At 65.4% G+C, this 111472-nt stretch carries 110 protein-coding genes and 1 pseudogene (2 of these 111 only partly in view); 56 read left to right on the top strand and 55 right to left on the bottom strand.

What is annotated here, in order from left to right; translation table 11 throughout:
- Together PU724_RS04230 and PU724_RS04225 are read left to right on the top strand one after the other, a co-directional pair.
- Positions 1 to 355, top strand: partial view of a glutamine synthetase family protein gene (locus PU724_RS04230; protein ID WP_320321010.1) — the end only. 1031 nt of this gene lie to the left of the window's left edge; 355 of the gene's 1386 nt are visible here — the last part of the coding sequence; its start codon lies beyond the left edge, outside the window; it ends in the stop codon at positions 353 to 355.
- Positions 356 to 357: 2 nt separating this feature from the next.
- Positions 358 to 1659 carry an NAD(P)/FAD-dependent oxidoreductase gene (locus PU724_RS04225; protein ID WP_127311874.1) on the top strand — a complete coding sequence of 434 codons (1302 nt, stop codon included), beginning with the start codon at positions 358 to 360 and terminating at the stop codon, positions 1657 to 1659.
- Positions 1660 to 1683: 24 nt separating this feature from the next.
- Here the strand turns inward: PU724_RS04225 and PU724_RS04220 are convergent, their stop codons facing one another.
- From PU724_RS04220 to PU724_RS04195, 6 genes are all read right to left on the bottom strand, one after another.
- Positions 1684 to 2190, bottom strand: a complete 507-nt coding sequence (locus PU724_RS04220) for an L-2-amino-thiazoline-4-carboxylic acid hydrolase (protein ID WP_127393018.1) — start codon at positions 2188 to 2190, stop codon at positions 1684 to 1686.
- Entirely contained in the window at positions 2187 to 2966 is a 780-nt protein-coding gene (locus PU724_RS04215) for an ATP-binding cassette domain-containing protein (RefSeq protein ID WP_354419836.1), read from the bottom strand. Before PU724_RS04215 ends, PU724_RS04220 begins: the two co-directional genes overlap by 4 nt.
- The gene (locus PU724_RS04210; protein WP_187331320.1) at positions 2963 to 3970 is read right to left on the bottom strand and encodes an ABC transporter ATP-binding protein; all 1008 of its coding nucleotides are present in this window, start codon (positions 3968 to 3970) and stop codon (positions 2963 to 2965) included. Before PU724_RS04210 ends, PU724_RS04215 begins: the two co-directional genes overlap by 4 nt.
- The gene (locus tag PU724_RS04205; protein WP_127312004.1) at positions 3967 to 4797 is read right to left on the bottom strand and encodes an ABC transporter permease; all 831 of its coding nucleotides are present in this window, start codon (positions 4795 to 4797) and stop codon (positions 3967 to 3969) included. Before PU724_RS04205 ends, PU724_RS04210 begins: the two co-directional genes overlap by 4 nt.
- Positions 4794 to 5780 (bottom strand): ABC transporter permease, encoded by a 987-nt coding sequence (locus PU724_RS04200; protein ID WP_135907978.1) that lies wholly within the window; start codon positions 5778 to 5780, stop codon positions 4794 to 4796. Before PU724_RS04200 ends, PU724_RS04205 begins: the two co-directional genes overlap by 4 nt.
- A gap of 261 nt (positions 5781 to 6041) precedes the next feature.
- A complete protein-coding gene (locus PU724_RS04195) occupies positions 6042 to 7652 on the bottom strand; it encodes an ABC transporter substrate-binding protein (RefSeq protein ID WP_127393015.1) in 1611 nt (536 codons plus the stop codon).
- 382 nt (positions 7653 to 8034) lie between these two features.
- Here PU724_RS04195 and PU724_RS04190 point away from each other — a divergent pair, with 382 nt between their 5' ends.
- Complete coding sequence (locus PU724_RS04190; protein WP_354419834.1) at positions 8035 to 9222, top strand: M24 family metallopeptidase; 1188 nt, start codon at positions 8035 to 8037, stop codon at positions 9220 to 9222.
- Positions 9223 to 9395: 173 nt separating this feature from the next.
- Here PU724_RS04190 and PU724_RS04185 read toward each other — a convergent pair whose 3' ends face one another.
- From PU724_RS04185 to PU724_RS04175, 3 genes are read right to left on the bottom strand one after another with little or no spacing between them, the layout of a single operon-like run.
- Positions 9396 to 9812 (bottom strand): cupin domain-containing protein, encoded by a 417-nt coding sequence (locus tag PU724_RS04185; RefSeq protein ID WP_354419832.1) that lies wholly within the window; start codon positions 9810 to 9812, stop codon positions 9396 to 9398.
- A 4-nt stretch (positions 9813 to 9816) separates the two neighbouring features.
- Positions 9817 to 10683, bottom strand: coding sequence for a phosphoenolpyruvate hydrolase family protein (locus tag PU724_RS04180; RefSeq protein ID WP_127310738.1), 867 nt, complete (start codon positions 10681 to 10683; stop codon positions 9817 to 9819).
- Between the two features lie 11 nt (positions 10684 to 10694).
- A complete protein-coding gene (locus PU724_RS04175; RefSeq protein ID WP_127284652.1) occupies positions 10695 to 11891 on the bottom strand; it encodes a Tm-1-like ATP-binding domain-containing protein in 1197 nt (398 codons plus the stop codon).
- Between the two features lie 92 nt (positions 11892 to 11983).
- On the opposite strand from PU724_RS04175, the gene PU724_RS04170 reads away from it, so the two are divergent.
- The 7 genes from PU724_RS04170 to PU724_RS04140 all read left to right on the top strand — a co-directional run bounded on the left by PU724_RS04170 (position 11984) and on the right by PU724_RS04140 (position 18670).
- Positions 11984 to 12670 (top strand): TetR/AcrR family transcriptional regulator, encoded by a 687-nt coding sequence (locus PU724_RS04170; RefSeq protein WP_127393376.1) that lies wholly within the window; start codon positions 11984 to 11986, stop codon positions 12668 to 12670.
- A gap of 356 nt (positions 12671 to 13026) precedes the next feature.
- Positions 13027 to 14343 carry an ABC transporter substrate-binding protein gene (locus PU724_RS04165; RefSeq protein WP_127284650.1) on the top strand — a complete coding sequence of 439 codons (1317 nt, stop codon included), beginning with the start codon at positions 13027 to 13029 and terminating at the stop codon, positions 14341 to 14343.
- A 66-nt stretch (positions 14344 to 14409) separates the two neighbouring features.
- The gene (locus tag PU724_RS04160) at positions 14410 to 15315 is read left to right on the top strand and encodes a carbohydrate ABC transporter permease (protein ID WP_126058200.1); all 906 of its coding nucleotides are present in this window, start codon (positions 14410 to 14412) and stop codon (positions 15313 to 15315) included.
- 1 nt (position 15316) lies between these two features.
- Positions 15317 to 16273: a carbohydrate ABC transporter permease gene (locus tag PU724_RS04155; protein ID WP_127284649.1), complete on the top strand. Its 957-nt coding sequence runs from the start codon at positions 15317 to 15319 to the stop codon at positions 16271 to 16273.
- On the top strand, positions 16270 to 16491 hold the full coding sequence (locus PU724_RS04150; protein WP_320321000.1) for a hypothetical protein: 222 nt from the start codon (positions 16270 to 16272) through the stop codon (positions 16489 to 16491). The genes PU724_RS04155 and PU724_RS04150 overlap by 4 nt, the downstream gene beginning before the upstream one ends.
- The gene (locus tag PU724_RS04145; protein WP_127311169.1) at positions 16488 to 17594 is read left to right on the top strand and encodes an ABC transporter ATP-binding protein; all 1107 of its coding nucleotides are present in this window, start codon (positions 16488 to 16490) and stop codon (positions 17592 to 17594) included. The genes PU724_RS04150 and PU724_RS04145 overlap by 4 nt, the downstream gene beginning before the upstream one ends.
- Complete coding sequence (locus PU724_RS04140) at positions 17594 to 18670, top strand: ABC transporter ATP-binding protein (protein ID WP_354419828.1); 1077 nt, start codon at positions 17594 to 17596, stop codon at positions 18668 to 18670. Before PU724_RS04145 ends, PU724_RS04140 begins: the two co-directional genes overlap by 1 nt.
- Before the next feature lie 63 nt (positions 18671 to 18733).
- Here PU724_RS04140 and PU724_RS04135 read toward each other — a convergent pair whose 3' ends face one another.
- Positions 18734 to 19144 carry a DUF4437 domain-containing protein gene (locus tag PU724_RS04135; protein WP_354419826.1) on the bottom strand — a complete coding sequence of 137 codons (411 nt, stop codon included), beginning with the start codon at positions 19142 to 19144 and terminating at the stop codon, positions 18734 to 18736.
- Positions 19145 to 19249: 105 nt separating this feature from the next.
- Positions 19250 to 20227, bottom strand: a complete 978-nt coding sequence (locus PU724_RS04130) for an AraC family transcriptional regulator (protein WP_354419824.1) — start codon at positions 20225 to 20227, stop codon at positions 19250 to 19252.
- Between the two features lie 171 nt (positions 20228 to 20398).
- On the opposite strand from PU724_RS04130, the gene PU724_RS04125 reads away from it, so the two are divergent.
- The gene (locus PU724_RS04125) at positions 20399 to 21613 is read left to right on the top strand and encodes an MFS transporter (protein ID WP_354419822.1); all 1215 of its coding nucleotides are present in this window, start codon (positions 20399 to 20401) and stop codon (positions 21611 to 21613) included.
- A 20-nt stretch (positions 21614 to 21633) separates the two neighbouring features.
- Here the strand turns inward: PU724_RS04125 and PU724_RS04120 are convergent, their stop codons facing one another.
- Positions 21634 to 22224 (bottom strand): TetR/AcrR family transcriptional regulator, encoded by a 591-nt coding sequence (locus PU724_RS04120; RefSeq protein ID WP_292171064.1) that lies wholly within the window; start codon positions 22222 to 22224, stop codon positions 21634 to 21636.
- Positions 22225 to 22317: 93 nt separating this feature from the next.
- On the opposite strand from PU724_RS04120, the gene PU724_RS04115 reads away from it, so the two are divergent.
- Positions 22318 to 23226 carry an SDR family oxidoreductase gene (locus PU724_RS04115; RefSeq protein WP_354419820.1) on the top strand — a complete coding sequence of 303 codons (909 nt, stop codon included), beginning with the start codon at positions 22318 to 22320 and terminating at the stop codon, positions 23224 to 23226.
- A gap of 7 nt (positions 23227 to 23233) precedes the next feature.
- On the opposite strand, the gene PU724_RS04110 is transcribed toward PU724_RS04115, so the two are convergent.
- Positions 23234 to 23581: a GFA family protein gene (locus PU724_RS04110; protein ID WP_292171070.1), complete on the bottom strand. Its 348-nt coding sequence runs from the start codon at positions 23579 to 23581 to the stop codon at positions 23234 to 23236.
- A 143-nt stretch (positions 23582 to 23724) separates the two neighbouring features.
- Here PU724_RS04110 and PU724_RS04105 point away from each other — a divergent pair, with 143 nt between their 5' ends.
- Positions 23725 to 25020, top strand: coding sequence for an amidase (locus PU724_RS04105; RefSeq protein WP_292171071.1), 1296 nt, complete (start codon positions 23725 to 23727; stop codon positions 25018 to 25020).
- A gap of 16 nt (positions 25021 to 25036) precedes the next feature.
- On the opposite strand, the gene PU724_RS04100 is transcribed toward PU724_RS04105, so the two are convergent.
- The 5 genes from PU724_RS04100 to PU724_RS04080 all read right to left on the bottom strand — a co-directional run bounded on the left by PU724_RS04100 (position 25037) and on the right by PU724_RS04080 (position 29351).
- Positions 25037 to 25420 carry a hypothetical protein gene (locus PU724_RS04100; RefSeq protein WP_292171074.1) on the bottom strand — a complete coding sequence of 128 codons (384 nt, stop codon included), beginning with the start codon at positions 25418 to 25420 and terminating at the stop codon, positions 25037 to 25039.
- A 53-nt stretch (positions 25421 to 25473) separates the two neighbouring features.
- Positions 25474 to 26454, bottom strand: a complete 981-nt coding sequence (locus PU724_RS04095) for a hydroxyacid dehydrogenase (protein ID WP_354419817.1) — start codon at positions 26452 to 26454, stop codon at positions 25474 to 25476.
- A 64-nt stretch (positions 26455 to 26518) separates the two neighbouring features.
- Complete coding sequence (locus tag PU724_RS04090; RefSeq protein ID WP_127284123.1) at positions 26519 to 27235, bottom strand: FadR/GntR family transcriptional regulator; 717 nt, start codon at positions 27233 to 27235, stop codon at positions 26519 to 26521.
- A gap of 2 nt (positions 27236 to 27237) precedes the next feature.
- Entirely contained in the window at positions 27238 to 28407 is a 1170-nt protein-coding gene (locus PU724_RS04085) for a mandelate racemase/muconate lactonizing enzyme family protein (RefSeq protein ID WP_320256124.1), read from the bottom strand.
- A gap of 56 nt (positions 28408 to 28463) precedes the next feature.
- Entirely contained in the window at positions 28464 to 29351 is an 888-nt protein-coding gene (locus PU724_RS04080) for a sugar phosphate isomerase/epimerase family protein (RefSeq protein WP_127310228.1), read from the bottom strand.
- Positions 29352 to 29752: 401 nt separating this feature from the next.
- Here PU724_RS04080 and PU724_RS04075 point away from each other — a divergent pair, with 401 nt between their 5' ends.
- The 3 genes from PU724_RS04075 to PU724_RS04065 all read left to right on the top strand — a co-directional run bounded on the left by PU724_RS04075 (position 29753) and on the right by PU724_RS04065 (position 33160).
- Positions 29753 to 30808 (top strand): sugar phosphate isomerase/epimerase family protein, encoded by a 1056-nt coding sequence (locus PU724_RS04075; protein ID WP_320320994.1) that lies wholly within the window; start codon positions 29753 to 29755, stop codon positions 30806 to 30808.
- Positions 30809 to 30955: 147 nt separating this feature from the next.
- Complete coding sequence (locus tag PU724_RS04070) at positions 30956 to 32143, top strand: Gfo/Idh/MocA family protein (RefSeq protein ID WP_320320993.1); 1188 nt, start codon at positions 30956 to 30958, stop codon at positions 32141 to 32143.
- Positions 32144 to 32308: 165 nt separating this feature from the next.
- On the top strand, positions 32309 to 33160 hold the full coding sequence (locus tag PU724_RS04065; protein WP_354419814.1) for a sugar phosphate isomerase/epimerase family protein: 852 nt from the start codon (positions 32309 to 32311) through the stop codon (positions 33158 to 33160).
- Positions 33161 to 33389: 229 nt separating this feature from the next.
- Here the strand turns inward: PU724_RS04065 and phnE (PU724_RS04060) are convergent, their stop codons facing one another.
- From phnE (PU724_RS04060) to phnG, 13 genes and pseudogenes are all read right to left on the bottom strand, one after another.
- Complete coding sequence (gene phnE, locus PU724_RS04060; RefSeq protein WP_354419812.1) at positions 33390 to 34754, bottom strand: phosphonate ABC transporter, permease protein PhnE; 1365 nt, start codon at positions 34752 to 34754, stop codon at positions 33390 to 33392.
- Position 34755: 1 nt separating this feature from the next.
- Entirely contained in the window at positions 34756 to 35709 is a 954-nt protein-coding gene (gene phnE / locus PU724_RS04055) for a phosphonate ABC transporter, permease protein PhnE (protein ID WP_127284116.1), read from the bottom strand.
- Between the two features lie 57 nt (positions 35710 to 35766).
- Entirely contained in the window at positions 35767 to 36675 is a 909-nt protein-coding gene (gene phnD / locus PU724_RS04050) for a phosphonate ABC transporter substrate-binding protein (RefSeq protein WP_127284115.1), read from the bottom strand.
- 162 nt (positions 36676 to 36837) lie between these two features.
- The gene (gene phnC / locus PU724_RS04045; protein WP_127284114.1) at positions 36838 to 37695 is read right to left on the bottom strand and encodes a phosphonate ABC transporter ATP-binding protein; all 858 of its coding nucleotides are present in this window, start codon (positions 37693 to 37695) and stop codon (positions 36838 to 36840) included.
- Positions 37696 to 37818: 123 nt separating this feature from the next.
- Positions 37819 to 38528, bottom strand: a pseudogene (locus tag PU724_RS04040) (DUF1868 domain-containing protein).
- A 401-nt stretch (positions 38529 to 38929) separates the two neighbouring features.
- Positions 38930 to 39544, bottom strand: coding sequence for a DapH/DapD/GlmU-related protein (locus tag PU724_RS04035; RefSeq protein ID WP_320320986.1), 615 nt, complete (start codon positions 39542 to 39544; stop codon positions 38930 to 38932).
- Positions 39541 to 40248, bottom strand: a complete 708-nt coding sequence (gene phnL / locus PU724_RS04030; RefSeq protein ID WP_354419809.1) for a phosphonate C-P lyase system protein PhnL — start codon at positions 40246 to 40248, stop codon at positions 39541 to 39543. Before phnL ends, PU724_RS04035 begins: the two co-directional genes overlap by 4 nt.
- A 149-nt stretch (positions 40249 to 40397) precedes the next feature.
- On the bottom strand, positions 40398 to 41174 hold the full coding sequence (gene phnK / locus PU724_RS04025) for a phosphonate C-P lyase system protein PhnK (RefSeq protein WP_126058225.1): 777 nt from the start codon (positions 41172 to 41174) through the stop codon (positions 40398 to 40400).
- Positions 41171 to 42070 (bottom strand): alpha-D-ribose 1-methylphosphonate 5-phosphate C-P-lyase PhnJ, encoded by a 900-nt coding sequence (locus PU724_RS04020; RefSeq protein WP_354419806.1) that lies wholly within the window; start codon positions 42068 to 42070, stop codon positions 41171 to 41173. The genes phnK and PU724_RS04020 overlap by 4 nt, the downstream gene beginning before the upstream one ends.
- Before the next feature lie 104 nt (positions 42071 to 42174).
- Complete coding sequence (locus tag PU724_RS04015; RefSeq protein WP_128275229.1) at positions 42175 to 42360, bottom strand: hypothetical protein; 186 nt, start codon at positions 42358 to 42360, stop codon at positions 42175 to 42177.
- On the bottom strand, positions 42357 to 43469 hold the full coding sequence (locus PU724_RS04010) for a carbon-phosphorus lyase complex subunit (RefSeq protein ID WP_354419804.1): 1113 nt from the start codon (positions 43467 to 43469) through the stop codon (positions 42357 to 42359). The genes PU724_RS04015 and PU724_RS04010 overlap by 4 nt, the downstream gene beginning before the upstream one ends.
- 1 nt (position 43470) lies before the next feature.
- A complete protein-coding gene (phnH, locus tag PU724_RS04005; protein WP_354419802.1) occupies positions 43471 to 44076 on the bottom strand; it encodes a phosphonate C-P lyase system protein PhnH in 606 nt (201 codons plus the stop codon).
- Positions 44076 to 44537 (bottom strand): phosphonate C-P lyase system protein PhnG, encoded by a 462-nt coding sequence (gene phnG / locus PU724_RS04000; RefSeq protein WP_354419800.1) that lies wholly within the window; start codon positions 44535 to 44537, stop codon positions 44076 to 44078. Before phnG ends, phnH begins: the two co-directional genes overlap by 1 nt.
- Positions 44538 to 44671: 134 nt before the next feature.
- Between phnG and phnF the strand changes: the two genes are divergently transcribed.
- Positions 44672 to 45421 carry a phosphonate metabolism transcriptional regulator PhnF gene (gene phnF, locus PU724_RS03995; protein ID WP_127282984.1) on the top strand — a complete coding sequence of 250 codons (750 nt, stop codon included), beginning with the start codon at positions 44672 to 44674 and terminating at the stop codon, positions 45419 to 45421.
- Here phnF and PU724_RS03990 read toward each other — a convergent pair.
- From PU724_RS03990 to PU724_RS03960, 7 genes are all read right to left on the bottom strand, one after another.
- Positions 45418 to 46248 carry an amidohydrolase family protein gene (locus tag PU724_RS03990; protein WP_354419798.1) on the bottom strand — a complete coding sequence of 277 codons (831 nt, stop codon included), beginning with the start codon at positions 46246 to 46248 and terminating at the stop codon, positions 45418 to 45420. The two genes, phnF and PU724_RS03990, sit on opposite strands and share 4 nt — an antisense overlap.
- Positions 46249 to 46252: 4 nt before the next feature.
- Complete coding sequence (locus PU724_RS03985) at positions 46253 to 47269, bottom strand: zinc-binding alcohol dehydrogenase family protein (RefSeq protein ID WP_354419796.1); 1017 nt, start codon at positions 47267 to 47269, stop codon at positions 46253 to 46255.
- A gap of 66 nt (positions 47270 to 47335) precedes the next feature.
- Positions 47336 to 48301 carry an ABC transporter permease gene (locus PU724_RS03980; protein WP_127282987.1) on the bottom strand — a complete coding sequence of 322 codons (966 nt, stop codon included), beginning with the start codon at positions 48299 to 48301 and terminating at the stop codon, positions 47336 to 47338.
- On the bottom strand, positions 48298 to 49851 hold the full coding sequence (locus PU724_RS03975) for a sugar ABC transporter ATP-binding protein (protein WP_354419794.1): 1554 nt from the start codon (positions 49849 to 49851) through the stop codon (positions 48298 to 48300). The genes PU724_RS03980 and PU724_RS03975 overlap by 4 nt, the downstream gene beginning before the upstream one ends.
- A 147-nt stretch (positions 49852 to 49998) precedes the next feature.
- On the bottom strand, positions 49999 to 50994 hold the full coding sequence (locus tag PU724_RS03970; RefSeq protein WP_354419792.1) for an ABC transporter substrate-binding protein: 996 nt from the start codon (positions 50992 to 50994) through the stop codon (positions 49999 to 50001).
- A gap of 316 nt (positions 50995 to 51310) precedes the next feature.
- The gene (locus tag PU724_RS03965) at positions 51311 to 52309 is read right to left on the bottom strand and encodes an aldo/keto reductase (protein ID WP_354419790.1); all 999 of its coding nucleotides are present in this window, start codon (positions 52307 to 52309) and stop codon (positions 51311 to 51313) included.
- Between the two features lie 113 nt (positions 52310 to 52422).
- Complete coding sequence (locus tag PU724_RS03960; protein WP_127282991.1) at positions 52423 to 53928, bottom strand: UxaA family hydrolase; 1506 nt, start codon at positions 53926 to 53928, stop codon at positions 52423 to 52425.
- Here PU724_RS03960 and PU724_RS03955 point away from each other — a divergent pair.
- The 7 genes from PU724_RS03955 (at position 53909) to gndA (ending at position 59987) form a co-directional block, all read left to right on the top strand.
- Positions 53909 to 54118: a hypothetical protein gene (locus PU724_RS03955; protein WP_354419788.1), complete on the top strand. Its 210-nt coding sequence runs from the start codon at positions 53909 to 53911 to the stop codon at positions 54116 to 54118. The genes PU724_RS03960 and PU724_RS03955 overlap by 20 nt on opposite strands.
- A 57-nt stretch (positions 54119 to 54175) precedes the next feature.
- Positions 54176 to 55078: a GntR family transcriptional regulator gene (locus PU724_RS03950; protein ID WP_127282993.1), complete on the top strand. Its 903-nt coding sequence runs from the start codon at positions 54176 to 54178 to the stop codon at positions 55076 to 55078.
- Positions 55079 to 55227: 149 nt separating this feature from the next.
- Positions 55228 to 55578 carry a DUF2946 family protein gene (locus PU724_RS03945; RefSeq protein ID WP_128346118.1) on the top strand — a complete coding sequence of 117 codons (351 nt, stop codon included), beginning with the start codon at positions 55228 to 55230 and terminating at the stop codon, positions 55576 to 55578.
- A gap of 103 nt (positions 55579 to 55681) precedes the next feature.
- Positions 55682 to 56227, top strand: coding sequence for a copper chaperone PCu(A)C (locus PU724_RS03940; RefSeq protein WP_127282995.1), 546 nt, complete (start codon positions 55682 to 55684; stop codon positions 56225 to 56227).
- 32 nt (positions 56228 to 56259) lie between these two features.
- Positions 56260 to 56781, top strand: coding sequence for a YcnI family copper-binding membrane protein (locus tag PU724_RS03935; protein ID WP_354419785.1), 522 nt, complete (start codon positions 56260 to 56262; stop codon positions 56779 to 56781).
- A gap of 56 nt (positions 56782 to 56837) precedes the next feature.
- Positions 56838 to 58469 carry a copper resistance CopC/CopD family protein gene (locus tag PU724_RS03930; protein WP_354419783.1) on the top strand — a complete coding sequence of 544 codons (1632 nt, stop codon included), beginning with the start codon at positions 56838 to 56840 and terminating at the stop codon, positions 58467 to 58469.
- Between the two features lie 93 nt (positions 58470 to 58562).
- Positions 58563 to 59987: an NADP-dependent phosphogluconate dehydrogenase gene (gndA, locus tag PU724_RS03925; protein WP_320255894.1), complete on the top strand. Its 1425-nt coding sequence runs from the start codon at positions 58563 to 58565 to the stop codon at positions 59985 to 59987.
- 133 nt (positions 59988 to 60120) lie between these two features.
- On the opposite strand, the gene PU724_RS03920 is transcribed toward gndA, so the two are convergent.
- On the bottom strand, positions 60121 to 61158 hold the full coding sequence (locus PU724_RS03920; protein ID WP_320255893.1) for a LacI family transcriptional regulator: 1038 nt from the start codon (positions 61156 to 61158) through the stop codon (positions 60121 to 60123).
- 404 nt (positions 61159 to 61562) lie between these two features.
- Between PU724_RS03920 and PU724_RS03915 the strand changes: the two genes are divergently transcribed.
- From PU724_RS03915 to mgrA, 7 genes are all read left to right on the top strand, one after another.
- Positions 61563 to 62801, top strand: a complete 1239-nt coding sequence (locus tag PU724_RS03915; RefSeq protein ID WP_126058246.1) for an ABC transporter substrate-binding protein — start codon at positions 61563 to 61565, stop codon at positions 62799 to 62801.
- A gap of 101 nt (positions 62802 to 62902) precedes the next feature.
- Positions 62903 to 63796 (top strand): carbohydrate ABC transporter permease, encoded by an 894-nt coding sequence (locus PU724_RS03910; RefSeq protein WP_320320974.1) that lies wholly within the window; start codon positions 62903 to 62905, stop codon positions 63794 to 63796.
- Positions 63789 to 64724 (top strand): carbohydrate ABC transporter permease, encoded by a 936-nt coding sequence (locus PU724_RS03905; RefSeq protein WP_127283001.1) that lies wholly within the window; start codon positions 63789 to 63791, stop codon positions 64722 to 64724. The genes PU724_RS03910 and PU724_RS03905 overlap by 8 nt, the downstream gene beginning before the upstream one ends.
- 2 nt (positions 64725 to 64726) lie before the next feature.
- Positions 64727 to 65830 carry an ABC transporter ATP-binding protein gene (locus tag PU724_RS03900; protein WP_292169031.1) on the top strand — a complete coding sequence of 368 codons (1104 nt, stop codon included), beginning with the start codon at positions 64727 to 64729 and terminating at the stop codon, positions 65828 to 65830.
- Between the two features lie 39 nt (positions 65831 to 65869).
- Complete coding sequence (locus PU724_RS03895) at positions 65870 to 66616, top strand: sugar phosphate isomerase/epimerase family protein (protein WP_354419780.1); 747 nt, start codon at positions 65870 to 65872, stop codon at positions 66614 to 66616.
- A gap of 11 nt (positions 66617 to 66627) precedes the next feature.
- Entirely contained in the window at positions 66628 to 67770 is a 1143-nt protein-coding gene (locus PU724_RS03890) for a Gfo/Idh/MocA family protein (protein ID WP_354419778.1), read from the top strand.
- A 133-nt stretch (positions 67771 to 67903) separates the two neighbouring features.
- Positions 67904 to 68950, top strand: coding sequence for an L-glyceraldehyde 3-phosphate reductase (mgrA, locus tag PU724_RS03885; protein ID WP_354419776.1), 1047 nt, complete (start codon positions 67904 to 67906; stop codon positions 68948 to 68950).
- Between the two features lie 75 nt (positions 68951 to 69025).
- Here the strand turns inward: mgrA and PU724_RS03880 are convergent, their stop codons facing one another.
- Positions 69026 to 70120, bottom strand: coding sequence for a S1 family serine peptidase (locus PU724_RS03880; protein ID WP_354419774.1), 1095 nt, complete (start codon positions 70118 to 70120; stop codon positions 69026 to 69028).
- 389 nt (positions 70121 to 70509) lie between these two features.
- Between PU724_RS03880 and PU724_RS03875 the strand changes: the two genes are divergently transcribed.
- Entirely contained in the window at positions 70510 to 71616 is a 1107-nt protein-coding gene (locus PU724_RS03875; protein ID WP_354419772.1) for a trypsin-like serine peptidase, read from the top strand.
- Between the two features lie 98 nt (positions 71617 to 71714).
- Here PU724_RS03875 and PU724_RS03870 read toward each other — a convergent pair whose 3' ends face one another.
- From PU724_RS03870 to PU724_RS03860, 3 genes are all read right to left on the bottom strand, one after another.
- Complete coding sequence (locus tag PU724_RS03870; protein ID WP_354419770.1) at positions 71715 to 72440, bottom strand: DUF4760 domain-containing protein; 726 nt, start codon at positions 72438 to 72440, stop codon at positions 71715 to 71717.
- On the bottom strand, positions 72437 to 72811 hold the full coding sequence (locus PU724_RS03865; RefSeq protein ID WP_354419768.1) for a hypothetical protein: 375 nt from the start codon (positions 72809 to 72811) through the stop codon (positions 72437 to 72439). Before PU724_RS03865 ends, PU724_RS03870 begins: the two co-directional genes overlap by 4 nt.
- 104 nt (positions 72812 to 72915) lie before the next feature.
- Positions 72916 to 75126: a caspase family protein gene (locus PU724_RS03860; protein WP_354419766.1), complete on the bottom strand. Its 2211-nt coding sequence runs from the start codon at positions 75124 to 75126 to the stop codon at positions 72916 to 72918.
- A 232-nt stretch (positions 75127 to 75358) separates the two neighbouring features.
- On the opposite strand from PU724_RS03860, the gene PU724_RS03855 reads away from it, so the two are divergent.
- Entirely contained in the window at positions 75359 to 75763 is a 405-nt protein-coding gene (locus PU724_RS03855) for a Fur family transcriptional regulator (protein ID WP_126058257.1), read from the top strand.
- A gap of 155 nt (positions 75764 to 75918) precedes the next feature.
- Here the strand turns inward: PU724_RS03855 and PU724_RS03850 are convergent, their stop codons facing one another.
- Together PU724_RS03850 and polA are read right to left on the bottom strand one after the other, a co-directional pair.
- Positions 75919 to 76548 carry a LysE family translocator gene (locus PU724_RS03850; RefSeq protein ID WP_354419764.1) on the bottom strand — a complete coding sequence of 210 codons (630 nt, stop codon included), beginning with the start codon at positions 76546 to 76548 and terminating at the stop codon, positions 75919 to 75921.
- A gap of 1 nt (position 76549) precedes the next feature.
- Positions 76550 to 79513, bottom strand: coding sequence for a DNA polymerase I (gene polA / locus PU724_RS03845; RefSeq protein ID WP_354419762.1), 2964 nt, complete (start codon positions 79511 to 79513; stop codon positions 76550 to 76552).
- A 449-nt stretch (positions 79514 to 79962) separates the two neighbouring features.
- Here polA and PU724_RS03840 point away from each other — a divergent pair, with 449 nt between their 5' ends.
- The 12 genes from PU724_RS03840 (at position 79963) to PU724_RS03785 (ending at position 90442) form a co-directional block, all read left to right on the top strand.
- Entirely contained in the window at positions 79963 to 81348 is a 1386-nt protein-coding gene (locus PU724_RS03840; protein WP_292100332.1) for a M20/M25/M40 family metallo-hydrolase, read from the top strand.
- A gap of 88 nt (positions 81349 to 81436) precedes the next feature.
- Positions 81437 to 82057 (top strand): ribonuclease D, encoded by a 621-nt coding sequence (locus tag PU724_RS03835; protein ID WP_127282375.1) that lies wholly within the window; start codon positions 81437 to 81439, stop codon positions 82055 to 82057.
- A gap of 18 nt (positions 82058 to 82075) precedes the next feature.
- Complete coding sequence (locus PU724_RS03830) at positions 82076 to 82276, top strand: hypothetical protein (protein WP_127282376.1); 201 nt, start codon at positions 82076 to 82078, stop codon at positions 82274 to 82276.
- Between the two features lie 174 nt (positions 82277 to 82450).
- Complete coding sequence (locus PU724_RS03825; protein WP_127282377.1) at positions 82451 to 82705, top strand: GlsB/YeaQ/YmgE family stress response membrane protein; 255 nt, start codon at positions 82451 to 82453, stop codon at positions 82703 to 82705.
- Between the two features lie 28 nt (positions 82706 to 82733).
- Entirely contained in the window at positions 82734 to 82880 is a 147-nt protein-coding gene (locus PU724_RS03820; RefSeq protein ID WP_127282378.1) for a hypothetical protein, read from the top strand.
- A 227-nt stretch (positions 82881 to 83107) separates the two neighbouring features.
- On the top strand, positions 83108 to 83434 hold the full coding sequence (locus tag PU724_RS03815; protein ID WP_292247368.1) for a protamine-2 (modular protein): 327 nt from the start codon (positions 83108 to 83110) through the stop codon (positions 83432 to 83434).
- Between the two features lie 302 nt (positions 83435 to 83736).
- Positions 83737 to 85284 (top strand): APC family permease, encoded by a 1548-nt coding sequence (locus PU724_RS03810; RefSeq protein ID WP_354419760.1) that lies wholly within the window; start codon positions 83737 to 83739, stop codon positions 85282 to 85284.
- A 2-nt stretch (positions 85285 to 85286) separates the two neighbouring features.
- Positions 85287 to 85664, top strand: coding sequence for a hypothetical protein (locus PU724_RS03805; protein WP_135858312.1), 378 nt, complete (start codon positions 85287 to 85289; stop codon positions 85662 to 85664).
- A gap of 7 nt (positions 85665 to 85671) precedes the next feature.
- Entirely contained in the window at positions 85672 to 86616 is a 945-nt protein-coding gene (locus tag PU724_RS03800; RefSeq protein ID WP_135858308.1) for a carbon-nitrogen hydrolase family protein, read from the top strand.
- A complete protein-coding gene (locus tag PU724_RS03795; RefSeq protein WP_127393595.1) occupies positions 86579 to 87250 on the top strand; it encodes a TetR/AcrR family transcriptional regulator in 672 nt (223 codons plus the stop codon). The genes PU724_RS03800 and PU724_RS03795 overlap by 38 nt, the downstream gene beginning before the upstream one ends.
- A gap of 122 nt (positions 87251 to 87372) precedes the next feature.
- The gene (locus PU724_RS03790) at positions 87373 to 89628 is read left to right on the top strand and encodes a transglycosylase domain-containing protein (RefSeq protein WP_354419758.1); all 2256 of its coding nucleotides are present in this window, start codon (positions 87373 to 87375) and stop codon (positions 89626 to 89628) included.
- A gap of 64 nt (positions 89629 to 89692) precedes the next feature.
- Positions 89693 to 90442: an SDR family NAD(P)-dependent oxidoreductase gene (locus tag PU724_RS03785; RefSeq protein ID WP_126058269.1), complete on the top strand. Its 750-nt coding sequence runs from the start codon at positions 89693 to 89695 to the stop codon at positions 90440 to 90442.
- Positions 90443 to 90466: 24 nt separating this feature from the next.
- Here PU724_RS03785 and PU724_RS03780 read toward each other — a convergent pair whose 3' ends face one another.
- The gene (locus tag PU724_RS03780) at positions 90467 to 91387 is read right to left on the bottom strand and encodes a zinc-binding dehydrogenase (RefSeq protein WP_354419756.1); all 921 of its coding nucleotides are present in this window, start codon (positions 91385 to 91387) and stop codon (positions 90467 to 90469) included.
- Positions 91388 to 91523: 136 nt separating this feature from the next.
- Here PU724_RS03780 and PU724_RS03775 point away from each other — a divergent pair, with 136 nt between their 5' ends.
- Complete coding sequence (locus tag PU724_RS03775) at positions 91524 to 92330, top strand: AraC family transcriptional regulator (RefSeq protein ID WP_354420155.1); 807 nt, start codon at positions 91524 to 91526, stop codon at positions 92328 to 92330.
- A gap of 29 nt (positions 92331 to 92359) precedes the next feature.
- On the opposite strand, the gene PU724_RS03770 is transcribed toward PU724_RS03775, so the two are convergent.
- Both PU724_RS03770 and PU724_RS03765 read right to left on the bottom strand, forming a co-directional pair.
- Positions 92360 to 94168, bottom strand: a complete 1809-nt coding sequence (locus PU724_RS03770; protein ID WP_354419754.1) for a cation:proton antiporter domain-containing protein — start codon at positions 94166 to 94168, stop codon at positions 92360 to 92362.
- 174 nt (positions 94169 to 94342) lie between these two features.
- Positions 94343 to 94792, bottom strand: a complete 450-nt coding sequence (locus PU724_RS03765; protein WP_127393122.1) for a baeRF12 domain-containing protein — start codon at positions 94790 to 94792, stop codon at positions 94343 to 94345.
- 200 nt (positions 94793 to 94992) lie between these two features.
- On the opposite strand from PU724_RS03765, the gene PU724_RS03760 reads away from it, so the two are divergent.
- The 8 genes from PU724_RS03760 (at position 94993) to PU724_RS03725 (ending at position 102586) form a co-directional block, all read left to right on the top strand.
- On the top strand, positions 94993 to 95169 hold the full coding sequence (locus tag PU724_RS03760) for a hypothetical protein (RefSeq protein ID WP_426213031.1): 177 nt from the start codon (positions 94993 to 94995) through the stop codon (positions 95167 to 95169).
- Positions 95170 to 95200: 31 nt separating this feature from the next.
- Positions 95201 to 96649: a siroheme synthase CysG gene (cysG, locus tag PU724_RS03755; protein WP_354419751.1), complete on the top strand. Its 1449-nt coding sequence runs from the start codon at positions 95201 to 95203 to the stop codon at positions 96647 to 96649.
- A complete protein-coding gene (locus PU724_RS03750) occupies positions 96646 to 96951 on the top strand; it encodes a DUF2849 domain-containing protein (RefSeq protein WP_126058276.1) in 306 nt (101 codons plus the stop codon). The genes cysG and PU724_RS03750 overlap by 4 nt, the downstream gene beginning before the upstream one ends.
- A 43-nt stretch (positions 96952 to 96994) precedes the next feature.
- The gene (locus tag PU724_RS03745) at positions 96995 to 98665 is read left to right on the top strand and encodes a nitrite/sulfite reductase (protein WP_354419749.1); all 1671 of its coding nucleotides are present in this window, start codon (positions 96995 to 96997) and stop codon (positions 98663 to 98665) included.
- On the top strand, positions 98640 to 99404 hold the full coding sequence (locus tag PU724_RS03740; protein WP_128275245.1) for a phosphoadenylyl-sulfate reductase: 765 nt from the start codon (positions 98640 to 98642) through the stop codon (positions 99402 to 99404). Before PU724_RS03745 ends, PU724_RS03740 begins: the two co-directional genes overlap by 26 nt.
- A 144-nt stretch (positions 99405 to 99548) precedes the next feature.
- Positions 99549 to 100082, top strand: a complete 534-nt coding sequence (locus tag PU724_RS03735) for a DUF934 domain-containing protein (RefSeq protein WP_354419747.1) — start codon at positions 99549 to 99551, stop codon at positions 100080 to 100082.
- An 88-nt stretch (positions 100083 to 100170) separates the two neighbouring features.
- Positions 100171 to 101775, top strand: a complete 1605-nt coding sequence (locus PU724_RS03730; RefSeq protein WP_354419745.1) for a GMC family oxidoreductase — start codon at positions 100171 to 100173, stop codon at positions 101773 to 101775.
- A gap of 190 nt (positions 101776 to 101965) precedes the next feature.
- Positions 101966 to 102586: a DJ-1/PfpI family protein gene (locus PU724_RS03725; protein ID WP_354419743.1), complete on the top strand. Its 621-nt coding sequence runs from the start codon at positions 101966 to 101968 to the stop codon at positions 102584 to 102586.
- Positions 102587 to 102689: 103 nt separating this feature from the next.
- Here the strand turns inward: PU724_RS03725 and PU724_RS03720 are convergent, their stop codons facing one another.
- Positions 102690 to 103712 carry a fatty acid desaturase gene (locus PU724_RS03720; RefSeq protein ID WP_354419742.1) on the bottom strand — a complete coding sequence of 341 codons (1023 nt, stop codon included), beginning with the start codon at positions 103710 to 103712 and terminating at the stop codon, positions 102690 to 102692.
- Between the two features lie 95 nt (positions 103713 to 103807).
- Positions 103808 to 104008, bottom strand: a complete 201-nt coding sequence (locus tag PU724_RS03715; protein ID WP_292100365.1) for a hypothetical protein — start codon at positions 104006 to 104008, stop codon at positions 103808 to 103810.
- A gap of 227 nt (positions 104009 to 104235) precedes the next feature.
- Between PU724_RS03715 and grpE the strand changes: the two genes are divergently transcribed.
- Both grpE and PU724_RS03705 read left to right on the top strand, forming a co-directional pair.
- Positions 104236 to 104871 carry a nucleotide exchange factor GrpE gene (gene grpE, locus PU724_RS03710; protein ID WP_292100367.1) on the top strand — a complete coding sequence of 212 codons (636 nt, stop codon included), beginning with the start codon at positions 104236 to 104238 and terminating at the stop codon, positions 104869 to 104871.
- A gap of 107 nt (positions 104872 to 104978) precedes the next feature.
- A complete protein-coding gene (locus PU724_RS03705) occupies positions 104979 to 105611 on the top strand; it encodes a trimeric intracellular cation channel family protein (RefSeq protein ID WP_354419739.1) in 633 nt (210 codons plus the stop codon).
- Positions 105612 to 105710: 99 nt separating this feature from the next.
- Here PU724_RS03705 and olsB read toward each other — a convergent pair whose 3' ends face one another.
- From olsB to PU724_RS03680, 5 genes are all read right to left on the bottom strand, one after another.
- Positions 105711 to 106598 carry a l-ornithine N(alpha)-acyltransferase gene (olsB, locus tag PU724_RS03700; protein ID WP_127282398.1) on the bottom strand — a complete coding sequence of 296 codons (888 nt, stop codon included), beginning with the start codon at positions 106596 to 106598 and terminating at the stop codon, positions 105711 to 105713.
- Positions 106599 to 106780: 182 nt separating this feature from the next.
- Positions 106781 to 109072, bottom strand: coding sequence for a PAS domain-containing hybrid sensor histidine kinase/response regulator (locus PU724_RS03695; protein WP_354419737.1), 2292 nt, complete (start codon positions 109070 to 109072; stop codon positions 106781 to 106783).
- An 89-nt stretch (positions 109073 to 109161) separates the two neighbouring features.
- Positions 109162 to 110151 carry an acrylyl-CoA reductase (NADPH) gene (gene acuI / locus PU724_RS03690; RefSeq protein WP_127282400.1) on the bottom strand — a complete coding sequence of 330 codons (990 nt, stop codon included), beginning with the start codon at positions 110149 to 110151 and terminating at the stop codon, positions 109162 to 109164.
- Between the two features lie 53 nt (positions 110152 to 110204).
- Complete coding sequence (lspA, locus tag PU724_RS03685; protein WP_127282401.1) at positions 110205 to 110687, bottom strand: signal peptidase II; 483 nt, start codon at positions 110685 to 110687, stop codon at positions 110205 to 110207.
- Positions 110688 to 110756: 69 nt separating this feature from the next.
- Positions 110757 to 111472: the 3' portion of a TrmH family RNA methyltransferase gene (locus tag PU724_RS03680; protein ID WP_128275681.1), read on the bottom strand. Its footprint extends 133 nt past the window's final position; 716 of the gene's 849 nt are visible here — the last part of the coding sequence; the start codon falls outside the window, past its right edge; it ends in the stop codon at positions 110757 to 110759.

Genomic DNA, 111472 nt, shown 5'->3' with positions numbered 1-111472 from the left:
CGGCCTGCGCGTGCCGGCGGGCGGCCGCGCCGCGCGGCGGGTGGAGAACCGGCTGCCGGGGGCCGATGCCAATCCCTATCTGGCGATCGCCGGCTCGCTGCTCGCGGGCTATCTCGGCGTGGAGGAGAAGATCGCGCGCTCGGCGGAAGCGTCGGGCAATGCCTACAAGATCAAGAGCACGCTGCCGAAGACCATGGAGGAGGCGCTCGACCGTTTCACCGCCTGCGCGCCGGTGCGGGCGCTGCTCGGCGAGGATTTCTTCCAGACCTATCTGCGCGTCAAGAGCGTCGAGCTCGACCTGTTCCAGAGCGTCGTGACGTCCTGGGAACGCGACCACCTTTTGCTCAAGGTGTGACCATGGTTTCCAGTTCGACGGGTTTCAATTCCGGTCTCGATATCGGCAAATCCTACTATGTCGCCACCGCCATTCCGGCGCCGGATCATCCGGCGCTCATCGGCGATGTCGAGGCCGACCTTGTGGTCGTCGGCGGCGGCTGCACCGGGCTGTCGGCGGCGCTCCACGCCGCCGAACGCGGGCTGAAAGTGGTGCTGCTCGAAGGCGGCAAGATCGGCTGGGGCGCATCGGGCCGCAATGGCGGCCAGATGATCCCCGGCTTGCGCAAGGGCGCCAAGGGCCTGGTCAAGGCCTTCGGACCGGAACGGGCGAAGGCGCTGTTCGACCTCGCCTTCGAGGCGCGCGGGCTGGTGCTCGACATCATCGAGCGCCACGCCATCGACTGCGACCTCAGGCTCAGCGGCCATCTGGTCGGCGCGGTGAACAGTTCCGACCTCAAGGACCTGGAAGACGAGGCCGAGTGCCTGGCCCGCGTGATGAATTTCCGCGACGTCGAGATCCTGTCGGCGGCGGAAGCGCGCGGCAAAGTCGACACGCCCTATCACGGCGCCATGTACGAGCCGCTCGGCGGCCACATGCATCCGCTGAACTACACGCTTGGGCTTGCCCGCGCAGCCATCGCAGCCGGTGTCACCATCCACGAGAATTCGGTCGCCGTGCGGCTGGAGCGGGAGCCTTCGATCAGGGTCTCGACGGCGACAGGATCGGTGCGGGCGAAGCATGTCGTACTGGCGGGCGACGCGCTGCTGCAAGGACTGGAGCCGCGCGTCAACAGCCGCATCATGCCGGTCGGCAACTACATCGTCGCCACCGAGCCGCTGGAGGGCAAGCGCAATGTGATCCCGGCCAACGTCGCGGTGTCCGACACGCGCTTCGTGGTCAACTACTACCGGATGTCGGCGGATGGGCGGCTGCTGTTCGGCGGCGGCGAGCGCTACACGCCGTCGCCGCCGGCCGACATTGCCGGCTTCGTGCGGCCGCATATGGAACAGACCTTCCCGCAACTGAAGGGCTGCCGCATCGACCATGCCTGGGGCGGGCTGGTGTCGGTGACGACGTCGCGCCTGCCGCATGTCGGGCACTATGGCGAGGTCTATTTCGCGCATGGCTATTCCGGCAAGGGCGTCATCCTGTCGACGCTGTCGGGCAAGCTGCTGGCCGAGGCGATCACGGGAGACGCCTCGCGGCTCGACCTGTTCTCGACGCTTAGCCCGCTGCCGTTCCCCGGCGGCACGGCGCTGCGCGGTCCGCTCTATGTGCTCGGCATGCTTTGGTATGCGATGCGCGACCGCATCAAGCACTGAGCGCGCGGGACGACGGCAAGCTGGCTAACCGGCATCCCTGTTGGTCAGCGCGATGTGGCAGCAGCCGGAGCCGTGGCCTGGCGTCCAAGTGACGTTGGCGAAGCGCACGCCGGTCGCCTCGAACAGGCCGCGGTCGAAGGCGCCGGCGATGCGGCAGAGCGTGGCGAGCTTCTCCTCGCCGACGCCGGCCTCGACCCAGGCGTCCTTCAGCGGACAGCGCTTCACCTTGAAGGCGATGTGGGTCGCGTTGCGCTCGACATCGGTCGGGTACATGCGGCCGCCATCCGGGCTGACGGCCAGAAACGCCTCGCCGATCGCCGGCGCATCGTTGGGGCCGAAATCGGCGAAAGCCGCGGCTGCGACTTCCTTGCCGCGCTGCTCGATGGTGCGGATCATGACAGCCTCGGCTCTCTCGGCGCCGAGTTCGGCCGTCAGTTCGTCGAGGAAGAGACGGTAGAGATCGGCCCGGTTGCGGAAAGCGGAATCGAGCTCGCGGGACAGTTTTTCGGCTCTGACGTCGGGGTCGGTCATGGTGCGGTGGTCCTGTTCAATCTCGGCGCCGCCGCCACCAGCGCCCTGCCGATCGCCGATTGCGGATTGCCGATGACGGCACGGGCATCGCCGCTTTCGGCGACCCGGCCGGCATCGAGGATGACGAGGCGGTGGGCGACGGCGCGGACGACGCCGAGATCGTGCGAAATGAAAAGGTAGGCGATCCGTTCCGTGGCCTGAAGGTCGAGCAACAAGTCCAGGATCCGGCCGCGCACCGATACGTCGAGCGCCGACACGGCCTCATCGAGCACGATCAGCGACGGTTTGGTGGCGATGGCGCGGGCAATGGCGACGTGCTGGCGCTGGCCGCCGGAGATCTCGTGGATGGCGCGCGGCGCGAGATCGGCGCCAAGGCCAACGCGCTCCAGCAGGGCGGCGATGCGGCGCGGGCGCTCTGTGCGCGAGGCAATGCCGTGAATGCGCAAGGGGTCGTCCAAGACACGCGCCACGGTGGCGCGCGGATTGAAGGCGGCGAGCGGATCCTGGAACACCATCTGCAGGCGCGCGCGCCTCGCACGCAGGGCAGATCCGCCCAGCGAGCGGAAGTCTGCGCCCTCGAACTGGATGGTGCCGGCGTCCGGCTCGGTCAGCCTGAGTACCAGCCGCGCGATGGTCGACTTGCCGCTGCCGGACGGGCCGGCAAGCGCCAGCGTCTCGCCGGGCTCGATCGCAAACGCAACGCCATCGACGGCGGCGACGGTTCCGCCGCCGCGACGATAGCGCTTGGTGAGACCGGAGACGGCGAGCAGGCTCATGCCGGCGCTCCGGCCTGCCGCAGCGGTCCGGCGTCGAGGCCGAGATGAGCGTCGAGCAGCGCGCGCGTGTAGGCGTGGCGCGGGGCGTTGACGATCTGCGCCGTCGTGCCGAGCTCGAGCAGTTCGCCATAGCGGAACACGGCGATGCGCTCGGCAAGCTCGGCGGCGAGCGCGATGTCATGACTGATGAACAGCAGCGTCATGCCGTCCTCGGCGACCAGCCGCCGGATGAGCGACACGATCTCGGCCTGCACGATGGTGTCGAGCGCGCTGGTCGCCTCGTCGGCGATTAGCAGTTTTGGTCCGGCAGCGATGGCGGCGGCGATGGCGACGCGCTGCTTCTGGCCACCCGAGAGTTGATGCGGATAGGCGCGCATGGAGGCGTCGGGATCGGGCAGACGGACGCGTTCGAGCAGGGTTTTGGCATGGGCGTAGGCTTGCGGCCAGGAGAGGCCGAGATGGGTCAGGGCGACTTCAGCGATCTGCTTGCCGACGGGCATGACCGGGTCGAGGCTGGAGGAGGGGTCCTGGAAGACGAAGCCGATGTCGCGGCCGAGGCGGGGTACTGCGCTGCCAAGATGAAGAGGTCGGCGCTCTACGGCGCCCCCCTCTGTCCTGCCGGACATCTCCCCCACAAGGGGGGAGATTGCCTTCTCATTACCGCTTTCGCCGATCATCGACGTTGAAAAAGAAGTGCCGGCGACGGAACTGCTGATCTCCCCCCTTGTGGGGGAGATGTCCGGCAGGACAGAGGGGGGCGCGAAGGAATGAGGCATTTGCAAATTCGGCATCGCCCATTCGATCGCACCTCCAATCCTGGCACCCCTCGCCAACAACCCCGCAATCGCCAGCGCCAGGGTGCTCTTGCCCGAGCCGCTCTCGCCGATGATCGCCAGGCGCTCACCGGCCTCGATCTCAAGGCTCACGCCCCTCAGCGCCGGCACCTCGCGGCCATCGCCGCGATAGCTCACCGTCAAATCGCGGATCGAAAGCAGCGCCGTCACGACAGGCTTCTCCGCACCGCCGTCGTCTCGACGACGCCTTCGCCGGCGAGGTAGACGCCGAGCACGGTCAGCACCAGGGCGATGCCGGGAATGATCGACAGGAAGGGCGCGGTGCGCAAGACGGCGCGGCCTTCGGCGATCATGGCGCCCCAGGTGACGCGGTTGGGGTCGCCCAGGCCGAGAAAGGACAGGGCGGCTTCCGTCAGGATCGCCGCCGCGACGATCACCGAGGACAGCGCCAGCACCGGCGGCAGCGCGTTGGGCAGCACTTCGCGAAAGGCGATCTCGAGCGGATGCATGCCGATGACGCGGGCGCCGGCGACATAGTCGCGCTCGCGGATCGACAGCACCTCGGCGCGTGCGACGCGCGCCGGTCCGGTCCAGGCACCGAGCGCGATGGCGGCAACGACCACGCCAAGCGAAGGGCCGACGATGCTGACGAAGGCCAGCGCCAGCAGGAAGCCGGGCACGGTCTGGAAGGCATCGGTGATGCGCATCAGCACCTCGTCGATCAGGCCGCCGGCAAAACCGGCCAGCGTGCCGACCACCGCGCCGATCAGGAGTGCTGCGCCCGCCGCCGACAGCCCGACGGCCAGCGAGGTGCGGGCACCGTGGAACAGTTCGGCCAGCACGTCGCGGCCGAGCCGGTCGGTACCGAGCGGCAGCGACCAGTCTTGGAATGGCGGCAGCAATGCCGGGCCTGCGATGGCCTGCGGGTCGCCGGGAAAGAGCAGCGGCGCGGTAAGCGCCATGGCGAATAGCAAGGCGAGGATCGCAGTTCCGGCGATCGCTTCCGGGCTGCGAAGGAAACGATGCAGCCGGCTCATGCGCCGGCCTCACTGGCGCCGACGCGCGGATCGAGCAGGGCGTAGGCAAGGTCGACCAGGAGGTTGATCACGATGACGAGCACGGCGCTGGTGAGAATGATGCCGAGCAGCAGCGGCGTGTCGCGTCCGGCGACGGCTTCCTGCGCCAAACGGCCGAGGCCGGGTACGGCAAAGACGCTTTCTATGACGACGCTGCCGCCCAGCGTCTGCGCCGACTGCAGGCCGAGCATGGTGATGAGCGGCAGCAACGCGTTGCGGGCGACATGGGCAAGCACGATGCGTCGGCGCGACAGCCCCCTGGCGCGGGCGGCGAGGACAAAGTCCTGCCGCCAGGCCTCGGCCATGCCGGCACGCATCATGCGCAGGTAAAGCGCGAGGTAGATGAAGCCGAGCGCCGAAACCGGCAGCACGAGATGGGTGGCGATGTCGGCGGCCCGCGAAAGGCCGGTCTTGGCGGAGGCGATGGTCTCGATGCCGCCGATCGGCAGCCAGCGCAGGTCGACGGCGAAGACGACGATCAGCACCAGGCCGAGCCAGAAGCCAGGCACGGCATAGAGTGCCAGCGAGCCGATCGACAGGAAGCGGTCGCGAAAGCTTCCGGGCTTTGCACCGGCATAGATGCCGAGCGCCGAGCCGAGGCCGAAGGAGAGCGCGGTGGCGCTGCCCATCAGGATCAGCGTGGTGGGCAGGCGTTCGAGGATGACGTCGCGGATAGGTCGCGAGAAGGTGACGGACTGGCCGAGATCGAGATGGCAGAGCGCCCAAAGATAGTTGGCGAGCCGCGTCAGTTCCGACTGGTCGAGGCCCCAGCGGTGGCGCAGCACCTCGATCAGGCCGGCGTCGCCGCCGGTCGAGACGATGTAGGCGTCGACCGCGTCGCCAGGGGCAGCTTCGAGCAGGAGGAATGTGCCGATGATGACGATCGAAAGCACAAAGACGCTGCCGACGAGACGGCGGCGGATGAGGGCGAGGGCGCGGGTCATGGCGAAGCCGCTCCAAGGCCAAGCCATGAACGCCGAGTTCTACGGCGCCCCCCTCTGTCCTGCCGGACATCTCCCCCACTTGGGGGGAGATCAGCTGGCACCGCGGCTTTCGCCAACCTGCAACGCTGCAGGAAAGTGCGAGGCGCCAAAGCCGCCAATCTCCCCCCTTGTGGGGGAGATGTCCGGCAGGACAGAGGGGGGCGCGAAGGAGCTCTCATTCTCGAAGCTGAGCACCCGAGCTGTCGATGCGCAAGTATGGGATCAGCCCGCCAAATAGGTGTCCGCCCAGTTCGATACCGCCCAGCGCGGGTTGTTGGCGATGTTGCCGACCGTATCGCGCGCGACGCTGATGAAGCTCCATTCGGCGACGTTGATCAGCGGCAGGTCGGCGGCGACCTTTTTCTGAAATTCCTTGTAGAGCTCGGTGCGGGCGGTGGTGTCGAGCGTCTCCGATGCCTTGGCGATGAGCGCGTCGAGCTCCGCGTTCTTGTAGCCGCCCTGGTTGGAGAAGGGCACGCCGTCCGGGATGCCGCTCTGCACCAGGATGGTGGTCGAGATCGCCGGGTCGCCGCGGAACACCGGCGGGCCGACGGCGAGGTCGAAGGCATGGTCTGTGTAGACGGCCTTGATATGCGCGGGAGAGTCGTTGTTGACCAGTTCGGCGTCGATGCCGACGGCGGCGAGCGCCTGGCGCAAATAGTCGCCGAACTGCTTGGTCTCGTTGAAATAGGGCGCCGGCAGGAGCTTCAGCGAGAAGCGATTGCCGTCGGGGCCTTTCTTGTAGCCGGCCTCATCGAGAAGAGCATTGGCCTTGGCGACATCGAAGGCATAGGTCGGCACGTCGGCGGTGTAGAACTGCGGGTCGTTCTTCGGCACCGGGCCGGTCGCGGTGGCGGCATAGCCGAGGAAGATCGTCTTGACGACGAAGTCCTTGTCGATGGCATGGGCGATCGCCTGGCGCACCTTGAGGTCGGCGAGTTCCTTGCGCCGATGATTGATCTCGACCACGAGCTGGTAGGTCAGCCCCTCATAGCCCTTGGTGATCACCTTCAGGCCCGGCACCTTGGAGATGCGGTCGAGATCGGCGAGCGGCACGGCGGAGAAAGCGGCAAGCTGGATCTCTTCCGCCTCGAGCGCCGCGGCCGCCGAGGTGCGATCGGGGAGCACCTGGTAGACGATCTCGTCGAGATAGGGCTCGTCCTTGCCCCAGTAGTCGGCGTTCTTCGCCAGCCGGTAGTACTGGCCGGCCTTGTATTCGGCGAATCTGTACGGGCCGGTGCCGACGGGCGCGTTGTTGGCCGGGTTCTCCTCGATCTTGCCGTTCTCATAGACATGCTTCGGCACGACGCTCGACAGCGCCGGCAGCGCATTGCGGATCAGCTGGAACGGCGTCGGCTTGGCGAATTTGAACACGGCGGTCAGCTCGTCCGGCGTTTCGACCGTGCTGAGATCCTTGAACACGGTGCGGCCGAGATTCTGCAGCGGCTTCCACAGCTGCAGCGCCGAGAAGGCGACGTCGGCGGAGCTGAACGGCTTGCCGTCATGCCACTTGACGCCGTCGCGCAGCTTGAACGTCACCGAGAGGCCGTCGGCAGCACCTTCCCAGGACAGCGCCAGGCGTGGCTGGAGCCCGTCCTTGCCGTCGAAGGAAGCCTCGGCCAGCGTCTCCACGACCTTGCTGGAGATGAAGAATACGCCGTTGGAGGCGACGATCGCCGGGTTGAGGTTGCGCGGCTCGGAATCGGCGGCAACGACCAGACGGCCACCCCTCTTCGGCGTCTGCGCGCGACCGATCACCGGCATGGCGGTGGAGGCGAGCAGCGCCGCCGAGCCGGCAAGCACGGTGCGCCTGGAAATGGTGAAAGCTGACATGATCGACCTCCGTCCTCCGCGCCACCCGGCGGGCGCCAATTCCCCTCGACGCCAGCGGGTCCGCGAACGTCCTTGCGGCGGCGATTATGGCCCTTGCCGAGGGTTTCGCCAGAGACGGAATTGGCGCATGGTGGCGTGGCTTTGAAATTTTCGTCCGCTGGACCAGTAGCCAGGAAGCGGCCCAATCAACCAGACTGGTAGGACCAGATATGGCGATTGGCTGCGAGATTTGGCTTTGAGAAGTCTCTGCAGGCCAGGGGCTCCTATTTCTGGCTGGACCAGAGTGGTGAGCTGGTGCAGATTTGGCCGACAGCCAGACGATCAGCCACAAGACCAGCCGGCGAGCCGGCCCGATCGGCGGGCACATTCAGGGAGAGAAAAAATGAACATCGCCCCGGGCAAGAATGCGGTCGCCATTCCATTCGACCAAGCCAGGTTGGACGGGCTGATGGAGGAAGCGGGCATCGACGTGCTGCTCGCCACTTCCAAGCACAACACGCAATATCTGCTCGGCGGCTACAAGTTCATCTTCTTCGCCGCCATGGATGCGATCGGCCACAGCCGCTATCTGCCGATCGTCGTCTACGAGAAGGGCGGACCGGATCGTGCCGCCTATATCGGCAACCGCATGGAGGGCGCCGAGCACCAGAACAACCCGTTCTGGACACCGACCCTGCACGCTGCCTGCTGGGGCACGCTGGACGCCGCCAATCTTGCCGTCGAGCATGTGCAGAAGATCGGCAAGGGCGGTGCCCGCATTGGCATCGAGCCGGCCTTCCTGCCGTCGGATGCCTACACGCTGACCCGCAAGGCGCTGCCGGACGCGAAGCTCATCGATGCGACCGGCATGCTGGAGCGCATGCGCGCCATCAAGACAGACGCCGAGCTCGAAAAGCTGCGCATCGCCTCGGAGCTGATCACCGATTCCATGCTGGCGACCATCCAGTGGGCGCGTGAAGGCACGACCAAGACCGAGATCATCGAGCAACTGAGGCGCGAGGAGACCAATCGCGGCGCGCATTTCGAATATTGCCTGCTGACGCTGGGCTCAAGCCACAACCGCGCGGCCTCGCCGCAGGCGTGGAAGCAGGGCGAGGTGCTGTCGATCGATTCCGGCGGCAATTATCACGGCTACATCGGCGATCTCTGCCGCATGGGCATCCTCGGCGAGCCGGACGCCGAGCTGGAGGATCTGCTGGCCGAGGTCGAAGCCGTCCAGCAGGCGGCGTTTTCGAAGGTCAGGGCGGGCACGCTCGGCGGCGATATGATCGCCCATGCCGAGGGCGTGCTGAAAGCCTCTAAGGTAGCGCCTTACACGGATTTCTTCGCCCACGGCATGGGGCTGATCACGCATGAGGCGCCATTCCTCATGACCAACCATCCGGTCACCTATGAAGGCACCTACGCCGGGAAGCCGCTGGAACAGAACATGGTGCTGTCGGTCGAGACGACGATGCTCCACCCTGCGCGCGGCTTCATCAAGCTGGAGGATACGGTCGCGGTGACGGACACCGGCTATGTTATGTTCGGCGACCGGGCGCGGGGGTGGAACAGGGGCGGGATTTCATAAGGCCGAAAGTCGGCGCCGCCCCTCATCCGCCTGCCGGCACCTTCTCCCCGCAGAACGGGGAGAAGAAACCAGCTTCGGCGATTTGCGAATTCGTTGATGAAGGCGTCTTTCTTCCCGTTCTACGGGGAGAAATGTCCGGCAGGACAATGAGGGGCGGCGCCAGCTTCGAAGGTTCACTCCCCTGCCGGCATCAGCCTGAAGTCCGGCAAATCCCGCAGCGCCAGTTCCGGCCCGGCGGGCGAATAGACGACGAAGAGCTGCATCGGCTCGTCGCCGGTGTTGAGCGTCGAATGGAAGCGGCTCTCGGGCACGTAGATGGTGCAGCCGGGGCCGACCTTCGCGACCACCGGATTGCCGTCCTCGTCCTCGACCATCTGCTCGCCATGGCCGGAGATGACGAAGATGATTTCTTCGGCGCCGGGATGATTGTGGCGGGTGTGGCCCTTGCCGGAGGGCAGGTCGACGACGCCGCCGGAAAAACGCTCCGCGCCGTTCACTTCGGGCGCGACCGTCAGGGCCAGCCTGCCCCAGTCGAAGCCGAAGGCGCTGACGTCCTTCGGATACACGAACACCTTGCTCTTGTCGGTCATCGTCTCATCCCTTCTTTTTCTTGATGGTCGCCTTGCCGCGGCCGACCGCGACCGCCTTGAAATCCGCCGTCTGTTTGGCGATTGCTGCCTCCGCCGGCAGCCGTTCCATCGAGCTTGCGCCATAGAAGCCATGCAGCCCTTCGCAGCGCTCGAGGATATAGCGGGCATCGTCCGGCATCGAGATCGGCCCGCCATGGCAAAGCAGGATCACGTCCTTGCGCACCGAGCGCGCGGCCGCCGCGATGGCATCGATCTCCTTCACACAGTCGTCGAGCGACTTCGCCGAAGTGGCGCCGATCGAGCCGCCCGTCGTCACGCCCATATGGGCGACGACGATGTCGGCGCCGGCTTTGGTCATGGCGCGCGCCTCGTCCGGGTTGAAGACGTAGGGCGTGGTCAGGAGGTCGAGCTTGTGCGCTTCGGCGATCATGTCGACCTCGAGCCCAAAACCCATGCCGGTTTCCTCGAAGCTCTGCCGCATGGTGCCGTCGAACAGGCCGATGGTGGGGAAGTTCTGCACGCCGGAAAAGCCCATCGTCTTCAGTTCGGCCAGGAACAGCGGCATGATGACGAACGGATCGGTGCCGTTGACGCCGGCCAGCACCGGCGTCTTCCTCACCACCGGCAGCACCTCGTAGGCCATCTCCTTGACGATCTCGTTGGCATTGCCATACGCGAGCAGGCCGGCGGCCGAGCCGCGCCCGGCCATGCGATAGCGGCCGGAATTGTAGATGATGATGAGGTCGATGCCGCCGGCTTCCTCGGCCTTGGCCGACAGGCCGGTGCCGGCGCCGCCGCCGACGATCGGCACGCCGTCGGCGATCATCTTGCGGAATTTCTCCAAAATTTTCTTGCGCGGAATGGCGGCCATGCGTCCGGGTCTCACTTCTTGGCGATATCGAGGAAGGCCGCGGTCGCGGCCCTGGCGAATTCGGGGTCGTTGATGTGCAACGGCAGGCGCGTCACCCGCCGCGTCGCGTTGGGGCGGATCGAACGCTCGACGGCCTCGAACAGCGCCGCGTCGGCTTCCGGGTCGAAGAAGGCGCCGCCTTCGATGTCGAGCGCCGAGACGCCCTTTTCCGGAATCAGGAAGTGGAGCGGACCCTCGCAGCGGCTCAGCCTTTCGCCGATCCATGCGCCGATCGCGCGGCATTCGGCCGGCGTCGTGCGCATCAGCGTCACGTTGGAATTGTGCTCATAGAACAGGCGCCCGCGATAGTGCTCCGGAATGGTCGGCGGCGCCCAGAAGTTGACCATGTCGAGCGCGCCGACCGAGCCGACATAGGGCAGCTTCGTGCGAGCGACGGCGCCGAAGCGATCCTCCGTCGCCGGCAGCACGCCGCCGAACAGTAGATCGCAAACCTCCGTCGTGGTGATGTCGAGGAGACCGGCGAGCAGCCTCGAATCGGCGAGCTTCTCCATGGTGCGGCCGCCGGTGCCGGTGGCGTGGAAGACCATACAGTCATAGCTGGCGCGCAGCTGGTCGGCGATCGCGGTCACACACGGCGTGGTCACGCCGAACATGGTGAGCCCCAGCGACGGCTTGCCGTCGGAGGCGGGTGCGGGTTTTGCTGCCATGCCCGAGATCGCCTGGGCGGCATTGTGCAGCACGACGCGCGACAGCCGGTTGAGACCGGCCATGTCGGTCACCGACGGCATCATGACGATGTCCGAGACGTCGACGTAAGGCGCGGTGTCGCCGGAGGCAAGCGTCGAGACCATGATCTTGGGCAGGCCGAGCGGCAGCGCGCGCATGCCAGAGGTGACGATCGAGGTGCCGCCGCCGCCGCCAATGCCGATCATTGCCGATATGTCGCTGCGCGACTGGACGAAGCGGGTGAAGGCGGCGGCCATCGCGGCGACCGACCTGCCGCGGTCGTCGAGGCCGAGCACGGCGTTGCGGCCATCCGAATGGTGGGCGGCGATGTCTCCGGCCGTGACATCGACCGGGACGGTGGCGGCGCGCGTTCCGACGTCGACGCGGGTCACGGCGGCGCCCGTGGCGGCGATCGCGTCCGCCAGGAAGGCGAGTTCCTCGCCCTTGGTGTCGGCGGTGCCGACCACATAGATGCGCTTCATCGCGTTTCCCCGCTCCCTGGCGTTGTCGCCCGCCGCTCCTTGCCGGCCGTCAAGACCATTGCAATTTTTTGAGACGCGCGTATCGTATTGACATGGATGTCTCACGTCAACAAGCCGCGCCGAACGACGACACCGGACAGGGGGCAGGTCGCGCGGCCGAGCGCGGCGCGCGCGCCCGCACCAGGCGGCTTATGCTGGAGACGGCAACCAGGCTGATGCAGGCCGGCGCAACGCCTTCCGTCAGCGAGGTGGCGGAGGCGGCCGAAGTGTCGCGAGCGACCGCCTATCGCTATTTCCCAAGCCAGGCGGCACTGGTGCAGGCAGTGGTCGACGAGGGGCTTGGCCCGATCCTCACCTGGAAATCCACTTCCGACGATGCGGAGCGTCGGGTCGCCGAACTCTTCGCCGACGCCATGCCGCGCATCGAAGCCTTCGAGGCGACGTTCAAGGCGGCGCTGAAACTGTCGCTCGATCAATGGGCCAGGCGGCAGGCCGGCACGCTGGGCAGCGAGCCCGCCTTCACGCGCGGCCATCGCGTCGACCTGCTGAAGGACGCGATCGCGCCGCTCAAGGGTCAGTTGCCGCCGCGCGAATTCAAGCGTCTGGCGCAGGCGCTGTCGCTGATGTTCGGCGTCGAGGTGCTGATCGTGCTGAAGGACATATGGGGGCTGGACAGCCGCCGGATGATGACGGTCGCGCAATGGGCGGCGGGCGCGCTGGTGCGGGCTGCCCTGGCGGAATCGGAAGGTGGCGGCGCGTCGGCGGTAATGGCCAAATAAAGCAAATCTGGTTGGACCAGATGGCGTGACCAGTTGTGCATAATAGGCCCGATGAGGTGACCGGAACAAGGTGCATATGTATCAAGGAGTAGGAAAATTAAGGGAAAACAGGCAGATACCGCTGCAAATGGCTTGTCCGGCGATTCCTGATCGCTCAAGAAAGGGCTTGACGTCCGTCCGAAATTGGTAATACCAGATCAGAATAGTCGAAGCGGATCGAAAGTGAAGGTGGCGATCCATTTTCGGCCGGGCGAGGAGGCCCAAACCGGAAAGTGCCATCACGGGAGGAACTACCAGGGCCGGCCTCGTTGCCGGCTCGCATGACACGGTAGAATGCGCACAAGGGAGGAAACATTATGCGCAAGTTAGTGACCAGCGTGCTTGCTGGTATCGGCCTGACGCTTGCCTGCGGAACGTCCGTCTACGCGCAGGAAAAGGAACTCACCATCTTCTGGGCGGAATGGGATCCGGCCAACTATCTGCAGGAACTCGTCAACGATTACACAGCCGAGACCGGCGTGAAGGTCACGGTGCAGACGACGCCATGGCCGGATTTCCAGACCAAGGCTTTCACCGAGTTCAACGCGCATGGCGACGCCTACGACATGGTGGTCGGCGACTCGCAATGGCTCGGCGCCGGTTCGACGCAAGGCCACTATGTCGACCTCACCGACTTCTTCAACAAGCACAAGCTTGGCGACGTGATGGCGCCCGCCACAGTCAAGTATTATGCCGAATACCCCGGCGGTTCCGGCAAATACTGGGCGATCCCGCTCGAAGGCGATGCGATCGGCTGGTCCTATCGCAAGGACTGGTTCGAGGATCCGAAGGAGAAGGAAGCCTTCAAGGCGAAGTACAATTACGACCTCGACGTGCCGAAGACGTATGCGCAGCTGCGCGACATCGCCGAGTTCTTCCACCGTCCGGACCAGAAGCGGTACGGCGTCGCCATCTACACCGACAATTCCTATGACGCGATGGCGATGGGTGTCGAAAGCGCAATCTTCAGCTATGGCGGCGACCTCGGCGACTACGCAACCTACAAGGTCGACGGCATCACCAATTCGAAGGAGGCCGCCGCCGGCCTCGACATGTACAAGGAACTCTACAAGTTCACGCCTCCGGGTTGGGGCAAGACCTTCTTCGTGGAAGACAACCAGGCGATCACCGGCGGCCTCGCCGCGATGAGCATGAACTTCTTCGCCTTCTTCCCGCCGCTGGTAAACAAGGCCACCAACCCATTCGCCGACGCGACCGGCTTCTTCGCCAATCCGGCCGGCCCGGACGGCAAGCGCTTCGCCGCTCTCGGTGGCCAGGGAATTTCAATCGTCTCGTACTCGAAGAACCAGGAAGAGGCGACGAAGTTCCTGGAGTGGTTCATCAAGGACGAGACCCAGAAGAAGTGGGCCGACCTCGGTGGCTATACCTGCAGCCAGGCCGTGCTGAAATCGGAAGCGTTCCAGAACGCCACGCCTTACAACAAGGCGTTCTATGACACGATGTTCATGGTCAAGGATTTCTGGGCGACACCGGAATACGCCGAGGTGCTCGATCAGCTGAACCAGAACATCTATCCGTTCGTGGTCGGCGGCAAAGGCACCGCCCAGGAAGCGCTCGACAAGACCGCCGCCGAATGGAAGGCGACGTTCACCAAGTACAATCGCTACAAGTAAGCATCACATTCAGAATGCCGGAGGAGGGTTTTCCCCTCCGGCATTCCTGTTTCAGGGAGACGCTCGTTGGCTTCGGTAGCCCTCACACATCTCGATCCTGCCTCAAGGGCCGCGGCGCGCGGCTGGTCGGATCTGACCATCCGCAATCTGTTCATCATCCCGACGCTGGTGTTCCTGATCGTCTTCAACATCTTCCCGCTGATCTATTCGCTGGGCTATTCCTTCACCAACTTCGCGGCCAACCGGAGCGAGCCCTGGCAGTTCGTCGGCCTGCAGAATTACCGTGAGCTGCTCAGCGACGATCACATCTGGTCGAATTTCATCATTACGGCGAAATACGTCATCGTTTCGGTGGCCGGCCAGATGATCGTTGGCTTCGGCCTGGCGCTGCTGCTCAACCGCAGCTTTCCGATGAAAGGCCTGATCACCACTCTGCTGCTGTTGCCGATGATGATGTCGGCCGCGGTCGTCGGCCTGTTCTGGCAACTGCTCTACAGCCCGTCCTGGGGCCCGATCAACTACGTCTTCGGCCTCGGCGATTTCGCCTGGCTGTCCAACCCGGACAGCGCGCTCTACGCCGTCGCGATCACCGATATCTGGATGTGGTCGCCCTTCGTCATGCTGCTTTCGCTCGCCGGCCTGTCGGCCGTGCCGCAGCATCTCTACGAGGCCGCGGCGATCGACCGCGCCGGCTGGTGGTACACCTTCACCCGCATCACCTTGCCGCTGGTCTCGCCGATCCTTTTGATCGCGCTGATCTTCCGCACCATGGAAGCCTTCAAAACCTTCGACATCGCCTACACGATGACGACTCAGCCGACCGCCGAACTGATTGCGATCCGGCTCTACAAGCAGGCGTTCCAGCAGTGGGATACCGGTAAGTCCTGCGCGCTGGCCTACATCGTGCTGATCATGGTGCTGGCCATTACCAACCTCTACGTGAAGTACCTCAACAAGGTGAAGGAGCGCTGAGATGGCCGCCGTCCGCACTTCTTCCGAGGTCGCCCTCAACCGCGCGGCAATCGTCGCGGTGCTGGTCGCGACGCTGATTTTCCTCGCGCCGATCTACTGGATCGCCTCCACGGCGTTCAAGCCGAAGGAACTGGCGGTCAGCGTGCCGCCCACCGTCCTTTTCCAGCCGGAAGTCACGCCCTTCATCCGTCTGTTCACCAAGCGTGTGCAGATGCAGAAGCCGGTCGACCCGCAAGTCTACGAAGCCGCGCCCTGGTGGGAGAAGCGCATCTATGACGGCGGCGAGCGGGTGCTGAAGGTCGGCAAGGACGTGCAGCTTTCGCAGTATCCCAACCGCTTTATGAACAGCCTGATCGTGGCGGTCATCAGCACGGTGCTCGCCGTCGGCATGGGGACCTTCACCGCCTACGGCTTCTCGCGCTTCAAGGTCGCGGGCGAGGCGGACCTTCTCTTCTTCATCCTGTCGACGCGCATGCTGCCGCCGGTGGTCGTGGCGATCCCGATGTTCCTGATGTACCGGATGGTCGGCCTCAACGACTCGCATATCGGCCTGATCATCCTCTACGTCGCCTTCAACCTGTCCTTCTCGGTCTGGCTGATGAAGGGCTTCATGGACGAGATCCCGAAGGAGTACGAGGAGGCTGCGCTGGTCGACGGCTACACGCGCATGCAGGCCTTCTTCAAGATCGTGCTGCCGGAAGCGGCGACCGGCATTGCCGCCACCGCGGTGTTCTGCTTCATCACCGCCTGGAACGAGTACGCCTTCGCGCTGATCATGACCAACCGGCGCGCCCAGACCGCGCCGCCCTTCATTCCCAGCCAGATCGGCTCCGGTCTGCCGGACTGGACGACGATCGCGGCGGGCACGTTCCTGTTCCTGCTGCCGGTCGCGATCTTCACCTTCCTGCTGCGCAACCACCTGCTTCGCGGCGTGACTTTCGGAGCGATCCGCAAATGAGCTTTCGCGCGGTCAACGAGAAGTACCTTTTGCCGGCCTCGCAGATCCTCATGGTGCTGGGCATCATCGCGCTCTGCCAGCCATGGAGCCTCAGCCTGCATTCCTATGGCGTGACGATCATCCTGATCGGGCTGATCGGCTTCAACATCACGTCGAAGATAGCGCCGGAGCGGCCGGAGGAAACCGGCGCCGCAGTGCACGAGGGGGCCCGGCAGTGACACAGATCGAACTTCGCGGCATCGAGAAATTCTTCGGTGCCGTCCAGGTCATCCACAATCTGAACCTCGCCATCGCCGACAACGAGTTCATCGTGCTGCTCGGCCAGTCGGGCTGCGGCAAGACGACGACGCTGCGCGCGATAGCGGGGCTCGAGACGATCGACCAGGGCGACATCCTGATCGACGGCAAGGCGGTGCAGCACCTGAAGGCGGCCGACCGCGACATCGCCATGGTGTTCCAGTCGTTCTCGCTCTACCCGCATATGACGGTGTTCGAGAACATCGCCTTTCCGTTGCGCGCGACGCGCATGGACAGCGGCGAGGTCGACAAGTCGGTGCGCGAGGTCGCCCGGGTCCTGCGCATCACCGAGCTGCTTGGCAAGAAGCCGTCGGCGCTGTCCGGCGGCGACATGCAGCGCGTGGCGATCGGCCGGGCGCTGGTGCGGCGTCCGAAGGCGATGCTGATGGACGAGCCGATCGGCGCGCTCGACGCCAAGCTGCGCGAGGAGATGCGGGCCGAGATCAAACGGCTGCACATCAAGCAGGGTTCGACCACGATCTATGTCACCCACGACCAGATCGAGGCGATGAGCCTCGCCGACCGTATCGTCATCATGCATGAGGGCTTCATCCAGCAGGTCGGCACGCCGGACGAGGTCTATTCGCATCCGGCCAATTTGTTCGTTGCCCAATTCGTCGGCAGTCCGGTGATGAACATCACCGAGGCCAGCGTTGCCGAAGCGGCCAGCGCCGCCACCGTCACGGTCGGCGATGCGCCCGCGGGGTTCGAGTTCCCGAGCGCGCTCTTGTCGAAGCTCAATGGCCACGCTGCCAATGGCGGCCTGACGCTGGGTATCCGGCCCGAAGGCGTGCTCGTCCGGCGCGAGGCCGCGCCGGGCTACTTGCCGGTGGAGGCGCATATCATCGAGCCACTCGGCTCCTTCGACATTGTCGACCTCAAGGTCGGCTCCAAGATGCTGCGCGCCCGCACCAAGGCCGGCTACGTCGCCGGCCCCGGCGAGAAGGTGCATGTCCGCATCGATCCCGAGCAGGCGCATTTCTTCGATACGGCAAGCGGCAAGTCATTGGGGGTGAGGCTGTAATGGCCCATATCGAACTTAAGAACATCACCAAGAAGTTCGGTGGCCACACCGCGCTGACGAGCCTCAACCTCGAAATCGCCGACGGCGAGTTCTTCGTGCTGCTCGGCGAGACCGGCGCCGGCAAGACGACGACACTGCGGCTCATTGCCGGGCTCGAGAAGCCGACTGAAGGCCAGGTTTTCATCGACGGCGTCGATGTCGCCGACTGGGGCGCGGCCGAGCGCGACGTGGCGCTGGTGCTGCAGCAATATTCGCTCTACCCGCGCTACACGGTGCGCGAGAACCTCGAATTCCCGTTGAAGCCGAAGATCCGCCGGCTGCCGGACGCCGAGATCAAGGATCGCGTCGCCCGCGCCGCCCGCACGCTCCGGATCGAGCATCTGCTCGACCGCAAGACCGACCGGCTGTCCGGCGGCGAGATGCAGCGCGTCTCGATCGGCCGGGCCATCGTGCGCAAGCCGCGCGTGTTCCTGATGGACGAGCCGCTGTCGGCGCTCGACGCAAAGCTGCGCGAGGCGCTGCGCACGGAACTGAAGAACCTGCAGATGCAGCTCGGCGCCACCTTCCTGTTCGTCACCCACGACCAGATCGAGGCGATGTCGATGGGCGACAAGGTCGGCGTGCTCAACCATGGCCGCATCGTCCAGACCGGCACGCCGCAGGAGATCTACAACAACCCGCGCGACACCTATGTGGCGAGCTTCGTCGGCTCGCCGCCGATGAACCTCATCGACGGCAAGCTCGTCAACAATCGCGCGGTGATGGCGCCGATGAATTTCGAACTGCCGCTTTCAGGAGCCGGCAATGCGGCCGACGGTCGTCCGCTCGTCTTCGGCATTCGTCCGGAGGATGTCTATCTGGAGAGCGGCGCGCCGGTGGAGGCCCACGTCCACGATGTCGAAAACCACGGCGTCGAGAAGATCCTGACGCTCAGGGTAGGGGACACCATGCTGCGCGCCACGGTGCCGGCGAGAACCGATGTCGAGATCGAGCAGCCGGTGCGCTTCGCCTGGAACCCGGACAAGGTGGTGCTGTTCGACAAGGGCAGCGGGGTCAGCCTGCGGCACGCCAGCTAGCTTGACGGTTTTCAAGCAACCGGGGCTGGCAGGCGCATCGCCTGGCTACTTCGGCAGATAGGTCTAGGGCGTGTCGTTGATCAGCAGGATCACGCATTCCGTGTCCGACAGGCAGGCATCGTCATGCATCTCATTGGCCTTCTGGGTCCAGTAGGACCCTGGCGGCAACTCGACCCTGTTCGCCTCGCCGCCATCCATTTGCCAGTGCGCCCACAGCCCCTGAATGACCACGGCGCGATAGTCCGCGGTATGCGCGTGGACAGGCGCGTGCCAGTTGCCGGGAACTTTGAGCAAGGTTCCCGCCGGGCCCTTTGCACGCTCGCCCCATAGCGGGCCGAGGCGCTGCGGCTGATCCGGCGCTTCGACAGCGTAAGGGATCTTGCTCGCCGGCAGGTAGCTGTCTTCGAGGGCGAATGCCCGGCCCGGAAAGACGGTGAGCGCGGCGAGCGCAAGCAAGGCTGGGTGATTGGCCATGGCGGGTTCCTCCGCCGGCCAGCTTAAGCTGCCCCCGCCGGCAGGGAATGACGCTGCGTCCAAAACACTTGGCAATTCCTCCAGGCGACAGGAACCGACCCGCGTTCAGGCGACCGGGCTATCGTCGCCGTCGCCGGTGTTGCGCAGATGGCTCGGCGCCACGCCCATGACGCGCTTGAAGGCGCGGCTGAAGGACGCCTCGGAATCATAGCCCAGCCTGCTCGCGGCCACCGAAACCCGCATGCCGTCGCGGGCCAGCCATTGCCGCGCCTGGTGCATGCGAACGCTGAGCACATATTTGGCCGGCGTCTCGCCGACCACGGTGGCGAAGCGCTGGGCGAAGGCGGAACGCGAGGCTCCCATCATCCGCGCCAGCGACTCGACCGTCCAGTCGCGGTCCGGGTTCAGGTGGATGGCGGCAAGCACCTTGCCGACATCGGGATTGCGGACGGCGGCGATCCAGCCGGTGGCGTCGCCGCAGCCGTTCTCCACCCACGAGCGGATGATGGTGGCGGCCAGCACATCGGCAAGGCGCGCCAGGATGCCGCCAGATCCGACCCGGTCCATCGTCACCTCGCCGGCCATCGCATCGAGCAGGTGCTGGATGCCGGGCGCGTTCGCCATCAGCTTATGCCCCTGCATCAGGTCCGGCATCATGTCGAGCAGCGGATGCGAGCCGTCGAGGTTGAAATGCATGCTGCCGCAGAACAGCAGGGTCTTGCAGCCATCGCAGCCATTGGAGACGTCGTAGATGTTCTCGCAAACCGGCTCGATGCTGTAGCAGCCGATCGGCACGGCAGGCACGCCCGGCGCGCTGGCCAGAACGTGTTCGTCGCCGCGCGGGATCAATAGCGCGTCGCCGACCGACAACTCGATCCATTCCTTCGCCGGCGAGAACAGCCAGCATCCCTGCTGGCCGATGAAGTGGAAGCGCGCCGCCTTCTGCGCGGGAAAGGACACCGCCCAGGGTTCCCCCAACACGCAGCGGCCATAGTCGACCCCATCGAGGCGCAGCCCGCGCAGCATGTCGGTCAAGGGATCGCCGGAAGCCGGCAGTGCGGTTTTGGACGAATTGTAATTCATTTCGGCGTTTCTAGCATGGAAACTCCATCTGGTCACTTCCTATGTTGCATGCAGCCAAATGTTGCGCCGCAAACAAATCGGACTGACGGAGCGCGCCCGCGAAGCATGTAACGGGTGGAGGCCGAGCCGGTCATTTCCCGAGTGGCGCGCAAACAGATCGGAGATCTTGCCATGACCGAACCCGCCACGGGCGTCATCGACGCCGCTGTTCTGGACAGCCCCGACTCTCAAGAACGATCTGAGCCTGCCTGGGGCGCGGTGGTGTCGCTGGCGCTGGGCGTGTTCGGCCTGGTGACGGCGGAATTCCTGCCGGCCAGCCTGCTGACGCGGCTGGCGCAGGACCTCGGCGTCAGCGAGGGCGCCGCCGGGCAAGCGGTGACCGCGACGGCGGTGGTCGGCGCGATCGCGGCGCCGACCATGGCCATCGTCACCAAGCGGCTCGACCGCCGGCTGGTGATGTGGATGCTGACGGTTCTGCTCATCGTCTCCAATCTGCTCGCAGCCTTTGCTTCCTCGCTGACCATGCTGCTTCTGGCCCGGGTGGTTCTCGGCGTCGCGCTCGGCGGCTTCTGGTCGATGTCGGCGGCGATGGCGCTCAGGCTCGTGCCGATGCGGCTGATGCCGCGCGCCATGTCGATCATCCTCACCGGCGTTTCGGTCGCCACCGTCACCGCCGCGCCGGTCGGCGCCTATGTCGGCGACGTCTGGGGCTGGCGCACCGCCTTCATGATCGCGGCCGTCGTCGGCGCGCTGGCGCTCTTGGTGCAGCTTGCCACCATCCCGCGGCTGCCGCCGGCCGGCGTGGCCAGCGTGCGCACCTTGCTGGAGGTCTTGAAGCGGCCGATGATCAGGGCGGCGCTGCTGGTCGTGCTGCTGGTCGCCTCGGGTCACTTTGCCGGCTTCACCTATGTGCGCCCGTATCTCGAGGTGGTTCCGGTGCTGCCGATCGAGACGATCTCGCTGGTGCTGCTCGGCTACGGCATCGGCGGCTTCTTCGGCAACTTCGCCGGCGGCTTCATGGCCGAGCGCAACCTGAAGGCCGCGGTCGCCCTGGCGCCGCTGCTGATTGCCGTGTCGGCGCTGGTGCTGCTGACGCTTGGCGCATCGCCGGTGACGGCGGCGATCGCCGTCGCCGCCTGGGGCTTCGCCTTCGGCGCGGTGCCGGTCGGGCTGCAGACCTGGCTGGTGCGCGCGGCGCCGGACGAGGCCGAAAGCGCCGGCGGGCTGATGGTCGCCACGTTCCAGGTGGCGATCGCGCTCGGCGCCGTCTTCGGCGGCCTGCTGGTCGACCATGCCGGCGTCGCCAGCGCCTTCGTCTATTGCGGCATCGCAACGCTGCTGGCGGCCCTGGTGGCGGTGCTAATGGGGCCGAAGCGCGCCGGCTAGCCGGCCCCCGCGCGATCATCCTACATCGGCCCGGCAGCCGTCCGGGCCGATGTTGCCGTGATCGCCGCCACGAAGCGCTTCAGGCTGTGCTCGACATAGGCGGTCAGCTCCATTTCGGGATCGAAGCTCCACCACAGCAGCGAGCCCTGCCAGTGCGACGCCATCAGCAGGCCGATGTCCTGGGGCATGCCCGGTATACCTGCGAAACAGTCGACTAGCACCTTGCTCAGCGCCGCTTTCCAGGCGGCGCCGCGCGCCCGCAGCACGGGATCGCGCAGGTCCTCGCGCAGCACCAGCAAACCTTCGGCATAGGATTCGATGTCGCCATAGCCGCTGGATAGACCACCCAACAACTGGATCGCGCCGGCCGGGGTCCTCGGCGTCGAGGCGGACAGCGCTTCGGTTTTCCGGTCGAGCCCATCCCAGGCATAAAGCAGCGTGCGTTGCTTCAGCTGCGCCTTGCTCCCGAAGCGCTGCACCAGCGTCGACCCCGAAAGGCCGCATGCCCGCGCCAGCCGCTCGAAGGTCAGCGCCTCCGGGCCTTCGGCGTGCATCAGCCGGTAGGCGACCTCCAGCACCTGCTCGTCGGGTTGCGTTTTCGGCCGGGTCATCTTGACATCCATTTATAAACGAATGATCATTTATAAATGAGGAGCGCGGCAAGCGCCAGCCCTCGTTGTGGTGTTTTGGTTCGGGAGGTTTCGATGATGCTTGAAGGGAAGGTCGCCCTTGTCGCCGGCGCAACGCGCGGTGCCGGCCGTGGCATCGCGGTCGAGCTCGGCGCCGCCGGCGCCACCGTCTATGTCACCGGGCGCACGACGCGGACGCAACAGTCGCACTATGGCCGTCCGGAGACGATCGAGGAAACGGCTGAGCTGGTCACGGCGCAAGGCGGCAAGGGCATTGCCGTCCAGGTCGATCATCTGATTGCCGACAATGTGCGCGGACTGGTCGAGCGTATCCGTGCCGAGCAGGGCCGTCTCGATGTCCTGGTCAACGACCTGTGGGGCGGCGAAAAGCTGTTCGAGTGGAACAAGCCGGTCTGGGACCACGATCTCGAGAACGGCTTGCGGCTGCTGCGCCTCGCCATCGACACGCATCTGATCACCGCGCACCACGCGCTGCCGCTGATGATCGAGCGGCCGGGCGGGCTGCATGTCGAAGTCACCGACGGCACGGCCGAATACAATGCCGACCACTACCGGCTGTCGCCGTTCTACGACCTCGCCAAGGTGGCGGCGACGCGCATGGCATGGGCGCACGCCAAGGACCTCGCGCCACATGGCGCCACGTCGGTCTCGCTGACGCCCGGCTGGCTGCGTTCCGAAATGATGCTGGAGGCCTTCGGCGTCAGCGAGGCGAACTGGCGCGACGCGACCGCCAAGGTACCGCATTTCGTCATTTCCGAGACGCCGCGCTTCGTCGGCCGCGCCGTCGCGGCGCTGGCCGTGGATCCGGAGCGGTCGCGCTGGAACGGGCAGTCGCTGTCCAGCGGCGGGCTGGCGCAGGTCTATGGCTTCACCGATCTCGATGGTTCGCGCCCGGATGCCTGGCGCTATGTCCCGGAGGTCCAGGATGCCGGCAAGCCGGCCGATGCGACCGGGTATCGCTAAAATTGCGCTAGGCCGAGCGACCGTCGAAGTCGAAGATCTGGACCGCGGCAACGTCGATGCCGTCGAGGCAATTGATGTTGACATAGGCGCTGCGTTCGCTGCCGTCGCCGACGTCCTCGGCGAAGGGATGGATGCCGCAGGAGCGGCAGAAGCGATGGGCGATGGCGCCCTTGCCAAAGGTGTAGCGGCCGAGATCGTCGCCCCAGGCGAGCAGCCGCAGGTTCCGATGCGGCACCGCCCAGAGCAGCGCCGCCTTGCGGACGCAGATCGAGCAGTTGCAGCGTACGGCCCCGCCGAGCTCGCCCTCGACCTCGAACGCCACCTTGCCGCAGTGGCAGCCGCCTTTGTAGAGCATCGTTCCTTCTCTCCCTTCGGCCCGGCAGTGCAAATATGCCTGATCCAACTCTTTGTTGGAGCATGACCCTTCCGAAAACCGGTTCCCACTTTTCGGGATCATGCTCTAAAGACGTTGCAGCCTTGCGGAGTCCGACACCGAACATGCACCCAGTCCGCGATCATCTCGAAATTCTGCTGTCGCGTCTGGCGGCCCGCGCGAGCAACGAGAGCGTGTTCGTGCGGCTCTACCCGGAAGCAGCGCGAGCCGCCGCCGACGCCAGTGATGCGCGGCGGAAGGCCGGCGTGACGCTCGGGCCGCTCGATGGCACGATCGTCTCGATCAAGGATCTGTTCGACGTCGCCGGCGAGCCGACCACGGCCGGCTCGCTGATGCTCAGGACAGCGGCCCCCGCCTTGCGCGATGCCGCGATCGTCGGCCGGCTGCGCCAGGCCGGCGCGGTCATCCTCGGCAAGACCAACATGACCGAATTCGCCTTCACCGCGATCGGCGACAACCAGCACTACGGCACGCCGGGCAACGCGACCGACGCCAGCCTGATACCGGGCGGCTCGTCATCGGGCGCCGGGGTGTCGGTGGGTGAAGGAACCTGCGACATCGCCATCGGCTCCGACACCGGCGGTTCAGTGCGCATCCCGGCATCGCTGAATGGCGTGGTCGGCTTCAAGCCCACGGCGCGGCGCGTACCATTGGCCGGTACCTATCCACTGTCCGCGACGCTGGATTCGATCGGACCACTGGCGCTGAGTGTCGCCGCATGCGCCGTTGCCGACGCCGCGATGGCCGGCAAGGAGATGCCGCCCCTGCACCTGCCGTTGCCGCTTGCCGGTCTTCGTGTCGGGATCCCGCGCGGTGTTCTTTTCGACGACACCGAAAGCGAGGTGGCGACCGCGTTCGATCGATGCCTGGGCAAGGTCGAGCAGGCCGGCGCGCGGATCGCGGACCTGTCGGTCGAGGACCTGCTTGCCGACATGCGCGCGGCGACCAGGCGCGCCACGATCGCGTCGATGGAGGGCGCCGAGGTCCATGCCGACTGGCTGGCGACGGGCGCATCCGTGCCGGTCGATCCGCATGTCAGCGGGCCGTTATCGCGCGCCCTGGCTATCCCCGCATCGGTCTATATCCGGACACTACGCCGCCGCGCGGCGCTGGCCGCCGCGATGGACGAGCGCCTGGCCAGCGTCGACGTGCTGGCCCTGCCGACGACGCCGATGACCGCGCCGACCATCGCCTCGATGGCAAGCGACGCGGCGTTGCGTGACCGGATCGAAGGTCTGCTACTGCGCAACACCCAGGTCGCCAACCAGTTCGATCTCTGCGCGATCTCGCTGCCGATGCCTGGAACGGCACGCCCGGCCGGGCTGATGCTGGTGGCGCGCAACGGCCAAGACCGGCATCTGCTGCGCATCGCGGCAGAAGTGGAGCGGCTGCTCGGTTGATGACCGGCGCGTCGTGTCAGCGCGACGAACAGTGCCGGCGCTCGCTTGGCCTCGCGGTCCGTTCGATGCCGGTCGCGACCAGCGTCCGCACGATCTGCCGCTTGCCGTTGAAGGTCTGGGTCCTGGTCTCGATCGAGCCGGCAATCACGATCGTGCCGGCGTAGAGCTTGTCCTGGAGATCGAGCGCCTTGTCTTCCTGCGGCAGGCCGTCGATGTCAATCACGACGCCCCTGATGATCTCGCCGGTGGCGAGCTCGAGCGCGCTGTTGGAAGGGCAGGGCGCCGCGATGCAGCGCAGGCCGTTGTCGCAGAACACATAGCCGTCCTGCCCTTCAGCCAAGGCCTGTACGGCCGTGGCGCAGAGGCTCGCGGCTAGAAGGGAAAGGCGGGCGATGAACATGGCGGCAATGTCCCCGTCGAATCCGTGAAAATTGAGGCACCGCCGGTGACGAGCTACAGGTCGACCGGGAAGCGCCGCCGGTAGTGAGCGGTCACTTCCGGGTTGCGCAGATTGACAGGCAATTTGTTGGCGAGCACCAGCAGCGCTTCGCCGGCGGCGCCGACGCCCATGCGCATCATCGATTCCTCGGTGATCCCCGCCATGTGCGGGGTGACGATGACATTGTCGAAGCCGAAATAGGGATGGTTCGGCGGCAGCGGCTGCGTCGCAAAGACATCGAGCGCGGCACCGCCGATGCTGCCCTTGCGCAAGGCCTCGATCAGCGCGTCGTCGTCGACCACCGGCCCGCGCGAGACATTGATCAGCAGCGCGCTGGGCTTCATGCGCGAAATCCGCTCGCGGCTGATCAGGCCGCGCGTCTCCGGTGTCAGCGGGCAGCAAAGCACGACGATGTCGCTCTGCTCGACCAGGGCGTCGATCGACAGGAAGCCGACTTTGTCGGGCGCCGGGCGCATGCTGCGCGTCGTCGCCACCACATTGAGGTCGAAGCCGTGGGCGGCGATATGGCCGACCGCCTGGCCGACCGCGCCGAGGCCGACAATGCCGATGGTCTTGCCGGCGAGCTCGGTGTTGGCGTTGGCGTGGTCGCGTCCGGCGAGCCAACCCTTGGCGCGCAGGTCGCGGTCGACCATGCGAAAACGCCGAAGCAAGGCCAGCGTCACGAACATCACGTGCTCGGCGACCGAGCGCGCATTGACCGCCGGCACGTTCGCCACGAGCACGCCGGCGGCTGTCGCCGCCTCGACCGGGATCATGTCCAGCCCGGCGCCATGCCGGATCGCGGCGCGCAGCTTCGCGGCGCCGTCGAAAAGCTCTGCCGGCAGCGGCGCACGGACGATGACGATATCGGCATCCTTCGCTTCGGCGGCAAGCGTCCTGCCATCGAGGGCGGAAGCGACGACCAGCCTGCCCGCCCCGGCCAGCATGGCGGAGGCGCGCGGATGCAGCGGATGCGTCGACAGGATTCTGGGCATGTGGCTCCCGTTTGTTTGCCGCATTTCCGCGACGCCAGGCGATGCCGCCTGGCTGCAAAATGCTCTAGGCCTTTTCGAGCGCCGGGCTCGTCGGCTCCATCCCGCGGCCCTCGATCAGGCCTTTCCAATAGCTTTCGGCGCCCTGCAGATGGGCGTTCATCAGCGCCTGGGCGAGGTTGCCGTCGCGGCGCAGCAGCGCCTCGTAGATCTGGATGTGCTCGGCATGCGAGCGCACGCTGCGCTCGGGGTCGTTGAAATAGATCGGCAGGCGCTGCTCGCCCATCAGGTAGTAGACGCTGCAGATGTTGTGGAAGATGCCGTTCTTGGTGGCGCGCACGATCTCGAGGTGGAACTCGCGGTCTTCCTTGGCCAGGCCCTCGCCGGCGGCGATGCGCTCCTCAGAGGCTTTCAGGATCTCGCGCAGCCGCTCGAAATTCTCCTCGGTGGCGCGCGAGCAGGCAAGCTCGGCGGCCTTGATCTCGTGGATCTTGCGCAGCTCGACCGTTTCGTAGATCTGGATCGGATCGAGCGGCAGGCCGGCGCGGGCGAACAGAGCCAAGGCTTCGACGCTCGCCTGCTTGGTGTCGACATAGATGCCGGATTTGGCGCGGCGCTCGACGATGCGCATGGCCTCGAGAATGGCCAGCGCCTCGCGGATCTGGCCGCGGCTGACTGAGAAATGCTCGGCCAGTTCACGCTCCGACGGCGTGCGGCCCGTCTCCTTGTCCGAGCTGGAGAACAGAAAGGCGGCGAGTTCCGCGAGAAGGTTCTTTTCTTTCATCGTCAGCAGCGTTGCGCGTGCGCCTCCAGGAACCGTTCCGAAATTGTGAATCCCAATCCGGGCTTTTCAGGGATCGCTATCATACCGTCCTTCGCTTCGACAGTCTCTTCGACAAGATCGTGGATCATGGGGTTGGCGCCGAGCGAATATTCGACGGTGAAGCTCGCCGGCGACGCCGCGCAGACATGCAGACCGGCAAAGAAGCAGGGCGCGCCGGCCCACAGATGCGGCGCAAAACGCAGGTTGAAGGCGCTGGCGATGGTGCCGATCTTCATCGCCTCGCTGATGCCGCCGCAAAAAGCGGGGTCCGGCTGGAAAATGTCGGCCGACTTCAGAACGGCGAGATCGCGGAAGGCGTAGCGGGTCGCCTCGCTCTCGCCGGTAGCGATCGGGATGGTGGACGAGGCCCGTACCTCGGCCAAGCCCGGCTTGTCGTCGGCGATCACCGGCTCCTCGAACCAGGCGAGGTCGAGGTCGCCGGCGAGTTGGATGAAGCGCTTTGCCTCGGCCACCGTATAGGTGCCGTGCGCGTCGACCATCAGCTCGACTTCGGGGCCAAGCGCCTCCCTTGCCGCGCGGACGCGGGCGGCGGAAATATGCGGGGCGCCATCCATGGCGCCGATGCGCATCTTCAGCGCCTTGAAGCCCCCCTTGGCGATGTAGGATTTGAGCTGCTCGCCGATGGTCTCGGCCGGCGCCCAGCCGCCGGAAGCGTAGGCCTGCATGCGCTCGACCTTGCGGCCGCCGAGCAGCCGCCAGACAGGCTGGCCGAGCGACTTGCCGAGGATGTCCCAGAGCGCGATGTCGACGGCGCTGATGGCGGCAACGCTCATGCCACGCCGCGCCAGCTGCGGCATGGCGTGCCCGGCATGGGCCGCAGTGTGGTGGCGCACGCCGTTGTAGAGCATCTCCCAGATGACGCCGATGTCGGCCGGGTCGCGGCCGACGAGCTGCGGCCCAACCTCGTGGTTCAGCATATGGACCAGCGCGCCATAGCTGCCGGCGCTGCCGGCGGCGTTCTTGCCCTCGCCCCAGCCGACCAGGCCGTCATCGGTTTCGACGCGCAGGATGGCGGCGTCGAACGTCGTCACCTGACCGAAATCGCTGCGGTGCTGCTTCGCCGCTGCGATCGGTATGCGAACCCACCAGGCTTGGACCGTCTTGATGCGCATGGCCATCCCCGGCCCCGCCGCCCGTTCGGGCGGAAGGGCGTCTTCCTTTCGACCGGCTATTTGATCAGCGGCAGCAGCGTTTCGGCGGTGATGCGCATCTGGTCGGTGTAGAACTTCTCCGTCAGCACGCTGGAGCCGTGATCCTGGATGAACTTCAGCTGCTCGGGCGAGATGTCGACCGGATGGCGCTCGACCATGTCGGGATAGGGCGCGGCCGGCGTGCGGTCGACGGGGGCCACAAACTCGTTGGTCAGCGCGCCGTCGTAGCCGATCTCCTTCAGCGTGCGCACGATCCGCGGCCAGTCGATCTGGCCGAGGCCGGCGGCGAAGCGGTTGTTGTCGGCGACGTGGAAGTCGAACAGGCGTTTGCCAACCTGGCGGATGGCGTCATAGACGTTAAATTCCTCCATGTGGATGTGATAGGCGTCGAGGCAGACGCCGCATTCCGGGCTGACCGCGTCGGCAAGCGCGAGCGCCTGCGCGCCGCGGTTGAACAGATAGGTCTCGAAGCGGTTGAGCGGCTCGACCGCGACCTTGACGCCGACCTTCTTGGCGTGCGCGAAGCACTCGCGGGTGGCGTCGACCACCCAGCCCCATTCCTCCGCCTCGGTGCCGTCGGGCACCACCTTGCCGACAGTGGCGGGAACCAGCGTGATGATCTCGCCCTCGAGCTCGCTCACCATGGTCAGCACGTCCTTGACGTATTGCACCGAGCGCTCGCGCTGGCCCTGGTCCTTGGCGGCGAGGTTGCGTTCGCCCAGCATCAGCGTCACCGAGCCCCAGCAGCGGATGCCGTGCTCCTTCAAGAGCGCGCGCGTCTCCTTGGTCTTGTACTGCTCGGGCTCGCCGGAAATCTCGATCGACTCATAGCCGAATTTCTTGATGCGCTTCAGCGTCACCTCCAGCGGCTCCGCCCGCATCCAGTTGTGCGTCGAAAGATGCATGGTCTATCCTTCCCAGAATTCGCCTGTCGCGTTCTCCCGCGGCGCTCTCCCGCGGAGCCCGCCGCCAGTTTCCTCCCCAAGGCGTTCCAGCATTTTTTTGGCAAACTGGTTCGACCAATTGGGCCTTTTTGATGGTCTACAGCAATTTCGAATGGACGGCAAGAAGCCGACCAACGCCGCCCGTTTACGAAGTTACCGTATTGAATAATATGTAATTTTTCGATCGCGACGGATTGCCCGTGGCGCGGTTTTGCCATGCTCGGCCGCTTGACCAAACAACATTATTTGGTAATACCAGAATTGCGGCGTGTTCAAATCGCCGACATGAAAGACCAAAGAGACTGGCCCCGTCCGCAATCGGCGCTATGCTCGGTCGCGATGAAAAAAGAGGGAGGATGCCGATGCCGTCGACGATGAAGGGTCCCGGTCTGTTTCTGGCGCAGTTCGCGGGCGATGCCGCGCCGTTCAATTCGTTGCCGTCGATCACCAAATGGGCCGCCGGTCTGGGCTACAAGGGCGTGCAGATCCCGACCTGGGACGCGCGGCTGTTCGACCTGGAAAAGGCGGCGACCTCCAAGGCCTATTGCGACGAGGTGAAAGGCATCTGCGCCGATGCCGGCGTCGAGATCACCGAACTGTCGACGCATCTGCAAGGGCAACTGGTGGCGGTGCATCCGGCCTATGACGCGCAGTTCGACGGCTTCGCGCCGGCTTCGGTGCACAACAATCCGAAGGCCAGGCAGCAATGGGCGGTCGAGCAGATGAAGTTGGGCGCCAAGGCGTCGAAGAACCTGGGGCTGAAGGCCTCGGTTTCCTTCTCCGGAGCGCTGGCTTTCCCCTACCTCTACCCATGGCCGCAGCGGCCGGCCGGGCTGATCGAGGAGGCTTTCGCCGAACTCGGCAAACGCTGGAAGCCGATCCTCGACGTCTATGACGAGAACGGCGTCGACATCGGTTACGAGATCCATCCGGGCGAGGATGTGTTCGACGGCGCCACCTTCGAGATGTTCCTCGACGCGGTGGGCGGCCACAAGCGCTGCAACATCAACTACGACCCGTCGCACTTCCTCCTGCAGCAGCTCGACTATCTCGAATTCATCGACATTTACCACGAGCGCATCAAGGCGTTTCACGCCAAGGACGCGGAGTTCAATCCGACGGGGCGGCAAGGCGTCTATTCCGGCTATCAGGGCTGGACCAACCGGGCCGGGCGGTTCCGTTCGCTCGGCGACGGGCAGGTCGATTTCGGCGGCATCTTTTCCAAGCTCACCCAGTACGGCTACGATTCCTGGGCGGTGCTGGAATGGGAATGCTGCCTGAAGCATCCGGAGGATGGCGCCGCCGAAGGCGCGCCCTTCATCCAGCATCACATCATCCGGGTGACGGAGAAGGCGTTCGACGACTTCGCCGGTGGCGCGACCGACAAGAAGGCGCTGCGCGCGATGATGGGAATCTAATACCGCTTTTCCCTCCCCTCGAGGGGAGGGTGGCCCAAAAGGGCCGGGCGGGGTCGGCTCGAACTCCACGCTCGGCAACCCCACCCGATCCGCTGCCCGGATCGACCTCCCCTCGAGGGGAGGCAAGCACCAACGAGGGAGACAGGAATGGTCGGCGCATCGAAGTCGGAAACGGGAGGCGGCCCGATCCGCTATGGCATGGTCGGCGGCGGGCAAGGCGCCTTCATCGGCGCGGTGCACCGGATCGCGGCCAGGCTGGACAACGACTTCGTCCTGGTGGCCGGCGCGCTGTCTGCCAACCCGGAGCGCGCCAAGGCTTCCGCCGCCGAGCTCGGGCTCGATCCGTCACGCAGCTATGGCTCCTATGCCGAGATGGCCAAGGCCGAAGCCAAGCGTCCCGACGGCATCGAGGCGGTGGCGATCGTCACGCCCAACAACGTGCATGTGCCGGCGGCCAAGGCGTTTCTCGAGGCCGGCATCCACGTCATCTGCGACAAGCCGCTGGCGACCACGCTGGCCGAGGCGAAGAAGCTGGCGACATTGGTCGAGAAGACCGGCAAGGTGTTCGTGCTCACCCACAACTACACCGCCTATCCGATGATCCGCCAGGCGCGCGAGATGGTGGCCAAGGGCCAGCTCGGCGACATCCGCATCGTGCAGTCGGAATATCCGCAGGACTGGCTGACCGAGGATCTCGCCGCGACCGGCCAGAAGCAGGCTGCCTGGCGCTCCGACCCGAAGCAGGCGGGCGCCGGTGGCGCGCTCGGCGACATCGGCACGCATGCCTACAACCTGGCGCGCTTCGTCTCAGGGCTGGAGCTCGATACGCTGTCGGCCGATCTCGACGCCTTCGTGCCGGGGCGGCAGCTCGACGACAACATCAACGTCATGCTGCGCTTCAAGCCGGTCGGCAAGGCGCATCCGGCCAAGGGCATGATCTGGGCAAGCCAGGTCGCGCCTGGCCACGAGAACGGGCTGAAGCTGCGCATCTATGGCTCGAAGGGCGGGCTGGAATGGGTGCAGGCCGATCCGAACTATCTCTGGTATACGCCGTTCGGCCAGCCGAAGCAGCTTTTGACCCGCGCCGGCGCCGGTGCGCTGCCGTCCGCCGGGCGTGTTACCCGCGTTCCGTCAGGCCATCCGGAGGGCTATCTCGAAGGCTTCGCCAACATCTACCAGGAAGCGGCCCGCGCCATCCGCGCGGCGCGCAGGAAGGGCGGCAAGCCGGCAAAGGATGTCGTCTTCCCGACGATTGCCGACGGCGTCGAAGGCATGGCCTTCATCGAGGCCTGCGTGAAGTCGTCGAAGAAGAATGGGGCGTGGACGAAGCTCTAGGGGTGTCGATATTCAGGTGAGGCCGGTCTGCGAACGGCGGCTTCCTGCGCTTCCGGTGCTCGCGTACTTAAGTGCGCTCCGCTCCGGTACTCGGAAGCCACCGTTCTCGACTCGGCCTGACCTGAATCTCATCCCCCCTTGATCGAAGGTGATGGGGAGGGGTCGATGAAAATCGGCATGTGCATGTTCCTGTGGACGACCAGCGTCTCGAAGAAGCATGAGGCGCTGTTGAGAGACATCAAGGCGACCGGCTTCGACGGCGTAGAGATCCCGGTGTTTTCCGGCGCGCCCGACGACTACAAGAAACTTGGCGACCTGCTCGATCGCATCGGCCTGGAGCGCACCGCGGTCTCGGCCATGGGCGATCCGGCGATGAACCTGATCTCGGCGGACGCCGCGACGCGCAAGGCCGGCATCGACTACATGAAATGGGCGATCGACTGCAGCGCCGCCCTTGGCGCGAACAGGCTGAGCGGCCCGCTGCATTCGACGCTCGGCGCCTTTTCCGGCAGCGGCCCGACGGCCGCCGAGAAGAAGCGCTCCGTCGCTTCCCAGCGCGCCATCGGCGACCATGCCGGCAAGAAGGGGGTGACCATCGGGTTAGAGGCGCTCAACCGCTTCGAATGCTATCTGTTCAACACGATGGACGATCTGTCCGAGCATATCGACGCGATCGACCGGCCGCACATCAAGGCGATGTACGACACGTTCCACGCCAACATCGAGGAGGCCGATCCGATCGGCGCCTATACGCGCAATCGCCGGAAGGTCGTCCACATCCACATTTCAGAGAATGATCGCGGCGTGCCGGGCCGGGGCAATATTCCCTGGAAGGAGACGTTCTCGGCCATCCGCAAGAGCGGTTACGACGACTGGCTGACCATCGAATCCTTCGGGCGTTCGCTGAAGGACCTGGCTGCGGCGACCAAGGTTTGGCGGGATTTTGCCGAGACGCCGGAGGCTGTGTATCGGGAGGGGTACCAGCATATCAGGGATGGGTGGAAGAAGGCGGCTTAGAATGGCCGTCCGACGAGCGCCGCGATCCTTCGCGCCCCCCTCTGTCCTGCCGGACATCTCCCCCACAAGGGGGGAGATTGGCGGCTGCGGCGCTTAGCTCAATTCGGCAACGTAGGAGATTGGCGAAAGCCGTGGTCGTGGCTGATCTCCCCCCAAGTGGGGGAGATGCCCGGTAGGGCAGAGGGGGGCGCTGTCCCGTCGACCTCTCGCAAGATTCTGCTAGCGAGGACTAACCCCGCTCATCCTGCAGCCTATTATAATCATGCAGCGTGCGGCTGAGCCGGCGACGCAGGAAGTTCGAGATGTTGTCGAAGACGAAGACGACGGCCAGCGTCAGCAGCACCATGTAGAAGACGTTGGCCCAGTTGGAATTGGTGCGCATCGCTTCCCAGAGCTTCAGGCCGATGCCGCCGGCGCCGACGGCGCCGATGATGGTGGCGCCTCTGGTGTTGGATTCCCACTGGTAGAGCGTCTGGCTGATGAAGACCGGCAGCACTTCCGGCAGCACGCCGTAGCGCTGCACCAGCAAGCCATTGGCGCCGGTCGACTGCACGCCTTCGCGCGGCTTGTCGTCGATGTTCTCCAGCGCCTCGGAATAGGTTTTGCCGAGCGTGCCGATCTCGGTGAAGAAGATCGCGGCACTTCCCGCCAACGGGCCGGGTCCGAAGGCGCGGGTGAAGAACAGCGCCCAGATCAGCATGTCGACCGAGCGCATGAAATCGAAGAAGCGTTCCAAGACCTGGCTGAGCAGCCCGCTCGGCGTGATGTTGCGGGCGGCGAAGAAGGCGAGCGGGAAGGCGACGATGCCGCCGAGCAGCGTGCCGAGGAAGGCCATGACGATGGTCTGCAGCAGTTTCGTCCAGACATCGCCATGCTGCCATTGGGCGTTGTTCCAGATGTTGTCGGCGGCAAGCGCGATGTTCGATGTTCCGGGCTTGAGCTCCGGGCCGGAAACCAGCAGCGAAGCCACTTCGCCGGCCGGCTTGCCGAAGAAGGGCGAGCGCGTGTCGAAGACGAAATTCGCCCAGCCGAGGAAGCGCTTGCGCACCTTGACGCGGTCGACGGTGACGCGCACCTCGCCGACGAAGCCCATCCTGGCGACAATTTCGTCGTCATGCGCGGTGATCCAGTCGGGCACCGGGCCCGAGATCACCGGCTTGCCGCCGGTCAGCGACACGGGCACCGTCTGGCCGTTGGCGACAATCACGGCTTTGGTCTTGTCGAAGGTGACGGATTTGGCCGGTCCGTCGATCAGCACGGTGAAGGTGCCGTCCGGGTTCCTGATCACCCAGTCAGGATTGGGGTTCTCGCCAAGCGCTGAGAAGCGCGGATATTTCGGCGTGATCTCCGGCTGGTCGAGGCGAAACTCCGGCTGCAGGTCGTAGCTGATCCATTGCGCCAGAAAGAGCGGCAGGCGCTCCCAGTGCGACTCGCGCAGCACCTGCGGCATGCTGAAGAACCACAGGGCGTAAGCGAGATACAGGACAGTTCCAGCGACCAGGAACAGCGGGCCGAAACGCTGGTAAAGCGGCCGGCGGAAGACGTGCGGGTAGCGCGCCTCGATCGACAGAATGTCGTCGGCGGTTATGGCCATATCAGGCGCTCATCAGGAAGGCCTGCTCGCCGACGAGCTTGCGGCGCAGCCAGGCGGAGAACTGGTCGACGATGAAGATGGTGGTGAACAAGAGCAGCACTAGCGCCAGCGTTTTGGCGCCGAAGCCGCGCGAGATGGAGAGCTTCAGCTCCTCGCCGATGCCGCCGCCGCCGACCGCGCCCATGATCGTCGAGATGCGCACGTTGATCTCGATCCTGAGCAGCGTGTAGGACATGAAATTGGGCAGCACCTGCGGCAGGGCGGCGAAGCGGATGCGCTCGAACCAGTTGGCGCCGACCGCCCGCAAGCCCTCCTCGGCGCGCATGTCGATGTTCTCGTTGATCTCGTAGAACAGCTTGCCCAGCGCGCCGATCGAATGCAGGCCGATGGCGATGATGGCGGCGACCGGGCCGATCGAGACGATGGCCGCGAACAGGCCGGCAATGACGATCTCGGGGAAGGCGCGCAGCAGTTCCATGAAGCGCTTGACGACGAGCCTGAGCGCCGGGCTCGGCGTCAGGTTGCGCGCGGCGATGAAGGAGAAGGGCACGGCGAAGACGAAGCCGACGAAGGTCGAGACCAGCGCCACGTTGACCGTGGTCAGCATCAGCTCGAAATATTCGGGGATGTAGAATCCGCCCCAGACAGGGACGCGGCCGAGCGGGAAGTTGAATTCCTGGGTGCCGGTGTCATGCGGCGAGGCGACGTCGAACAGGGCGCGCCAGACGTCGTTCCAGTCCTTGGGAATCAGCCAGCTCAGGAAGTCCAGTATGTGCGGCAGCCGGTCGAGGAAATGGCCGGCATTGGCCTCGTCGGCGAACCACATGGTCGCGCACATGGCGACAAAAAGCAGGCCGACACCGAGGCCGGTGTAAAGCCGGCGCAAGGACGTCTGGCGCCGCCAGGCATCGGCCGCCAGGCGCGTCGCGTCAGAGTGGATTGTCGCTGAGGTCATGATCGGGAGATGCAAAAGGGGCGGCGTTTTTTGGCGCCGCCCCTTTTCCTGATGCCGTCAGCCGCCGATGGCGGCTTTGCGGGCTTCGACGATGACGTTGTAGAAGTCCGGCTTGACCGGAACGTAGCCGGTGAAGTCGCCGCCCTCGACGCCCTCGAAGCAGGGCTTGTCCTTCGTCGGCAGCGCGGTGAAGAACGCGGTCAGCTTGGCCTTCATGTCGTCGCCGAGCGCGGTGCGCACGACCAGCGGGCCGTTCGGGATCAGGCCGGAGCGCCAGACCTCGACGAAGTCGTTCGGGTCGACGGCGCCCTTGGCGACTTCCTTGTGGAAGGTGCCGGAGGTGTAGCCGTTCTTGAAATCGCCGATGCCGGAGGAATCGTCCACCGCGACGTCGACCTTGCCGTCGCGGACGGCGAGAACGTTGTTCTCGTGGCCGCCATTGAACTGGGTCGAGGCGAAGAAGGCTTCGTTCGACTGGCCGGTGTCCTTAGGGATCTGGGTCAGCGGGATCAGGTAGCCGGAGGTCGAGTCCGGATCGGCATAGCCGAGCTTCTTGCCCTTGGCCGACTTGATGTCGGTGATCCCCGACGACTTCAACGCCAGGCCGATCGAATAATAGCCGGTGGCGCCGTCGGTCTGCTGGGTGGTGAGGATCGGGGTGACCGCCTTCGGGTCCTTGATGTAGACGCTGGCATAGCCGGAAGCGCCGAGCTCGGCGAAGTCGAGCGTGCCGCCGAGCAGGCCCTGGATGACGCCGTCATAGTCGGCGGCCGGGAACAGCGAGACCTTCTCGAAGCCGAATTCGGCCTTCAAATGGTCGGCCAGGCACTGGTAGTTGCGCAGCCGGTCCGTCTCGTTCTCGCCACCGAGGATGCCGACGCGGAATTCCTTGACGTCGGCGGCATGAGCGGCGCTCGTCGCGATGGCGAGCAGTGATACGGCGCCAAAAACCATCTTCCTAAACATTTGGATCTCTCTCCTGTTGTTCCGGCCTCGCGCCGGCGACGTTCGAATTTTGACAGCTGCCTTTGACGCGGGCGGGCGATCCGGGTTGCTCGTTTGCTTGGCCATGATCCTTGCCGAACCGGTTGCCGCTCTTCGTCAGCGTGGACGGTTCGAAAGCATCGACTAGTAGCCGGGGAATGCGGGCTCGAGCGGTCCGGCGGATGCGGTGATCTTCGGCTTGAAGGTGACGCTGGTCGACGTGATGGCCTCGGAGATATCGGCGCCATTCGCATCCGCGCCATAGACGAGGCGCACGGCGTCGCGGTCGAGATCCTCGGGCGCGCCATCGAACACGACCTTGCCGGCGGCCATCCCGATGATGCGGTTGCAATAGGCCCGCGCCGTGTCCAGCGTGTGCAGATTGGTGATGACGGTGATGCCTTCGCGTAGGTTGATGTCCTGCAGCGAGTCCATCACCACCTTGGCGTTGAGCGGGTCGAGCGAGGCGATCGGCTCGTCGGCGAGCAGCACCCTCGGCTGTTGCATCATGGCGCGCGCGATCGCCACGCGCTGCTGCTGGCCGCCGGACAGCGTGCCAGCCGGCTGCAGCGCGGTGCGGGCGATGTCGAGGCGTTCAAGCGCCGCAACCGCCTCGGCGCATTCGGTGCGCGAGAAAATGCCGAACAGATTGGACAGCGTCGAGCGGTGGTTTAGCCGGCCAAGCAGCACGTTGGTCAGCACGTCGAGGCGCGGCACCAGGTTGAACTGCTGGAAGATCATGGCGCAGTCGCGCTGCCAGCGCCTAAGCGGCGAGCCCTGCAGCGCCGAGACTTCGGCGCCGTCAAAAAAAATCGACCCCTGGCTGGGGTCGATGAGACGGTTGATCATGCGCAGAAGCGTCGACTTGCCGGCGCCGGAACGGCCGATGATGCCGACCATCTGGCCCTGCGGGATCGACAGGTCGACGGCGCTGACGGCGGTGTTCTTGCCGAATCGTCGGCTGACACCGCGGATTTCGAGCGTGGCAGAGGCTGCTGACATGGGGCTAGGCTCCAGTCCAGTCGGTTACAGGGTCTGTTAACCTTGGCTAGCGCAGCCCCATGAACCTGCGGTGTCGGATTGATGTCAGTTTTGTTACCGCCCACAGCTGCGCGGTAGCAGTCATCAGCCGAGGACCAGGACCTCCTCGAAATGCTCCATGTCACGGAAGCTGCAAAAGGCCGCCGGGTGGAGTTCGATGACCGGCGCCTCGCGGTCGAGGAAGGACAGGCAGTCATCGAACAGATCCTGCCACGCCGCCGCCCGCTCCTCGGCAAGGCGGCGGATCTGGTAGGCGAAGGTGATGTGGAAGACGTAGGTGTCATGGTCGGGATGGCGATAGCCGAAGGGCACCGACAGCGCGTCGCGCCAGGCCTGGAGGATGCGCCGGTCTTCCTCCGAGGCGCCGGCGACGGTGAGGCCGTTCGGGGTGATACCGATGGCCTTGATCCTGAACGCGCCGCTGCCCGCGAAGCCCTTCAGGCGCTCCAGATAAAGGCGGGTGATGTCGTCGATGCTGGTGTCGAGCGCCAGATCCCGAGGCCAATAGGGGTGCCGCGACGGCGCTCGATGATGCCCTGGAACAGCGTCATGTGCAGGCTGGAGACCGGGGTGAAGGCAAGCCGGTCGGCGTCGGGCATGGCGCGCATGCGCTCGCGCACCGCGACTACAGCGGCTTCGGAAGGTGAGCCGGCTACGAGATGGGAGACAATGGTGTTTCCGGGCTCGAACAGGAAATTGCCCGCCGTGTCGTAACGCGTGCCGAGATGCACCGGCGGCGCCGGGTTGGTGCCTTCGAAGAAGCCGGCGAGCGAGGGTCTGGCTTTGTCGAGCATGGCGATCTCCCTGGCGAGATCGCCTCTTGTCTGACTCGTATGTCAAAGATGTGAATCTAGGGGCGTCGTCCTGGGCATAGGTATCGAACCTAGCGGTCTCACTAGCAGTTAAGGCAGTTCTACCGGGAGATGGACGCCAACACGAAGAGAATTAGCACCCCTACAGCTGCCAGGCCCAAGCCCAAGATGGTCAAGACAATGGACGAGACTCGGTCGGACCGACTCCAGCGGTTTACCTGGCTCCGAACGACCCAAATCCCCAATACAACCAGCGCCAACCCAATGCACGCCGGTATAAACAGTATAGCCACGAAATGATCTCCTTCCACACGACTGGCCTAGGAGATGTTTGATATAGCGAGATTAAATTACTGTACGACCACACCACGTTCCCGTGAATGTCAACCATACCTCTCCAGAAACGCCTCCGCCGAGAGCGCGCGAAAATCGTCGAGCGACGCGCGCAACCGGGCATGGTCCCAGTCCCACCAGGCGAGCGCCTGGTAGCGTTCGGCGGTGCGGCGGTCGAAGCGTTCGCGGATCGGCTTCGCCGGCACGCCGCCGACGATGGTGTAGGGCGCGACATCCTTCGACACCACGGCGCCCGCGCCGACCGCCGCGCCGTCGCCGACGGTGACGCCGGGCAGGATGGTCGAGCCGTGGCCGAGCCACGTGTCGTGGCCGATGGTGACGCGCTTGGCGCGGCGCTCTGCGAAAAACTCGCTCTCGTGCTCGGTATCGTCCCAGTAATCGGAGGCGCGGTAGGTGAAGTGGTGCAGCGTTGGCCGCCAGGTCGGATGGTTGGTGGCGTTGATGCGCACGCTGGCCGCGATGTTGGAGAACTTTCGAATGGTCGCGCACCAGACGGCGCAGTCCTGCATCATGTAGGAATAGTCGCCGAGCTCGCTTTCCGAAACCCGGCTGCGGTCGGCGATCTCGGTCCAGCGGCCGAGCGTCGAGTTCTCGACCTGCGCGGTCGGATGAACCAGCGGCGTCTCCGACAATATCCTTGTCATGCGGCAATCCTGCCTGCGGTGAAAGCGGTGACGTCGATGACGCGGTCGGCGACCGCCTCGCGCACGTCTTGATCGTGGAAGATGCCGAGCAGGGCGACGCCGGCCGCCTTCTTGGCGGCGATCAACTCGACCACCACGTCGCGGTTCCTGGCGTCCAGCGAGGCGGTCGGCTCGTCGAGCAGCAGGATCGGATGCCCGGTGATGAAGCCGCGCGCGATGTTGACGCGCTGCTGTTCGCCGCCGGAGAAGGTCGCCGGCGGCAAGGTCCAGAGCTTTTCGGGCAGGTTGAGCTGGGTAAGCAAGGTGCGTGCCTTGTCCCGCGCGCCTTCGCGTTCCTCGCCGCGCTCGACCAGCGGCTCGGCGACGACGTCGAGGGCCGAGACGCGCGGCACTGTGCGCAGGAACTGGCTGACATAGCCGATCGTTTGCCGGCGCACGGCAAGCACCGTGCGCGGGCTGGCGCTGGCGAGATCGATCAGGCCGTTCTCGTGCTGGACGATGATCTGGCCCTCGTCGGCGGCGTAGTTGCCGTAGAGCATCTTCAGGATCGAGCTTTTTCCCGCGCCGGACGGGCCGCCGAGCACGGCGCATTCGCCGGCGCGGATCGAGAACGACACACCGGCGACGACAGGCAATTTGATGCCGTCGCGCAGGTGCATGGTGAAGCTTTTGGCGACGTCGGAGACAACGAGAGGGGTGGGCATCAGAAGGTCCTCCTATTGTCGCCGATCGGCGGGAGAATATGGCACTTCTCCCCGTATAGTGACGGGGAGAAGGGGCGGCCTCGTGCGGTTTCGCCAATCTCCAACGTCGCAGATAGCCCGTGCCAGAGGGGGGTGACTTGGCGCCATCATCACACCTGCAAAATCGAAGAAACAAGCAACTGCGTATAGGGCGCGCGCGGGTCGTCCAGCACGCGGTCGGTGAGGCCGGATTCGACGACATGGCCGTCCTTCATCACCATCATGCGCTGCGACAGAAGTCGCGCCACGGCGAGGTCGTGGGTGACGACGATGGCCGCCAGGCCAAGGTCGGTGACCAGCCCGCGCAGCAGGTCGAGCAGACGCGCCTGCACCGAGACGTCGAGTCCACCGGTCGGCTCGTCCATGAACACCAGGCGCGGCCCGGTGACGAGGTTGCGGGCGATCTGCAGGCGCTGGCGCATGCCGCCGGAAAAGGCGCGCGGCTCGTCGTCGATGCGGTCCTCGTCGATCTCGACGCGCGACAGCCAGTCGACGGCGGTGGCGCGGATTTTTCCGTAGTGGCGGTCGCCGACGGCCATCAGCCGCTCGCCGACATTGGCGCCGGCCGACACCGTCATGCGCAGGCCATCGGCCGGGTTCTGGTGGACAAAACCCCAGTCGGTGCGCATCAGGAAACGACGCTCGGCCTCGCTCATGCGATAAAGCTCGCGCCATTGGCCGTCGCGCATGCGGTAGCTGGCGGTGCCGGAAGAGGGCAGCAGCCGGGTCGACAGGCAGTTGAGCAGCGTCGTCTTGCCGGAGCCGGATTCACCGACCACCGCCAGCACCTCGCCAGGCCAGAGGTCGAAGCTGACAGTCTCGCAGCCTACGCGCGAGCCGTAGAATTTGGACAGCGCCGAGACGCGCAGCAGCGGTTCGTCGGTCATTCGGCCGGCTCCGTTCTTTCGAGAGCAAGTTGGGCGTCAGGCGCTAGGTGGCCGCGATGGCCTTCCTCACGCCGCTTCTCGCAGTGGTCGGTGTCGGAGCAGACGAACATGTGGCCGCCGTGGTCGTCGAGGATGACCTCGTCGAGATAGACATTCTCCGCCGCGCAGAGCGCGCAGGGCTGGTCGAAGGTCTGCACCTCAAACGGATGGTCCTCGAAGTCGAGGCTGACCACGTCGGTGAATGGCGGCACGGCATAGATGCGCTTTTCGCGGCCGGCGCCGAACAACTGCAAAGCCGGCGACCGATGCATTTTCGGATTGTCGAATTTCGGCGTCGGCGACGGGTCCATCACATAACGGCCCTCGACCTTGACCGGATAGGCGTAGGTGGTGGCGATGCGGCCGTGCCTGGCGATGTCCTCGTAGAGTTTGACATGCATCAGGCCGTATTCCTCAAGCGCATGCATCTTGCGCGTTTCGGTCTCGCGCGGCTCCAGGAAGCGCAGCGGCTCGGGGATCGGCACCTGATAGACCAGAATTTGGCCTGCGGTGAGCGGATGCTCGGGGATGCGATGTCGGGTCTGGATGATGGTGGCGCTGGCGGTGTCGGTAGTCACCGCGACATTGGCGACCTTCTTGAAGAAGGCGCGGATCGAGACGGCATTGGTGGTGTCGTCGGCGCCCTGGTCGATGACCTTCAGCACGTCGTCCGACCCGATGATCGAAGCGGTGACCTGGACGCCGCCGGTACCCCAGCCATAGGGCATCGGCATCTCGCGCGAGGCGAAGGGCACCTGGTAGCCGGGGATGGCGATACCCTTGAGGATGGCGCGGCGGATCATCCGCTTTGTCTGTTCGTCGAGATAGGCGAAGTTGTAGGTGGCGATGTCGGTCATGGCGATCACATCCACTCCCTGCTATTGAATTGACGCCCAGAAAACGGAAATAAAGGCGAAGTCGGATGACCCAGACCGGTTGGATACATATTGGAATTCTGCTTCTAGCCTTCGCCTGCATGGTCGGGTTTGTTCTTCGGCGTTTGTTTTTGCCGACCTTCAGAGAAGGCGCGCATGTCACAGGCGGAAACGGCAGCTATGTCGGCGGGCACAGCAGCCATTCCCATGATGGCGGCGACGGGAATGGCAATGGCGGGGGCGGCAATGGCGGGGGTGGCGACTAGGCTCATTCGGAGGCCTCGCGCTTCTCCTCGCCAGTGCGGTGATCTTCACGCGCGTCGTGCTCGGCGCGCATGCGGCGCACCAGATCGAGCTCGGCCTGGAAGTCGACATAGTGCGGCAGCTTCAGATGCTCGACGAAGCCGGTCGCCTGGACATTGTCGGAATGCGAGATGACGAACTCCTCGTCCTGCGCGGCGGCGACGATGTCCTCGCCGAGTTCGCCGGCCCGCAAGGCACGGTCGCAGAGCGCCATCGCCATCGCCTTGCGCTCGCTCTGGCCGAAGACCAGGCCGTAGCCGCGGGTGAATTGCGGCGGCGCCTTGGCCGAGCCCTTGAACTGGTTGACCATCTGGCATTCGGTGACGCAGATCGCGCCGAGCGGCACGGCGAAAGGCAGTTCCGGCACGTCGAGCTCCAGCTCGACCTCGCCGATACGGACCTCGCCGACAAAGGGGTGGTTGCGGGCATAGCCGCGCTGGGTGGAATAGCCGAGCGCGAGCAGAAAACCCTCGTCGCCGCGCGACAGCGCCTGCAAGCGGACGTCACGCGCCATCGGGAATTGCAGCGGCTCGCGGGTGATGTCGCCGGGAACATGCTCGCCGGGCATGTCGCCATCGGCCTCGATCAGGCCCTCGCGGGCGAGGATCGCCGAGACGCGCGGCATGGGCTCGGCCTCGGTGGCACGTTGCATGGGCTCGGCGACGTCGCCGCCGGCGGCAAGCTCGGGATCGAGCAGCCGGTGTGTGTAGTCGAAGGTCGGGCCGAGCAGCTGGCCGCCGGGCAGGTCCTTGTAGGTTGCCGACACACGACGCTCGACCAGCATGGCGCCGGTGTCGACCGGCCTGGTGTAGCCGAAGCGCGGCAGCGTGGTGCGGTAGGCGCGGATGAGGAAGATCGCCTCGATCATGTCGCCGCGCGCCTGGACGATGGCAAGTGCTGCCAGCTCGCGGTCGTAGAGCGAACCCTCGCTCATCACCCTGTCGACGCCGAGCGCCAGCTGCTCGACGACCTGGTCGAGGCGCAGCGCCGGCACCGTGCGGTCGCCGCGACGGCGATCGGCGAGCAGGCGGTGCGCATTGGCAATCGCGGCCTCGCCGCCTTTCACCGCGACATACATGTCAGGCCTCCATCGTCTTGATGCGCGTGGTGCGCGGCAGGCAGGCGACCCCGTCCGGTGCTGCCAGGATGATGTCGACGCCGCGCGGAAAGCGCTGGCTGTTCTGCTTCCACTGCTCGATGAAGTGGCGCGGCATCTCGGCCGGCGCGAGCATTGCCATCTTCTCGATGCCCGGGCCTTCGAGCAGCAGGGGAACGCCCGAGGCGAGATCGCTGACGATGAGGATCAGCGTCGTCGAGCGGTCGGGATATTCCTGCGTGCCTTGCGAAAAGCCATCCAGCGCCATCATCTCGGCCGGCCTGGCTATAATGGCGAAATGCGCGTCGGCCGGCATGTTGGCGAGCGGCGCGCCGGTGTGGAAGCCGAGCCAGGATCTGACCGGCGCTTCGGCCTGCAACGCAGGTTCGAGCCAGAGCGGGGTGTCGTTGTCGCAGAGCGTCAGCGCCACGGCGCCCGATGTCACTGACAGCGGCGCCGGCGGGCGGGCGAGGCCCGGCAGCGGCTGTATGCTGCCCGGCCGCGCCATGGCGTCCATGACGGCGCGAAACACGGTCTGCGCATTGAAGACCGGATCGGCGAAGCCGCCCTCGATCGCTTGCGTCTCCATCAGTCCTCTCCGCGCACCATGGTGAAGAAATCCACTTTCGTCGCCGCCGTCTCGGCGCGACGTTTTTCCTGCGCCTCGCTGAGCACCGTACGCAGCGGCGCGATGACCCTGGTCTCGACAATTTCGCGATGGGCCGGGTCCTGCCACAGCGCGTCGGCGATCGCGGCCAGCTTCGCCTTCTGCCTGTCGCGGCCGAGCGCATAGCTATGGCCGACCTGACCGGAGGGCAGGCGCACCGTGGCGCGGGTGACCGTCGCCTCGCCGACATTGAAGGGCGCGCCGCCGCCCCCGATGCGGCCACGCACCGTCACCAGACCGGTTTCGGGGCCGCGCAAGAGTTCGGCTTCCAGGGGCAGGCCGGCCTTGCTCCAAAGCCGGGCGAGCTCGTCGCCCCCGGACTGCGCCAGCGTCGCCATCGCCGCCTTGCGCCCGGCCTGCTCGCGCGCTTCCTGTCCTCGCATGGCAGCACTCCGTCGATTGCGTAAATTTGTCTATTGATATAGACAACTATACAAATTATACGCATTAGCTAGCGCGAGTCCATGACGGCTGGATGACATCGGCGAAAAGTCTGGGCGGTGAACCGGGGGCTGACATGAGTGGGCAGCAGGCAGCCAGCATCGAGCGGCGCAGCGGCGTTTCGCTGTGGCGGCAGATCGCCGACCGGATCCTGCAAGGGATCGCGGCCGGCGACTTTGCCGAGAGCGCGGCGCTGCCGCCGGAAATGGCGCTTGCCGAACGCTATGGCGTCAATCGCCATACGGTGCGCAGCGCCATCGCGGCGCTGGTGCAGGAGGGCGTGCTGAGGGCCGAGCAGGGGCGCGGCACCTTCGTCTTGTCGCGCAAGCGGCTTTCCTACCCGATCGGCGCCCGCACGCGCTTTTCGACGGGCCTGCAGGGGCAGACAAGCGAGCGGCATATCGCGCTGCTCGCCTCATCGGTCGAGCCGGCAAGCCGGCGCATCGCCGATGCCTTGAAGCTCGCCAGGGGAGCCGCCGTGCTCCGCCTGGAGACGCGCGGCGAGGCCGACGGCCATCCGGTGTCGCGCGCCACCGCCTGGTTCGACGCCAGGCGCTTCGCCGGCATCGATGCCGCCATGGCGGAGACGGGATCGGTCACCGCATCGCTCAGGCGCTTCGGCATCAACGATTATCTCAGGCAATCGACGGTGCTGTCGGCGCGCCATGCCGATGCCGCCGATCTTGCCGATCTCGACCTGCAGCCCGGCGCCATCGTGCTGGTGACGGTCGCGGTCAACGTCACGCTCGACGGTCAGCCGATCCAGTTTTCGGAGTCGCGGTTTCCGGCGGAGCGGGTGGAGCTCAAACTGTCGGCCAATGACTAGCCGATGCCGTAGAAGCGTGCGGCGGTGCCGCCGAAGACGGCGTCCTGCTCCGCCGGCGAAAGGCCTGCCAAAAGCTCCTTCGCGGCGGCCAGCCAATTCTCGTAGGTGGCGGCGAGCTCGCACACCGGCCAGTCGCTGCCGAACATCAGCCGGTCCGGCCCGAAGCAGGCAACGAGATGATCGGCATAGGGTTTGAGGCCGGCGACCGACCAGTTCGGCCCGGCCTCAGTGACCAGGCCGGAGAATTTGCAGACGACCGACGGCCGCTTCGCCAGCGCCGCCATGTCGCTTGCCCAGGGCTCTAGAATGCCCTTGGCGATGAAGGGTTTTGCCGCATGGTCGACGACGATCGGCAGGTCAGGCATGTGGTCGGCGAGTGCGGCGACCACCGGCAAATGGCGCGGCTGCGCCAGGGCGTCGAAACGCAGGCCGAGTTTCGGCAAAAGCTTCAGCGCGGCGAGCTGCTTCGGCTTCAAAATATCGAAGGTGTCGTCGATGTCCTGCAGCATCGGCCTTATGCCGCGAAACTTCGGCCGCGCCGCCAGCCGTCGCAGCGTCGCCTCGACATCGTCGGCTTCGAGATCGACCCAGCCGACCACGGCCGCGATGCTGTCGTCCTTGTCGGCGAGGTCGAGCATGAATTCGGTTTCGGCGACGGTCGCCGCCGCCTGGACGACGACGGTGCGGGCGATGCCGGCGGCCTGGAGGTGCGGCGCGAGGTCGGCCGGGAAGACGTCGCGCATGATCGGCGCGACGTGCGGCCCCATCCAGAAATAGTCGCCGCGCGCGATCTGCCAATAATGCTGGTGCCCGTCGATCCTCTGCATTGTCCTACCCGATCTCGATGACGGCCTTGATCAGACCGGATTTCTCATGCGCCCATCTTGCGAGATCACGCGGCGTGCCCGCAAGGCTCGTGCGGTGGGTGACGAGCTTTGCCATGGGCACCGCACTGTTGCGGATCGAGGTGGCGACATGGTCGAAATCGGCGCGGAGCGCATTGCGGCTGCCGATCAGCGTCATCTCGCGCTTGTGGAACTCCGGGTCGGAGAAGGTGATGTCGTCCTTGACGACACTGACCAGGACGAGGCTGCCGCCATGCGCGACATGGGCGAAGGCCGATTGCACCGACTGCGTGTTGCCGGTGGCGTCGAAGACCACGTCGAAGCCCTCGCCATCGGTCGCGTTCCGCACCAGATCGGCCGCCGCCTGCCGCGAGCCGTCGAGCGCGGCGAAACCAAGCTCGCTTTCGGCGAAGCCAAGGCGCTCGCTGCTCATGTCGAGCAGGCTGACGTCGAGGCCGGCGATGCGGGCAAACAGCGCCGTGCCAAGTCCGATCGGGCCGGCGCCGATGACCAGCGCGCGGGCGCCGGATTCGGTCAGCGCGCGGCGCACCGCATGCGCGCCGATCGCCAGGAATTCGACAGCGGCGGCATCGGCCAGCGACAGGCCGTTTGCCGGGTAAAGATTCTGCGCCGGCACCAGGATCTCTTCGCACATGGCGCCGTCGCGATGGACGCCGAGCACCTCGATCCTCACGCAGCAATTCGGCTTGCCTTTCCGGCAGGCGATGCATTTGCCGCAAGCCAGATAGGGGTTGATGATGACGGCCTCGCCGACGCTCAGGGCGACGCCCTCGCCGGTTTCGGCAACCGTGCCGGAGACCTCGTGGCCCATGATGCGGGGATAGGCGAGGAACGGGTGCTTGCCCTCGAAGATGTGGTAATCGGTGCCGCAGATGCCGACATGGCTGACTGCCACCCGCACCCAGCCGGCGGGCGGCGCGCCGGGCTCGTCGCGGTCTTCGAGGAAGAGCTCGCCGGGCGATCGGCAGACGACTGCTTTCATGCTTCAATCCAATTGTTTATGCCGCCGGCCCTCGCTTTCGCGGGGCCAGCGGCACTGGGAGGGAACTTACTTGCCGCGGCGGCGCAGCCCGTCAAAATAGACGATGACGATGATCAGCACGCCGGTGATGATGCGCTGCCAGAAGGCGTTGACGTTCAAAAGATTGGCGCCGTTGTTGATGGTGGCGAGGATGAAGGCGCCAAGCAGCGGGCCGTGCACGGAGCCGACCGCGCCGAACAGCGAAGTGCCGCCGATCACCGACGAGGCGATCGCCTGCAATTCCCAGCCCTCGGCCTGGGTCGGATTGCCGATGCCGATGCGCGAGGCGAGCAGCACGCCGACAAAGGCGGCGCACAGGCCGGACAGCGTATAGGCCATGTAGATGGTGCGCTGGACATTGACGCCGGACAGGCGCGAGGCCTCGGCGTTGGAGCCCACCGAGAACAGGTAGCGGCCCCAGCGGCTGTGGTGGAGGAAGATGTAGGCCGGGATGCCGACCAGGATCACCATCCAGAACAGGTTGGGGATGCCGACGAAGGAATTGCGCGAGAATTCCTGGAAGGCGTCGTTGTTGATCGAGATCGAATTGCCGTTGGTCATCAACAGGCCGATGCCGCGCAGCGAGGTCAGCGTCGCGAGCGTGATGATGAAGGGCGGCAGGCCCATCCTGACGATGCCGAAACCGTGGAACAGGCCGATGGCGACACCGACCAGCAAGGTGATCAGGATGGCGGCGAAGACCGGTACGCCGGCATTGATCAGCATCGCCGTGATGACGGTGGCGAAGCCGACCACGGCACCGACCGAAAGATCGATGCCGCCGGTGATGATGACGAAGGTCTGGCCGACCGCCAGGATGGCGATCATCGAGCCCTGGCGCAGCAGGTTGGAGATGTTGTTGGCCGAGGCAAAGCTCTGCGTCGACACCGACAGGATGACCCACAACAGAACCAGCAGCGCCAGCAGCGTCAGCCCGAACAGGGCGTTGTAGTTGCGCTTCGGCTTTTCGGCCGCGATCGCCTCGGTGCTCATTTCTGTCCTCCCTGTTTTTCTTGTTTCTCGGCGAGCGCCTGAGAGAGAATGTCTTCGTGGTCGGCGGTGCGGAAGCCGTGCGTGGCGACAAGCTTGCCGCGCCGGAACACATGCAGCGTGTCGGCGAGCTCATAGACCTCCGGCAGATAGGAGGAGATCAGGATGATGCCGGCGCCGTTGGACAACAGCGTCGAGAACAGGCGGTAGATCTCGGCCTTGGTGCCGACATCGACGCCGACCGTCGGCTCGTCGAAGATGAACAGCTTGGCGCCATGCGCCAGCCATTTGCCAATGACGATCTTCTGCTGGTTGCCGCCCGACAGGCTGGAGGCGAGCGCGTTGCGCGTCGGCGTCTTGATCCTCAGGCCGGCGATCTGGCGATCGGCCTCGACCTTCTCCTGCGTGTTGGAGATCAGGAGATTGTTCGAGATGCGCTTGTAGATCGGCAGGTTGAGGTTGAGGCCGACCGGCAGGTTGAGGCAGAGGCCCTGGTCGCGGCGGCTTTCCGGCGCCAGCGCCATGCCGAGCCGGATCGCATCGTGCTCGGAGTTGACCTGCACCTCCTTGCCTTCCCACAGGATCTGGCCGGCCGATTTCCGGTGGCGGCCGTAGAGGGTGGTGACGAACTCGCTGCGGCCGGCGCCGATCAGGCCGTAGAGACCGACGATCTCGCCGGCGCGGACGCTCAACGAGACATTCTCGAAGCCCTTGCCGGAGAGGTTGCGTGTCTCGACGATGGTCGCGCCCGGCGTAAAATGTTCCTTGTGGTAGATCTGCTCGATCGAGCGGTTGATCATCAGCTTGACCAGCTCCGGCTCGCTGGTCTCGGCGATGTTGCGGGTGCCGACCAGGGTGCCGTCACGCAGTACCGAGACACGGTCGGCGAGCTCGAACACCTCCTCCATGCGGTGGCTGATGTAGATGATGGTGACCCCTTCGCCCTTCAGCCGGCGGATCAGCTTGAACAGCTGGTCGGCCTCCTTGCGGGTGAGGTAGGCGGTCGGCTCGTCGAAGATCAGGAACTTGGTGCCGCGCACGGTGGCGCGGGCGGCGGCGATCAGCTGCTGCTGGCCGATGGTGAGATCGCCGAGCACGACATGCGCCGGCAGGTCGAAGCCAAGACCGTCGATGATCTTCTGCGCTTCCTTGACCATGGCCCGCTGCTGCAGGATGCCGAAGCGGGAATCCTCCTCGCCGAGGAACATGTTGGCGGCGACGGTGAGGTGGCGGCAGAGCACGACCTCCTGGTGCACGGCATTGATGCCGAGCGCCATCGCCTCGTGCGGGGTCGCCAGCGCCGCTGGCTTGCCCTCCCAGATGACGTCGCCGGAGGTGCGCGGCATGACGCCGGTGAGAAGCTTGATGAGGGTGGATTTGCCGGCGCCGTTCTCGCCGACGATGGCGTGGATCTCGCCGGACTTGAAGGCGAGGTTGACCGGCTTCAGCGCGTGCGTGCCGGGATATCGCTTTTCAAGCCCATGCAGTTCTAGGATCGTCCTGCCGGGCTCCAGCGTGGGGGCGGGGTGCAGGTCCTGCGCCGTCGACGTCATGACAATCCTCCCAGATTGGCCTCAAGATTGGCACGCAACGATGCGGCGCAGCCGCATCGTCAAGGATGGTTCAAGCCAGCGGATCCCCGGATGTGCTGGTGTTTCCGGGGCAGCGAGGCCCCGGAAACAGTGCGCCTATCGCGATGCTTAGTCGAGCTTCGGATTGAGCAGCGCGTCGATCTTCGGCTCTTTCATGTTGGCCTTGGTGACCAGGTTGGCGCCGGTGTCGACATTGGCCTCGACCTTCTCGCCCTTGGAGGCGGCGAGCGCAGTCTTGATGCCGTCATAGCCCATCCGGTACGGATCCTGGACGACGAGGCCGGAAATGACACCGTCGTTGAGGAACTTGATCAGCTTCTCGTCGCTGTCGAAGCCGATCAGCCCGACCTTGCCGGCCAGGTTGTTCTCGGCAATCGCCTGACCGACGCCCTGCGCCATGATCAGGTTGGAAGCGAAGATGCCTTTCAGGTCCGGATTGGCGGTGATCAGGTCGGTGGCGATGTTGAGGCCGGTCGTGGCCTGGCCGTCAGCATACTTGTCGGCGATCAGCTCGAGGCCGGGATATTTCGCCTTGAGCTGTTCCTTGAAGCCCTGCGCGCGCTGCTCGAGCGAGCCGGCGCCCGGCAGCGCGGTGATCAGCGCAACCTTGCCCTCGACCTTGCCGCCATTGGCTGCGCCGATGGCCGCGGCAAGTCCGTCAGCGGCGACGCGGCCGCCCTGGACGTTGTCGGTGGTCAGGAACGAGGTGAAGGCCTTGGAGTCGGCGCCGGAGTCGATGCCGATGACCTTGACCTTGGTGGCGGCCTCGTCGATCGGCTTGCCGAGCGCCTTGGCTTCGGTCGGCGCGATGACGACGGCGGCCGGATTGCCGGCGACGGCATTCTCGAGGATCGAGATCTGGCCGTTGACGTCGGTCTCGGCCTGCGCGCCAAGCTCCGGCACGTTGATGCCGAGGTCCTTGCCGGCCTTGCGGGCGCCGGCGAGCACGATCTGCCAGTAGAAGGACGTGGTGTCCTTGACGATGATCGGAATGGTCACGTCCGCCGCCGAGGCCGGCGCCGTGTGCAGCGCGCCGGCGAGCATCGAGGCGGCGGCGAGCGCGACGAAAGCGCGGCGGTTGAGAATGCTGGTCACGAATTTCATGAGGGTTCCTCCCTAGATCGCCCGGTGAAGGTTACGGAAGCTCCGTTCGGATAGGCGCGGCCCAAACAGAACTTTATCAATAAAAAACATTTGCCGTTTGTTGATAGTGCATCGACCCCGTCGACGCAAGTGCTGTTTCGTCACGTCTGCGCGACGGCCTAGCGTTTGCCGTCGCTACGTTCGAACGCTTCCGATCCTCCCGAATTGAGATGGAATATTAATTCCACCTATGTGTCAATATGGAATGTATGTTCTCTTTCGATCGTGAACTCTCCCGGCCCATGTAACGCACGGAGCCGGGCAGGAGCTCCGCCTATCAGCCGAGTTCCTGGACCACCGTATAGGGATCGTATTTGGCGTATTCCGCCGGCGCCACCTCGACGTCGAGCAGTTCCAGATTGCGCGTCAGGTTGGCCGGCTTGGCCGTGCCTGTCAGGACCGAGGCCACGACCGGTTCATGCAGCGGAAACTGGAAGGCGGCGGCCGCCAGCGGATAGCCGCCATCGGCCGCGATCCGCTCCATGGCGCCGACGCGGTCGAGGATATCCTTGCTCGCCGGCTGGTAATCGAAATGCGCGCCATGCACCGGACCGGTCGCCAATATGCCGGAGTTGAAGACGCCGCCGATGATCAGGGACGTCTGGCGCCGCCGGCAAAGCGGCAGCAGTTCGGCCTCCGCGCTGCGGTCGAGCAGCGAATAACGGCTGGCGAGCAGGATGCAGTCGAGCGGTGCCCGGCTGAGCACATCGAGGCAGATGCGCACCTCGTTGACGCCAAGGCCATAGGCGGAAATCGTGCCGGACGACTTCAGCTCCTCCAGCGCCTTCAACCCGCCATCCATGAACTGGCGGAAATGCAGCTTCGTCTGCTCGACGCCATGCGTGTAGGTGCCGATGTCGTGGACAAACAGGATGTCTATCCTGTTCAGCCCAAGCCGCGCATAGCTGAACTCGACCGAGCGCATGATGCCGTCATAGGAATAGTCGTAGTCGAGCGCAAAGGGCAGCGGATCGACGTAGGAATGGTCGGGGACCTTGTCGTCCGGCACGGGGCGGAACAGGCGTCCGACCTTGGTCGACAGCACGTAGGACGAGCGCGGCTTCTGGCGCAGGAAATCGCCGGTCCGGCGCTCCGACAGGCCGAAGCCGTAGAAGGGCGCGGTGTCGAAATAGCGCAGACCGCCGTCCCAGGCCGTCTGCAGCGTTTCCATCGCCGCTTCGCGCGGACAGGCCCGGTAGAGCCCGCCGATCGCGGCGCCGCCGAAGCTGATCTCGCTGACTTCGAGCGCAGTGGTGCCGATCCGGCGCTTGTTCATGCAAAGCCTCCCGTGCCGGCTATCCGTCAGCCGGCCGATGTCTTGTTTGTTTTGACGCAATCCCGGACGGAAAACCGCTTCACGCCTTTTCCTGGAATTGCTCGAGTTGATGTCTAGAGCGTCGCGCCGAGGTGCCAGGGCACGAACTCGTTGTCGCCGTAGCCGAAGGCCTCGCTCTTGGTCTTGCGGCCGGACGCCGTCTCGACGATGAGCTCGAAGATCTCGCGGCCCATGCCGGCGATGGTCTTCTCGCCGGAAGCGATGACGCCGCAATTGACGTCCATGTCCTCTTCCATCTGGTGGTACATGGTCGAGTTGGTGGCGACCTTGATCGACGGTGTCGGCCGGCAGCCGAAGCAGGAGCCGCGGCCGGTGGTGAAGACGATGACGTTGGCGCCGCCCGCCACCTGGCCGGTGGCGGAGACCGGGTCGTAGCCGGGCGTATCCATGAACACCAGGCCGTGGCCGGTGACCTTCTCGGCATAGCCGAAGACGCCGTTGAGCGGCGTCTGGCCGCCCTTGGCGACCGCGCCCAGCGACTTCTCAAGGATGGTGGTCAAGCCGCCGCGCTTGTTGCCGGGGGAGGGGTTGTTGTCGATCGAGGCCCCGTGCTTGGCGACGTGGTCTTCCCACCACTTCACATAGCCGTCGAGCTTGGCCGCGATCTCCGGGCTTGCCGCGCGATAGGCGAGCAGATGCTCGGCGCCGTAGATCTCCGTCGTCTCCGACAGGATGCCGATGCCGCCGACGCCGGCGAGGATGTCCACGGCCGCGCCCAGCGCCGGATTGGCGGTGATGCCGGACATGCCGTCGGAGCCGCCGCATTGCAGGCCAACGACGATCTCGCTGACCGGGATCGGCTCGCGCTCGAGGCGACCGACCTCCTCGGCGATCTCGGCGAGCACGCCCATCGCCTTCTCGACCGATTTGCGCGAGCCGCCGGCGTCCTGGATGTTGAAGTGCCGCTTGCCGGCGGCGACGCCCTTCTGGCCGTAGAGGGTCAACTGATTGACCTCGCAACCCAGCCCGACCATCATCACGCCGCCGAAATTCGGATGCCGGGCATAGCCGGCGAGTGTCCGGTGAAGCACCATCATGCCGTCGCCGGTGCCGCTCATGCCGCAGCCCTGGCCATGCACGATCGGCACGAAGCCGTCGATCCCCGGGTATTTCGGCAAGAGCGTGCGGTTGGCCTCGTCGGCGATGGCGTGGCAGACGGTGGCCGAGCAATTGACGCTGGCGATGATGCCGATGAAGTTGCGGGTGCCGGCGCGGCCGTCGGCGCGGCGATAGCCCATGAAGGTGCGGGCGCGGTCGGCCTCGGTCGCGTGCTCGGCTTCGCTCGGCGGCACCACCGGCAGGCGGCCGCTCTCGAAGATCAGATTGTGCGAGTGGACATGTTCGCCGGGTCCGATATCCTGCGTGGCGCGGCCGATCGCCTGCGCATATTTCACAACCGCCTCGCCGGTCGCGATCGGCTTGATCGCCACCTTGTGGCCAGGCTCGATCACCGCGACGGCGACAGCGCCGCCCGGCAGCGCCGCGCCGATCTCGATGCGGCCATTGGCGACCGCGACATTGTCGGCGGGAGACAGGAGGATGCTGTTTGCGGCGTTCACGGGCGGTTTCCTGGGATGTTCCTGGGTGCGTGGGCGGATTGACACGCGTCAGTTAATGGATAATGTCTTTTATCGTGAAAAAACATTTTTGCGTCAATTGTTTTTTCGCGAGAGCGCCGCGCGCTTGCGGATGCGAAGGCCAGCCGGCCTGCATCTGAAAGCGATTCCGCTTTACGGCAGCATGCGTTAGGACCATATCGCGCTTCAGGCCGACCGCTGCAAGCGCCGGCGCGCAACGGGGCGGGGGATGTCGAAAAGCAACAACGTCTACAAGGACGCCTACAACCGCTGCCTCAGGCTGCTCGACGAGACGCAGAGCCTGCCGTCGGAACCGGAGCTCGGCACGCTGCTCGGCGTCAGCCGCACCACGGTGCGCAGCATCCTGGCGCGCATGGAAGAAACCGGGCTCATCGCCTGGAACAAGCGCAGCAAGACCGTACTCAGGGCGCCGCGGCCGGACGACTTCTTCCCCGAGGAGGAGACCGATACGCTGGCCGAGATCATCGAGCGCTCCTTCATGCGCCGGCTGCTTGCCGGCGGCGCCGAGGCCGGCATGCAGATCAACGAGCTGGAGCTGGCGCGCGAGATCGGCGTCGGCACCACCAGCGTGCGCGAATTCCTGATCCGCTTCTCCCGCTTCGGCCTGATCGAGAAGCGACGCAACAGCCACTGGGTGCTGAAGGGTTTTACCCGTGCTTTCGCGATCGAGCTGACCGAGATCCGCGAGATGTTCGAGCTGCGCTCGGCGGCCGCTTTTGCCGCCCTGCCCGAGGAGAGCCCGGTCTGGGCCGATCTCGACCGGCTGGAGGATGAGCACCACCAGCTGGCGCGCGAAATCGCCACGCGCTTCACCGCGTTTTCCGAGCTGGACGAGCGCTTCCATCGGCTGATCCACCGCGCCTCGCACAACCGCTTCATCGTCGATTTCTACGACGTCATCGCCATGATCTTCCACTATCACTACCAGTGGAACAAGGCGCAGGAGCGCGAGCGCAACGAGGTCGCCGTCCAGGAACATCTGGCCTATATCGCGGCGCTGAAATCGCGCGATCTCGGCAGGGTCGACGCCGCCTGCCGCAAACATCTGAAGTCGGCGCGCCAGACACTGCTGACCTCGATCCCCGAAGGGCGGCAGCCGCAACACGCCTGAGCCGCGCCGGGGTCACGGCGATACGCATTGGTCGCGCCGCGTTGCCGCAGCCGTGATTTGGCGATTTTCGCTCCGTTGGCCGCGTGCTAGGTATCTGCCGTTGCTGCGTGGAGAGGCAAAACTTGGACATCCGGCGGGGTCGATGGAGCATGAGGGTCGCGTTCGTCGCGGCCTTGATGCTTTTGCTCCAGTCGGCGCTTGGCGCCTTCGCGGCCGGGCCAGCCGCCGCGCAGCTCGACGCCTTCGGCAATGTCATCTGCACGCATGAGGGCGCTGCCCAGCTTCCCGGCAGCGATCCGCACCGGCAGCACATGCCGGCCTGCTGCGTGCTGGGCTGCAGCATGGTTTCCGCGGCCCACGCGCCGCCGCCCGATGCTAGCGTTCCCGCCCGCAGCCTCGTGCTCGAGGCCGTGGTGTTCGCGCCGCCGGCCTTCACCCATGTCGATTTCGCCCGCGATCGCTCTCCATCGAACCCGCGCGCGCCGCCAGCGACGGCCTGATCCGTCCCGGCTCGTCTCGCGGAACCTTTCGCGGGCGCATTCATCCAACTATCGGACCGTCCGCGGCGTCGCGGCGGTGCGATCACCGCATCATGGAGCAACCATGTTTTCCTTTACCGCAACGCAGGCCAGCGCGTCTGGCCGCAGCAACCGATCCCGGCGCTGGCAGCGCCTCGGCATCCTCCTTTCCACCCTCGCCATGCTGTTCGTCGGCGCTCGCGCCGCCTTCGCGCATGAATTCAAGGCCGGCGATCTCGAAATCGAGCATCCCTGGTCGCGGGCCACGCCTGCCGGCGCCAAGGTCGCCGGCGGCTATTTCACCATCATCAACAAAGGCAGCTCGCCGGACCGGCTGCTGGCGATTGCCTCCGACATTTCGGAGAAGGCCGAACTGCATGAGATGGGCGTCAAGGACGGCGTCATGACCATGCGCCCAGTCAGCGGCGGCCTCGAAATCCCGCCCGGCGGCAAGGTGGCGCTCAAGCCGGGCGCCTATCACCTGATGTTCGTTGGGCTGAAGCGGCAGCCCAAGCAGGGCGAAAAATTCCCGGCGACGCTCACCTTCGAGAAGGCCGGCAGCGTCACCGTCGAGTTCGAAGTCGAAGGCATGGGTGAAACCGGTGACACCGACATGGACCACGCCGAGTGACCCGGCAACTACACAAACTTCGAGGGACAATCATGAACAACTATCTTTTGACGGCCGGCGTGCTTTTCGCGCTCGGAACAAATGCGGCGCTGGCCCATGTTACGCTGGAAACCCAGGAAGCGCCTGTCGGTTCTACCTACAAGGCGGTGCTTCGCCTGCCGCATGGCTGTGGGGGCAAGGCGACGACCGCCGTGCGCGTGCAGATTCCGGAAGGGGTGATCTCGGTGAAGCCGATGCCGAAACCCGGCTGGACGCTGCAGACCAAGAAAGGCAAGTACGAGAAGTCCTACCAGCTCTATGGCGAGACGCTGACCACTGGCGTCAAGGAGGTCGACTGGAGCGGCGGCAATCTGCCGGACGAATTCTATGACGAGTTCGTCTTCAGAGCCAATCTGACGGCGGATCTGCCTGTCGGCCAGATGCTCTACTTCCCTGTCGTGCAGGAATGCGACGGCGGCGCCGCGGCGCGCTGGATCGAGATACCGGCCGCGGGGCAGGAGGAGGACGAGCTGGAAAATCCGGCGCCCGGCATCAAGCTGCTGCCGAAGAAATGATCTCCTGGCGGCGCGCTCCGTTCCAGGGCGCGCGCCGCCTGCTTCGAGATGGTGGCATGAGCGCTTCCCCAAGGACCTGCATCGATGACTGGCGAGCCGCCCGGCTTTTTGCCCGGCTTCTGGCCGTCATCTTGCTGTTTGCGGCTATGGCGCTGCCGGACCGCGCCTTCGCGCATGCGGCGCTGATCAACGCCGATCCGGTGGACGGCGCGGTGCTGGCGCAAAGCCCGGCAAGATTCTCGCTGAGCTTCAGCGAGCCGGTGTCGCCGCTGGTGCTCAACCTGGTGCGGCCGGACGGCACTCAGCTTGTCCTGACGTCCTACCGGCTCGACGATCAGACCATCGAGATCGACAATCCCGAGACGCTGAAAGCCGGCACGCATGTGCTGAGCTGGCGAGTGATTTCCGAGGACGGTCATCCGGTCGGCGGCTCCGTGCTCTTCTCCATCGGCGCGCCGACCGCTCCACCGGTGGCTGGGGAGGCGGTCGACTGGGACCTGCGGTCAGCCATCTGGATCGGCAAGGTCCTGCTCTATGTCGGCCTGTTTCTTGGTGTCGGCGGCGCCTTCGCGCTTGCCTGGCTGGCCGAGGACCAACGCTGCGGCCGGCGCTTCGTCATCGGCGCGATCCTGTGCGGCCTGGCGGCGGCGCCAATGTCGCTTGGGTTGCAGGGGCTCGATGCGCTGGGCGCGCCGCTTGCCCGGCTGGCGCAGCCGGTGGTCTGGCAGACAGCGTTCGCCACCAGCTTCGGCTGGACCGTTCTGATCGCGCTGATCGCGCTCGGTCTCGGCCTGCTGTCGCTGGCCGGGCCGCGCGGCGGCCGCAAGCCGCTTGCCCTTGCCGGGCTGGCCGGCGTCGGCGCCGCGCTCGCCGCCAGCGGCCATGCCAGCGCGGCGGAACCACAATGGCTGACGCGGCCGATGGTGTTCCTGCACGGTGCGGGCATCGCCTTCTGGGCCGGCGCGCTGGCGCCGCTCGGGCTTTCGGTGAGGCAGCAGTCGAAGGATGCCGGGGCTTTCCTGCATCGGTTTTCGCGCGCGATCCTGCCGGTCGTCGCCGTGCTTGCTGCCGCCGGCATCGTGCTTGCCGTTATCCAGGTGCAGACGCCGGCGGCGCTGGTCAACACCGCCTATGGCAGGCTGCTGCTCGTCAAGCTGGTGCTGCTCCTGTTTCTGTTCACGCTCGCCACCATAAACCGCTGGACGCTGACGGCTCCGGCCGAAGCCGGCGCCACCGAGGTGCAGCGGCGGCTGGCGCGCTCGATTGGCGCCGAGGTGCTGATCGTGGTCGCCATCTTCGCCGTGGCCGCCGGCTGGCGTTTCACTCCACCGCCGCGCGCGCTGGCGATCGCCGCCGCGCAGCCGGTGTCGATCCACATCCACACGCTGAAAGCGATGGCCGATCTCAGCATCGTGCCCGGCCATGCCGGCCAAGTCGCCGCGTCGATGGTGATCATGACTGGCGATTTCGGTCCGCTGGACGCCAAGCAGGTGACGCTGGTTCTGTCGAAACCCGATTCCGGCATCGAGCCGATCAAGCGGCCGGCGACGAAGCCCGGCGATGGCACCTGGCGCGTCGACAACCTGATCATTCCGGTTCCCGGCCGCTGGACGGCGCGGCTCGATATTCTGGTTTCGGATTTCGAGGTGGTGAAGATAGAGGCGCCGATCGACATCCGCGCCGAGTGACAAATTGTTCGAGGCGGTTGACGCCATCGCAAAGGCCCGTCAATCATCCCGGCAAAACACGGCCAACAAAATTCGGAAAGCAGGGAAGAAACGATGGAAAAAGCCGAAATCGGCCTGATCGGCCTTGGCACGATGGGCTCCAACCTGGCGCTCAACATCGCCGAGCATGGGCACCGCATCGCCGTCTTCAACCGCACCGCGTCGCGCACCGACGCCTTCGTCGAGAGCGCCGGGCCGCTGAAGGACAGGGTCGTGCCCTGCTACAGCCTGGAGGAACTCGCCGCCGCGATCCGGCCGCCGCGGCCGATCATCATCATGGTGCTGGCCGGCAAGCCGGTCGACGAGCAGATCGCGGCGCTGCGCGGCGTGCTGTCCGACAACGAAATCGTCATCGATGCCGGCAACGCCAATTTCCGCGACACGATGCGACGCTTCTCCGAATTGTCCGGCTCGGGCCTGACCTTCATCGGCATGGGGGTGTCCGGCGGCGAGGAGGGCGCGCGCCATGGCCCGTCGATCATGGTCGGCGGCACGGAAGACTCCTGGAAGCGGGTCGAGAAGGTGCTGACGGCGATCTCCGCCAAGTTCAAGGACGAGCCCTGCGCCGCCTGGCTCGGCACCGACGGCGCCGGCCATTTCGTCAAGACGATCCACAACGGCATCGAATATGCCGACATGCAGATGATCGCCGAGATCTACGGCATATTGCGCGACGGCCTCGGCCTGGGCCCGAAAGAAATCGGCGCCGTCTTCGCCGACTGGAACAAGGGCCGGCTCAATTCGTATCTGATCGAAATTACCGCCAAGGTGCTGGCCGCCGACGATCCGAAGACCGGCAAGCCGGTGGTCGACATCATCCTCGACCGCGCGGGCCAGAAGGGCACCGGCAAATGGTCGGTCATCGAGGCGCAGCAGCTCGGCATTCCGGCGACCGCGATCGAAGCGGCGGTTGCGGCGCGCGTGCTGTCGTCGATCAAGGATGAGCGGCAGGCAGCGGAAAAGGCCTATGGCAATATCGGCGTCGCCAAGATCGCCGGCGACAAGGCCGCCCTGCTCAAGGATCTGGAGCTGGCGCTGTTCGCCGGCAAGATCGCCGCCTACGCGCAGGGTTTCGCGGTGATGAGCGGCGCCTCGAAGGAATTCAACTGGAACCTGCCGATGCCGACCATCGCCAAGATCTGGCGCGCCGGCTGCATCATCCGCTCGCAGATGCTGGACACGATGGCCGAGGCGTTCGGCTCTGGCAGCGCGTCGACCAATCTTCTGATGGCGCCGGCCTTCATCGCCATGATGCAGGAGGCGCATCCTTCACTGCGCAGGATCGTGGCGCGGGCGTCGGAAGCCGGCTCGCCGGTGCCGGCGCTGTCGTCGGCGCTCGCTTACTTCGACAGCTACCGCCAGGGGCGTGGCACCTCCAATCTGATCCAGGCGCAACGCGATTTCTTCGGCGCGCACGGCTTCGAGCGCATCGGCGAGCAGGGCGCGTTCCATGGACCCTGGGGCAGCGGCGCGGCCTAAGGGCAGGTAAGGCCGGCCTGCAAATGGCGGCCTCCTGCGCTTCTACTCCGGTTCTCGGAAACCACCCAGTTTGGTCGCTTCGCGCCCGTCTTCGACTCCGACTCGGCCTGACCTGTCTCTCAAGTCGCGCCAATCAGCCGCGATAGGGCAGAACCTCGCTCGGCTTGCTCAGCGATTGCAGCGAGCCGGGTTCGGAGCCGCCGATCCAGCCGAGCACCGAGCGGGCCAGCTCGGAGCCGGCGAGGCGGAAGTTCTCGTTGACGACCAGCAGTTCCCGCCGGAACAGATGCAGCAGTTCCGACGACTGCTTCGACACCACGTCGACGTCGCGGCCGAGCTTCAGGCCGGCATCCTCGATGCCGGCGACGACGGCGAGCGTCGCCGCGGCGGCGCTGCTGACGAAGCCGTCCGGCCGGTCCCGGCGCTGCATCAGCTGCGCCGTCCGCATCCTGATCTGCTCGATCGACTGGTCGATGGACACGGTGTTGAACGGCACCTCGCTGGCGCCGACTTCACTCAGCGCATCGGCAAAGCCGTTCAGCGTATGGCCATAGTAGGTGAGGCCGACCGGTGGCGTCACAAGGGCGAGCCGGCTGCGGCCGATGCCGGCGAGATAGCGCACCGCCTCGCCTGCGAAGGCGTAGTTGTCGAAATCATGGTAGGGGTGCACGAGCCCCATGTCGGTGCGGCCGTGCGTGGCAAAGGGAATGCCGCGCTCCAGCATGTAGCGGGCGCGCGGATCGTCCGGCTGGGTGCGCGAAATGATGATGCCGTCGGCCGAGCCCGTCTCGACCAGATAGCGTATCGGATCCAGCGGATCTTGCGAGCGCGAATAGGGCGTGACGATCAGGTGATAGGGCGTGTCGGCGATCACCTCCGAGACACCGTAGATGATGTCCGAAACAAAGCTCATGATCTCGCGCTCGGTGTTGAGCACGAGGCTGATGACATTGGTCTTGCCGGTCCTGAGGCGCACGCCGGCGCGGTTCGGCCGGTAGCCTATCTGCCTGGCGACGAGTTGCACGCGCCGCCTGGTCTCGGCGCCGATCTCGGGGGCGTCCTTCAAGGCGCGCGACACGGTGGTGACGCCCAGCCCCGTCATGAAGGCAAGCGTCTTCAGCGTCGGCCTGGCCGGCGTTTCGCCATCCCTGTCCGTCTGGTCCCTGTCCATATCGTCCCGCCCGTCAGGCGCATAGCAGTCGCCGGGCCGGCCGGCAATCGCCGCTATCGTCAGGCGGGCAGTCCCCGTCCGACAAAATCCCCATACACTGAAACGTTACAGATTGTCACGACCGTTGTCTGTTCCGGGCCAGGTCTGCCTTTTCCTGGCGTGCTCTCCCGGCTCGGAAAGTCGTTGGGAATCAGCGCGGAAGGCGTTTCGGGCAAGTTTTTTGCCAGCTTCTAGCGTTTTGCAGCGCAGCTTTGCGTGTTGCGGTGCACAAACTCGTGGCTGGCGGAACTATTTTGTTCGCGCTCCGAAAAATATCGAAGCGGGGTTTGCGTGAGGGGTTGCGCATGTCGTGCAATTGCCGTATCGAAAATCTGTAACGTTTCAGATTCTTGGGAGGAACCGAAATGCGATACAAAATCCTGACTGCTGCGCTGGCGGCGACGGCCGCGCTGCAGTTCGCCGGTCCGGCGGCCGCGACCGATCTGGAAGTCACCCATTGGTGGACGTCCGGCGGCGAAGCGGCGGCTGTCGCCGAGTTGGCCAAGGCCTTCGACGCAACGGGCAATCACTGGGTCGACGGCGCCATCGCCGGTTCCGGCGGCACGGCGCGGCCGATCATGATCAGCCGCATCACCGGCGGCGACCCGATGGGCGCCACCCAGTTCAACCACGGCAGGCAGGCGGAAGAGCTGGTGCAGGCCGGCCTGATGCGCGACCTCACCGATATCGCCACCAAGGGCAAATGGACGGAAGTCGTGCGGCCGAAGAGCCTGCTCGACAGCTGCACCATCGACGGCAAGATCTATTGCGTGCCGGTCAACATCCATTCCTGGCAATGGCTGTGGCTGTCGAACGCGGCCTTCGAAAAGGCTGGCGTGCCGGTGCCGAAGAACTGGAATGAATATGTGGCGGCCGCCCCCGCGCTGGAGAAGGCAGGCATCATCCCGCTCGCCGTCGGTGGGCAGCCCTGGCAGGCCTCCGGCGCCTTCGACGTGCTGCTCGCGGCTGTCGGCGGCACCGATACCTTCCTCAAGGTCTACAAGGACAAAGACGCGAAATTCGCCGCCGGGCCCGAGGTCGCCAAGGTGTTCAAGGCCGCGGACGATGCCCGCAAGATGGCGAAGAACACCAATGTGCAGGACTGGAACCAGGCAACCAATCTCGTCATCACCGGCAAGGCTGGTGGCCAGATCATGGGCGACTGGGCGCAGGGCGAATTCCAGGTCGCCGGCCAGACCGCCGGCAAGGACTATACCTGCCTTCCGGGCCTCGGGCTGAACGAGGTGATTGCCACCGGCGGCGATGCCTTCTACTTCCCGCTGCTGAAGGACGCCGACAAGTCCAAGGCGCAGGAAGTGCTGGCCGAAACGCTGCTCGATCCCAAGACGCAGGTTGCCTTCAACCTGAAGAAGGGCTCGCTGCCGGTGCGCGGCGACGTCGACCTGCAAGCGGCGAATGATTGCATGAAGAAGGGCCTCGACATCCTGGCCAAGGGCAGCGTCATGCCCTGGACCGACCAGTTGATGTCGCAGGACAGCCAGAAGCAGAAGGAGGATCTCTTCTCCGAATTCTTCGCCAAGCCGGACTTGACCGTCGAAGACGCGCAGAAGCGTTTCGCCGACATCATCGCTTCGGCGGACTGATTGGTTTTGCCGACTGATTACGGCGCCCCCGCCAGCTCCTGGCCCCAGCCTATCCGGGGTCAGGAGCGTGATGTCGTCATTGCCCCAGCCCGGCTGTCGAGATGAGCAAGAGCGAACGCCCCAACCAGCTTTTCCGCAACCTCAATGCGAAGGTCGCCTCGATCCCGATGATCCTCACCGCGCTGGTGGTTTTCGTCGGCGGCACCGCATGGACGGTGCTCTATTCCTTCACCAACTCGAAACTGCTGCCGCGGCTAAACTTCGTCGGCCTCGACCAGTATTACCGGTTGTGGGCGACGCCGCGCTGGCTGATCTCGATCGAGAACCTCTTGATCTATGGCGTCATTTCGCTGGTGTTCTCGCTGGCGATCGGCTTCATCCTCGCCGCGCTGCTCGACCAGAAAATCCGCTTCGAGGACACATTCCGCACCATCTTCCTTTATCCCTTCGCGCTCTCCTTCATCGTCACCGGTCTGGTATGGCAGTGGCTGCTCAATCCGGACTTCGGCATTCAGGGCGTGGTGCGAAGCCTTGGCTGGGCAAGCTTCAGCTTCGATCCGCTCTACAATTCCAGCATCGTCATCTACGGCATATCGATCGCGGCCCTATGGCAAGGCACCGGGCTCGTCATGTGCCTGATGCTCGCCGGCCTGCGCGGCATCGACGAGGATATCTGGAAGGCAGCCCGGGTGGACGGGATCCCGATGTGGAAGACCTATCTGTTCATCGTCATTCCGATGATGCGGCCGGTCTTCATCACCACGCTGGTCATCATCGCCGCCGGCATCGTCAAGGTCTATGACCTAGTGGTGGCCCAGACCAGCGGCGGGCCAGGCATCGCCTCCGAGGTGCCGGCAAAATACGTCTACGACTACATGTTCTTCGCCCAGAACCTCGGCCAGGGCTTTGCCGCATCGACCATGATGCTGTTGTCGGTGGTGATCGTCATCGTGCCGTGGGCCTATCTCGAATTCGGAGGCAAGAAGCGTGTCTGAGCTTGCCATCCCCTTGCCCAGCACCGCCGATGCTCTCAGGCGCGAAGCCACGGGACCGAGCGGCCCGAAGCCGCGGCACGTGTTCTCGCGCCGCAACATCTTCCTCTATGGCACGCTGATCGTGGTGGCGGTCTACTACCTCCTGCCGCTCTACGTGATGGTCGTCACCTCGCTCAAGGGCATGCCGGAGATCCGCCTCGGCAACATCTTCTCGCCGCCGCTGGAGATCACCTTCGAGCCTTGGGTCAAGGCGTGGTCGCAGGCCTGCACCGGCCTCAATTGCGACGGGCTCTCGCGCGGCTTCTGGAATTCGGTCCGCATCACCGTCCCCTCGGTGATCCTGTCGATCGCAATCGCCTCGGTAAACGGCTACGCGCTCGCCAACTGGCGCTTCAAGGGTGCCGACACCTTCTTCGTCATCCTCATCGTCGGCGCCTTCATCCCCTATCAGGTGATGATCTACCCGATCGTCATCATCCTGCGCGAGATCGGCCTGTACGGCAGCCTGAGCGGTCTGGTGATCGTGCATTCGATCTTCGGCATGCCGATCCTGACGCTTCTCTTCCGCAACTATTTCTCCTCGATGCCGGAAGAGCTGTTCAGGGCGGCACGCGTCGACGGCGCCGGCTTCTGGGGCATCTATCTGCGCATCATGCTGCCGATGTCGCTGCCGATCTTCGTCGTCGCCGTCATCCTGCAGGTCACCGGCATCTGGAACGACTTCCTGTTCGGCGTCGTCTACACGCGGCCGGACACTTATCCGATGACGGTGCAGCTCAACAATATCGTCAATTCGGTGCAGGGCGTGAAGGAGTACAACGTCAACATGGCCGCCACCATCCTGACCGGCCTCGTGCCGCTCATCGTCTACTTCATTTCCGGCAAGCTTTTCGTACGCGGCATCGCCGCCGGCGCGGTGAAAGGATGATGATGACGGACATTGCCAATCCCAGCGTGTCGATCCAGGATCTGTCGCTGAATTTCGGCGCCGTGTCGGTGCTGCAGACGCTCAACCTCGATGTCGCTGAGGGCGAGTTCATCGTGCTGCTCGGCCCGTCGGGCTGCGGCAAGTCGACCTTGCTCAACTGCATCGCCGGTCTGCTCGACATTTCGGACGGGCGCATCTTCATCAAGGGCAAGAACGTCACCTGGGAAGAGCCCAAGGACCGCGGCATCGGCATGGTGTTCCAGTCCTATGCTCTCTATCCGCAGATGACGGTGGAGAAGAATCTGTCCTTCGGTCTGCGCGTCGCCGGCGTGCCCAAGGACGAGATCGCCAGGCGCATCGCGCGCGCCGCCGAGATCCTGCAGATCGAGCCGCTCCTGCAACGCAAGCCGTCGGCGCTCTCCGGCGGCCAGCGCCAGCGCGTGGCGATCGGGCGCGCGCTGGTGCGCGACGTCGACGTGTTCCTGTTCGACGAGCCGCTTTCCAATCTCGACGCCAAGCTGCGCTCGGAACTGCGGGTCGAGATCAAGCTGCTGCACCGCAAGCTCGAGAACACGATGATCTACGTCACCCACGACCAGATCGAGGCTATGACGCTCGCCGACCGCATCGCCGTCATGAGGGGCGGGGTCATCCAGCAGCTCGATGCGCCGCAGACGATCTACAACCGGCCAGTCAACCGCTTCGTCGCCGGCTTCCTCGGTTCGCCGGCGATGAATTTCCTCAAGGGGGAGTTGGAAGCCGGCACCGCCCCTGTGTTCAAAGCCGACGGCGTGTCGGTGCCGCTCGGCCGCTATCAATTCGACGGCGATGGTGGCCGAGGCGGCAAGCCTTGCATCTTCGGCATCCGGCCTGAGCACATAGCCTTCGGCGACGCCGCCGCGGCAATGCCGTTCACCGCCGAGTCGACGGTCGAGATCGTCGATCCGATGGGCTCAGACACGCTGGTGTGGACCAAGCTCGGCGGCCAGATCATCTCCTTCCGCGTCGAAGCGGATAAGACGCTGCGCAACGGCGATGCGATTCGCATCGGCTTCGATCCGGCACGCGCCTCGCTGTTCGACGCTCAAACCGACAACCGCCTTTAACCTCCCAAGCAGCCATCCCCCAAGAAACGGACAGAGACGATGAACTGGTCATTCCAACTTTACAGCGCCCGCAATTTCCAACCTTGGGAAGGGGTGCTGCAGACGCTCGGCAAGCTCGGCTACAAGGAAGTCGAAGGGTTTGGCGGCGTCTATGACGATCCGAAATCCTTCCGCGTCGAGCTCGACAAGAACGGGCTGGCCATGCCGACCGGGCATTTCTCGATCGACGCGCTCGAGAACGACTTTGACGGCGTGCGCAAGATCGCCGACGCGCTCGGCGTCACGCTTTTGATCTGCCCCTATCTGCTCCCCGAGCAGAGGCCGGCCGACGCCGCCGGCTGGCGCGGTTTCGGCGAGCGACTGGCCAAGGTCGGTGAGACGGCAAAGAAGGCCGGCTATGGTTTTGCCTGGCACAATCATGATTTCGAGTTCAAGGCGCTCGCCGACGGCTCGGTACCGCAGGACCACATCTTTGCCGCCGCGCCCGATATCGGCTGGGAGATGGACGTCGCCTGGGTGGTGCGCGGCGGCGCGGATCCGCTGCCCTGGATCGAGAAGCACGGCAAGCGCATCAGCGCCGTCCACGTCAAGGACATCGCCAAGCCGGGCGAGGGCCTCGACGAGGATGGCTGGTCGGATGTCGGTCATGGCACGATGGACTGGGCCGGCCTGATCAAGACGTTGCGCGCCAAGAGCGCCGCCAGGTACTTTGTCATGGAGCAGGACAACCCCAACGACATCGAGCGCTTCGCCCGGCGCTCCATCGCATCCGTCAAGGCTTACTAGGAACAATCGACATGGCAAAGAAACTGGGTATCGGCGTTATCGGCTGCGGCAACATCTCGAAAGCGTATTTCTCGCTGGCGCCGCTGTTCCGCGGCATCGAGATGCGTGCCTGCGCCGACATCAACATGGACGCTGCGAAGGCGCGGGCGAAGGAGTTCAAGCTGCGCGCCGAGACGGTCAATGACCTGCTCAAGGCGGACGACATCGACATCATCGTCAACCTGACGATTCCGGCCGTGCACTATGAGGTGTCGAAGGAGATCCTCGACGCCGGCAAGCACGTCTATTCGGAAAAGCCGTTCGTGCTTTCGATCAAGGAGGGTCTCGACCTGAAAGCCCGGGCCGAGAAGAAGGGACTGCGCATCGGCTCGGCGCCGGACACCTTCCTCGGCGGCGCGCATCAGCTGGTGCGCAACCTGATCGACACCGGCGCGCTCGGCAAGATCACCAGCGGCACCTGCCATGTGATGGGTCACGGCATGGAGCACTGGCATCCCAATCCGGATTTCTTTTTCCAGCCGGGCGCCGGCCCGGTGCTCGACATCGGGCCGTACTACATCACCAACCTGATCCAGCTGGTCGGGCCGGTGAAGCAGGTCGCGGCCTTCGCCTCGACGCCGGCCAAGGAGCGGACGATTTCGTCGAAACCGCGCGCGGGCGAGAAAATCCCGGTCAACACGCCGACCACCATCCACGGCCTGCTGGAGTTCGAGAACGGCGCGGTGGTGACGCTCAACACCAGCTGGGATGTCTGGAGCCACGGCCATGCGCCGATGGAACTCTATGGCGAGGCGGGAACGGTGTACGTGCCGGATCCGAATTTCTTCGGCGGCGACGTGCGCTTCACCGAGGCGGCGAAACCGGTCAAGAAGCTGCCGAAATGGAAGCATCCGTTCGGCGTGCCGAACGAAATGCATTCGCAAGGCATGATGGCCAACTACCGCACCGCCGGCCTTGCCGATATGGCGCTGGCGATCGCTGAGGGGCGGCCGCACCGCTGCTCGATGGAGCTGGCGCTGCACGCCGTCGACGTGATGACCGGCCTGTTGCGCTCGGGCGAAACCGGCAAGTTCGTCGCCATGCAGACGACCTGCGAGCGGCCGGCCGCACTCGGCGTCACGGAAGCCAAGGACCTGCTGGCGAAGAAGAAATAGACCGCTGAGATTATCGATAATTTTGACTGGCCCTCTCCCCCTTCTCTCGGGGAGAGGGTAAAGGGTGGGCCGCAGGGCATGGTCAGCGCGTTGCGGTGAACCATGCCGATCCGTTCAGATCCGAGGATTTCCCATGCCCTATGTCGCCGCCGAAAACCGCTACGAGAAAATGCTCTACAACCGCTGTGGGCGGTCTGGGCTGAAGCTGCCCGCGATCTCGCTCGGGCTGTGGCACAATTTCGGCAATGACACGCCGCACAAGACCAAGCAGGCGATCGTGCGCAAGGCGTTCGACCTCGGCATCACCCATTTCGACCTCGCCAACAACTACGGGCCGCCGCCGGGCTCGGCGGAGACCGCTTTCGGTGAAATCCTGCGCACCGATTTCGCCGCCTATCGCGACGAGCTGATCATCTCGACCAAGGCCGGCTACGAGATGTGGCCGGGGCCGTATGGCGAGTGGGGCGGGCGCAAATATGTGCTGGCCAGCCTCGACCAGAGCCTGAAGCGGATGGGGCTCGACTATGTCGACATCTTCTATTCGCACCGTTTCGACCCCGACACGCCGCTGGAAGAAACGATGGGCGCGCTCGACCATGCGGTGCGCTCGGGCAAGGCGCTCTATGCCGGCATCTCGTCCTACAATTCGCAGCGTACGCGTGAGGCGGCCGACATATTGAAGCAGCTCGGCACGCCTTGCATCATTCACCAGCCAAGCTATTCGATGCTCAACCGCTGGGTCGAGGAGGACGGGCTGCTCGACACGCTGGAAGGGCTCGGCGTCGGCTCGATCGTGTTCTCGCCGCTGGCGCAAGGCATGCTGACCAACAAATATCTGGGTGGCATCCCCGAGGGCAGCCGCGCCTCGCAGGGCAAGTCGCTCAGGCCCGCCTTCATCAACGACAAGACGATCACCAACATCAAGGCGCTGAACGCCATTGCCGGGCGCCGCGGCCAGACGCTGGCGCAGATGGCGCTGGCCTGGGTGCTGCGCAGGGGCCGGGTCACCTCGGCGCTGATCGGCGCCAGCCGCCCGGAACAGGTCGAGGATTGCGTCGGCGCGCTGAAGGCTCTCGACTTCAGCGATGCGGAACTGGCCGAGATCGACAGCTACGCGCGCGAGGCCGACATCAATCTGTGGGCGGCCTCGGCGGAGCGCAAGGGTCCGCCGCGCAAGTAGATGGCGTCGGCAGCCATGGCATGAAAAAAACGGCGGGCTTTGCCCGCCGTTTTTGTATTGAGAGAGGCGGGAGGCTCAGGGCTTGGCCGGCTTCTGAGCGGTACCGACACCGGCCTCGGGCTTTGCCGGCGCCGGCGTGGTCTTCATCTTCTCCTCGATCCAGCCGCTGTAATTGGCCAGCCGCGTATAGATGCCGTAGGCGTTCTTGTGGCCGCAGGCCGCACTGCCGTCATTCGGCCCTTCGCCCCAGGAAACGACGCCAATCTGGACCGGGCCGTCGGCACCGGTCATGAACAGCGGCCCGCCGCTGTCGCCATTGCAGGCATCGCGCTCGCCGCTGGCGGTGCCGGCGCAGATCATGTTGCCGGTCAGCGGATCCGACATGTCGGCGGCAATGGCGCTGGCGGCCGCGTCGATGCCTTTTTCGGAGTAGCGCATGCGGTGGGAGAGGTCGCCAAGTGCTGTCTTCAGGTCGCGCGCGTAGATGTCCTTGATGCCCCTGTTGCAGGTCGCGTTCGGCTGCAGGTCGAGGTCGGCGACCATCAGTGCCGTCGGGAAGGTGCCGTCCTGCATCTTGCCCCAGCCGGTGACCGTGGTCTTGCCGCTGTCTGGCGTTGCCTCGTGGGCGACCTTGATCGTCGGCGCGTCCGCCGGCTCGGCCAGCCGGATCAGGCCGAGGTCGTTGTCCATCGTCTGCTCGCTATAGCCTTCGTTGACGATGACCTCCGCCGCCTTGTAGCGCTTGCCTTCTCCGAGATCGGTGGCGCCGGTCAGCACGGTGACCGCGCCCGCCGGGATCGGCCGGCCGTTGTCGACGAGGCAGTGCGCGGCCGTCAGCACCCATTGCGGCGCGATCAGGCTGCCGCCGCAGAACTGGGCGTCCGGCTGCGAGGCCGGGCTGGCGTCCAGCCTGTCGCTTGTCAGCAGCGCCACCTGGAAAGGAAAAGCGCCTTTCTCGGCCTCCTTGCCGCCATAGACGCGATCGGCGCCGTCGGGGTTCTCGGCCTTGGCCTTCGCCCTTGCTTCGGCGACGCGCTTCATTGGCGAGACTGCTGCTTCCGGCCGTGCGGGCCCATCGGTCGCGTGGATGGCGTTGAGCGTCGCGAGCGCCGCCATGCCGGCCAGCAGTGCTGTGGCGAGCGGCCTGAACCGATGGATGATGTTCACCATGACCTCCTGAGAAGAACGTTCCCGAACAGGCCGGCCCGGCGCATGATCCGCTGCCCGAGGCACCGGTTTTGAACGACCGGCCACGCGCAACCCAGATCGGCGCGCAAACCGGTCATAAAACCGAGTGCCACTTCTGCTAATCGTGCCCGCGAGCAGAACCCGCTCAAACCTATAGCCCCCCACGGGCTACGTGGAAGCGATTTGTCATTGCCAATGTTGGAATATTTTAGGCAGTATATCGCGCGGGTGTTTTTGGCGGGGGCCTCATTTGATCGCGCGAGTAATGATCTGGTGCCCGGGTTTTCAAGCCTGGCTTCGGCGCCACCACGATCTCGACAATATTTCTGTATCTTGATCCAGTCCTTGCTGACTTTTGGGAGAGTCTCACCGTGACAAAACTGACGAACACCATCATTGCGTCCGCGTTTCTTTCCACCGCGATGTGGCTGGTGCCCGCCTTCGCCGCCGATCCCGGCGCCGCCAATGCCGGCAACGGCGAAAGCATGCGCGATGCGGGATCGGGCGACTACAAACCGGGCCGGGCAAAGCCGATCGCGCCGCCGAAACTGACCGAGGACGAGGCCAGCCGCGCCGCGCCGCTCGCCGACGAGGACGCGGCGGTCAAGTCCTATGGCATCGTCGGACGTTCCGCCGACGGCAAGGAGATCAAGATCGAGGCGAACGAGGCGCTGAAGGAACTGATCATCGAGGAACTGAACAAGCCGGCGGACGGGCAGGGGTCTGACGCTTCGGGTCCGCAGAACACCGGAGACCCCGGGCTGACGGAAGGCGAAACCGGCCGCCAGGTGTTCGGCACAGACGACCGCGAGCAGGTCAAGAACACCAAGACCTATCCGTTCTCGGCCATCGGCTATCTCGAGGCCAAGTCACCCAAGACCGGCAAGTTCGGCAGCTGCTCGGCGACGCTGATCGGTCCGCGCACCGTGCTTACCGCGGCGCACTGCCTCTACAGCCATGAGGATGGCGCCTGGCTCGACGAATACCTGTTCGTGCCGGGCCTCAATGGCAGCACCGCCGACGATGCGCCGTTCGGCGCCTTCACCTATGAAAGCGCCTATGTCCTGCAGGGCTTCATCGACAACTACCAGGGTTTCTACGGCTCGGTCGTGCCGTGGGATCTCGGCATCGTCACGCTGAAGCAGGATGTCGGCACCAATCTCGGCTGGCTGGGCTATGCCAATTACGAGGATCTGGGCGACTTCACCGCCAACATCGTCGGCTATCCCGGCGACAAGCCGATGGGCACGATGTGGAAGGCAAGCTGCGAAGTGCATGCCGAAAACATCGGCACGGACTATTTCCAGTACGATTGCGATACGTTCCCGGGCTCGAGCGGCAGCTCGGTCTACGCCTATGACAATGCCGCGAAGCAGCGTGTGATCACCGGCGTGAACGTCGCCGAAAGCCCGGACGCCAACACCGCGGTCAGGCTCAACGCCGCCAATATCGAGTGGATCAACAGCCTCTACAAATGAGGCTTGTTCCGACCCGCCGATAGGAGCGATCGAACAACCGGCGGTAGGGTCGATCCCACTGCCGGTTTTTCACATCCGGGCCGCCGATCGCTCCGCCATTATTTGGACGGCGCCTCGGGCTGCTCCTGGCGCACATAGGTCTCGATCGCCGAGGCGAAGTTGGCGGAGCCGGCCTTGCGCTGCTTGTCTATATAGCCGGCAAAATAACTCCAGAAGGAAACGGCATAGTCGCGGAAATAGGCGTCGGCCACCTTGCGCGAACAGAGGTCGCTCTCGACGCAGATGGAAAGGCGGTTGAGGAAATAGACGATGCGGTCGAAGTGATCGCTGAAATCGGCAAGCGGCATGGTCCCGCCATCGCCGGTCATCGCCTCGATGCCGATGCGCTGCCTGAAAACCTGCTCCTCGGTCGGCGTCGGATTGGCGCCAAGCAGATTGTCGTATTTGGTGTTCAGCGCCGCCAGCCGCTCCTTGAGCGCGCGTTGCGCCTGCTGCAAGTCATTGCTTTCCCAAAGTTCGACCAGCGCCATCGTCTGCTCGACGCGCTTCTGCTCCTGGTTGGCCAGGAACTGGAAGACGGAGAACAGAAGCGTGAAGATGATCACAAGCCGCACCAAAAGGCCCGACCAGGCGTAGGCCAGCATGCGCCAGTCGCGATCGGTGAAGGGGTTCGATTCCTTCTTGATCTCGTGGCTGCTCGGCCACGGGAAACCCTCGGTGGTTTCCGGCAGCGCCTCGGCCTTCTTGGCCGGCGGCGGCTCGGGCGTCGTCAACGCCGTCGCAGGCACTACTTGTTCTGTCACCTTGCCCCCCGGCTTCTTCATCGGCAGCTGTCCAGATCGATGGTGGCGGTCGGGTCGAGCACGATGCCCGGCGCCTCAAGCTTCCTTTTCAGGCAGTCGAGCTGTGGGCGCGAGATCATGAACTGCACGTCCGGTTCGGCCGGTGCCTTGTTCGGCGACGGCAGGGCCTCGACCACGCCACGCGAGGCGCAGTCGCTGAGATCGACCACGACGGCCTCGTTGCCGGTCTTGGCGATCTGGTCGTACTGGTCGAGAAAGCAGCCCGCCAGTTCGGAATTGGTGACGATCTGCTTGGCGCAGAGGCCGCAGCTCTCCTCCGCCCAGGCATGGGGGAGCGGCAGCGCCGCGACAAGAAGGCCCGCTCCGAGCCAGTAATGCACGTTGGTTCTCACAAGCGTCCTCATCCTTTCCGCGCCGCGCCAGAATGTCCACGCACAAGGCCGGTCGCGCAAGAGCCGATGCAGCGGTTGCGACAGGCTTTTGCGGCGGCCTGCGCTCAGGCGCGCGGCACTGTCTCCATCGGAAAAATCATCACCGCGCCCTTTGGGCCGCTCCTGTCGGCAAGCTTCATCACCGAGCGTGTCGAAGGCGCCATGCCGATATCGGCGAGCATGTCGGAGAAGCCGGAGCCGCCGACCGCGCGAGTGGCCGAGGGCACTCCGTCCTGCGCCAGGAAGCTCAGATCCTCCTTCTCGCTCTGCGGCGGTGCCTCGGTCAGCACGGCGACCATCCGCTCCATGCCGAAGCTGGTGTTGGTGAAGGCCAGCAGCCCTTCCCGCAAGCCGGCGTCCGGCGAGCCGTTGGCGGGCGCCAGCCGCTCGGCGACGATATGGGTGATGGAATAGTCGCTGCCGACATAGAGCACGTTGATGTCGACATATTTGTCGGAATCGTTCCTGGCCCTGATATGCACCTCGTCGCCCGGCGAGACGCGCGGCACGGTCGAGGCCTGCAGCGGCTCCAGTGCGTCGCCGCCCTGGCGCCTGATCTCGAACTCGACGCTGACCTCTTCCGGCCGGTAGTCGGACGCGGCGGCCAGCCTGGAAAGGCCGGTGGCGCGGAAGATGGTTGTCAGGTTCTTCGCCGTCGCATCGACCAGCTTGGCGCGATCATCCGGGTGAATGATGATCAGCGGCGGCCTGCCGCCGTCCTTCACATCGCCGGAAGCCGGCAGGAACCACAGCGCCGGCTTGTCGGTGGCAGCGGCCGCGGCGCCGGCGATCGCGTTCTCGCGCAGCACCGCCAGCCGCAGATCGGCGCTCTTGCCGGGCGCGACCAGCTCGACATGGAAGCCGGATTTCTCCCTGGCCACCAGTTCGTCCAGAACCGAATTGACCAGCGCGGTCTCCTTGTCGAGGCCGTCGGTTGCCGCCGGCCGCGCCACCACGAGCTTGTAGTCGACCGCGAGCTCGGCGACGCGCGCATAGGCGTTGGCCGGGATAGCGGCCAGCGTCAGCGCTGGCTTGCCGTCGAGCTCAACCGGCTTCACCCAGCTCTCCAGGTTCCTGGCCGACTGCACCTCGACATAGCCGAGCGCTTCAGACAGTTGCGACAGGGCCGAAGGCAGGATGGCGAGCTTGCTGCCGGGGGTCAGCCGTTGCAGCAGCCCGGCGCCGATCGTCGCCGCATCGTCCTTGACGACCAGCGGCCATTGCATGACCGCGTCGGTCCTGTCGGTGCCAAAGACGCGCGCATCGAGCTCGCCTTCGAAGAGCGGCGTCGGGCGCGTGCGGCTGTCGGCCGAATATTGCTGCAGCACCGCCTGGCCGAGCTGGCGGTAGGTGACGTTGGGGTTCTCGGCCAGCTTGGACAGGATGGTGAAGGTGAACAGGCCGAAGCGCGGCGCATCGGCGGTGCCCTTGGGCAGCGGCATCTCCGGCGTCGTCTCGACGGTCTGCGCGGCATAGAAGGCGACCAGCTTGCCCTTGGTGGTCGATTCGGCGCCGGTCGGCGCCAGGTTGAAGGCGGGCTTGCGCTGGCCGTTCTCGTCGAAGCCGCGCGTCGCGGTCGCCGCGATGCCGTCATAAAGCTTCACCGCGGCTGCCCGTTCGGCCTCGCCGCCGCCGACCAGATCGGCAAACTCGACCTTGCGCTCCATCTCGTCGTCGACCTCGGCGGCGCGTGTCGCCGTGCCGGAATGGCAGCAGTCGAACACCACCCAGACGAAAGCGCCCTTGTCGCGGATGGTGTCGAGCGCGGCGCCGACCTCATTGTCGACGAGCGCGTTGGGCACGCCGGCCTCGCGGTTGACCCATTTCTCGATGTCGACGGGAAGGAAGATCTCGTCGAGGCCGTCGGTCTCGTCGCCCTTGGTCGCCTCGGGCTGCTGGGCGCCATGGCCGGACAGATGCAGATAGACGAAGTCGTCGCGCTTGACCCTGGCAGCGAGGGTGGCCAGCGCCGCCTTGATCGCCGCGTGCGTCGGCAGGCCCGCTGCGCCGTCGACATCCTTGGCAAGCAGGGTGACGTTCTCGGGCGCGAACTTCACCGGGGCTGGGGTGTTCCTCAGGAGGTAGTCGCGCACCAGGCCGGCATCGTTCTTCGGCCCGATCAGCCAGTTCTTCTTCGGCAGGTTCGGATAGTCGGTGCAAGCGACCAGTAGGGCGTGATAGGTGCGCTGGGCGGCAAGCGCACGGAACGACAACGTCCCCACAGCCGTCAGCGCGGAGGCGCCGACAAGCAGCGTCCGGCGTGTCAATCTGATCATGGATGCCCCCCAAGTCCGATCGAATTCGCAAGCAGTGGTAACCCTCGTCGATGATTTTGTCAGTATTTTGAAGGCTGGTTGCGCGATGCCGATGACCAATCACCCAAGTGGTGCCGTCGATGGCGACGGAAACAGTGGCAAAAGAGACGGTTCGTCGCTATCTCAGTGGAATTCAGGCCACTTGCATGCGCAAATGGCGCGCGGACGGCGCAAGCAGACTGGAAGCAGGACCATGGCGGCAAGGGATGTGCTGACGAAGAACCAGTTGTGCGTGCTCGAAAAGCTCGAGGCCGCCAGCGGACCGCTCAGCGCCTATATGTTGCTCGACCAGCTGCGCGAACGCGGCTTTCGCGCGCCGCTGCAGGTCTATCGCGCCCTCGACACGCTGGTGAAGTCGGGTTTCGTGCACCGGCTGGAGAGCCTCAACTCCTTCGTCGCCTGCGCCGAGCCGCACGACCACAGCCATTCGATGACCGCCTTCGCCATTTGCGACACATGCGGCCAGGTGACCGAGATGTCCGACCATGATGTCGACCACCGTCTGGACGAATGGGTGCGCTCGACGGGCTTTGCCGCCAAGAAGGCGGTAATCGAGTTTCGCGGTGTATGCGCCAAGTGCCGGGCCGAGGCGGCCTAGGGTCTATTGATATTCAGGTGAGGCCGGCCTGCAAACGGCGGGCTCGTGCTTTTCCGGTGCTCACGCACTTCAATTTCGCTGCGTTCCGGTTCTCGGAACCCACCATTTTCGGCTCGGCCTGACCTGAATCTCAACAGACCCCGGAGCGAATCGCATCAGCGCGCGGTCGACCAGGCGAACCAGAACGCGACCAGCGCCAGCAGGGCGGAAAGCAGCCGTCGGGCAAATCGCTCCCTTCTTGGATCGTTGAGGAACGGTTCCAGCGTCCCCGCCAGCACGACGATGACGCCGTGAACAGCGGTCGCGATCGCCACATAGACCGCGGTGAGCAGGACTGTCTGGGAAAGGACCGGCCGTGAGGCGTCGACGAAGGTCGGCAGCACCGCGACGTAAAAGACCGCCGCCTTGGGGTTCAGGAGATTGGTGACGAGCCCGCGCATGAAATGCTTGCCGTGCGCGCCGCCGGCGCTCGATACGACGTCCGTTCCCGCGGTCCAGCCTTCCCAGGCGAGGTAGAGAAGGAACAGCACCCCGGCCCAGCGAAGTGCCTCGTAGAGCGGCCGCGATGCCTGGATCAGTTCGGCGACGCCGAAGGCCGCGACTGCGCCGACGGTCGCCAGTCCCGAGGCGATACCCGCCACCGTGGCAAAGCCGGCGCGGCGTCCCTGGCTGGCGGAAATCAGCGCCAGATAGGTCATGTTCGGACCCGGCGTGAGTTCGATCAGCAGGCATGCGAGCGAAAAGGAGAGGACGGTGGCTGTCGAGGGCGGCAGCAACGCGTTCACATCAATGCGCCTCGTCCCAGTTGTTGGCGGCCCGCGCATCGACATGCAGCGGCACCGACATCGACACTGCCGGCATCGGCGCGTTCTCCATCACCCGGCGCACGACGGGAAGCGTCGCCTCGACCTCGGGCTCCACCGTCTCGAAGATCAACTCGTCATGCACCTGCAACAGCATGCGGGCCGACAGGCCGGCCTTCTCCAGCGCCTCCTCCATATGCACCATGGCGCGGCGGATGATATCGGCTGCCGTGCCCTGCAGCCTGGCGTTGATCGAGGCTCGCTCGTTGAAGGCGCGGATCGACGGGTTGGACGAGCGTATCTCCGGATAGTGGATACGGCGGCCGAATATGGTTTCGACAAAGCCGTGCTCGCGGGCGTAGGCCTTGGTCGCCTCGATATAGTCGCGGATGCCCGGGAAACGCTCGAAATATTTCTTGATGTAGGCGCCGGCCTCCTCGCGCGGGATCGACAGCTGGTTGGCGAGGCCGAAGGCCGAGATGCCGTAGATGATGCCGAAATTGATCGCCTTGGCGCGGCGGCGCACTTCGGAAGGCATGCCTTCGACCGGCACGTTGAACATCTCGGATGCGGTGATGGCGTGGATGTCGGCGCCATCGGCGAAAGCCTGCTTGAGTTGCGGGATCTCGGCTACGTGCGCGAGCACCCGCAATTCGATCTGGCTGTAGTCGGCCGAGACCAGCTTGTGGCCCTTTTCAGCGATGAAGGCAGTCCTGATCTTGCGCCCCTCGGCGGTGCGCACCGGGATGTTCTGCAGATTGGGGTCGGAGGACGAGAGACGTCCCGTTGTCGTCGCGGCCAGCGCATAGGAGGTGTGGACGCGTTTTGTGTCGGGATGGATGAAGCCAGGCAGCGCGTCGGTATAGGTCGATTTCAGTTTCGTCAGCTGGCGCCAGTCGACGATCTTGCGCGGCAGTTCATGGCCTTCGGCCGCAAGGTCCTCCAGGAGCTGCGCCGAGGTCGACCATTGCCCGGTCTTGGTCTTCGAGCCGCCCGGCAGGCCCATCTTGCCGAACAAAATGTCGCCGAGCTGCTTGGGCGAGCCGATGTTGATGCGCTCGCCGACGATGCCGTAGATCTCCTCCTCGACGCGGGCCGCACCCTGCGCCAGCTCTCCCGACAGCCTGGAGAGGATCTGCCGGTCGACGGAGATGCCGCGCTGCTCCATCCGGGCCAGCACCGGCACCAGCGGCCGCTCCAGCCGCTCGTAGACGGAAACCAGGCCCTTGGCGGCAAGCCTGGGCTTCAGCACCTGCCAGAGCCTCAGCGTGATATCGGCCTGCCCGGCCGCGTAGGCGGTCGCGCGCTCGATATCGACCTGATCGAAGCCGACGGCGCTTTTCCCCGATCCGGCAAGCTCCTTCTTGGAGGCCGGGGCATGGCCCAGCCATTTTTCCGAGAGGCCGGCCAGGTCGTGGCCGCCGGACGTGCCGGCGTCAAGCACATAGGAGATCAGCATCGTGTCGTCGAATGGGCCGATCTCGATGCCGTGGCGGCTCATCACGACGATGTCGTATTTCAGGTCCTGCACGATCTTGAGAACGGACCTGTCCTGCAAGAGAGGCTTCAGCAGCGCCAACGCCTCGCGGACGGGGATCTGGTTCTCCAGCATGCCGCCGCCCAGCAAGTCGCCGGTGCCGCTCTTGTGGACGAGCGGCAGATAGGCGGCGCGGCCGGGCGCGACCGCCATGGACAGGCCGATCAACTCGGCCTGCATCGGGTCGGGCGAGCTGGCCTCGGTGTCGAAGGCGAGGACACCGGCTTCCCGTGCCTCGGTGATCCAGGCCGTCAGCGCCGCCGCATCGCGAATGGCGACATAGGCCGACGTGTCGATCTTGCGCGCCGCCGCCTGCTCCAGGCGAAGCGCCGAGAGCAGAGAAGGGGTGTCGCCCTGCGGCGGCGCGTCCTCTGCCCTGATGGCCGGCGCTGGCTTGTCGGCGTCGTTGCCGGCGGGCACGGCCCCTGCTGCCGGCGGCGCGCCGGCTCCGACATCGGGTCCGTGCGCGGTATCGGCGCGCTCGATGGTGACGGCGGCGGCCTGGACGTCGCCGATCTCGGTTCCGGTCGCTTCGGCGACGCGGCGGGTCAGCGTGGTGAATTCCATGGTCTTGAGGAAGCCGATCAGCTTCGGCCCATCCGGCGCATGCAGCTCGAAGTCGCCGAGCCCCTCGGCGACCGGCACGTCGTTCTTCAGCGTCACCAGCTGGCGCGAGATGCGCGCCTTGTCGGCATTGGCGATGATCGATTCCCGCCGCTTCTCCTGCTTGATCTCGGCGGCGCGCGCCAGCAGCGCGTCGAGGTCGCCGAACTGCTCCAGAAGCTGCGCCGCCGTCTTCGGCCCGATGCCGGGCACGCCCGGCACATTGTCGACCGAGTCGCCGGTGAGCGCCTGCAGGTCGATCATCTTCTCCGGCGGCACGCCCCATTTCTCGATCACTTCGGGGATGCCGATCTGGCGGTCCTTCATCGGGTCGTACATGCCGACCGTGGGACCGACCAGCTGCATCAGATCCTTGTCGGAGGAGATGATGGTGGTGTCGCCGCCAGCCTCGCAGGCAAGCCGGCAATAAGTGGCGATGAGGTCGTCGGCCTCGAAGCCCTCCATCTCGATGCAGGGAAGATTGAAAGCCGTGGTCGCCTGGCGGATCAGGCCGAACTGCGGGATCAGGTCCTCTGGCGGCGCCGAGCGGTTGGCCTTGTATTCGGGGTAGAGATCGTTGCGGAAGGTCTTCGAGGAATAGTCGAAGATTACGGCGAAATGCGTCGGCACCACGCCGACATCGGTGTTGCGGGCATCCTGCATCAGCTTCCACACCATGTTGCAGAAGCCGAGCACGGCATTGGTGGGCAAGCCGTCGGATTTGCGATTGAGCGGCGGCAGCGCGTGATAGGCGCGGAAAATGTAGCCGGAGCCGTCGACGAGGAAGAGATGATCGCCTTTTTTCATGCCGGCAGGGATAGCGCGGCCAGACGGCGCGGTCCATGCCAAAGGCGGGTGAAACCACCGGTTCCGGCAACACGCTGACAGAGGCTGCCGCCGAATGATCCGGCCACTCACGGGCATGTTACAAAAGTGTAATACTGGTGCCCTTGAATCGCCACGTTCACAGACCCAAATATGGGTCATCGGCAGTTTTCGCCGAAGTCCGGAGCAAGGCCCGTCCCCCGCCTATCCCGGACAACTGCGGCAGCCTATCCCCCCTCTCCGGGCTGCCGCAACGTTTCGAGTAAGGCCGCCGTGGTTCCCCCTCCACCACGGCGGCTCTTTTTTTGTCTTCAGGTCCGACATACCGGTCTGGATGTTTTTCCGCAGCCAAACGCGCTTGGTCCAACGTTCCCGGCTTTTCGTTTTCGGCTCGTCCCTTTAGGGTCGGCGCAAAATCGAAAGGCCAAAAAATGTCCAGAATCTCCCCCGTCCTCGATCGTCTCGACCAGAATCTCGACCAGAGCCTGGAACGGCTGTTCGGGCTGCTCGGCATCAAGTCGATCTCCACCGATCCGGCCTATGCCGACGACTGCCGCAAGGCGGCGGCGTGGCTGGTGGCCGAGCTGAAGCTGATCGGCTTCGACGCCAGCGTGCGCGACACGCCCGGCCATCCGATGGTGGTGGCGCATCACGACGGGCCGGCGGGCGCGCCGCATGTGCTGTTCTACGGCCATTACGACGTGCAGCCGGTCGATCCGATCGAATTGTGGGAAAGCGATCCGTTCGCGCCGGCGATCAAGGAGATCGAGCCCGGCCGCAAGGTAATCACCGGCCGGGGCTCGGCCGACGACAAGGGCCAGTTGATGACCTTCGTCGAGGCCTGCCGCGCCTGGAAGCAGGTGCATGGCGGCCTGCCTTGCCGCATCACCATCCTGTTCGAGGGCGAGGAGGAGTCCGGCTCGCCGTCGCTGAAGCCGTTCCTGGCGGCCAACGCCGCCGAGCTCAAGACCGATTTCGCATTGGTCTGCGACACCGGCATGTGGGATCGCGAGACGCCCTCCATCTGCGTGTCGCTGCGCGGCATGGTCGGCGAAGAGGTCACCGTGAAGGCGGCCGATCGCGACCTGCATTCGGGGCTCTATGGCGGGGCTGCCGCCAATCCGATCCGCATTCTGGCCGGGATCCTGGCCGATATCCACGACAAGGACGGGCGCATCACCATCCCGGGCTTCTATGACGCTGTCGAGGAGACGCCGTCGCAGGTGCTGAAGTCGTGGGAAACGCTCGGCGAGACCGCCGAGAGCTTCCTCGAGCCGATCGGCCTGTCGATCCCGTCGGGCGAAAAGGGACGTTCGGTGCTCGAACTGACCTGGGCGCGGCCGACGGCGGAGTTCAACGGCATCATCGGCGGCTATACCGGCAAGGGCTTCAAGACGGTGATCGCGGCTGAGGCCTCGGCCAAGGTGTCGTTCCGCCTCGTCCACAAGCAGGACCCCGAGAAGATCCGCGCCGCGTTCCAGGCTTTCGTCAGGGAGCGCATTCCGGCCGATTGCTCGGTCGAATTCCACCCGCATGGCGGCTCGCCGGCGATCCAGCTTTCCTATGACTCGCCATTCCTGGCCAAGGCCAAGGAGGCGCTGTCGGATGAATGGCCGAAGCCGGCGGTGACCACGGGCAGCGGCGGCTCGATCCCTGTGGTCGGCGATTTCCAGACCTATCTCGGCATCGAATCCCTGCTGGTCGGTTTCGGCCTCGACGACGACCGGATCCACTCGCCCAACGAGAAATACGAGCTCACCTCCTTCCACAAGGGGCAGCGGTCCTGGGCCCGCATTCTCGACGCGCTGACACGCTGAGGCGGCGCGAAGGACAACTTTCTGTTGATTTTTGGATGGATCGAAGCGAGGACGAACCAACAGCCCAGGCCGCGATCCGGAGACAATGATGAGCGACATCCGCTTCCACAAGAACGACTTGCCCGACCTGTCCCATTACAATGTCGGGGCGGTGGCGATCGACACCGAGACGCTTGGCCTCAACCCGCACCGCGACAGGCTGTGCGTGGTGCAGATCTCGCCCGGCGACGGCAGCGCCGACGTGATCCAGATCGCGCCCGGCCAGAAGAAGGCGCCGAACCTGGTCAGCCTGCTCAGGAACCGCAGCGTCACCAAACTGTTCCATTACGGCCGCTTCGACATCGCCGTGCTCTACAACGCCTTCGGCGTCATGGCGGAACCGGTGTTCTGCACCAAGATCGCCTCGCGCTTGACCCGCACCTATACCGACCGGCACGGGCTGAAGGACATTTGCGGCGAGCTTCTCGGGGTGACCCTGTCGAAGGTGCAGCAATCGTCGGACTGGGCAGCCGAGACCCTGTCGCCGGAGCAGCTCGAATATGCCGCCTCCGACGTGCTCTATCTGCACCGGCTGCGCGAGGTGCTGGCCGGCAGGCTGGCGCGCGAAGGCCGCACGAAGGAGGCCGACGCCTGCTTCCGCTTCCTGCCGACGCGTGCCAAACTCGACCTGATGGGCTGGGGCGAGGAGGATATCTTCGCCCATAGCTGACGGCCGTGGGAGGACGACATGGCGGAGAGACAGCCGATATCAACCGCGCCGACCGACGGCTCCAAGGTCACCGTCTACTGGAAGGACGGCAATGGGGTGATCAACGAGTCGGTCGCGCAGTATCGCGACGGCGGCTGGTGGACCTATATTGACAGCACCACGCAAAAGAAGGTCGAGCCGAGCAGCTGGCGGCCTGCCGCAAGCGACGATGACGACTAAAGCAATTCCAGGAAAAGTGCGAGGCGGTTTTCCGTCCCGCAATTGCTCAAAGAAAGGGCTTGAGGTCGGTCGCTGGCGGCTGGGATTGCTTTGGCTTAGCCTGAACCCGTTGATATCGAGGCCGATTCGGGGACTTGCGCTCCGCTGTCGCCCTCCTGCTCAGAGGAAAGCTCAATGGGTATCGAAAGCCTTCTCGTCTTCATCATCATCGGCGCCATCGCCGGCTGGCTCGCCGGCCTCATCGTCAAGGGCTTCGGCTTCGGTTTGATCGGCAACATCGTCGTCGGCATCGTCGGCGCCCTTATCGCCGGCTGGCTGTTCCCGAGGCTGGGGTTCGCCGTAGGCGGCGGCGTGCTTGCCGCGATCATCCACGCCACCATCGGCGCGGTGATCCTGCTGGTGCTGCTCAAGCTGGTGAAGCGGGCTTGATGCCTGCCGTGGGCACCAGGGGCGCGCCATGAAGCAGAACACACTCTATCTGATCATCGGCGCGCTGCTGGTCGTGGTCATCGCGCTCGGCGTCTATGTCTACCGCGAGCAAACGCGACCGAAGGGCGTCGAGCTCAAGATCGACGACAAGGGCATTTCGATCCAGCAGAATTGATCGGATCGGCGCAGCCGGCGCCGACGGATTGACCGGCCGCATCGGCTTTCGTCGGGCCGCCTCCCGGGTTTCCGGCGAGGCGGCCCCGGTCCCCTATTTCCATTGTCACCCCTCGGCTGTCGCGGCGCTTCTCTGGGCGCAGCGCGAACCCCCTGGGCTTTTGCAACCGCCGCGCTACTTCCCTTTTGTGGACCTCGGTTCACTGATTGGCAGATTGGGAGGTTTTCATGGATCGCCGATTATTCTTGACGGGAATGCTGGGCGTGGCGGGGGCGGCCGCAATTGTCAGCGCGGTTCGGCCCATCAACGCCGTGGCCGGCATTCCGGACGCCAGAAGCGGTATCCTCGATGAGCTCGAGGCGCAGGACAAGCAGGCCTGGGAGGACGATGGCAGCGAAGCGGAGGTGCAGACCGTCTCGCATCGCCATTGGCATCGGTGGCATCGGCGGAGAAGGCGGCGTGCCTGGAGACGTTACTGCCGCACCTACTGGCGGCATGGCCGGCTGCGCAGACGCTGCCATCGCCGGCGCGTCTGGATCTGGTTCAGGCTTTAGCGGCTAGCGGCGTGCTCCTGCTCCGGCCGGTTTGCCCAGCCGGGGCAGGTGTCGTTCGCCGGTTGGAACATGCAGCGCGCCGCCAACGCGCGGCGGATAACAGGACGCGGCGCCGGAGGGCAGCCGCGGCCCGCGACGAGCGCCAAGCCGGACCCTCAGCAAGTATTTGATTATCAATCGTTTTCAAATTCATCCCACTTGACCCGCCCCTAAGATCAAGGCCGCCGCAACAGGTCCTGCGGATCCATTGGGCGTAGTGCGTCGATGGCCAGCGGCGAAAGCGCCCCTGTACCTCACCGGACTTGAGAAGAGCTGCTGCAAGCAAGCATCGCGACCTCGCGAGTCGTGAGCCGATTGACAAAACAATCCAAGCCTATCATATGATAGGTAGACTATCGATTGATAGGGAGGGGATTTTGGATCGAGTGAGCTCGGACGCTTCACGGTTGCAGGAGCTGGGTTATCGACAGCAGCTCCGGCGCGGACTTGGCGTCTTTTCGACATTTTCTATCGGCGTTGCCACCGTCGCACCGGTGGTCGGTCTTTATGCGATCTTCGGGCTCGGGATGAACCTGTCCGGGCCGGTATGGGTGTGGCTGCTGGTACTGTCCCTGGTCGGCCAGGTGCTGGTGGCAGTGGTCTATGCGGAACTCGCATCCGAGTTCCCGATTGCAGGAGGGCCCTATCAGTGGGTGCGCCGGCTGATCGGCCCGGACGCGGGCATCTTCACAGGCCTCATATACCTCGTTGCCGTATCGGCGGCGCTCGCCACCGTGGCGTTCCTTGCGGCGCCGTGGTTCGCGCAGTTGCTCGGTCTTCAGCCCTCGCCGGGCGGGCACATGCTGCTTTCGTTCTGCGTGCTGCTCGCTTCCCTGCTGGTCAATGCCGGCGGCGTCCAGGTCGTTCGCGTGGCGGTAAACTTCGGCATCGCAGCCGAGATAATCGCTTCGATGCTCATCGGCTCGATGCTGCTGGTGTTCTTCCGAACCCACGATGTCACTGTCCTCTTCAGTTCGATGGGGGCTCCGACCTCGCTCGGAACCGCGCTTGCCACGCTCGCCGTCTGCGGTTGGGCCTTCGTCGGCTTCGATGCGAGCGCGTCGGTCGCCGAAGAGACCACCGGCGCGGGCGCGAACGTTCCGCGTGCCATCCTTGCCGCCACGGCGGTCGTTGGCATCGCGGTGGTTTTGGTCGCCGTTGCCGTCATCCTGGCGACCGGTGACCTCCAGGCCGTGATCTCGGGCTCTGAAATGGATCCGGTCACGGCGACGGTGGTCGCCTCGCTGGGTGATTGGTCGCGAATGCCGTTTCTGGCGGTGGTGGCGATCACCTTTTTCGCCTGCTGCATTTCCATGCAAGCCTATCTTGGCCGCGTCATCTTCAGTCTCGCCCGGGATGGCGTGCTTCCGTTCTCCCGGAAGTTGGCTTCGGTCAGCGAAGGCAGAAAGGTTCCGCTGGTCGCCATGACGACCATGACGCTCATCGCCTCGGCCTGCCTGCTTCTCGGCTTCAACGAAGGGGCTGTCGGGACGATGATCAGCTTCGGCACCGCAGGCCTCTATATAACGTTCCTGCTGGTCGTGGCGGCGGCGCTCTACGCCCGCCTCAGCGGCAAGTGGCGCCCCGAGGGCTCGTTGCGTCTCGGCGCGCTCGGCACGCCGGTCAACGTCGCCGCCTTGGTCTGGCTGCTGTTCGAGACCATCAACATAGCATGGCCGCGCGTCGAACTGGCACCGCCAAATGCTCCGGTTTGGCAGGTTTGGGCGGCGATCTGGGTCTTCGCGGTCGTTGCCGCGCTGGCTGTCATCTACATCGGCGCGTGGCGTCGCAAGAACCTGGCTGCGGAATAGAAATGGGCATTCTTGGCAAAGGCGGTCTGCTGCTGCTGTCGATGGGGGGCTGCTCCGGCATCCTCATGTATCTGTCGCTCGAGCGCCCGGCAGGGTGGGCATACATCAGAAACTTCGCGCGGCTGCGGCAGGGCCACGTCGACGCTTTGGTGCTCGGCGGCATCTTCCTCGCCACGGAGGCGACAGGCGTCGTCGACCCTTATGCGTCTTTGGTGTTGCTGATCACCGGCTTCTACACCGTCATCTCGACGGGTGCGATGGGCTGGTGGCCGGATTTTCCGCAGCGATACAAGGTTGCAGGCGTCGGGGACTTCGCCGCCTTGTCGACTTTCGCTTTTGCCTGGGTCTGGGTCACGGTCCGCGTGCTGACGGGGTGGTAGAAGAGACATGACGCGCATCTACATCAGCCAGAAGCCTCCGCACCTTCTCGATCTCGACGCGGGCATCGCCACTGCGAAAGCGGAGATCGAGGCCGCAGCGGCACAAGGCGCCAATCTCGTTGTGTTCCCCGAGACCTGGCTAGGGGGCTATCCGGCCTGGGTTTTCGGGTTAGCCGGCTGGAACGATCCGGAGGCGCGGCACTGGTTTCAGAAGCTGGTGGCCGCAAGCGCCACCGTTCCCGGCCCTCACGTGCAGGCCCTCTGCGACGCCGCGCGTGACAATGGGGTGTGCGTGGTGATCGGCCTCAATGAGCGCGCTCGGCCGAGCGCCGCGCTGCTTTACAACAGCGCGCTTACGATCGACGCGGATGGATCGATCGTGTCCGTTCACCGCAAGCTCACTCCAACCCACACCGAACGCCTGGTCTGGACGCCGGGCGATGCGGACGGCCTGCGCGTGAACGAAACGGCGGCCGGGCGGGTCGGCGCGATGGTGTGCTGGGAGCATTTCCATCCCATCATCCGGCAGGCCCTGCACGCCGAGGACGAGCAGATTCATGTTGCCCTTTGGCCGGACATGCCGTCGGCGCACCAGCTTGCTTCCCGGCACTACGCTTTCGAGGGGCGCTGCTTCGTCGCAAGCGCCGCGACGTATCTTCCTGTGGAGGCCGTGCCGCCGGACCTGCGGGCGGCCTATGAAAAGGGGACGGGGGGAGACGCTTCGTTTCCCGGAGGATCGGGGGTTATCGGGCCCGACGGCGAATACCTGGTCGGTCCGGTCTTCGGCGACGCGCCCGTCATCTGTGACCTTGACCTTGCGCAGACCATAGCGTTCAAGCACGATCTCGACGTAACGGGTCACTACAGCCGATCCGATATCCTGCATTGGGGCGTCGATCGGCCGGGAACGAGGTATGGCGAGCAAGGCAGACCGGACTATCGGAGCAAGTGATCAAAACTGGGATCAGTTCGCGCCAAACGACACCCGGCGACGAATCCTCATGGAAGCCAGCGCGCTCTTCCGCCGCCACGGATATCAGGCCACCTCGACACGACAGATCGCGGCTGCGGTAGGCATCAGGCAGCCATCGCTGTTTCACCATTTCGCAAACAAGCAGGCGATACTCGAGGCGCTGTTTTCTCTCAGCCTCGACAATGCGGTGGTCGTCGCGGAAAGGACAGCGAACGCATCTGGATCGGCGGCAGCGAGACTTCATGACTATCTGGTCTGGGATCTCGAGACGCTGCTGAGCCTGCCGCTCTCGCTATCCGAACTCTACAGCAGCGATATATTGCGTGCGCCGGAATTGGCGCACTGGGCCGCCAAGCTCGAATCCCTCTACCTCGCGTTGGAGAAACTTGTCCGCCAGGGCATAGAGGCGGGCGAGTTCGTTGCCACGGATCCGGTGCTCATACGCATCCTGATCGCAAACGTGACGATCGCACACATCCAGTACGCGGACGAACGGCCTGATCGAGATCCCAAGAAGCTGGCGCGAGACGGTGCGCGGTTCGTACTCGCCGGGCTGAGCAACATGGAGTCCGCTCATCTTGACGAGTTGATCTCTGGCACAAGAAGCCGGTAGCGGATTTAGAAAATCGTAAGGAATTTCAAAAGGGTGCATAAACCCTGCTTTAACGCGCCCTTAAATCGCCGCATCTAGTCTGCACCCGAGCGCCATTAGCACCGGGACATTAAGCGAAGCGCATGGCGAACCGCAGAGACAGTCGCATCGAACCGAGCTTCGACGGGCCGCCCCAGGCGAAATCCCCGGCCGGGTTCTCGGTGAGCGAGGAGGATCGCGTCGTGCCGGGCAGTCGCAAATCCGCCGCCAGACGCAAACCGGCCAGGAAGTCGTCGCGGCGCGGGCGCGACCGCAGCCGGCGCGGCCTGTTCGGCATTCTCGCCCGGCTGGCCTACTGGTGCTTCGTGCTGGCCATCTGGGGCGGCATCGCGGTGGCCGGCATCGTCGTCTATTACGGCGCCAAGATGCCGGCGGCGACTACATGGTCGATCCCCGACCGCGCGCCCAACATCAAGATCGTCTCGGTCGATGGACAGCTTATCGCCAATCGCGGCATGAGCGGCGGCGAGGCCGTCGGCCTGCATGAGATGTCGCCCTACATCCCCGAGGCCGTCGTCGCCATCGAGGACCGTCGCTTCTATTCGCATTTCGGCATCGATCCGATCGGGCTGACGCGCGCCATGGTCACCAATGTGCTTGGCGGGCACTTCTCGCAGGGCGGCTCGACGCTGACGCAGCAGCTGGCCAAGAACCTGTTCCTGACGCCCGACCGCACGCTGGAGCGCAAGGTGCAGGAAGTGCTCCTGGCGCTGTGGCTCGAGCATAAGCATACCAAGGACCAGATCCTCGAAATGTACCTCAACCGGGTCTATTTCGGCTCCGGCGCCTATGGCGTCGAAGCGGCCTCGCGGCGCTATTTCGGCAAGAGCGCGCGCGACGTGACGCTCTCCGAGGCAGCGCTCCTGGCCGGCCTGCTCAAGGCGCCGTCGCGGCTGTCGCCGGCGCGCGACCCGAAGGCGGCCGAGGAGCGCGCGCAACTGGTGCTCGCCGCCATGCGCGATTCCGGCAAGATCGGCGCCAAGGAACTGACGAGCGCGATGAGCGCGCCGGCGACGCGCGCGCCGTCCTACTGGACCGGTTCGGAAAACTATGTCGCGGACACCGTCATGGGCGAACTGCCCGACCTGATCGGCGACGTGCGCGGCGATATCGTCGTCGACACCACGGTCGATCTCACCCTGCAGAAGCTCGCCGAACAGTCGATCCGGCGGCTGATCGACGAGAGTGGCAAGAAGCTCAACGTCACGCAGGGCGCGCTGGTGTCGATCGACGATTCCGGCGCCGTGCGCGCCATGGTCGGCGGCTACGACTATTCGACCAGCCAGTTCGACCGCGCCTCGGAAGCGCGCCGCCAGCCGGGCTCGGCCTTCAAGCCCTTTGTCTACATGGCAGCGCTCGAGGCCGGCCGCACGCCGGACAGCGTGCGCAACGACGCGCCGATCAAGATCGGCAAATGGACGCCCGACAATTACGGCGGCAAGTACTACGGCAAGGTGACGCTGGCGACGGCGCTGGCGAAATCGCTTAACTCGGTCGCCGCCCAGCTCACCATGGAGGTCGGGCCGGACGCGGTGGTGGAAGCCGCGCACCGCATGGGCATCCAGTCCGACCTGCAGTCGAACACCTCGATCGCGCTCGGCACGTCGGAAGTGACGCCGCTGGAGCTGACCTCGGCCTATCTGCCGTTCGCCAATGGCGGCTTCAAGCCGGACATCCATTTCATCCGCCGCGTGACGACGACCGATGGCAAGGTGCTCTACGACAACAATGGCGGCAGCGCGCCGCGTGTCGTCAAGCAAGAGATCGTCGGCATGATGAACTCGATGATGACCGGCACGGTCGAGATCGGTACCGCCAAGAAGGCGGCCTTCGCCTGGCCGTCAGCCGGCAAGACCGGCACCAGCCAGAATTCGCGCGACGCCTGGTTCGTCGGCTACACCGCCAACCTGACCACCGGCGTGTGGTTCGGCAATGACGACGGCAGCGCGATGAAGAAGGTCACCGGCGGCGCGCTGCCGGCGCAGGCCTGGCACGAATTCATGGTCGCGGCGCATGAAGGCGTGCCGGTGCGGCCGCTGCCGGGCACCTGGAAGTCGACGCCGTCCGACACAGTCGTGCCCGACGAGATACCCTCGGCCGATGCCGGCCAGCCGGCGCCGGTGCCGCAGGCGGCGGTCGGCCAGTCGCAGCCCGCCCAGGCGCCCGCACGCCCGGCGCGTCCGTCCCGGCCGGCCGAGACGGTCGATGCCGACGGGTTCGACATGCCGGGCGACGGCGGGACGACAGCCTCGGTCGGCCATCCGGTGCCGCCTGGCAATGTCGGCGGCCCGACGAAAAAGCGGCAGACCTCGATCCTCGACATCCTCACCGGCGGTTGAGCGGCAACATCGCCTCTCGCCATGGCTTGCGCCTTCGGCTACATGTCCGGCCGGAGACCGCGACATGGCCGAGACCGATACAAGAAAAACCATCGTGCTGACCGGTGCCAGCCGGGGCATCGGCCATGCCACGGTGAAGCGCTTCTCGCGTGAGGGCTGGCGCGTCATCACCTGCTCGCGCCAGGCGTTTGCCGAGGACTGTCCGTGGCCAGCGGGGCCGGAGGACCACATCAAGGTCGATCTCGCCGACCAGGAGGATGTCGGCATCGCCGTCTCGGAAATCCGCCACCGTCTCGAGGCGCATGGCGGCCAGCTCAACGCGCTGGTCAACAATGCCGGCATTTCGCCGAAGCTGAAGGACGGCAGCCGGATGAACTCGATCGACACGCCGATGCATGTCTGGCGTGACGTGTTCCAGGTCAATTTCTTCGCGCCGATCATGCTGGCCAGGGGCCTGTTCAAGGAGCTGGCGCAGGCGAAGGGCTCGATCGTCAACGTCACCTCGATCGCGGGCACCCGCGTGCATCCGTTCGCCGGCACGGCCTATGCGACATCGAAGGCGGCACTGGGTTCGCTGACGCGCGAGATGGCGCATGATTTCGGCCCGCACGGCATCCGCGTCAACGCCATCGCGCCGGGCGAGATCGACACCGCTATCCTGTCGCCGGGCACCGACAAGATCGTCGAGACGATCCCGCTCAGACGCCTCGGCGCCACGGCGGAGGTGGCCGACATCATCTTCTTCCTGTGCTCCGGGCAGGCGTCCTACGTCACCGGCTCGGAAATCCACATCAATGGCGGCCAGCACGTCTGAACCTCGATTTCGGGGCAAAATCGCTCATCCGGTCATGGTGAGGACGGCCTTGCCGCTGAAGCTGCGCTGCCGCAGGGCGTCCAGCGCCTGGCCGATGTCTGTCCACGGCACAGTCGAGGCGACGCGGGTTTCCAGCCGGCCAGCCGCGACCAAGGCGAGCAGCGAGGCGATGTCGGTGCCGATGGCTGGACCGGACGTATAGTAGGCGAAGGTCTGAAGCCTCGCCCCTTCATGGCCTGGAACGAACTGGCGAAATCCGACGGGCGTCAGTTCGCCGCTGCTTGAACCGAACATGACGATGGTGCCGCCCGGCGCGACGCGTTCGATCGCGTGCGCAAGGCTTGCGCCGCCGACCGACTCGGTGATCAGCGAGAACGGCCCCTCGGCCCGCTCGATCGACTCGACGACACGTTCGGCTCCCAGGCCACGCAGATCCTCGGCATGCCGGGCGGCGGCGATCGTCGTCACCGAGGCGCCTTGCTCGCGGGCGATCTGGATCTGGAAACGACCGACCGCACCGCTAGCGCCGGTGATCAGAACCTGCTGGCCGGCGAGGTCACCGCCATGGCGCAACGTCCTCAGCGCCGTCGTGCCGGCGACCGGAAGCGTGGCGGCGGAGCCGAAGCCGACGCCGTCCGGCAGGACGGCGAGACGGTCGGTCGGAACCGCGACACGTTCGGCCCAACCGTGCTCGTCGACCAAAGCTGCGACCCGGGTCCCCACGCCAGGCCCGGTGCCATCGGTAGCTGCCCGTTCGACGACCCCGACGATGTCCTGGCCGGGTATCCAGCCATCCGGACGTATGGCGAGGAGGCGCAGCTCACCCCGGTTCAGCGAGGTTGCGCGGACCGCGATGAGCGCTTCGTTCGCCAAGGGCCGAGAGTCCTCGACCTCGGCGAGCCTAAGCCCGGTGGCGCTGTCGGAAGCGATGACGAGGGCGAGCATGGGGCTGTACCTTCCTGGACCAAGCCGGCGATGGGCGCGCGGCGTCAACGCGATCGCCATGCGCAACCGGAGCCTATCGACTTTCAGGGTCAAAGAATTTAGCTATAATGGCATAAGATCGCTAAAAGTAGTCATCATGAGACAGCCTCTTCGCTACCCATGGCTCGATTTCGATGTCGACGACGTCCACGCGCCGGCAATCGCTGTGCGCGTCGACGTACCGGAGACCAGGGCTGAGGTGCGCGACCACTGGCATCGCAAGGGGCAGCTCGTCTTCGCGCTGGGAGGCGGCGTCACCTGTCGGGTTCCGAGCGGCCTGTGGATGGTGCCGCCGCATTGCGCCGTGTGGATCCCGGGCGGCATGCAACACAGCAACATCGCGACCGCCAATGCGCGGATTTTCTTCGTTTATCTCGAACCGGGCGCCGCCGATCTACCGGACCGGTGCTGCACGCTTTCGATCTCGCCGCTGCTGCGCGAGCTGATCATCGACCTGTCGGATTGCGCGCCGGAGAACGCACGATGCGGTTTCCTGGGAGGGATCCTGCTTGCCGAACTGCCGCGCATGCCTGTCCAGCAATTGCACCTGCCGATTTCGGCCGAGCCGCGCTTGCGGCGGATCGCAGAGGCGTTAGCAGACGATCCCGCCGACCGCAGCACGCTTGCGGAATGGGCGAACCGCGTGGCGCTTAGCGAGAGCAGTCTGGCGCGCCTCGTCGTGAAGGAGACAGGGCTGACCTTCGGGCGCTGGCGCCAGCAGCTGCACCTGATCGTGGCGCTGCGCGAACTCGCCTCAGGCGCCAGCGTGCAGCAGGTCTCGGGCGATCTCGGCTATGAATCCGTCACGGCGTTTATCACCATGTTCAAGAAGGCGCTGGGCAAGCCGCCGGCGAAATATCTCAGCGATATCGCGCAAAACGGCGGCTCCGCATTTGTCGCTTGATCGACCCGGCTGGTGCATGGACGCGCAACTCAAACGGCTTGCGGTTTGATCTCCGGGGCGAGGGCGACCTCTTCCAACCCAGCGGATGCCGTACCCGTCACCACCTCGACGATGCCGCGCGCGATCTCGCGCTCGCCCATGATCACGGTGTCGGCGCCGAGCCCCTTGAGATGCTCGACCTCGGCATCGGAATGGGCGCGGGCTATGACGTTGATGCCGGGGTTGGCGGCGCGAGCGCGCAGCACGATCTGACCCGCCTCGAAAGCGTTGGGGATGGCCAGGATCAGCCGTTTTGCCACCTCCGGATTGGCGGCTGAAAAGACGTCGGCATTGGCGGCATTGCCGGCGATGGTTTCGACGCCATCGGCCTTCAGCTTCGCCAGCGTCTTGTCGGCGTCCTCGATCACCAAAAAGGGCAGGGCGGCCTGTTTCAGCGCCGCGCCAACGAGACTGCCGACACGGCCGTAGCCGATCAGGATGGAATGGCCGGTGAGCGCGGTTCTTGGCGGCGGGCCGTCTTGCTTTTGCGGCGAAGCCGCTACCGAAGCCACCTGGCCGGGCTCGGTCGCCGGGCCGATCGGCCTTGCCCCTTCCGGCGGCGATGCCTTGGCCGAGCGTGCCTCCAGCCACGGTGTCATCCAGTCGATGGCCAGGAACATCAGCGGATTGAGCAGGATCGACAGGATGGCGCCGGCGAGGATCAGGTCGCGCCCCTGTTCGGGCAGGAGTTTCAGCCCGACGCCGAGCTCGGCGAGGATGAAGGAAAACTCGCCGATCTGGGCGAGGCTGGCCGAGATCATCAGCGCCGTCGCGATCGGGTGGCGGAAGGCGACGACGATGACGAAGGCGGCCAGCGACTTGCCGATGACGATGATGGCCAGCGTCGCCAGGATCGGCCAGCCATTGCTGACCAGGCTGAACGGGTCGAACAGCATGCCGACCGAGACGAAGAACAGCACCGAGAAGGCATCGCGCAGCGGCAGCGATTCCTCGGCGGCCCGATGGCTGAGCTCGGATTCGCTCATGATCATGCCGGCGAAGAAGGCGCCCAGCGCCAGCGATACGCCGAACAGTTTTGCCGCTCCGAAGGCGACGCCCAACGCAATCGCCAGCACCGCCAGCCGGAACAGCTCGCGCGACCCGGTATGGGCGACATAATGCAGGATCCAGGGGATCACGCGGCGGCCGACCACCAGCATGACGACGACGAAAGCCACCACTTTGGCCAGCGTGACGCCGACGACGCCCCAGATGCCGTAGCTGGCCGGCAGCGCCAGCAGGCTGGCATGGTCGTCGGCCTGCGGCACGCCGCCGAGCACGCCGGCCAACGCCGGCAAGAGCACCAGCGCCAGCACCATGGCAAGGTCCTCGACGATCAGCCAGCCGACGGCGATACGGCCGCGCTCGGTCTCGATCAGCCGCCGTTCCTGCAACGCGCGCAGCAGCACCACCGTCGAGGCGACGGACAATGCCAGGCCGAAGACCAACCCGGCGCCCACCGACCAGCCGAGCAGCCAGGCAAGGCCGACGCCGAGCAGCGTGGCAAAGCCGATCTGGACGATGGCGCCGGGCACGGCGATGGCGCGGACGGAGAGAAGGTCCTTCAGCGAGAAATGCAGGCCGACGCCGAACATCAGCAGGATGACGCCGATCTCGGCAAGCTCGGTGGCCAGGCTTGCGTCGGCGACGAAGCCCGGCGTGTTCGGCCCGACCAGCACGCCGGCCACGAGATAGCCGACCAGCGGCGGGATGCGGAAACGGTTGGCGAGCGCGCCGAAGATGAAAGCCAGCCCCAGACCGGCGACGATGGTGGCGATAAGGGGCGTGTCATGCGGCATTGTCTATGGAGCGCCTTTCGAAAAAATCACGATGCAGGATAGGGCTGCCCCGCGGCCGCCGCCCCTTGCAATATGGGGGGAGGCATGGCCGCGAGGCAACCCGTAAAGCCGTGAAATCGAAAGGCAAAGGCGCACGAATGCCGGGCGAAGGGCGGATTGCGCTTGCGGGCGCCGTCAGGCTGCCTGGAGCAGGCTTTCGATCTCAGGGATGGTGTGGTTGGTCAGCGTCTTTGGAATTTCCACCGTCACCCTGTCGCCGACAAGCTTGTGGAGCTTCCGGCGCATTTCGCCCAGCACCAGCGGCGGCGCGATCAGCACGATCTCCTTGAAGGCGCCGCGATTGGCGAGCCCATAAAGCCGTTCGGCAATGTCGTCGGCGAAGCGCTCCTTGCCGATACGATGCCAGTCGGTGTCCTCGACCGCACTGCGATGGATGGAGGGTCCGTCATTGTAGCGGCCGGGGCGGTCGCTGCCCTGCTCGCGCGTGGCGGGGTTCTCCTGCTCCATCTCCTGCACGACCTGCAGGTCCGGATTGCGGGTGTTGCCTTCATTGCGCAGGAACAGCGCTTTTTCGCCATCGGCGACCACGATCCAAAGGCCATGTTTCAGCGTGACATTGCTCATACGGGCTCCTCCTGCTTTTGCTGTGTTGCGAACCGTTCGCGGCCGGCAGGCCGGGGCGGGTCCGTATGGCAAACGCCCGCTCAAGCAGGAATGTTCCGATATCGTTGTGGCGCTCATCCAACGTAGCGTGCAAGCCCGCGACGATCTTTGCGGCCTTAATCTACTAAATTGGTAGAATTTAGAAAAATCTGTTTTGCAGCGTGGAGTATTTGCAGCTAAAAACGCCTGAGATCAGGGCCCGCAACAGCGGCTTCAATCCGATCCTCTCCCGGATGTGGAATTTTTTTCTCCTGCTCTTCGCGCTTGCGAAAAAGCGATTGCCTGCCATCGCGGGATGCGCGAGTGCTTTGCTTCTGGTTTTTCACGCCCGCGCGTAAAACTGCCAAATTGCTCAGGAATCTGCTCGCCATGCCGCAGGCCAATGCCAAGCTCAACGCTTTCCCCGTCTTCATGCGGGTCGAGGGCGAAGCCGTGGCCATTGTCGGCGGCGGCGATGCGGCGCTGGCCAAGGCGCGGCTCGTCGGCCAGTCGAGCGCGGTGCTGCGCATCATAGCGCAAACCGCCGAAGCCGAGCTGCTGTCCTTCATTGCCGCGACCGGTGCTGTCCATGTCGGCGCCGCCTATGAGGCTGCGCATCTCGAAGGCGCGGCCATGGTGTTCGCCGCCAGCGGCGATGAGGCGCTCGACCGCCGCGTTGTCGAGGATGCGCGCCGCTTGAGCATTCCGGTCAACGCGGTCGACCGGCCAGAGCTTTGCGATTTCTTCACGCCGGCGCTGGTCAACCGCGCGCCGGTCGCCATCGCCATCGGCACCGAAGGCGCCGGCCCGGTGCTTGCGCAGATGCTGCGCGGCCGCATCGATCGCATGCTGTCGCCGTCGCTCGGCGCGCTGGCCACGCTTGCCGCGTCCTTCCGGGGCGCCGCCGAGCGGCTGCCGAAGGGCACCGGTCGCCGCCGCTTCTGGCGCGATTTCTTCGCCGGCGCGCCGGCGCGAGCCGTCGAGGCGGGCGAGTTTGCGAGGGCGCATGATGCCGCCGTCGAGCTGCTTGTCTCCAACGCGCCGGCCTCGGGCCACATCGCGCTGGTCGGCGCCGGTCCGGGCGCCGAGGATCTGCTCACGCTCAGGGCGCATCGCCTGCTGATGGAAGCCGACGTCATCGTCCATGACGCGCTGGTGCCGGAAGCCATCGTCGCCATGGGCCGTCGCGATGCCGAACGCCTGCCGGTCGGCAAGCGCAAGGGCTGCCATTCCAAGAGCCAGGAAGAGATCAACGCGCTGCTCGTCGAGCTAGGCCGCGAGGGCAAGCGCGTCGTGCGGCTGAAGTCGGGCGACCCGCTGGTGTTCGGCCGCGCCGGCGAGGAAATGGCGGCACTGCGCGATGCCGGCATCGCCTATGAGGTGGCTCCCGGCGTCACCGCGGCCTTCGCCGCCGCCGCCGATTTCGAACTGCCGCTGACGCTGCGCGGCGTGTCGTCCTCGCTGGTGTTCACGACCGGCCATGACCTTAAGGGCAATTCGCTGCCCGACTGGGCCAAGCTCGCCATTTCCGGCGCCACCGTCGCCGTCTATATGGGCCGCTCGGTTGCGGCTGAAGTCGCCGGCCGACTGATCGAGGCGGGCCTGTCGCCCGACACCGCGGTCGCCGTGGTCGAGAACGCCAGCCTCGGCAACCGCCGCCGCTTCCACGGCACGCTCGCCGACCTGCCTTCGCTGGAGGCCCGCGCCGATCTCTCCGGTCCGGTGATGACCATCATCGGCGACGCGGTCGCCGGCGCCAATTTCGAACGTTCCGAGCCGCTCGCGGCACACAGGCATGAAGATACGGCCAGCGCAACGGCCGAAGGAGTTGAACAATGAAGGTTCTGACCGCGAACAGGCTCACCGACGGCATCGCCGTCTGGTACGCCGATGGCGGCTGGGCGGAAACGGTCGGCGGCGCCGACCTCGCCCATGACAAGGCGGCGGAGGACCGGCTGGAAGCGATCGGCGCCGCGGCCTACGCCAACAACGAGGTGGTCGACGTCAATTTGATCGACGTCACGGTGGTCGACGGGTTGGTCGAGCCGGTGCGGCTGCGCGAAAAGATCCGCGCCGCCGGGCCGACCATCCGCGAAGATCTCGGCAAGCAGGCAAGCCCGCAACCCGTGCGGGCGGCGTAGACCAAACAGGCAATGCGGGCGGACGCGCCCTGAAAGACGAAGCATGTACCGTTACGATGAGTTCGACCACGATTTCGTTCAGGCCCGCGTCGCCGAGTTCAGCGACCAGGTGCAGCGCCGGCTCGCCGGCGAGATCACCGAGGACCAGTTCCGGCCGCTGAGGCTGATGAACGGCGTCTATCTGCAGCTGCATGCCTATATGCTGCGCATCGCCGTGCCCTATGGGACGCTGAACAGCAAGCAGATGCGCATGCTCGGCCACATCGCGCGCAAGTACGACAAGGGCTACGGCCATTTCACCACGCGCCAGAACATCCAGTTCAACTGGCCGGCGCTGTCCGACATTCCCGCGATCCTGGCCGATCTCGCCAGCGTCGAGATGCATGCCATCCAGACCTCCGGCAACTGCATCCGCAATGTCACCGCGGATCACTTCGCCGGCGCTGCAGCCGACGAGGTCGCCGATCCGCGGCCCTATGCCGAGATCCTGCGGCAATGGTCGTCGGTGCATCCAGAATTTTCGTTCCTGCCGCGCAAGTTCAAGATCGCGGTGACGGGCGCCGAGCGCGACCGCGCCGCCATCCAGACGCATGACATCGGCCTGCACCTGAAGAAGAACGCGGCCGGCGAGCTCGGCTTCGCCGTCTATGTCGGCGGCGGCCAGGGCCGCACGCCGATGGTGGCGCGGAAGATCCGCGACTTCCTGCCGGAAGCCGATCTTCTCTCCTACTGCACGGCGATCCTGCGCGTTTACAACCTCTATGGCCGCCGCGACAACAAGTACAAGGCGCGCATCAAGATCCTCGTCCACGAGACCGGCGTCGAGGAGATCACGCGCCAGGTCGAGGCCGAGTGGCAGGCGCTGAAGGACGCCGAGCTGAAGCTGCCGGAAGCCGACATCCAGGCCATCAACGCCTATTTCACGCCGCCGGGTCTGGCCGAGCGGCCGGAAGGCGACGCGGCAGTGAAGCTGGCGCGGCTCGATTCCAAGAATTTCTCGGAATGGCTCGACCAGAATGTGGTGACGCATCGCCATCCCGACTATGCGGCGGTGACGATCTCGCTGAAAGGCATCGGCGAGGTGCCTGGCGACGCCACCGACAGCCAGATGGAGGCGGTCGCCGACATCGCCGAGAAATACGCCTTCGACGAATTGCGCGTCAGCCACGAGCAGAACCTGATCCTGCCGCATGTGGCGCGCGCCGATCTGAAGGCCGTCTATGACGCGCTGGTCGACATCGGCCTGGCGACGGCCAACTCCAATCTGATCAGCGACATCATCTCGTGCCCCGGCCTCGACTATTGTGCGCTGGCCACGGCCCGTTCCATTCCGGTGGCGCAGGAGATCTCGCAGCGCTTCGCTTCGCTGGAACGGCAGCGCGAGATCGGCGAATTAAAGCTGAAGATCTCCGGCTGCATCAATGCCTGCGGCCATCATCATGTCGGCCACATCGGCATTCTCGGCGTCGAGAAGAAGGGCTCCGAGCTTTACCAGGTCACCCTCGGCGGCTCGGCCGACGAGAACACCTCCGTCGGCGAGATCATCGGCCGCGGCTTCTCGTCGGAAGAGATCACCGACGCCATCGAGCAGATCGTCGATACCTATCTCGGCCTTCGGCTCAGTCCCTCGGAACGTTTTATCGACGCCTACCGCAGAGTCGGTCCCGCGCCGTTCAAGGAGGCGCTCTATGCTGGCGAAACCAAGGCCGCTTGACCGGGTCGTTGATGTCGAGGCCGGTGTCGCCGCCGAGGCGGCGGGGCTGGACGCGCTTTACGGTCACCTGAGCCCGATCGAGGTCATCGAGCGCTCGGCGAACGAGCTGTTTCGCGGCGGCATCGCCGCGGTTTCCTCCTTCGGCGCCGATTCCGCCGTGCTGCTGCACATGATCGCCAAGGTTGACCGCGCGCTGCCGGTGATCTTCCTCGACACCGGCAAGCATTTCGAGGAAACGCTCGGCTATCGCGATGCGCTGGTCGCCGATTTCGGCTTCACCGATATCAGGGTGATCAAGCCGGAAGAGGCCGCGCTCGAGCGGGTCGATCCGACCGGCAGGCTGCACGAGACCAACACCGACGCCTGCTGCAACGTGCGCAAGGTCGAGCCGATGGCGCGCGGCGTCGAGCCGTTCCGCGCCTGGTTCACCGGGCGCAAGCGCTTCCAGGCCTCGACGCGCGCGGCGCTTCCGGTCTTCGAGGCGGTCGGCTCGCGCATCCGCATCAATCCGCTGGCGCACTGGACGACGGCGGACCAGGCCGACTACATGCGCGCGCACGCGCTGCGCGAAAATCCGCTCGTCGCCTATGGCTATCTGTCGATCGGGTGCTTCCCGTGCACGCAGCCGGTACAGCCGGGCGAGGACGCGCGCAGCGGCCGCTGGGCCGGGCACGCCAAGACAGAGTGCGGCATCCACCTTTCCGGCCTGGAGAAGTCGCTGACCGACGCATCCCTTTAGGCTATGTTGATATTCAGGTGAGGCCGGCCCGCAATCGTCGGTTTCCTGCGTTTCCGGTGCTCACGCACCAGGGGACGCTCCGCTCCGGCTCGGCCTGACCTGAAACGCGACACATCCTTTGATTTTTGGATTTTGGGAATTTTGATGACTGAACCGACCAAATCGGAAACCCGCCTCTGGACCCCGAACGGTTTCCGCGAGGACGAGTGGATCCAGACCGAGAGCGCCGAGGCACTCGCCGGCAACGGCCGCTTCATCCTGCCGCTGCAGGCGTTCCTGGGGCTCGACCCGCAGGTGCGCAAGTCGGCCAGGGAACGCATCGGGGTGCTGCTGCAGCCCGGCGACGAGCTCGACAAGATCGTCGGGCTGCTCGACCAGCTATCGCTGGTGGCGCTGGCCTTCCCGGCGTTCAATGACGGCCGCTCCTTCTCCAAGGGCGAATTGCTGCGCAGCCGCCATCATTTCGAGGGCGCGGTCCGCGCCACCGGCCAGGTGCTGGTCGACCAGCTGCCGCATATGCTGCGGGTCGGCTTCGACGAGTTCGAAATCTCGAACCCGGTGCTTTTGAAGCGGCTGGAGGAAGGCCGCACCGGCGGGCTGGGGCTCTACTACCAGCCGACCGCCGAGTCGGAGGCCAAGGGGCCGAAATATTCCTGGCGGCGCAAACGCGCCGGCTGACCCAGCGGTAACTCGTCGACGTCTTTACAACGCGCGCAAGCAGGCTTTCTCTGACCGCACGGACGGAAACATCCGCCGGGAGGAGACCATGCGCTACGACTATGTCATCGCCGGCGGCGGTTCCGCCGGCTGCACGCTTGCCGCCAGGCTTTCCGAGGATGCATCGAAGACGGTCTGCCTGATCGAAGCGGGCGGCGAAGGCAAGGATCTCCTGATCCGCGCGCCGGCGGGCATCATCGCGCTGCTGCCGGGCAGGCCCAAGATCAACAACTGGGGCTTTGAGACGGTGCCGCAGGAAGGGCTTGGCGGCCGCAAGGGCTACCAGCCGCGTGGCAAGGCGCTGGGCGGCTCAAGCGCCATCAACGCCATGCTCTACACGCGCGGCCACCCCCGCGACTATGACGAATGGGCCGATCTCGGCTGCGACGGCTGGTCGTGGAGCGAGGTGCTGCCCTATTTCCGGCGCGCCGAAGGCAACCAGCGCGGCACTGACGCGCTGCACGGCGGCGACGGACCGCTCAGGGTGGCCGAGCAGCAGGAACCGCGTTCGATCTCGAAAGCCTTCGTCGAGGCCTGCGCCGAAAACCAGATCCGCCGCAACGACGATTTCAACGGGCCCGAGCAGGAAGGGGCGGGGCTCTACCAGGTCACGCAATTCTGGGGCGAGCGGCGCAATGGCGAGCGCTGCTCGGCCGCGGCAGCCTATCTGCATCCGGCGATGGGCCGGCCGAACCTCACCGTCATCACCGGCGCGCAGGCGACCGGTGTGGTGCTCGACGGCAAGCGCGCGACGGGCGTGCGCTATCGTGCCGGCAAGAGCGAAGCCGTGGGGGAAGCCAGGCGCGAGGTCATCCTGTGCGGTGGCGCGTTCGGCTCGCCGCAAATGCTGCTGCTTTCCGGCATCGGTCCGGCGGCGGAGCTGGCAGTGCACGGCATTCCGCTCGTTCATGAACTGCCCGGTGTCGGCAAGAACCTGCAGGACCATCTCGATTTCATCCTGGCCTGGAAGTCGCGCGAGACCGAGCTGATGGGCATCGGCCTCCGCGGCCTGCCCGGACTGCTCAGGCACATGCTGCGCTGGCGCAAGGACGGAACCGGCATGATCGCCACGCCCTATGCGGAGGCCGGCGCCTTCCTCAAATCCGACGCGGCGGCCGAGCGGCCCGACCTGCAACTGCATTTCTGCATCGCCATCGTCGACGATCACGGCCGCAAGCTGCATATGGGTTATGGCTTCTCCTGCCATGTCTGCGTGCTGAGGCCGCATTCGCGCGGCGAGGTCGGGCTTACGAGCGCGAACCCGCTGGCGCCGCCGCGCATCGACCCGCGCTTCCTCGAGGACGAGCGCGACGCCGAGCTTCTGCTCCGGGGCGTGCGGATGACGCGCGGCATATTGGAGGCGCCGGCGCTGGCCAGGTATCGCCAGAAGGAAATCTACACCGCCGGCGCTGCCAGCGACGCCGAGCTGATGGCTCATATCAGGGTCCGCGCCGACACGATCTATCACCCGGCCGGCACCTGCAAGATGGGCATCGACGAGATGGCCGTCGTCGATCCGCAGTTAAAGGTGCGCGGGCTGCAAGGGCTGCGCGTCGTCGACGCCTCGGTGATGCCGACACTCGTCGGCGGCAACACCAATGCGCCGACGATCATGATCGCCGAGAAGGCGGCGGATATGATCCGGGCTGCCTGACGCCGTCTTGGTCAGACCAGCCTGTCCGGTTTTGCTCCGGAAGCCTTGCCTTCGTTGCTCACCGGGCGCCACAGAATCAATCTGGTAGGACCAATCGTGCGATTTGCGCTTCCCCTCCGCCCTGCTTGCCCTTACGATAGGGCTATATTTCGCGCCTCGAAATAAATAGCCAGCAAAGGGAGGAACCGGCATGGCAGGCAAAAGGATTTTGATGCTCGTTGGCGAGTTCAGCGAGGAATATGAGATTTTCGTCTTCGAACAGGCCATGCATGCGGTCGGCCATACGGTGCATGTCGTCTGCCCCGACAAGAAGGCCGGCGACATCTTGAAGACCTCGCTGCACGATTTCGAAGGCCACCAGACCTACACCGAAAAGCTCGGCCACGACTACATCCTCAACAAGAGCTTCGCCGAGGTGAACCCGGCGGATTACGACGCCGTCTATGCGGCCGGTGGGCGCGGGCCGGAATACATCCGCATCGACAGGCGGGTGCAGGCGCTGGTCAGGCATTTCCACGAGACCGGCAAACCGATCTTCACCATTTGCCACGGCGTGCAGATCCTGATCGCCGTCGATGGCGTGGTGCGCGGCCGCGAGGTCGCGGCGCTGCAATATTGTGAGCCGGAGGTGACGCTGGCCGGCGGCATCTACATCGATGTCGCGCCGACCGGCGCCCATGTCGATGGCAATCTGGTATCGGCCAAGGGCTGGCCTGGCCTTGCAGCGTTCATGCGCGAATGCCTGAAGGTGCTCGGCACCGAGATCCGCGACGGCAAGGCGCTGATGCGCGACGAACGCAAGGCGGCCTGAGCAAGGTTTGAAGAAACCCGCCGCATCCCGGTGCGGCGGGCAATTCATATTGAGCCGCGAATGAAACTTAAGGCGCGCCGAAACGCCCCTTGAGCGGCATGCCTCAAGCGGCAAGCCGCGCTTCGCGGAACGACACCAGCTTGCGGCGGTTTTCGTCCCATAGCGCCAGCTTCACGCAGCGCAGGCTGTCGAGAAGCGTGACGCGGCCGATCCGGCGCAGTTCCGGATAATCCCGCAGCACTTCCGGAAGCCGGTAGCACGGCACCTTGGCGGAGAGGTGATGGACGTGATGGACGCCGATATTGCCGGTGAACCAGTTCAGCACCGGCGGCAGGTCGTAGTAGGACGATCCATGCAGCGCGGCGCGCTGGAATTCCCAATCGGGATCCTTCGCCCATTCGGTCTCCTCGAACTGATGCTGGACATAGAACAGCCAGACGCCGGCCGAGCCTGCGAGGATCACGATCGGCAGGTGGACGACCAGGAACGCGCCCGGCCCGACAAGCCAGATGAGCGTCGCCGCGGCGAGCGCGATGCCGAGATTGGTCGCCATGGATGACACCCACGGCGTCAGGCCGCCGCGCATCATGCCGACCGGCAGCCTCTGCTCGAAGATGAAAAGCCATATCGGGCCGAGACCAAACATCACCAGCGGATGGCGATAGAGGCGATAGGCAAGGCGGCCAGGCCAGGATAGCTGCCGGTATTCGGCGACGGTCAGTGTCCTGATGTCGCCCATGCCGCGCTCGTCGAGATTGCCGGCGCTGGCGTGATGGGTGGCATGGGCGCGCCGCCAGCAATCATAGGGCGTCAGCGTGAGCACGCCGAGGGCGCGGCCGATCCAGTCGTCCGCATAACGATTGGCGAAAAAGGAGCCGTGGCCGCAATCGTGCTGGATCATGAATATCCGCACCAGAAAGCCGGCCGCCGGAACGACGAGGGTCAGCCCCCACCAATGGCCGTAGGAATAGGCGGCAGAAGATAGAGCCCAGAGTGCGACGAAAGGGATGAGGGTTATGGCGAGTTCGATGGCGCTGCGCCGCCGGTCAGGCTTCTTGTAGCGCGCCAGGATCTTCAACCAGGCGCGCTTGCTGTTTGCCGCCGTCTCGAGGGAAATCATGTTCATCAGGGAGCATAGGCAGCGCATCCCGCCCCAGCAAGACGGCGATCACGCGAAATTACTGCGCGTAATTGTCGCGCGATGCCCGCGGTTCGTGCGGCCTACTGGCGACGTTCGCCGTTGGCGGCCCTGGTCTCGATGTCATCGAGTTGGTCGAGCAGGTCGCGGAAATGCTCGGGCGTGTTCGTTTCCAGGCGGAATGACGGCAGCGTGCGCAGGAAGCGCTTCGTCGCTTCGCTGCCAAGCTGTCGTCTGATATCGGCGGCGAGTTCCGCGCGCCTTTCGCCTTTGTTGCCGCTCATTATCCCAAATCCTGTGTCGGCTTCGAAACTCCCTCAACCCGGCAATGGTTCCCTCGCCGTCGCTTTCTCGCAAGCGAAGCCGGCGATTAAGGTAAAATTTGATTTAATGTCGAACGTTCCCTGACGACGCCGCGAAACTGCGTTGGGTCGCTTGCCCCTTGATTTTTGGCCCTCAAACCTCGATATCGGGCGCAAATCCAAACCATTCGGAATGACGGGAAACGGCGATGAGCGACCAGGCAAAAGACGAACGCGCGCCCGAGGATATCGAGCCTGCCGAGGCCAGTGGCGAGCGTCCGGAGGGCAGCGTCGACGGCGACTATGAGGCGCTGGTGCGGCTGCTGAAGGAAAACGAGGAACTGAAGGACCGCGCGTTGCGCGTGGCGGCCGAGATGGAGAACCTGCGCCGCCGCACCGCGCGCGACGTGCATGACGCGCGCACTTATGCGGTCGCCAATTTCGCCCGCGACATGCTGTCGGTGTCCGACAATCTGCGCCGCGCGCTGGACGCCATTCCGGCCGAGGCAAAGGCCGGCGGAGATGCCGGCTTCAAGGCGCTGATCGAGGGCGTCGATCTCACCGAGCGCGCCATGCTTTCGGCGCTGGAACGGCATGGGGTGAAGAAGCTCGCGCCGGAGGGCGAGAAGTTCGATCCGAACTTCCATCAGGCGATGTTCGAGGTGCCCAATCCCGACGTTGCCGCCGGCACCGTCGTCCAGGTCGTGCAGCCGGGCTATTCGATCGGCGATCGCGTGCTGAGGCCGGCCATGGTCGGCGTCGCCAAGGGCGGCCCGAAGGCCGCGGCCACCGAGGCGCCGGTCGAGCCGGGCCCGGTGAACGAGCAGGCCGAGAAGGATGCGTAGTTAAGGGAGTAGGGCAGTAAAGGGAGTAGGGATAGCGGCGGGATTATTCACGCGGCTTGTGCTATCTAGAGGTCCCTATTCCCCTACTCCCTTACTGCCCTATTCCCATGAATCCCATCGAGCTTCTCGACTATGCCGGCGTCGCCGTCTTCGCAGCGACAGGGGCGCTTGCCGCTTCGCGCAAGCAACTCGACATCATCGGCTTTCTGTTCCTGGCCTGCGTCACCGGTATCGGCGGCGGCACGCTGCGCGACGTCATCCTCAACCTGCCGGTGTTCTGGGTCGGCAACCGCGACTATGTGCTGATCTGCGTGGTGGTCGCGGTGCTGGTCTTCTTCAGCGCCCATCTGGTCGAATCCCGCTACAAATTGCTGCTCTGGCTCGACGCTATCGGTCTCGCCGCCTTCTCGGTGATGGGCGCCGCCAAGGGCCTCGCCATCACCGGGTCCCCGGTCGTCGCCACCATCACGGGCGTGCTGACCGCAACCTTCGGCGGCATCCTGCGCGATCTGCTGGCCGGCGAGCCATCGGTGCTTCTGCGGCCCGAGATCTACGTCACGGCGGCGCTTGCGGGTGCGGCGCTTTTCACCGTCGGCGACCTTGCCGGACTGCCGCCATTGGCGGCGGGTCTCCTGGGTTTCGCCGCGGCATTCGCGGTGCGCGGCGGCGCGCTCAAATTCGGCTGGGCCTTCCCGGCCTACAAGAGCAGGCCCGGGCGGCGGCCGGAGGATATTCCGTGATGGAGGGATTAGGGAATAGTCAGTAGTCAGGGGAGCGTGAACGTGATGTCTTCCCCTACTGCCTACTGCCTACTGCCTACTGCCTACTGCCTACTCGCGTCAGGCCGCGAAGCGCTGGCCTTCCCCGCCATAATAGTTGACGTAGCGCGCGCCGATCTCCTTGACCGGCATGACGACGAAGACGTCGACGGTCGAGAATTCGTGATCGATGACGCAGCCGTCGCCGATGCGGGCGCCGACGCGCAGGTAACCCTTGACCAGCGGCGGCATGGAGGCGATGGCCGCCTTGGCGTTGACCGCTTCGATCGGCATCAGGTCCATGGAGCAGTAGCGGCCGGCAACCGCCTTGACGTCCCACGCCGAATTGGTGCGGCAGTGATGGGCGAGGTACGTCAGCGCCTCGGCATGCGCCGCCGGCACGATGCCGTGGAAGGAAGCGCAGCCGGTCATCACGCCGATGCCGTAGTGGTTGATATAGGCCCAGATGCCTTGCCACAGCGCCTCGATGGTGCGCTTGGAGCGGTATTCCTTAAGCACGCAGGAGCGGCCGAGCTCGAGAAAACGCTGGCCGGGATGACGGGCGATCAGATTGGTCAGCTCGAACTCGCCCTCGGAATAGAAGCCGCCAGCCGTCGCCGCGATCTCCTGCCGCAGCAGCCGGTAGGTGCCGACGATGCGGCGGTGCTCAGGGCCGGGAAGCGACGTGTCGAACACCAAAAGGTGATCGCAGAGCGGATCGAAGCGATCGGCGTCGCGCCGGTCCTGCGCCTGGAACAGGTCCTTCCTGGCGCCAAGCTCGTCATAGAACACCCGGTAGCGGACCTCCTGCGCGGCAGCGATCTCGGCTTCGTTGCGGGCAAGCCGGACTTCGAGATTGCCAATGCGGCCGAGAGGGGCGCCTGTTGCGACGGCATCAGCCGTCCGCGTGGCGAGCAGGGCGCCGCCAGCGTTCGGCCGAGTGTCACATTCCGGCATAACTGTATGCACGAGTGATTCTCCTTCGAGCCATCCCTCTTGGCACGGGGATACGGTGTAGGTGCAACAGGATTGTGACAGTACCGTGATACGGCGCGGCGGGCAATACTTCGTCGGCTGGCGAATGCCCTCAACCGGCTACCTTAACGAAGCAAAGCCAGGCGATCCAAGGGCGATTGCCGGGGCAAAAAAAGTCAGGCAGCGACCTGCGCCTCGACGGCGCTGACCAGAGCATCCGGATCGAGCGGCTTGGTAACGAAGCCGCTGGCGCCGTGCGCCAGCACCGTATGGCGGGTCTTTTCCTGGCTGTCCGCCGACAGCACCATGATCGGAACCGGCGGCACCGCCAGTGCCTCTTCGTGCCGGCGGATGGCGGCGATGGCATCCAGCCCGTCCATGACCGGCATGTGCAGGTCCATCAGCACAACATCGAAGCGATGCTTCAGGCCGGCATCGGTGACGGCCTCGACGGCGGCCTTGCCGTTGCCGACCACCTTGACGCGGTGGCCGGCCTTCAGAAGCGTGGCGCGGGCGAGCATGGCGTTGATGTCGTTGTCCTCTGCGATCAGCACCGACAGGCCGTGCTCGCCGCGACGCCCGCCGGCGCGCGCGGGCGGTGCGCCCTGCCTGTCCGTCTGCGGCAGCGCGACAGCGGGCGCATGGCTGGTCAAAAGCACGCGCAGCAGCGTCTCGCCGCGCACCGGCCGCGCCAGGAAGGTGGCGTAACCATTGGCGCGAAATTCGCCGAGCATGCCGCGGTCGGTCGGCGCGATCAGCGTGATCGCCTCGCAATCGGCAAAGCCGCCCTGGCGCAAGCGCTTGAGCAGGCGCCCGTCGCCGTTCTCCATCGCGGCGTCGACCAGAAGCGCATCGCAACCCGCCGCGAAAGGCGTTGCCTGGGCGAGCGTCGTCGCCAGTTCGACGGCGCCGCCATGGGCGCGGATGGTGCGCGCGATGGCGTCGGCCTCGACCGCGTTCTTCGACACGATCACGGCACGCCGGCCGGACAGTATGTCCTGCCGGTTTTGCGGCGGCTCGGTCGCCGCCACCGCCGGAAGCTCGAAGACGAATTCGGATCCCTCACCGAGCCGGCTCGACACGGAGATCGAGCCGCCCATGGCGGTCACCAGGCGCCTGGAGATGGCAAGGCCGAGGCCGGCGCCGCCATGCACCCGGGTCGACGTGCCGTCGGATTGCTCGAACTCCTCGAAGATGCGTTCCATGTCCTCTTCGCGCAGTCCCGGACCGGTGTCGGCGACGGTGAAGCAGATGCGGTCGGTGGTTTCGGTGCGCGCCCGCGCGACGCTGAGCAGCACGCCGCCGGTGTCGGTGAACTTGATGGCGTTGCCGATCAGGTTGAGCAGCACCTGGCGCACCCGGCCCGGATCGGCGGTGATCATCTGCGGAACGTCGGGCTCGACATGGCAACCAAGGCCTATGCTTTTTGTGAAGGCACGTGACGCCATCAGTTCGATGATGTTGTCGGCGATCTCGCGCACAGATGTCGGCTGCGGCTCGGGGTCGAAGCGGCCGGCCTCGATCTTGGAGTAGTCGAGCAGGTCCTCGATCAGGGCGAGCAGCGCGCTGGCCGAGGTCGAGACGGCGCCGACATAGGTGCGCTGCTCGGGCGACAGATCGGTGTCGACCAGGAGCTTGGCCATGCCCATGATGCCGTTCATCGGCGTGCGGATCTCATGGCTGACGGTGGCGAGGAAGCGCGACTTGGCCTGGCTGGCATATTCGGCGCGCTCGCGGGCGGTGATCAGCGAGGATTCGGCGCGCTTGCGGGCGGTGATGTCGCGCGCGATCGCCCGGTGCGAGACGGCGCCGTTGTCCTTGTCGCGCACCGACAGCTCGATCCAGGAAAACCAGCGTGGACCGCTCGGCGTGCGGATGGCGACGTCGGTGGAGCTCAGACACTCATGATCCGAGAAGGCGGCGTCGGGAACGATGCCGACATCGATGCCAAGCTCCGACAAGCTCTTGCCGGCGAGGTCGCGTTGATCGATGTCGACAAGGTCGGCGAAAACCTTGTTGGCGTAGACGATATGGCCGTCGCGATCGCGATGGACGACGAGGTCGCCGAGCGCGTCGATCAGCCCGCGAAACCGCTCCTCGCTTTCCTGCATCTCCCACATGCGGTCAGCGAGCGTCTCGATCTCGGCGCGGTTGCGGGCGGCGGTCTCGTCGAGCAGGGTCGCGGCGCGGCGTTCGTTGCGCTTGCTGCGCAGATGCATGCCGAGGCCGGCAAGGCCCGTCACCAGCAAACCGAGGGTGACGAAGATCGGCGCGCCGGTCAGGTGAGCCAGCCCGGCCAACACCGCGATTGCGACGACGGTCAGGAAAGGCAAGCCTTCGGGATTGGCCGGGGGGAGCACGGGCGCCAGCGGCGGCGGGGCGACAAGCTGCCGCTTCGGCGCGTCGGGGCCTGGCCCGCCCACGCCTTCGGCACTCTGCGCCGCCTTGATGCCGGATTCCGCGATCATGCGGAAAGCCTTGCCACAGAGAGATTATGGAAGGCTGCGGCGGATCGTTCGAATTTTAACAGTCGCGCCGTTTTTGCCCTATCCGCGGCTCACATATCGACCACGACGCGGCCCCTGATCCTGCCGTCGACGATGTCGCGCGCGGCGTCGATTATGCCGTCAAAACCGATGGTCCTGGACAGCGTCGCGAGTTTCCTGTGGTCGAGATCGGTGCCGATGCGACGCCACGCCTCGAGACGCACCGCCTTCGGCGCCATCACCGAATCGATGCCGAGCAGCGAGACGCCGCGCAGGATGAAGGGAGCGACGCTTGCCGGCAGGTCCATGCCGCCGGCAAGCCCGCAGGCGGCCACCGCTCCGCCATAGGCGGTCATCGACAGGACATTGGCGAGCGTGTGGCTGCCGACCGCATCGACGCCGCCGGCCCAGCGCTCCTTGGCGAGCGGCTTTGCCGGCTGCGTGAGCTCGTCGCGCGAGATCACCTCGGCGGCGCCGAGGTCGATCAGATAGGGGCTTTCGGCATTGCGGCCGGTCGAAGCGATGACATGGTAGCCGAGGCTGGAGAGGATCGAGACTGCGACCGAGCCGACGCCGCCGGCCGCACCGGTCACCACGACCGGGCCGCGATCCGGCACGATGCCATGCCGCTCGAGCGCCATGACGCTGAGCATGGCGGTGTAGCCGGCGGTGCCGACCGCCATCGCATCATGCGGGCTCATGCCCTCCGGCAGCGGCACCAGCCAGTCGCCGTTGACACGGGCGCGGCCGGCAAAGGCGCCGAAATGCGTCTCGCCGACGCCCCAGCCGTTGAGGATGACCTTGTCACCCTTGCGCCAGTCGGCATGCGAGGAGGAGATGACGGTGCCGGCGAAATCGATTCCCGGCACCAGCGGCCAGCGGCGGATGACCGGCGCCTTGCCGGTGATGGCCAGCCCATCCTTGTAGTTCACGGTCGTCGCCTCGACCGCGACGGTGACGTCGCCCTCCATCAGGTCGGCTTCGGTGAGGTCGGTGACGGCGACCGACTGCTTCTTGTCGGCGTCGCGCGAAACGAGGATGGCTTTGAAGGTATCGGACACGTTCTTCTCCCGGCTGTGCGGTGCTCGGACTGTGCGGCGACGGCCGCGCGAGGTCAATCTTGCGAGGTCTTGGGCTGGCGCCGCCAGCCGATCAATTCATCGAAGAGGACCAGCGCGGCGCCGACCGAGATGAAGGCATCGGCCAGGTTGAAGACGGCGAAGGACCAGACCGGCGTGTGGAACAAAATGTAGTCGATGACATGGCCGTAGGCGACGCGGTCGATGACATTGCCCACCGCGCCGCCGATGATCAGCGCGAAGCCGGTCCGGGCAACCGCGTGGCCCGCCGGCGTGCGGGTTGCGAGGTAGAGCACGAAGGCGACGACGAGAACGGCAATCACCACCAGGCCGGTATCGCCGAAGGACTGGAACATCGAGAAGGCGATGCCGGTGTTGTAAGTGCGGAACAGCGCCAGGAAGGGCAGGAGATCGACCTTCTCCTGGAAGGTGAGGCCGCTTTTCACCAGGTGCTTGATCCACTGGTCGAGCGCGATGGCGACGACGACCAGCAGGGCGTAGGGGGACCACGACTTCACGGTTTGATGCCCTCTTGTTTGACCATGACCCTGTCCGAATACCGGACGCCATTTCTTGGCATCATGGGTCTAGTCCGGGCCCAGCTTCAGCGCGGCGCGCCGGATCTCGAACAGCATGATGCCGGTGGCGACCGCCAGATTGAGTGAATCGGCGCGGCCGGCCTGCGGAATCCTGAGCAGACGGTCGCAGCTCTCGGCCAGGCTGTCGGGCAGGCCCTGCTGCTCGTTGCCCATCAAGAGCAGCACCGGCCCCCTGGTAAAATCGACCGAACGGTAATCGACCGCGCCCTTCAGATGGGTGCCGGCGACGAGGCCCGGAAAGCCCTTGCGCCAGGCCAGAAAAGCCTCCGGCGTCGCCCTGGCGACCGGCACGGCGAAGATCGAGCCCATGGTGGCGCGCACGGTCTCGACGGAAAAGGGATCGGTGGTCTCGCCGACCAGGATGACGCCCTTGGCGCCGACGGCATCGACGGTGCGGATGACGGTGCCGAGATTGCCGGGATCGCGCACCCGGTCGAGCGCCACCCAGACGTCGCCATCCGTGGCGCGAATGTCCCTCAGTGGCAGCACCTTCTGGGCAAAGACGCCGACCACCATTTGCGGGTTGTCGCGGCGGGTGATCGCCGCCAGCACCTTTTCCGAGACTTCGAGCACGGTGCCGCCGGCGGCGACGGTGCGCGCCGCGACCTTCTCCACAGCCGCATTGCCACGTCCGGCCTTGGCGAAAACCAGCGTGCGGATATGCCAGCCGAGATCGAGCGCGTCGATGACCAGCTTCAGGCCTT

The organism is Mesorhizobium abyssinicae (genome assembly GCF_049887195.1).
GTDB lineage: Bacteria > Pseudomonadota > Alphaproteobacteria > Rhizobiales > Rhizobiaceae > Mesorhizobium > Mesorhizobium abyssinicae.
The sequence above is the reverse complement of the archived record's forward strand: the minus strand, read 5'-3'. Positions and strand labels throughout refer to the sequence as shown.

What these genes read in the sequence shown, in the direction of transcription:
- PU724_RS04225 (WP_127311874.1), top strand. Translation starts at nt 358, where the DNA reads ATGGTTTCCAGTTCGACGGGTTTCAATTCCGGTCTCGATATCGGCAAA.
- PU724_RS04220 (WP_127393018.1), bottom strand. Translation starts at nt 2,190, where the DNA reads ATGACCGACCCCGACGTCAGAGCCGAAAAACTGTCCCGCGAGCTCGAT.
- PU724_RS04215 (WP_354419836.1), bottom strand. Translation starts at nt 2,966, where the DNA reads ATGAGCCTGCTCGCCGTCTCCGGTCTCACCAAGCGCTATCGTCGCGGC.
- PU724_RS04205 (WP_127312004.1), bottom strand. Translation starts at nt 4,797, where the DNA reads ATGAGCCGGCTGCATCGTTTCCTTCGCAGCCCGGAAGCGATCGCCGGA.
- PU724_RS04200 (WP_135907978.1), bottom strand. Translation starts at nt 5,780, where the DNA reads ATGACCCGCGCCCTCGCCCTCATCCGCCGCCGTCTCGTCGGCAGCGTC.
- PU724_RS04195 (WP_127393015.1), bottom strand. Translation starts at nt 7,652, where the DNA reads ATGTCAGCTTTCACCATTTCCAGGCGCACCGTGCTTGCCGGCTCGGCG.
- PU724_RS04190 (WP_354419834.1), top strand. Translation starts at nt 8,035, where the DNA reads ATGAACATCGCCCCGGGCAAGAATGCGGTCGCCATTCCATTCGACCAA.
- PU724_RS04185 (WP_354419832.1), bottom strand. Translation starts at nt 9,812, where the DNA reads ATGACCGACAAGAGCAAGGTGTTCGTGTATCCGAAGGACGTCAGCGCC.
- PU724_RS04180 (WP_127310738.1), bottom strand. Translation starts at nt 10,683, where the DNA reads ATGGCCGCCATTCCGCGCAAGAAAATTTTGGAGAAATTCCGCAAGATG.
- PU724_RS04175 (WP_127284652.1), bottom strand. Translation starts at nt 11,891, where the DNA reads ATGAAGCGCATCTATGTGGTCGGCACCGCCGACACCAAGGGCGAGGAA.
- PU724_RS04170 (WP_127393376.1), top strand. Translation starts at nt 11,984, where the DNA reads ATGGATGTCTCACGTCAACAAGCCGCGCCGAACGACGACACCGGACAG.
- PU724_RS04165 (WP_127284650.1), top strand. Translation starts at nt 13,027, where the DNA reads ATGCGCAAGTTAGTGACCAGCGTGCTTGCTGGTATCGGCCTGACGCTT.
- PU724_RS04155 (WP_127284649.1), top strand. Translation starts at nt 15,317, where the DNA reads ATGGCCGCCGTCCGCACTTCTTCCGAGGTCGCCCTCAACCGCGCGGCA.
- PU724_RS04150 (WP_320321000.1), top strand. Translation starts at nt 16,270, where the DNA reads ATGAGCTTTCGCGCGGTCAACGAGAAGTACCTTTTGCCGGCCTCGCAG.
- PU724_RS04140 (WP_354419828.1), top strand. Translation starts at nt 17,594, where the DNA reads ATGGCCCATATCGAACTTAAGAACATCACCAAGAAGTTCGGTGGCCAC.
- PU724_RS04135 (WP_354419826.1), bottom strand. Translation starts at nt 19,144, where the DNA reads ATGGCCAATCACCCAGCCTTGCTTGCGCTCGCCGCGCTCACCGTCTTT.
- PU724_RS04130 (WP_354419824.1), bottom strand. Translation starts at nt 20,227, where the DNA reads ATGAATTACAATTCGTCCAAAACCGCACTGCCGGCTTCCGGCGATCCC.
- PU724_RS04125 (WP_354419822.1), top strand. Translation starts at nt 20,399, where the DNA reads ATGACCGAACCCGCCACGGGCGTCATCGACGCCGCTGTTCTGGACAGC.
- PU724_RS04120 (WP_292171064.1), bottom strand. Translation starts at nt 22,224, where the DNA reads ATGACCCGGCCGAAAACGCAACCCGACGAGCAGGTGCTGGAGGTCGCC.
- PU724_RS04115 (WP_354419820.1), top strand. Translation starts at nt 22,318, where the DNA reads ATGATGCTTGAAGGGAAGGTCGCCCTTGTCGCCGGCGCAACGCGCGGT.
- PU724_RS04110 (WP_292171070.1), bottom strand. Translation starts at nt 23,581, where the DNA reads ATGCTCTACAAAGGCGGCTGCCACTGCGGCAAGGTGGCGTTCGAGGTC.
- PU724_RS04105 (WP_292171071.1), top strand. Translation starts at nt 23,725, where the DNA reads ATGCACCCAGTCCGCGATCATCTCGAAATTCTGCTGTCGCGTCTGGCG.
- PU724_RS04100 (WP_292171074.1), bottom strand. Translation starts at nt 25,420, where the DNA reads ATGTTCATCGCCCGCCTTTCCCTTCTAGCCGCGAGCCTCTGCGCCACG.
- PU724_RS04095 (WP_354419817.1), bottom strand. Translation starts at nt 26,454, where the DNA reads ATGCCCAGAATCCTGTCGACGCATCCGCTGCATCCGCGCGCCTCCGCC.
- PU724_RS04090 (WP_127284123.1), bottom strand. Translation starts at nt 27,235, where the DNA reads ATGAAAGAAAAGAACCTTCTCGCGGAACTCGCCGCCTTTCTGTTCTCC.
- PU724_RS04085 (WP_320256124.1), bottom strand. Translation starts at nt 28,407, where the DNA reads ATGCGCATCAAGACGGTCCAAGCCTGGTGGGTTCGCATACCGATCGCA.
- PU724_RS04080 (WP_127310228.1), bottom strand. Translation starts at nt 29,351, where the DNA reads ATGCATCTTTCGACGCACAACTGGATGCGGGCGGAGCCGCTGGAGGTG.
- PU724_RS04075 (WP_320320994.1), top strand. Translation starts at nt 29,753, where the DNA reads ATGCCGTCGACGATGAAGGGTCCCGGTCTGTTTCTGGCGCAGTTCGCG.
- PU724_RS04070 (WP_320320993.1), top strand. Translation starts at nt 30,956, where the DNA reads ATGGTCGGCGCATCGAAGTCGGAAACGGGAGGCGGCCCGATCCGCTAT.
- PU724_RS04065 (WP_354419814.1), top strand. Translation starts at nt 32,309, where the DNA reads ATGAAAATCGGCATGTGCATGTTCCTGTGGACGACCAGCGTCTCGAAG.
- phnE (WP_354419812.1), bottom strand. Translation starts at nt 34,754, where the DNA reads ATGGCCATAACCGCCGACGACATTCTGTCGATCGAGGCGCGCTACCCG.
- phnE (WP_127284116.1), bottom strand. Translation starts at nt 35,709, where the DNA reads ATGACCTCAGCGACAATCCACTCTGACGCGACGCGCCTGGCGGCCGAT.
- phnD (WP_127284115.1), bottom strand. Translation starts at nt 36,675, where the DNA reads ATGTTTAGGAAGATGGTTTTTGGCGCCGTATCACTGCTCGCCATCGCG.
- phnC (WP_127284114.1), bottom strand. Translation starts at nt 37,695, where the DNA reads ATGTCAGCAGCCTCTGCCACGCTCGAAATCCGCGGTGTCAGCCGACGA.
- PU724_RS04035 (WP_320320986.1), bottom strand. Translation starts at nt 39,544, where the DNA reads ATGACAAGGATATTGTCGGAGACGCCGCTGGTTCATCCGACCGCGCAG.
- phnL (WP_354419809.1), bottom strand. Translation starts at nt 40,248, where the DNA reads ATGCCCACCCCTCTCGTTGTCTCCGACGTCGCCAAAAGCTTCACCATG.
- phnK (WP_126058225.1), bottom strand. Translation starts at nt 41,174, where the DNA reads ATGACCGACGAACCGCTGCTGCGCGTCTCGGCGCTGTCCAAATTCTAC.
- PU724_RS04020 (WP_354419806.1), bottom strand. Translation starts at nt 42,070, where the DNA reads ATGACCGACATCGCCACCTACAACTTCGCCTATCTCGACGAACAGACA.
- PU724_RS04015 (WP_128275229.1), bottom strand. Translation starts at nt 42,360, where the DNA reads ATGAGCCTAGTCGCCACCCCCGCCATTGCCGCCCCCGCCATTGCCATT.
- PU724_RS04010 (WP_354419804.1), bottom strand. Translation starts at nt 43,469, where the DNA reads ATGTATGTCGCGGTGAAAGGCGGCGAGGCCGCGATTGCCAATGCGCAC.
- phnH (WP_354419802.1), bottom strand. Translation starts at nt 44,076, where the DNA reads ATGGAGACGCAAGCGATCGAGGGCGGCTTCGCCGATCCGGTCTTCAAT.
- phnG (WP_354419800.1), bottom strand. Translation starts at nt 44,537, where the DNA reads ATGCGAGGACAGGAAGCGCGCGAGCAGGCCGGGCGCAAGGCGGCGATG.
- phnF (WP_127282984.1), top strand. Translation starts at nt 44,672, where the DNA reads ATGAGTGGGCAGCAGGCAGCCAGCATCGAGCGGCGCAGCGGCGTTTCG.
- PU724_RS03990 (WP_354419798.1), bottom strand. Translation starts at nt 46,248, where the DNA reads ATGCAGAGGATCGACGGGCACCAGCATTATTGGCAGATCGCGCGCGGC.
- PU724_RS03985 (WP_354419796.1), bottom strand. Translation starts at nt 47,269, where the DNA reads ATGAAAGCAGTCGTCTGCCGATCGCCCGGCGAGCTCTTCCTCGAAGAC.
- PU724_RS03980 (WP_127282987.1), bottom strand. Translation starts at nt 48,301, where the DNA reads ATGAGCACCGAGGCGATCGCGGCCGAAAAGCCGAAGCGCAACTACAAC.
- PU724_RS03975 (WP_354419794.1), bottom strand. Translation starts at nt 49,851, where the DNA reads ATGACGTCGACGGCGCAGGACCTGCACCCCGCCCCCACGCTGGAGCCC.
- PU724_RS03970 (WP_354419792.1), bottom strand. Translation starts at nt 50,994, where the DNA reads ATGAAATTCGTGACCAGCATTCTCAACCGCCGCGCTTTCGTCGCGCTC.
- PU724_RS03965 (WP_354419790.1), bottom strand. Translation starts at nt 52,309, where the DNA reads ATGAACAAGCGCCGGATCGGCACCACTGCGCTCGAAGTCAGCGAGATC.
- PU724_RS03955 (WP_354419788.1), top strand. Translation starts at nt 53,909, where the DNA reads ATGCTGTTTGCGGCGTTCACGGGCGGTTTCCTGGGATGTTCCTGGGTG.
- PU724_RS03950 (WP_127282993.1), top strand. Translation starts at nt 54,176, where the DNA reads ATGTCGAAAAGCAACAACGTCTACAAGGACGCCTACAACCGCTGCCTC.
- PU724_RS03945 (WP_128346118.1), top strand. Translation starts at nt 55,228, where the DNA reads ATGAGGGTCGCGTTCGTCGCGGCCTTGATGCTTTTGCTCCAGTCGGCG.
- PU724_RS03940 (WP_127282995.1), top strand. Translation starts at nt 55,682, where the DNA reads ATGTTTTCCTTTACCGCAACGCAGGCCAGCGCGTCTGGCCGCAGCAAC.
- PU724_RS03935 (WP_354419785.1), top strand. Translation starts at nt 56,260, where the DNA reads ATGAACAACTATCTTTTGACGGCCGGCGTGCTTTTCGCGCTCGGAACA.
- PU724_RS03930 (WP_354419783.1), top strand. Translation starts at nt 56,838, where the DNA reads ATGAGCGCTTCCCCAAGGACCTGCATCGATGACTGGCGAGCCGCCCGG.
- gndA (WP_320255894.1), top strand. Translation starts at nt 58,563, where the DNA reads ATGGAAAAAGCCGAAATCGGCCTGATCGGCCTTGGCACGATGGGCTCC.
- PU724_RS03920 (WP_320255893.1), bottom strand. Translation starts at nt 61,158, where the DNA reads ATGGACAGGGACCAGACGGACAGGGATGGCGAAACGCCGGCCAGGCCG.
- PU724_RS03915 (WP_126058246.1), top strand. Translation starts at nt 61,563, where the DNA reads ATGCGATACAAAATCCTGACTGCTGCGCTGGCGGCGACGGCCGCGCTG.
- PU724_RS03910 (WP_320320974.1), top strand. Translation starts at nt 62,903, where the DNA reads ATGAGCAAGAGCGAACGCCCCAACCAGCTTTTCCGCAACCTCAATGCG.
- PU724_RS03900 (WP_292169031.1), top strand. Translation starts at nt 64,727, where the DNA reads ATGACGGACATTGCCAATCCCAGCGTGTCGATCCAGGATCTGTCGCTG.
- PU724_RS03895 (WP_354419780.1), top strand. Translation starts at nt 65,870, where the DNA reads ATGAACTGGTCATTCCAACTTTACAGCGCCCGCAATTTCCAACCTTGG.
- PU724_RS03890 (WP_354419778.1), top strand. Translation starts at nt 66,628, where the DNA reads ATGGCAAAGAAACTGGGTATCGGCGTTATCGGCTGCGGCAACATCTCG.
- mgrA (WP_354419776.1), top strand. Translation starts at nt 67,904, where the DNA reads ATGCCCTATGTCGCCGCCGAAAACCGCTACGAGAAAATGCTCTACAAC.
- PU724_RS03880 (WP_354419774.1), bottom strand. Translation starts at nt 70,120, where the DNA reads ATGGTGAACATCATCCATCGGTTCAGGCCGCTCGCCACAGCACTGCTG.
- PU724_RS03870 (WP_354419770.1), bottom strand. Translation starts at nt 72,440, where the DNA reads ATGAAGAAGCCGGGGGGCAAGGTGACAGAACAAGTAGTGCCTGCGACG.
- PU724_RS03860 (WP_354419766.1), bottom strand. Translation starts at nt 75,126, where the DNA reads ATGATCAGATTGACACGCCGGACGCTGCTTGTCGGCGCCTCCGCGCTG.
- PU724_RS03855 (WP_126058257.1), top strand. Translation starts at nt 75,359, where the DNA reads ATGGCGGCAAGGGATGTGCTGACGAAGAACCAGTTGTGCGTGCTCGAA.
- polA (WP_354419762.1), bottom strand. Translation starts at nt 79,513, where the DNA reads ATGAAAAAAGGCGATCATCTCTTCCTCGTCGACGGCTCCGGCTACATT.
- PU724_RS03840 (WP_292100332.1), top strand. Translation starts at nt 79,963, where the DNA reads ATGTCCAGAATCTCCCCCGTCCTCGATCGTCTCGACCAGAATCTCGAC.
- PU724_RS03835 (WP_127282375.1), top strand. Translation starts at nt 81,437, where the DNA reads ATGAGCGACATCCGCTTCCACAAGAACGACTTGCCCGACCTGTCCCAT.
- PU724_RS03830 (WP_127282376.1), top strand. Translation starts at nt 82,076, where the DNA reads ATGGCGGAGAGACAGCCGATATCAACCGCGCCGACCGACGGCTCCAAG.
- PU724_RS03825 (WP_127282377.1), top strand. Translation starts at nt 82,451, where the DNA reads ATGGGTATCGAAAGCCTTCTCGTCTTCATCATCATCGGCGCCATCGCC.
- PU724_RS03820 (WP_127282378.1), top strand. Translation starts at nt 82,734, where the DNA reads ATGAAGCAGAACACACTCTATCTGATCATCGGCGCGCTGCTGGTCGTG.
- PU724_RS03815 (WP_292247368.1), top strand. Translation starts at nt 83,108, where the DNA reads ATGGATCGCCGATTATTCTTGACGGGAATGCTGGGCGTGGCGGGGGCG.
- PU724_RS03805 (WP_135858312.1), top strand. Translation starts at nt 85,287, where the DNA reads ATGGGCATTCTTGGCAAAGGCGGTCTGCTGCTGCTGTCGATGGGGGGC.
- PU724_RS03800 (WP_135858308.1), top strand. Translation starts at nt 85,672, where the DNA reads ATGACGCGCATCTACATCAGCCAGAAGCCTCCGCACCTTCTCGATCTC.
- PU724_RS03795 (WP_127393595.1), top strand. Translation starts at nt 86,579, where the DNA reads ATGGCGAGCAAGGCAGACCGGACTATCGGAGCAAGTGATCAAAACTGG.
- PU724_RS03790 (WP_354419758.1), top strand. Translation starts at nt 87,373, where the DNA reads ATGGCGAACCGCAGAGACAGTCGCATCGAACCGAGCTTCGACGGGCCG.
- PU724_RS03785 (WP_126058269.1), top strand. Translation starts at nt 89,693, where the DNA reads ATGGCCGAGACCGATACAAGAAAAACCATCGTGCTGACCGGTGCCAGC.
- PU724_RS03780 (WP_354419756.1), bottom strand. Translation starts at nt 91,387, where the DNA reads ATGCTCGCCCTCGTCATCGCTTCCGACAGCGCCACCGGGCTTAGGCTC.
- PU724_RS03775 (WP_354420155.1), top strand. Translation starts at nt 91,524, where the DNA reads ATGAGACAGCCTCTTCGCTACCCATGGCTCGATTTCGATGTCGACGAC.
- PU724_RS03770 (WP_354419754.1), bottom strand. Translation starts at nt 94,168, where the DNA reads ATGCCGCATGACACGCCCCTTATCGCCACCATCGTCGCCGGTCTGGGG.
- PU724_RS03765 (WP_127393122.1), bottom strand. Translation starts at nt 94,792, where the DNA reads ATGAGCAATGTCACGCTGAAACATGGCCTTTGGATCGTGGTCGCCGAT.
- cysG (WP_354419751.1), top strand. Translation starts at nt 95,201, where the DNA reads ATGCCGCAGGCCAATGCCAAGCTCAACGCTTTCCCCGTCTTCATGCGG.
- PU724_RS03750 (WP_126058276.1), top strand. Translation starts at nt 96,646, where the DNA reads ATGAAGGTTCTGACCGCGAACAGGCTCACCGACGGCATCGCCGTCTGG.
- PU724_RS03745 (WP_354419749.1), top strand. Translation starts at nt 96,995, where the DNA reads ATGTACCGTTACGATGAGTTCGACCACGATTTCGTTCAGGCCCGCGTC.
- PU724_RS03740 (WP_128275245.1), top strand. Translation starts at nt 98,640, where the DNA reads ATGCTGGCGAAACCAAGGCCGCTTGACCGGGTCGTTGATGTCGAGGCC.
- PU724_RS03735 (WP_354419747.1), top strand. Translation starts at nt 99,549, where the DNA reads ATGACTGAACCGACCAAATCGGAAACCCGCCTCTGGACCCCGAACGGT.
- PU724_RS03730 (WP_354419745.1), top strand. Translation starts at nt 100,171, where the DNA reads ATGCGCTACGACTATGTCATCGCCGGCGGCGGTTCCGCCGGCTGCACG.
- PU724_RS03725 (WP_354419743.1), top strand. Translation starts at nt 101,966, where the DNA reads ATGGCAGGCAAAAGGATTTTGATGCTCGTTGGCGAGTTCAGCGAGGAA.
- PU724_RS03720 (WP_354419742.1), bottom strand. Translation starts at nt 103,712, where the DNA reads ATGAACATGATTTCCCTCGAGACGGCGGCAAACAGCAAGCGCGCCTGG.
- PU724_RS03715 (WP_292100365.1), bottom strand. Translation starts at nt 104,008, where the DNA reads ATGAGCGGCAACAAAGGCGAAAGGCGCGCGGAACTCGCCGCCGATATC.
- grpE (WP_292100367.1), top strand. Translation starts at nt 104,236, where the DNA reads ATGAGCGACCAGGCAAAAGACGAACGCGCGCCCGAGGATATCGAGCCT.
- PU724_RS03705 (WP_354419739.1), top strand. Translation starts at nt 104,979, where the DNA reads ATGAATCCCATCGAGCTTCTCGACTATGCCGGCGTCGCCGTCTTCGCA.
- PU724_RS03695 (WP_354419737.1), bottom strand. Translation starts at nt 109,072, where the DNA reads ATGATCGCGGAATCCGGCATCAAGGCGGCGCAGAGTGCCGAAGGCGTG.